The organism is Rufibacter aurantiacus (assembly GCF_017916345.1).
Classification (GTDB): domain Bacteria; phylum Bacteroidota; class Bacteroidia; order Cytophagales; family Hymenobacteraceae; genus Nibribacter; species Nibribacter roseolus.
Map to the genome: position 1 here is coordinate 230,686 of NZ_JAFMSV010000003.1, position 115,343 is coordinate 346,028.

A 115,343-nucleotide genomic window follows, 5' to 3' on the forward strand; every position below is an offset into this window, starting at 1 on the left:
TTTTCATAACCCCGAATGAATAAAATAGACGTCAGCAAAAGAACCCTGGGTGTTACCTTTAATCCCCAGGGGCTCGCCGAAATACTGGTGTGGGCACCCAAAGCAGAGCAGGTGGAGATCTGCCTGAACAACGGAAACACCATCATTCCGCTGCGCAAAGGCGAATTTGGCTACTGGCACGAAACCACTGACCAGGTGGAGCCCGGCGACACCTATAAATTCAGGATAGACGAAGACCAGGAATACCCGGACCCTGCTTCTTTGTCCCAACCCGAAAGCGTGCACGGTCCGTCTCAGGCCGTTGATGTAGACAAGTTCAAGTGGACGGATGACCAATGGAAGAACCTGCCCCTGGAGGAGTACGTGATGTACGAACTCCACACGGGCACCTTCTCGCCAGACGGAACCTTTGCCGGTCTGGAGCAGAAGCTGGACTACCTCAAAGAACTTGGGGTGAATGCCATTGAAATCATGCCGGTGGCGCAGTTCCCCGGAGACAGGAACTGGGGCTATGACGGTGTTTTCCCGTATGCCGCCCAAAACACCTACGGCGGACCTAAGGGCTTGCAGCACCTAGTAGACGTTTGCCACCAGAATGGCTTTGCCGTAGTGCTGGACGTGGTGTACAACCACATGGGCCCTGAAGGTAACTACCTGGGCGTGTACGGCCACTACTTCACAGACAAATACAACACCCCGTGGGGACCGGCCCTCAACTTTGACGATGCCTGGTGCGATGGCGTACGCCGCTATATCACTGAGAACCTCCTGATGTGGTTCCGGGACTTCCACATTGATGCCGTACGCATGGATGCCGTGCACGCCATCAAAGACTTCAGCCCCAACCACATTCTGCGGGAGATGAAGCAGCACGTATACCAACTGATGGAGGAAACCGGCCGCAACCATTACATGATTGTGGAACTGGACCTCAATGACACCCGCTTCATCAATCCGCTGGAACAACAGGGCTACGGCATGGATGCCCAATGGATTGACGAGTTCCACCACGCCCTGCGCGTGACCATCACCGGCGAGCAGACCGGCTATTACTCAGATTTTTCGGGTATCAGCCACCTGGCCAAAGCCTACCAGGACGCCTACGTTTTTGACGGCCAGTTCTCAGAGCACCGGATGAAAACGTTTGGGGTAAAGGCCGAGAACAACCCCGGCAAGCAGTTCGTGGTGTTCACCCAGAACCACGACCACGTGGGCAACCGCATGATGGGCGAGCGCCTGGGTGCATTGGTAAGCTTTGAAATGCAGAAACTGGCCGCCGGGGCCGTGCTCCTGAGCCCGTACCTGCCCATGCTCTGGATGGGCGAGGAGTACGCAGAACCCAATCCGTTCCAGTATTTCGTGAGCCACACAGATCCGGATTTGGCTGAAGCCGTGCGTAAAGGCCGTAAAGCCGAGTTCGCCGCTTTCCACGCCGAGGGAGAAGCTCCGGACCCCATGGCCGAGACAACGTTCAACAACTCCAAGTTGCAATGGGACTTGGTGCAGCAGGAGCCGCACCAGACCCTGTTCCGCTACTACCAGACCCTCCTGCGCCTGCGCCGCGAACTGCCCGCCCTGAAAAACCTGGACCGCAAAGCCGTGCAAGCCGAGGCCAACGAATCCCAGAAAACCTTGATTCTCCAGCGCGGTCAAGGTAGCCACCAAGTCATCGCTTTGATGAATTTCTCCCAGCAGCCACAGAAAGTAACCCTTCCTATTGGAGCCAAGAACCTGCAACTGGTACTAGACTCCGCCTCCCCGGAATGGAAAGGCCCGCAAGCCGCTGAACCATCGGTAGCCGGTGGAGCAGAAGTGACCCTACAACCGGAGAGTTTGGTCGTGTACCAAGCCTAAATCATTTCAGGCCTGTTTTATAAAAAACAGGCCTGAAATATAACCTACTTCAAGTTTGAGCGCAGCGGTAACTTGGAGTACAAATGACCGCCAGTTTGTAACTGGCGAAACACATGACCAGGTATTGCACCAAGCCAGTTACAAACTGGCATCAAAGGCAGCCACAAGTTACCGCTCCGCTCAAACTTGCGGCATGTCTGTGTGTTTCGGACAAAATCATTTCTGGCCAGTTTCATATTAAACAAGCCAGAAATGATTCCACAGACAATGGAACGTGGAGACAAGGCAGTGCCTTGTCTCCACGTTTGCAATGGTATTTTCCAGGTGTAATGTCCACCGCTGGCGCGAGCTTCCAGCTCGTGCCTTCTACAGGTGATTCAACCTTTACGCTAATGCCGGTTCAAAAATGTGTGCGGACACGAGCTGGAAGCTCGCGCCAGCAAAAGGAGTTTCTGAAAGAGTAAATAAACACCTTTATAGTACCACGTTTTCTGCCGGTTTTCCGTAGACACGGCCTAATACACAACTTGTACGCTTCACTTATTGATATAAGAGAAGCAGGAGGAAACAACTAACAAACCCATTCCTATAGCACCTCTACAAACAACATAAAACTATGCATAACCCTGTCGCGACGTATCGCTTGCAGTTTCATAAGGAGTTTACCTTTCAGGACTTTGAGCGCATTATACCATATCTGCAGAAACTGGGGGTAAGCACCATCTATGCTTCGCCCATTTTTGAGGCTACTCCGGGCAGTACCCACGGGTATGATGGGGTGAACCCGCACCGCATCAACCCCGAGATTGGGACCGAGGAAGAGCTGAAGACGCTGGCCGGGGCACTGAAAGAGCAAGGGGTGAGCTGGCTGCAGGACATTGTACCCAACCACATGGCTTATCATCCCAACAATCCCTGGCTCATGGATGTGCTGGAGAAAGGCCCGCTAAGCCAGTACCATAAATTCTTTGACATCGGCTGGACCAGCTCAGTGTACAACGGGCGCGTGATGGTGCCGTTCCTGGGCGGCAAGCTGGAGGAGGTGATCCAGAACGGTGAGCTGAAGGTAGCCTTTGACGAGACGCAGCAGCGGCTGGTGCTCAAATACTATGACAGCGCCTATCCGCTGAACCTGAAATCCTATGAGACCATCCTGCGCGGAGAAGGCGAGCCCAACCAGGCCATCTCGCAACTCCTGGACAAACTGGAACAGATCCACCAGACCGAAGAGCCGGTTAGCCTGGCTTTGAAGTGGGAGGAGTTCCGCCAGCAATTGGTGTCTCTGATGAAGAACGACGTGGTGCAGGCATCGGTAGAGGCAAGTCTGCAGGCCATTAATGAGAAACCGGAGCGCGTGCAGCAGCTGGCCGAAGAGCAGGTGTACCAGCTCTGCCACTGGCAGGAAACCGATTACCAGATCAACTTCCGGCGGTTCTTCACGGTGAACGGGCTCATCTGCCTCAACATCCAGGACCCCGACGTATTCACCACCTATCACCAGTACATCAAGCAACTGCAGGACGAAGGCGTGTTCCAGGGCCTGCGCATTGACCACGTAGACGGCCTGTATGACCCCACCGGGTACCTGCAGCAGCTGCGCGAACTGGCCGGTGAGGAAACCTACATTGCGGTAGAGAAGATCTTGGAGCCCGGGGAGCCCATGCCCAAGCAGTGGCCTATCCAGGGGAACACCGGCTATGATTTCCTGTCGTTCGTGAACAACCTGTTTACCTACAAACCCGGCCAGGAAGCCTTTGACCAGCTGTACCACCAATTGGTAGGCGAGGGGGCCGAGGTGCAGGAGCAGATCCATGAGAAGAAAGCCTACATCCTGAACGAGAACATGCGCGGCGAGCGCGAGAATCTGTATAGGTACTTCCTGGAGCAGCGCCTGGTAGACGAAGAGGTGTTGAGCAGCGTGGAGCCGGAAACCCTTAAAAGCGCCATCGGCGAGTTCCTGATTCAGTGCCCAGTGTACCGCTACTATGGAAACCAGATGCCACTGGACGGCGAAGAAGCCGAGGCCGTGCAGCTGATTTTCAACCGAATCAGGGAAAGTAAGCCGGAAATGGTAGGGGCTGTGGAGCTGCTGGAAAGGGCTCTGTTGGGCACTGCCCCGGAAGGCGAAGATGATACGTACCTGGAACGGGCGCAGAAATTCTACCAGCGCTTGATGCAGTTCAGTGGTCCGCTCATGGCCAAGGGGGTGGAAGACACCATCATGTATACCTACAACCGCTTCATCGGACACAATGAGGTGGGAGATTCGCCGGAATCCTTCGGCACCAGCCCAGAGGAGTTCCACCAGATCATGCAGGACCGCCAGGCTAACTGGCCGCTGTCTATGAACGGAACCTCTACCCATGACACCAAGCGCGGCGAAGACGTGCGGGCGCGCCTGAACGTGCTCACCGAACTGGCCGAGGATTGGACTACCGCCGTGCAGGAGTGGCGTGAACTCAACGCCGACCTGAAGCAGAACGATGCCCCTACGGTAAACGATGAATACCTCATCTACCAGACCTTGCTGGGCGCGTACCCCATGCCGGGCCAGGACGAAGATGACTTTGAGACCCGCGTGCAAGAGTATCTGCAGAAAGCGCTGCGCGAAGCCAAGGTCAACTCCAACTGGACCACCCCTAACGAGGAATACGAAGCCGCAACCAAGGCCTTCGCCGTGAAGCTGCTGGACAAGAGCCGTCCGTTTTGGGCCAGTTTTGAGAAATTCAGAACTAAAACCACCGACTTTGGCATTGTCAATTCCCTGAGCCAGGTGCTGCTCAAGTTCACCGCGCCGGGCATCCCGGATGTGTACCAGGGCACCGAGTTGTGGGACTTCAGTCTGGTAGACCCAGACAACCGCCGCCCGGTAGATTACGATAAGCGCCAGGCCTGGCTCGAAGACCTGGACAGCACCGATCTACGCCGTTTGGAAGCCCTTTGGGAAGACCTTTGGGAGAACCGCTATGACGCCCGCATCAAGCTGTGGCTCACCCGTACGCTCTTCACTGAGCGCAAGAACAACGCCGACCTTTTCGCCAAGGGCAAATACCTACCGCTGGCCGTAGAGGGCGAACACAAAGACCACGTGCTGGCCTTCGCGCGGCAGCACCTGCGTACCTGGTACGTGGTGGCGGTGCCGTTGCACCTGGCGGCGCTTGCCAAAAAACAAGGCGTAGAAATCCTGCAGGACATTGACTGGAAAGATACCAAGGTTATCATTCCGGAAGACGCGCCCAAAGACTGGCAGGACACCTTCATCAAAAACAACGGCAACTACGCGCATGAACTGAGCGTGGCCGATCTGTTCGGGATCTTCCCGTTGGCCTTGCTCAAACTGCAGGCGCAGAACGAGCGCGGCGCGGGTATTCTGTTGCACATCACGTCGCTGCCCTCGGCCTTTGGGATTGGCGACATGGGACCGGAGGCGCGTAAATTCGCTGATTTCCTGCAGGCCAGCAACCAGAAGTACTGGCAGCTGTTGCCGCTCAACCCCATTGAGGCGGGGCAAGGCTACTCGCCGTACAGCTCCATCTCCAGCCGGGCGGGCAATCCGTTGCTCATCAGTCCAGTACTGCTGGCCAAGGAAGGCTTGCTGAACGAGGCAGACCTGAGCCAACACCACCTGCCGCAAACGGGCAATGTGGACTATGTGCAGGCCCAGCGCGTGAAAGACGAGCTGCTGGAGCAGGCCTGGCAGTCGTTCAAGTCCGGCGATTTCCCTACGCTGCAGCAGCAGTTCATCGACTATTGCGGCACAGAGGCCAGCTGGCTCCATGACTTCGCGCTGTACGTGCTCCTGAAAGAGCAGAACGGCGGCAGTGCCTGGTTCCAGTGGGCCGAGGAATACAAGCAACGCGACCCTGCCGCGCTGGAGAAACTGGCCAAGGACCACGCCGATGCGGTAGACAAGATCAAGTGGGTGCAGTTCATCTTCAACAAACAGTGGAAACGCCTGCGCACCTACTGCAACAACCGCGGCATCCAGATGTTTGGGGACATGCCGTTCTACATCAGCTATGACAGCGTAGACGTGTGGGGTAACCGCGAGATCTTCGCCATTGACGAGGAAGGCCAAATGACGGGTGTGGCGGGCGTGCCACCCGATGATTTCTCAGAGGATGGGCAGCTTTGGGGCATGCCGGTGTTTAAGTGGGAGGTGCTCAAAGAGCAGGACTACGCCTGGTGGATCGGGCGTTTGCGCAAGAACATGGAGCTGTTTGACCTGGTGCGGCTGGATCACTTCCGGGCCTTCGCCGATTTCTGGGAAGTACCCGCCGGCGAAACCACGGCCAAGCAGGGTGAGTGGAAACTGGGCCCGGGCGCTGACTTCTTCACCTTTGTGCAGAAGGAGCTGGGCAGCCTGCCGTTCATTGCCGAGGACCTGGGCGAGATAAACGACCTGGTGCTGAAACTGCGCGATGATTTCAACCTACCGGGCATGAAGATCCTGCAGTTTGCGTGGGGCGACGAGATGCCGCAGAACGCCTATATGCCGCACAATTACGCCCGTAACTTTATTGCCTACACCGGTACCCACGATAACAACACCACCCTGGGCTGGTACCGCAACGAAGGCAAGGAGTACCACCAGCAGATTGAGCACTACGTAGGCCGGGAACTGAGCGAAGATGACATCTGGTGGGTTTTCGCCCGCCTAGCCTACGCCTCGGTAGCCAAAACCGCCATTCTGCCACTGCAAGACGTTCTGGGCATTGACGAACTAGGCCGCATGAACACCCCCGGCAAAGGCGAGGGCAACTGGGGCTGGCGTTTAATGCCCGGTCAGATCAACAAGCAAACCGAGGATCAGCTGCGGGAATGGACCAAGTTGTATAACCGGGATTAAGCTTTAGATTAGTACTTAAAAAGTAAAGCCATGGGAGCGATGCTTCCATGGCTTTTTATATATTTAACACTATAAACAAATTTGAACTTCGTATGAACACTCCAAAAAACAACATCTTACTCGTAGCAGTCCTTTTTCTGCTTACCTTGACCACCTCGGCGTTTGCTCAGGATGCTCCTAAGCCAAAAGCCAGCCCGGCGCAAACGGCAACAGGAAAAGTAGGGGCCGCTAACATTACCATTGCCTACAGCAGCCCATCGGTGAAAGGCCGTACCATTTGGGGTGGTCTGGTGCCGTATGGCAAGGCCTGGAGAGCGGGAGCCAACGAGGCCACTACCTTCACCACCGACAAAGACATTACCGTGGAGGGCAAAACCCTGAAGGCGGGCAAGTACAGCGTGTTCATGGTGCCTGGTGAGGCACAATGGCAAATCATCTTCAACTCGCAGACCGGTCAGTGGGGCACCAACCGCGAGGGAGCCAACTTTGATCCGGCTAACAACGTGCTTACCGTGAATGTGAAGCCAAAGAAAGCTGCCCAGATGAATGAAAGCCTGAAGTACGCCATTAACAACAAAGGTTTCTCGCTGCTGTGGGAGAACCTGGAGGTGCCGGTAGCTATCAAGTAAACAGCTGCCAACTTACACAGAAAAGCCTGCCCTAATTAGTTAGGGCAGGCTTTTCTGTTTTAGGGCAATTCCCAGGAAAAGAAGCCTGAAACAGGTTAAGCTCCCTGCAGGGCCTGCGATACCGCCTTGGAAAGGGGAGTGGTAGGCCGCCCGATTAAACCGGAGAGTTGGTGGCTGTCATCGAACAAGTCGCCGGAAGAAGCAGACACATCCCAGCCAGCAATGGCGTGGGCGAAAACTTCGGGTACGCCAAAACTGGAGAGCGTCGCAGCGTAATCGGCTTCCGGCAGGTTTTTGTAGGGAATGTCTTTACCGGTCTGGCGGGAGATCTCGGCGGCCAGGTCCTGTAAGGTGAAGGCTTCATCGCCGGCCAGTTCGTAGACCTTGCCTTCGTGCCCGCTGGAGGTTAATACGGCCACGGCGGCTTCGGCGTAGTCTTCGCGGGTAGCGCCCGAGATTCTGCCTTCGCCGGCACTGCCAATGAACGCGCCACCGGCCAGGGCTCCACCAATAGAGCCGGTGTAATTTTCAGTGTACCAGCCGTTGCGCAGCAGCGTGTACGGAATACCCGAGTCCTTCAGGGCAGCCTCGGTGGCCAGGTGCTCCTCGGCCAGACTCAGCGAGGAAGTATCGGCGTGCAGCAGGCTGGTGTACACAATGTGTTTTACGCCCGCCTTTTTAGCCGCGGAAATCACGTTCTGGTGCTGGGTAGCGCGTTGGCCTATCTCGCTGGACGAGATGAGCAGCAGCGTGTCAATGCCGGGCAGAGCGGCCTCCAGGGTTTCTGATTTGCTGTAATCGGCTTCCCGGGTTTCTACGCCCAGGTCGGACGCTTTCTCCGGATTGCGTACCAGCGCCACAATATTATGCTCTGTTCCTTTCGCTTTGAGTTTGCTTACCACAATGCGGCCCAAATGGCCGGTAGCGGCAGAGATTCCTATGTTCATGCTGTGGTTCTTTAGTGTTTTAGGATCGTTTTGAGATTTTGAGGCTGAAAACAATTTCTTTTCCGCGGTAAGGTAGAGTTTTTACGGACGAACTACTCACCTTTACTGGTTTCACCCAGGAAAGCGGATATACCCAAACAAAGGGGTCCTAAAAAGAAAGTACCTAATTCACCGCTGGGGCATGGGCTGCTCCAGGGTCAATTAGGTACTTTAAAGAGTAGCCATCTACTACAGCGGCTTATCTGTTCTCAGGCTCGTTGGTGCGGCTTTTCAGATCGTCCTCGTCCTGGCGGGAGAGGAATCCCTCATGGCCGGTGTTGCCCGATGAACCCGCATCGTAGGTAGACGAAGAGGCGCTGTTTCTCAGTTCCTCTGAGTCTGGTTCGTAGGAGGCATGCGGATCTGCCTCGCTTTTCTTTCCTTGGGTTGGATTGGGGTCCTGGTTATTTTTATTTTCCTGTTCCATGGTTCAAGTCAGTTTAAGATGTGTTTTCCTGAATGGATTCTCTTTCTACGGCAGAGAAAGCCAGTAGTTAGGATTAGGCTTCATCCAAAGAGATAGGCTTGATTAAGGATGATCCTTCTTCCAAAGCCCGGCCATCAGCAGTTTCAGAGTTTACATTGGATTGAGTGGCAGAAGGAGAGAGGCGTTGACCTGAAACCAGGAAATAGCGTTTGGAAGCCATTTTCGTAAAATTGGCTCCCAAACGTAAAGGAGGTATAGACTATAGACCGAAGGTGTACGCCACTCCCAGTTTGACGAAGAAAGGCGTGCCGGGGGTGAAATGGATTTCTGAAACAGGGTCTACCTCATGGACTAACCTGGACTCGGTTTCAAACTGGGCTTCTTTCCAGTTGCTGTTGAGCAGGTTTTCGCCGCTGAGTTTAAACTCCAGGTTTTTGTGGGTATAGCTCACCACGGCATCCACCAGAAAGTACCCCTCGGCGGTTAAGCTGTAGTCTTCATTGGCGGCACGGTCTGCCAGGAACCGGTACCGCAGGCTTCCCCGCAGGCCTTTGCCGCCCTGGTAACTCAGGCCACCGGTGCTGGTGAAGGTAGGTGCCAACGGAATGTAGTTCTGGCCTCTTTCTTCTTCACGGGCGCGGGGCCGGGCAAAGTTCACATCGGTATCCAGGTACAGCGAGTTAGACAACTGCCCCCGCACCGATACGTCAATCCCCACCCGGCGCGATTTGCCCGAGGGTTCCACCACGCCTTCATCGCCCACGTACACCAGTTCCTGGTCCAGGTCCAGGAACCATGCGGCCGTATTTACTAGCCAGCGGTTGCCGGGTTTAAAAGTAAAGCCCAAATCAGAGCCCCGCGCTGCGGGCAAAGCTTCCCGGCCGCTGGTCTCCGCCGAGACGCGCGTGTCATTGGAGTGGTAGCCCAGTCCGGAGTTCAGGTATACCTGCAGCACGGGCGATAGGGCGTAAGAAAAATTCAGTTTGGGGCTCAGGCGCGTCTGTGCATTTCTCTGGCGAGATGGGGCACCTTCCCCGGCCAGGGCATCGTGGTAGGTGAAGAACAGGCGGTCGGCGCGCAGGGCGGCGTTCACGGTGAAGCGGGAGGACAGCTCCCAGGTTTCGTCCAGGTAGGCAAAGGCGTTCAGCTCGTCTATGTTGCCTAGCTGCACCTGCGTTAAAGTGGTGCTCCGGTTTTTGGTGCGCGACAGCTCCGAATCATGGATGTCATCATACCGGAACCCGATGCCTATTTTGTGGCGCAGCGGCAAACCCAGAAACGGCTGGTTCTGCTCATAGCTGCCCCGGTAGCCGTAGATCTGGCGGTTTTCCTTCTGGCGGATCTGGTCGCCGTTCTCGGGATCGTTCAGGAAAAAGGTGAAGTTGGAGTACAGCTCAAAGCCATAATTTACCACATAGGCCTGGTTCCGGAAAATGGCCCCGTTTCCAAAAGTTTTGTCCAGACTGACGTTGGCGCTGTAGCGCGAGGTGTAGCCGCCCTCAGTGTCATTAATGGCCCCAAACCGGCTGATGCTGCCATCGGCTACGGCTCTTTCGGGAATCTGGCCCGAGGCATCCCAGTTGCTCCGGAACGCCGCTAAGGAGGCCTGTAACAGCATGTTGTTCCCGAAAAGGCCCTGGTAGCGACCCAGCGCATTGAAACGGTTCAACCCCTGCGGCGATTCAAAATAGCCGTTACTGAACAGGTATTCCGTTGCCAGGTAGGCGTTCTGTTGCCTGCTGCGGGCGTTTTGGCCCAGAAGATTCACCATGCCTACTGCCCGGTAAGTATCAAACCGGCCTGCTTCCAGTTTAAGCAGGTTTTTGTCCAGTGCAGTCCTTGTCTTAAAATCGGCGTAGCCGGCCGTGGCAAAGTTTCCCCGTTCCGCGTTGTAAGGTCCTTTCCCGAAATCCACGGTTTCAATGGTCTCAGGAATGAGGAAGTGCAGATCAGAATACCCCTGGCCGTGCGCGTGCGAGACCATGTTCACGGGAACACCGTCGGCAGTTAAGCTGATGTCGGTGCCGTGGTCTATGTCAAAGCCACGCAGGAAAATCTGTTCGGCCTTGCCGCCGCCCGCGTGCTGGGCAATTACCAATCCCGGAATCATGCGCAGCATCTCCTGGGCGTTCTGGGTAGGCCGCAACTGTGCATCTACCGCGCTGATCAGGTGCAGCGGGTTTTCGCGTCTGGCCGTCACGGAGACTTCCTGCAGTTCCAGGTTGCTGGTCTCCAGATGCGAGGTCAATGTAACCGGAATGCCCCTGCTCACCGACACGGTTTTCACCTCCTGCAGAAAACCCAGGTAAGAAACCCGCAACTCATACTGGCCCTCTTTGAGGTTGTGAAAGGCATATTTTCCAAATCGGTCAGTTATGGAAATCTTTTCCAGCAGGGGAATGGAAACCACAGCGCCCTCCAGGGGCGTGTTGGTGCCTTTGCTGTAAACCACCCCCTTGATGGAAACCTCATGACCATATGCCGCCTCTACCAGGCGCATACAAAGCAGCAGGAGCAACCAAAGCTTTTTCATAAGATGGTTCTTATAATTTGGAGATAGAAGAACCTAAGAGACTTTTGCCTTCAAAGCTAAGGGCCGAAGTTTGGTACGGGTTAATAGTAAAGGATTTTTTGATTAGGTTCTGTCCGGCTGCCAGTTTGCCCAGTCGGTAATCAATCAGGCCATGGAGGCAAAGCAGATCAGCGTTCTGGCTCTGGGTGCGGGTGGCTTTCTGGATATGTGCTGCGGCTTTGGCGTAGTTCTGTTGGTGGTAGTAGATGTTGGCCAGGGTCTTGTTTACGTCTATGTTATTAGGCCGCCGTTCATATTCTTTCAAGGCATACTTCAGCGCTCTGGGGTAGTCTTTCTGCAATTCCAGGTAGATGTTGGCCAGCTCCAGGTCCACGTTGTGTCCGGCTTCCTGGTCTTCTTCCATACCCTCCAGCAATTCTTTGAGCGTTGCCTTGGCTCTGGCGTTTTCGCCCTGGTTTTGGTAAAGTCGCACCAATTCTTCCTGGAAGGAGAACTCCGGCAGGGTGTTGGCGGCTTGGGTAAATAATTTCAGGGCTTCCTGTTTCTGGCCTCTTTTTACCGCGATTCGGCCTAATCCTCCCAATGCGAAAGCATACTGGTTGTATTCAGCCAGGGCGCGTTGGTAGTAGTACTCGGCTTGAACCAGGTCGCCGGTTTTCTCATACAGGCTGCCCAGGGTCACCTGGCTCCAGGCGGTTTGCTCCAGGCCCGGAAATCCGGCTTTTACGGCGGCTTGCATGGCTTCTATGGCGCCGGGCAGGTCCCCATGGATTTCCCTGAGGTATGAAATGCGGGAGTAGGATTTAAGGTCTGGGCGAAGGGAAGTCATCTGGTCGGCCATCCGGATGGCTTCTTCGTAGTTACCCAATTCCACGTTGGCGTCACAGAGCACCCCGTACACCGCTGCTCCCCGCGGGTTCATGGCCACGGCCGCTTTGCCGGTTTCCAGGGCTTTCTCAAACTGGTGGAGCGAGAGCTGGATAGAGGCTTTGGCCACGGTGGTCTCGTAGATCAATACCTGGTCGGCGGGTTCCGCGTCCAGGATATCATCTACCAGTTCCAGCGCGGCCGGAAAGTAGTAGGGGTGGTCTCCGGTGACGCGGGCCTCCTGCATATAAGCCAGGGCCAAAAGCAGTTTGCTGCGGTAGTCATTGGGTTTCTCGCGCAACTTGCGCTGCAGACCATTAATGGCAGCTTTAGTGTTCAGCCATTCGCTGGAGGTGGAGATAGGCCCGTGCCGTTCCTTGAGCTGCGGAATGGCTGGCTCCGGCTTATTCCTGTTCCAATGGGTATAGCCGAAGGCCACTACAAAGACGGTTGCCAGTATTGCGGTAAAAAGGTAGACTTTTTTCATGCCGATTTAGGTAAAACGATGAGAAAACGGAAATAAAGACCGGTGCACCAGGCACCGGTCTTTGACCTACAGATTACTTATTCACGATGAACTTAACGGTCTGGAAGGTGTTCTCGCCGGTTTGGATGCGGGCGAAGTACAGCCCGTTTTTCAGGCCTTTCAGGTCTACCACGGTTTCATGGATACCCACAGCCTTCTGCTCGTTTCTCATGGGTGATGCCACCAGCACGCCAGACTCATTGTAAATCTGGAGACTCACAGTGCCGGGTTGCCCTATTTTGTAGCGGAACGTGGTCACATCACGGGCGGGGTTAGGGAAGTTCTCTACCTTTTGCAGCAGGATTTCCGGTGCCCCCAGGTTCAGGCTGCCCAGATTCTGGGTGTTCAGGGAACCAGGCATGGGGTTTCCGTTCAGGTCGCAGTTAATGGCGATATGGCCGTCTGAGAAGCCATCCCAAGGTTTAGCCACGTACGGGAACATGGCCTGGAACGGCTTGTCGTTTTTCTCAACGCCGGTGGTGAAGTTGTATACGCTCAGCAGGTTAGGAGTAAGCGGGTTGCCTCCGGGTACGTAATCATCATACCACAAACCAATGGCAGCCAACACTATCCCACTCACGGCCTGCAACTCAATGCGGGTCACGTCATCCTCCAGCCGGCGCCCGTTGGGGAAACCGTCCATGTTGGGGATGAATTCAAGGTTAGTGTTAGTATTGAACCGGGGATCGGTGAGGCCCAGCGCGGCGGCTTGCACCAAGCCCAGACTGCTGAAGTCCGGTGAGTTACGCGGCGTGGCGGGCACGGCCATGTTCACCCGCAGCATATCGCCAAACGTGGGCAGGAAGTTGTTGATGAACGGTTTGCCTTTAGCCAGCGGATTGCCTCCTTTGCCGGTGGCTAATTGGTAAGGTGCCAGGTTTGGTACGCCGGTCATGAAGATAGGCAGCAAATCCACGGAGCGGGGAGCGTTGGGTCTTAAAAGGTAGTTGCCGTAGAGCTTGGTGTCCAGGGCGGTGCCTTTGGTGGCCGGGTTGCCCAGCAAAGGATAGAGACCAGGTTTTCCGTTCCGGAAGTCAAAAGAACCAAGGGAGTTCGTCTGGATTCTGAGCGGGGCCAGCCCCGGCACCGCGCCCCCGAATTTAGAGTCATCCATGTACAGGGCCAGCTCTGGGTTCACGAAGTACTCATCATACTTGCCGTTCTCCATGGTGGCCGGCGTGGCGTTCCACTCGTCTTTCCGCCCTATAGGGATGATCACCTCGTTTGTCAGCGGCATACCTAGGCGGGAAACCTGCACGTAATCGCCGGAGCTGGTCACGGTGCCGTTGGTGTTTCTTACCGTCATTTGTCTGCGGCTGGCCGAGGCCCACACCCCAATCACGAACCTTTGGTCCAGGATGTTGAAGGCCCGGTTCACGCTTCTTTTGTAGTCAGACAACCGGTAAGAGGGGATCTCCATTGCGATGGTGTGCACGTTCAGTTTGGCCAGACCGTCTGGGGCCGCCTGCGCCCGGATGTTTCCCAGGTCAAATATCCCACCCGGGTCTACAAAGAAAGGATCGTCAATGGGGCCGCAGAAAACTTTTGAGTCGTCAGACAATTTCATGATGGAGGCTCTCATGAGGGCGTCATAATTGGAGTTGAGCCCCACGGCGCCTTCAATAGAGCGAGGCCCCACGTTGTAGGGTGCCACTTTTCCCATGCCCAGCACGGTTTCCCAGGTGGAACCGCCGTCAAGGCTTTTCTTGACCGTATAGGTGGCTTTCTGGTTTTCCTTACCCAGTCTTATCTTAAAAAAGGTGGTTGGGTCTTCGTTCGTTTTCTTGAACTCAAACCGGTAGATAATGTCGTCTCTGGTTGTTCTGGCGTTGTTTTTTATGTGGATGTCATAGGCGATATCCTCCCCGAAGTTATAGTAGTTGGGTCCGCCGTGGGGCAGTTGGAAAGGAATGAAGTTGGCGATGATCACCATGTTCTCCGGGTTGGTGGGGCTCCGGAAAGCATACACGTCGGTATTGTCGGCGAGGGGGTCGTTCGCAATGATGGGCGCCTCCCGGTGGCTGGAGGATTCCAAGTAGTTGCTGTTCACCCCGATGATAAACAGCCCGGCAATAGCCAGGACAGTTACCAAAATCTTTGGTGTGAATCCGGTAAAGATTTTCATAAGCTTTATATGTTAGGTGATGGGTAATCGCCTACTACTCAGTAAGCTATACTCTAAAATCTACGACAGCTGTGTAGTATTGGATTTTAATAACAAAAATTATAATTAATATAATTTTATGTTTCAGGAATAATGATGTTGTGCCAGGAAATAAATACCATCAGGATAAATTCCAGGGTGGGTTTATCCCAAAAATTTATATTGGAGTGATATTATGTTAAAGTTGAACAAAACTGTAACAAAAGAAAGGTGTGGTGCATGCGCCATCGCCAAAACTGTATTCCCTACAATTAAGATGGTTTATGGTGGGAGATAAAAAGCAGGCGGTTTTATAGTAAACTCAGCTTGGTGTAATGACAATGAATCGGCAGGAAGACACCGTAGGAAAATTGACTTATTCTATTGGCCTTAATTTGCACCCTTAAAGTAAACCAGCCCAACCATGTCATGAAAGCCGCTTCTTTTCACCTAAAATTTTCTGACTAAACTTCTACCTGTAAACGTAAAGGGGAAAAGTTTACCTTAAAAATCACGCGCCTATGTCCATGAAAGACCAAATCAGATTATTTGTGGCTGCCAAGTTGCCGGCAGAAGTCAAATCTTACCTGGTGCAGGCCCGGCAGGTTTACGAAGACCCAAACATTAGGGCAGTACCGGAGGAGAACCTGCACCTGACCCTTTACTTCATCGGGAACGTTCCCACCACGGAAGATACCTACATCCGGCAGACCCTGGCCCAGGTAGCGCAGAGGCATGTACCTTTCACTTTGCTTTTAGAGCAATTGGAGCCAGGCCCCAAGCCGCGTTCGCCCCGCCTGATTTGGGCTCGTTTTTCGCAAAACGAGGCATTTTCAAAACTGAGCCAGGACCTTACCCAGGCGCTGGCCCCCGCCCCACCCAAACAAGAGAAGTTCATTCCGCACGTGACGCTATGCCGTTTCCGGAAAGAGGGCACCGTGCCAAGGGACCTGCCCCTTGTCACCCCTCCTGAAGATGTTATGTACCCGGTGTCTTCTTTCGCCCTCTGGCAATCACAACTGGCTTCACCACACCCCATTTATACCATCGTGGAAGAGTACCCGCTTACCTTCTCATGAACTTATATCTGGGGCAAGTTGGTCTGGTTAGAACTGCTTTTCAGAAAAACGCCTGTTAAGCTCTATTTGAGTACGTGGTACAGGTAAATGCCCAGGAAAATAAGCAGGTACAGAGTGATCTGCAGAAAGATGGTGGGCAGAATGCCTTTGAAGAAACCCAGAACCGTCCGCTGCCCGGTGAATTGCACACAGGCCATGGCAAAGTAAAGAGCATACAGCCAGAGATATGACCAAATAATGGCCAGGTGGTGCTCAGGGAAGAACTTCATCAGTGGAATGACCAACACCAGGAAGAAGACCGTACGTTCCCCCGCCGTATAGCAGGCGAGAACGGCGGCCTCGGCAAAATTTACTTCCTGTTTTCTGAACAGGAGTGAGGTGTACAAGGCGGTGAGGGGCACGGTAAAGAAAATGACCAGGTTGAAGTGCTTGGTCATGAGGTTGGCCACCGGGTTGCCGTTCCGGGCCTGGAAAACATCCACCCCGGAAAGGTTGATGATGAGGATGGAAAGTGCCACCAACACCACCAGAAAGTTGAAGGGGTTGTACAGGCTCTTGCGCTTTCCGTCTACATAAGCCCTGGCAATGTAGCCTGGTCTTATCATAAGGTGTTTGATAATCCCGAAGATGCTAGTGTCTGTATGGAAAATGGCATGGAAGAATTCGTGCAGGATGTGCCCCATCGTGAGCCGATGTACATGGGTGCTCTGTCCGCAGGAAGGGCAAAAACTCTGGTCATGTTCATACGGCGCAGAACAGTTCAGGCAAGTGCGGGTGGCGGTTTGAGTAGCTTGCATCTTCTATATGGCTAATGTATTGAAAGATAGCAAACTTCCGGCATTCTAGCCAGAGGTGAATACCAGGATTGGATAGGGAAGTAGGATTCGATTCCTTTCCATTTTAGAGCTTAATTTCTGCGATGTCTTAGGTAAAAGCCCCATATGGTTTTAAGCCTCTTTTAAGAAAAGGAGCCCTAAAAAGAAACAAATCCATTGCTCAAAAGAGCATTTCTGCCGTGATTTCCGATTCTGGCCTGTTTTCCGGAAATTTGCCCTAAAATATACTTTTCCTTGACCCAGCCAGAAACCCTCCACCGCCATTTCATCCTGCACAAGCCCTTCGGCTACCTCAGTCAGTTCATCGGAAACCCGAAGAACAAGAAGCTGTTAGGGCACTTATACGATTTTCCGGCAGGGACCATGGCAATCGGCCGGCTGGACCAGGACAGCGAGGGACTTTTGCTACTAACCACCGACGGCAAGATGAGCGAGTACGTGCGGGGCCGCAAGGTGGAGAAAGAATACTATGCGCAGGTAGACGGCCTCATCACGCCAGAGGCAATAGCCCGTTTACAGGAGGGCGGCATTGAGATTGCGCATGAAAAGCAGCCCTATTTTACCTTGCCCTGCTCAGCCTCCAGGCTAGACCCAGCCCCAGACGTACCGGAGCGCTCCCGTCGCGTCCGCGACGATCGGCACGGCCCCACCAGCTGGGTTTCAATCACGCTCACCGAGGGCAAAAACCGGCAGGTCCGGAAAATGACCGCTGCCGTGGGCTTTCCTACGCTACGCCTCATCAGGGTAAGGATAGGGGCCATAACCCTAGGGGCAATGGGCGTTGGTGAGGTGCAGGAAGTACCCCAATTCTCTTTGCAGCAAGAGATAGGTCCCACCACCTAAGAGGCCACCTTTGGCAAAATGTAAGTTCTACTTGTAATTCATGTTTTTTTGCTGCTCTTGATTGGAAATTGGCTAATTATTTATGGAACCATTATGGTTTTTTGCAAAATTTCTGCTTTATTTTCTCCATTTTGCCTCCAATTGTAAATAAAACGTTGTGTAACCAATAAGGAGGTTTGTTCATGCTGCTGAAGAATACTAATTTAGGGTTTCACTTTGCCGTGATTAAACCGGCAGAAGAATGGTGTTACTGCTTATGTAAAAGGTAGTTTTGATCAGGTTTCCAAATCAAAAAACAGCATACCTAAGAATAGAACCAAATATACCGGTAACTTCTTGGGCCAGAAGTAAACCCTTAGATCAATCCCCATGACCAAGGTACCCTCTTTAGACAAATTGCAGGAATTAGAGCAAAAGGTGCGTGAACTAGAGGAAAAGTGCGCCTTCCTGGAGCGGGTAGTGCATGAGGTACCGGCCAATATCTACCTTTCTGACCTGCAGGAAGGCGTAGTCTGGTGCAACAAAACCAATGAAGAAACGCTGGGCTATTCCCTGGAGGAAATCAGGCGCATGGGCGGTTTGGAGTACATGAAGCAGATTGTACACCCCGAGGACTTGAACATACCCGATGACAGCATTGCCCACTACCATGAATTCACGGGGGCCGAGTTTGGGGGTGTTTTCCGGGCCAAACACAAAGTGCAGGAAGAATACAAATGGTTTATGGGGTGGGCCAAGGCCTTCTCGCATGAACAAGATGGTCAGGTAAAAGAAATCCTATGCGTGGATGTAGACATGAGCCCGCGCATGAACACCGACAAACAACTGATTACCGCCCTGCAGGAGAACCTCCGGCTCAAAAACGAACTCCTCATCAGGAGCCTTAGCAAGCGCGAGATTGAGATCCTTTGCCTGGTGTGCCAGGGCAGAAGCTCCAAAAGTATTGCCAACCAGTTATTCCTGAGTGTGCATACGGTAAATACCCATCGGCGGAACATCCAGGCGCGCTTAGGCACCTCCAACGTAGCAGATCTGGTGGCGCTGGCCAAAGAAGCCGGACTGGGCTGAAAAAAGCCTCCGGATAAATACTGATTTTCTAAAAATAAGCCTTAAAACCATGGGCTTTCTGAACGGCCTTGGCATATGTCCGTTAAAATAAACCTATCTGGTATAAAGCAAATGAATATGTTGGCTTTCAAGGCAAAGCCATCATCCGTGAGATAAGATAAGGAAAGCCATTTCTTGTTTAGACCCCGATTTCTGAAAAACAAAGCGAAAACCGCGCGGGCTTTCGTTGGAGCGCTGGTCTGCGGCATACGCTGAAAGTATCTTTTCCTATTTTCTAGAATAAAGGGCAGAGGTACTTGGTTCTTGAGGTACATGCGAATTTCCCTTCCCAAAACCTGATTCCTATGGATGCTAATGTACGCGTTGGCCAGGATTACAAGTTCATTCCCATGTCATCGGTTTCCTCCGGTAAAATCTGGCAGGTCTGCCCCGATGTGTATTATTGCACAAACCAGATCGTGAATTTTGTGATGGTGGGTACCCCTTCGCACTGGGTGCTGGTAGATGCCGGCATGCCCAAATGCACAGAGGAGATCCTGGAGGTGGCGGAGGCGGTTTTCGGGAAAGATAACCAACCGGCTGCCATCATCCTCACCCATGGCCATTTTGACCATGTGGGCAGCCTCAAGGGCTTACTGGAGCATTGGCAGGTGCTGGTATACGCCCACCCATTTGAGTTTCCCTACCTTACTGGTCGTAAGGCCTACCCTGAGCCAGATTCAACCGTGGAAGGAGGGGTGCTGGCTAAGATTGCCTCTATCTATCCCAATGAACCCATTAACATAAGTGAGGCCATTTTGCGGCCCTTGCCAGAAGGCGGAGAGGTACCGGGGTTACCGGGTTGGCAATGGGTTCTTACGCCCGGCCATTCGCCAGGCCAGGTGGCACTTTTTAGGGAAGTAGACCGAACCTTGATCTCAGCCGATGCCGTAATCACCGTCAAACAGGATTCTTTCTACAAGGTGCTGCTGCAAACCGAGGAGGTACAAGGGCCGCCCCGCTATTTCACCACCGACTGGCAGGCGGCCTGGGAATCTGCGAGGAAACTGGAATTGCTCAGACCCAACCTGATGGTGCCCGGCCACGGGAAGCACATGTCTGGCACGGCACTTACCCTTGGCCTTCGGAAACTGGTGCGGGACTTTGACACCATTGCCATTCCCAAGCACGGCAAATTTGTGGAAGAGGAAGAGGAGGATAGTTAATCTTCCCCCGGGTAATTTCCTGAAAAGGCCTCGGCGGAACTACCCTCATTTTTCTGTCCTCCTGAAAGAGGTTAAAGCCTAATTGAAGGAGCCGTTAACCCTCAATCAGGAGGATAGAAAAGTAAATAAGGCTTCTGATTTGAAGGCTACCTTAAGATGGAGGTGCCCAGTTTCACTGCTAAAGCATCCTCTGCCAGAGCCAGTGCTGCATCTGGCAGTTTGGTGGCTTTGCCTAATTTCTTGCGCAGGAAATAGAAGGCGTAGCTAGAGGCCACCGCACCCACTATGCCCAGCAAACCTCCTGTAACCCTGCTTTCCCCGTTTAACTCCGCAATGGTAGCGCCCACCAAAGCCCCCGAGAAAACCCTGGGCAGCAATTCTATGGGTACTATGCGTTTAGGCACCTGCGGAAATTTATCGCCGAACATTTCTGCCACGGCCAGGATCTGCATGCCCGTAGCCACTCCAGATTTTTGCAAATAGTTTAGCTTAGACCCTGCCAGGCTAAGGGAGGGAGAATCTGAGAGATGGTTGGCGAGAATTGCCGGGGCGGTCATGGCGCGCATGCCCGCAATGGCACCCATGGCCAAAGCTTTCTGGTGGGTAGTGAGTGAGAGTTCCATAGTTTTGTTCTTGGTTTTAGAACCTATACGGAAGAGGTGGGTTTATTATAACCATGGCCGGAAACCTTTAGGCAAATGGAGGCTTTTTTGAGGTTGTTTTCTGAAAAACAGCCTTTACAACAAGATACAAAACTTAACCCGGCCAAAGGCAAAATATAGTACAGGGTTTAAAGTTTATCTGTTAAGGCAGCCCTCATATCAATCCTTCAGATATTTTTGCGAAAGGCAATTGTAGAAGTTTTGCCTATCTTTCTGTTTTACAGGGGCTCAGAAAACCAGATAAATTTTTCTGCCTTGGGCTATCAGGTCAATATTCACAGCATGCGATTCACTATTTTCCCTAATAAAATACTCACCCAGACAGTTCTCATCCTTTTTCTGATTACCGGGTTTTCCTGCGGCACCAAAGCCCAGCGGATTGAGAACAGAAAAAGCCAGACCTGGTTGCAGCAACACACAGAAGCGGCAAAGAACACGGTCCTTTTGAATAATCAGAATAGCCTGGTGCCCATCAAGAACCTGGAACAGCAGATAGCCAGTGTCTCTCTGCAGGCAACCTATGCCGCCCAGTTTGACAGCCTTTTGAACAAGTACACGGCCGTGACCGCTTTTCCCGCCGCAGCTTATGCCCAGGATGCTTCTTTTGACCGGCTCCTGAGCGACCTTGCCGCTTACCAAACCGTGATTGTGCAGGTAGGGGCCGCCGCGTTGGATGAGCCGCGCAACCTCAACCTTCTGCTGGAACTGCAGCGGCGTAAACAACTGGTGGTGGCGGCTTTCGGTGATCCTGAGCACCTGGAATTGGTAGATGGTTTAACTGTGCCGCTTATCTGGTGCAAAGAAGAATCTGCGGCGGCGGCAGGTTTTGCGGCGCAGTTGGTTTTCGGGGGGGTGCCTGCTTCCAATAGTCTGGCGCAGGATTATTCCGCTAAATACAGGAAAGCTCAGGGATTCAAAACCAAAGCCATAAGGCTCAAGTACAGCGTACCGGAAGAAGTAGGCATTAAGACCTCTGAATTGCAGGACCCAATTGACGCCATCATGACCGAAGCCATTCGGGCGCAGGCCACGCCGGGGGCGGTGGTGCTGGTAGCCAAAAACGGGAAGGTCATTTTCCAAAAAGCCTATGGCTCGCACACCTATGAAAACACCCAGGCCACCCAGATCTCTGATATCTACGATGTCGCCTCCCTGACCAAGATCTCGGCCACCACCATGGCCATCATGAACCTGTATGACCAGCAAAAAATAGCCCTTGATTCTTCTTTCGGGTATTACGTGCCCTCGGCCAGGATCACCAATAAGGCAGGCATCAAAATCAGGGATTTGTTATTGCACCAATCGGGTTTGCCGGCCGGGGTGTACCTGCCATTGCAAGCGCAGGATGTAAGCCGCATCCCAACGCCGCAGTACACGGTCAAAGCCTCGGACAGCGCTTTTATCCGAAAAGACTATTTTGATACCGTGCTCTGGCCGCGCATGCTCAACGCTAAAATGGGCGTAAAGGGCAAATACGTGTACGCCGATGTGAGTATGTTCTACTTAAAGGAGGCGGTGGAGCGGCAAGCCCAAATCTCATTGGATACCTTCGTGGCGAAGCAGTTCTATGGTCCTTTAGGCATGCAGACAGCCGGCTATCTTCCCCTGAACCGATTCCCCCAAAGCCGTATTGTACCAACCGAGTTTGACAACACTTTCCGGAAAACCTTGCTGCGCGGCTACGTGCACGACGGCGGGGCGGCCCGCATGGGCGGGGTGTCTGGGCACGCAGGTCTTTTCGCCACGGCCAACGATTTGGCCATTCTCTACCAGATGATGCTGAACGGCGGCACCTACGGCGGCAGAAACTACATCAACCCCGAAACGGTGGACCTGTTCACGAAAAAGCAATCGGCGGTGAGCCGACGGGGGCTGGGCTTTGACCGCTGGGACCCGGATTCCACTAAAATGTACCCTTCCCAATTGGCTTCGCCACAAACCTACGGCCATACGGGCTATACCGGAACCTGCGTCTGGGTTGATCCAAAAAGTGAGCTGGTGTATGTTTTCCTCTCTAACCGGGTGCACCCCAAAGTCTCTGATAAACTGATCTCCATGAAAATCCGGCAGCGTATTCTGGACGCCATTTATATTGCCATCCAGCGGAGAGAGAAAGCAACTGCTTCAGTACAATAGCTCCGCGCTTAACGGCTGATTTTACTAAAACAGGCCATAAGCTTGTCTTTCCGGAACGACTAAAGCAGGGGTTCAAGGTAGGGTATTCAGTTTGAAACTGTATCATATTACGCTGAAGGAGAGTCCTTCTTTTCCTTTGGTTCCGGTACCAGACCCCGGTCCTGGGCAGGTTCCTGTTCGGCTTTTCTTTCTTCTTTCATTTCCTGCGCCAGGAAGAAGTTGAGCGCCGTTCTGATGACTGCAATAGCACCTAGTTTACCAATCTGGTCCCAGGTAGGGGCAATGGCCGTGGAGAGGATATCTGCTCCCAATTGAAATTCCAGCGCCAGCGCCAGGTAGCGGGCCAGCACCAACCTGATTTTATTGTAACTTTCCACCTGCGGCGGGATCAGGCCTTTCACCAGATAAAAGAGGGCTATAAGCACTCCTATACCAATGATTAAGGCCCCAATGGTCTCAATAAACAGTTTCAAGCCCTGTACTCCCTGGATAATGGTTTGTTCAATTTCCCCGAAGGCAGGTTTGGCAATCTCCTCAGAACCTTGGTGCTGTAGCAAATAGTGCATGGCTGTTTTGTTTGGTAACGGTTTTCCCTTTAACGGGATTTGTAGAAATTAGCTGTACCTAAAAGCTAACTGAAACAGAAATGAAGGCCTTTTTATAACTTGATTTATAATCATGTTTTGTAGTTGTTTTAAGAAAATAAGCCTGTAAAAGGAGGCTTAAAAACTGATCTAAAAAGGATGACTTTTGGTTTTGAGCAATTGCTTTTATTCTTAATTGATACACCAAAATCTATTCTTATTATGTGGCTTAAAAAATGTTTTATATAGGAAAACGAATCCTGATACATCAGGTTGAAGTTTCTTTCGCCTTTCCAGGAGGTTCCCTTAGTTTGCTGTGTTGCAACAAAAGGACCAGGAAAGAGTTTAGAGAGAATAAACGCCTTTGATATTAAATACCAATATGGAAGACACTACGCAAAAAGATAAAACATATGAAATCGCCACGTTTGCGGGCGGCTGCTTCTGGTGCATGGTGAAACCCTTTCACAAGTACGAGGGGGTCATAGAAGTGGTCTCTGGTTACACCGGCGGTCACGTCCCCAATCCTACCTACGAGCAGGTTTGTTCCGAGACTACGGGCCATTACGAGGCAGTACAGGTAACATTTGACCCCCAAGTAATTTCATACCCAGAGATTCTCAACATTTTCTGGGAGGCTATTGACCCCACCGATGCCGGTGGGCAGTTCGGGGACCGGGGTTCAAGCTATAAAACCGCTATCTTTTACCACTCAGAGCAGCAGAAAGAGCAAGCCGAGGCTTCTAAAAAAGAAATCCAGAAAAATGGTCCTTTTGAAAGCCCCATTGTGACGCCTATTCTTCCGGCCGCACCTTTTTACCGCGCCGAGGAATACCACCAGGATTATTATAAGAAAAACCCCAGCCATTACGGAAGATATTATGTAGGTTCTGGTAGAGCCGGTTTCCTGGAGAGGAACTGGGGTAAAAGCTAAGCTTTGTTTTACTTTAATAAACTTTGAGGAACCATTTCAATAGAGTAGAATGAATTGGCTCAATTAAGAGATTTATTAAGCATGACAAAAATAGAGGAACAGTTAATCTGTTCCTCTATTTTTGTATCTATAACTACCTAAATGCTTTTCTTTAATCAAAAGTACCGGGATTGTATTTTAGCTCAAATCTGAACAAAATACCTTAAAAACGGGAAGCTAATTCCTCGGTTTGCAACTCAACCATGCGGTTCATGCCTGCTGTTTTTGCAAACATTACTTTTGAAAAAAGCTAACTAATGAAAGTGTCTGCTCCAATTTGGTTCAAAGCTTCATAATCTTCTTCAGACAAGGGAATGGATGCCGCTTTGAAATTTTCCTCCAGGTGTTTCACTTTGGAGGTCCCGGGGATGAGCAGGATGTTGGGTGACCGGTGCAGGAGCCAGCTAAGGGCAATCTGGTGGGGCGTTGCTCCGTACTTTTGGCTTACCTGATCCAGTGTTTCCTGGGCTTTCATGTTCCCGCCGCCCAGCGGGTACCACGGGATAAAAGCCATGGCGTTGTCTTCACAGTACATGAGCTCTGCTTCCCACTTACGATTATCAAAGCTGTACATGTTCTGCACCGATACAACCTCCACGTACTTTTGGGCAATCTGGATCTGCTCAACGTTTACTTCAGACAACCCGATGTGCTTGATCAGGCCCTGTTCCTGGGCATCCTGCAGAAACTCTAGCGACTGTTCAAACGGAATCTCGGGATCTACGCGGTGCAGCTGGTACAAGTCAATCCGGTCAAGTTTCAGGCGCTGCAGACTTCCCTCCAAGGCCTCCTTTAAATGATCTGGTTTGGCATTTATGGGCCACTGGTTAGGACCGGTGCGCAGCAAACCACCTTTGGTCCCGATGACCAGGTCTTTGGGGTAAGGGTACAGGGCCTCGGCAATGAGTTTCTCGGAGATGTTGGGACCGTAAGAATCGGCGGTGTCAATGAAATTGATGCCCAGTTCTACGGTCCTTTGCAATACCCTGATGGCCTCTTCCCGGTCTTTGGGTGGTCCCCAGATTCCTTCGCCGGTGATGCGCATGGCCCCAAAACCCATACGGTTGACCGTTAAATCGGCCCCAAGGCTATAGTTGGGGTTAAATGTTCTTGGTGTATCTGCCATAGTAGTAAATATGTTATGGTCTATGGATGTACCCTTTTCCAACGAAGAAGTTGTCACAACGCTGTTACCTTCAGGATACTATCCTCAAGAATTTATTTCCGTTTTTGGTGAGTTCTCGCAAAAACAGCTTCTAATCAGAAGGCCTATCATAGATAAGCATTACAGGTTTTGACTTTTGAAAATCTTCGGAATTAGGATGGGTATTACCGATTGTCCTCAGCAATTCCCCTTGCTTTGTTTAAGGCGGCCTTATACGTCTTAAGGGCCCTTTCTCTCGAAAAGGCATGGTCTACCATGGGGGAAGGATAAGCGGAGGTGCCCACTTCTGGTACCCACTTTTTGATATACTCCTTGTGCTTGTCAAATTTCTTGGCCTGGGTCTCAGGATTGAAAACCCTGAAGTACGGCGCAGCGTCACAACCGGTGCCGGCACACCATTGCCAATTACCGTTGTTCGCGGCCATGTCGTAATCCAGCAATTTCTGGGCAAAATAAGCTTCGCCCCAGCGGTAGTCAATGAGCAGGTGTTTTACAAGAAAACTGGCCGCTATCATGCGCACCCGGTTATGCATGAAACCCGTTGCGTTGAGTTCCCGCATGCCGGCATCCACAATGGGGTAACCGGTTGTGCCATTGCACCAACGCTCAAACTGATCTTCCTGGTTAATCCAGGCCATGTGCTCATACTCCAGGTTAAAGGGCCGGCTGGCCACGTGCGGAAAATGGAAAAGAATCATCATGAAGAACTCGCGCCAGATCAGTTCTCCCAGCCAGACGGAATTCAATTCCACGGCTTTCCTGGTCAGTTCGCGCGCACTCACCGTCCCGAACCGCAGGTGCAGCCCCAACCTTGAGGTGCCCGCCAATGCAGGTAAATCCCTGGTAAATTCATAAGTTCTGATGATAGTTTCGGGCAGTTGGGCAGGAGGGAAGAGGGTGTCCCCGCTAGGTGTAAAGCCCATCGACTCTAAACTGGGGATAGGTTGGGTATCAGTTTGGAGAAAGTTTTGCCGGTACTTTTCTGTAGGGTAAGAAGAAAGGTAGAAGTCTGAAAGCGTGCTCATCCACTTTTTCCGGTAGGCCCCAAACACCCGATAAGGCGTCCCATTGTCCTTCACCACTTCCTTTTTCTCGAAAATCACCTGGTCTTTAAAAGTCCGGAAAGCGATCCCTTTCTCCTCCAGAAAATTTGCCACTTTCTGGTCTCTGGCAATAGCGGCAGGTTCGTAATCGTGGTTCGCGTACACGGCTCTCACTTCGCATTGCTCTGTAAGTGTTTGCAGCACCTCCAGGGGCTTGCCATACTTAACTACCAGGGTAGAACCCAAGGCTTGCAACTCCTGGGATATACCTGATAAGGTTTGATGGATAAATTCCACCCTACGATCTGGGCCCGAGGGAAACTGGTCTAAAATTTCCTGGTCAAAAATGAAAATCGGCAGCACCGGAAACCCCGAGGTGAGCGCATGGTAAAGTCCGGCATTATCTGTCAGCCGGAGATCGCGACGGAACCAGAAAAGAACTATGGGTACTTGCAAAGGAAAAGGCTTGAAATTTTGTGGTGTTTAAATAAATAACCCTTCAGGAGAAGGTTTTGTTTTGGATGGGTAAGCCGCCAATCCAAATACAGCAAAGTGTATAGCCTGTTTTATCCTTCACAACCTGGCGGCAAGAACTTTTAAGGGCTTTCTTAGTAGGAGTATAAAATGGAGAATATGGCCCACATCTTTTTCCATGGCCGCCTGCAGGACTTCTTACCAAAGCACCAAAGGCAGAAATGGTTTAATTATTCATTCACGGGAGCACCTGCCCTCAAAGACGCTTTGGAAGCCTTAGGCGTACCTCACCCCGAAATTGGAAGCATTCTCCTTGAGGGGCAGCCCGCCGCGTTCCTGGATTCCTTACCTCGGGGAGCACGGGTGGAGGCGTATCCAATAGTTTGTGAAGAGAGTTACGAAAGGCTGCCTCCATTGCAAATAAAGAGCCCGGTACCTGCCTGTTTTGTGCTGGATGTGCACCTGGGAAAACTGGCGCGTTACCTGCGTTTACTGGGATTTGATACCCTTTACGAGAACCATTATGATGACCAAACCATAGCGCAGCTTGCCGCCAAGGAACAGCGAATTGTGCTTACCAGGGATATCGGCCTGCTCAAACAGAAAGTAGTTGTGTGGGGCTACTGGCTAAGGTCTCAGCATTTGGAAACGCAATTAGCGGAAGTGATGAAGAGGTTCGGGCTGAAGTCCCAAACTCAGCCATTTACCCGGTGTATGGCGTGTAATGGGAGCATCGCCGAGGTTCCAAAGGAATCTATTTTGCCCCTGCTACAACCCAAGACCAAAGCGTACTTTCAGGAATTCTACCAATGCCCCATTTGCCAGCGGGTGTACTGGAAAGGCTCTCATTATGACAAAATGCAGGGTTTTCTGGAGCGGCTATAGTCAAGCGTTTCCAGGGGCTTTTAACAGAATTAGATTGAAAGCAGGAAAATCTCCCAATTATAAATAACAAGTTCTCAAGGAGTTCCTGCAGGTAAAGGCATCGGCAGCCTGTATTCCTTTTCCCTTATTCATGCACTTCCAAGATTATATGCTTAATTAGTACTTGGAATATTTTGCTGATTCCCCAAATCACTGATATCATACCTGATTATGAAAGTAAGAAAAGCTGTCATTACAGCGGCCGCCCGCGGCGAAAGACTATACCCCGTAGCTGATACCGTTCAGAAAGCCATGTTACCAGTGGTGGACATTGACGGCCTGTCCAAACCCGTTATCCAGATCATTGCCGAGGAAGCTTTTGCCAGTGGCATTGAGGAAATCTGTGTGGTTTGCGCCCCCGGCGATGGTCCCCGCTATCAGGAGGCTTTCACCTCTCTCCGCAATAACCTTATTGAGTCTTTTTCCGGCACCGATTGGGCCAAAGAAGAAGCCGAAAAAGTAGACAACCTGCGCACCCGCCTCCAGTTTGTAGAACAGACTGAGCCGTTGGGTTTTGGACACGCGGTTTACTGCGCCCGCGACTTTGTCAAAGAAGAGCCTTTTTTGCTTTTGCTGGGCGACCATTTATATGTTTCTGACCTGGTACGCCAACGTTGTACTACCCAGTTGATCAACCTGGCCGTGCAGGAGGGTTGCGCGGTATCGGCGGTAAACCCCACCATTGAGCACCAGATCCATCGGTACGGCACCTTAACGGGCAAGCACCTGGCTAACCAGAAAGGAGTTTACCAAATTGACCGGATCATTGAGAAACCTTCTTTGAGCATCGCCGAGTTGGAACTGCAAACTCCTGGCTTAAGAGCCGGTTATTACCTCTGCTTCTTCGGGATGCACGTTTTAACGCCTACGGTTTTCGGTATTTTGGAAGCGAATCTGAAAAACGGCAGCCAAAACGTACAACTCACGCCCGCTTTGCAGGAATTGGCTGCCACGGAGAAATACCTGGCGCTGGAAGTCAAGGGCAACCGCTATGATCTCAGTAAAAAGCAAGGCTTGCTACAGGCTCAGATTGCCCTTGGTTTAGCTGGTCAGGCCCACGATGAAACCCTTACGTCCATGGTGGAACTCCTGGCCGAGGCTAATCAGCGGAAAACCAACTAAGGCATAAAATGCGCTTTATTCAGGACGTTCCAGATTGCATAGAAAGAGCCAGATGAACATATTTATACAGACCATTACCTCCACCAACCCCGAGGAACGGAACCGCTCCTTTTTCAAGATGAGCCGGGGGCTTTCTACCAGAGAGCTGTTCCAGGCGCTGCGGGAGTTGGATGAATTCAGGAAAACTACCCCCAGTTTATACGATAAGGTACGCGCCATCCTTTTCCTGGCCGCCGGCTTCCGCTTTTTCCTCATGGAATCTGCCGATACCCCAGCAACCGGGAAGATCCCATACGCCGGGTTCGAGGACCTTTTATCGCGCAGGTTTGAGCAGGCCATCACTACCTTCTTCAAAGAGATTGATGCCCACGGCGCCAACGCGGCCTTGTTCAGCGGCTTAGCCGATAGCTACCACCATTTGTCTTTCCAGATCCTGGCCGACCAGGTGCGCAAGAGCGTTCGCTCCAGCAAGGGAAACCAGTGGATGTTCAGAGTGGGGCACCAGGAGGAGCATCCCATCAGAATCCATCCGCAGTTGCTGCAGCGGCAGGAGAATTCGCTTTTCTACCCGGTGCTGGAGGAGCAGACCTCTGTGCGGATGGATTTAACCCACAGCGGCTGGTCAGATATCTTCTTCCTGGGAATGGATTACCCCGAGGGTGCCCGCGTGCTCAATATCTCCATAGACTTAGGCGTATTCGGGCGTGACAAAGACATCCGGCCCCCGTTGCAGTCCTATGTGCGCGTGATCCCCGAGCCGGTGCTGCGGCTGACCAGTATTGACTTAAACACCTCCAAGGATATTACCGAGCTGGATGACCTATTCAACTTCGGGAACGATTACCTGAGTTTGGTGAAAGCCGGGGTGATTGCCTCTGGTTTGATTCCGCCGTCTTTTGAAGGCACAAACCAGTCTTTACCTGAAATCCTGGCCCGCATCGTGGCGCCCGGCATGGGTATTGAGCTGGTGACCCGGGTAAATGATATTCCCAAGGGTTCAAGGTTTGCCGTGTCTACGAACCTGCTGGGCTCCATCATCAGCCTGCTCATGCGCGCCACCGGCCAGACCCTTAATCTGGTAGGCGGTCTGGAGGAAAGCGAACGCCGCCTGGTGGCCTCAAGGGCCATTCTGGGCGAGTGGATTGGTGGTTCCGGCGGCGGTTGGCAAGATTCAGGCGGGGTGTGGCCGGGCATCAAAGCCATCCAGGGCACGTTTGCCCAGGAGGGTGACCCTGAGGCAGGCATCAGCCGGGGTACTTTGCTGCCACGGCACCGGGTATTGCAAAACGGGGAAATTCACCCCGAGATGGCCCACAAGCTCATGAACTCGCTCGTGCTCATGCATGGCGGCATGGCCTCCAACGTAGGACCCATCCTGGAAATGGTGACCGAGAAATACCTGCTCCGCGGCGAGAACGAGTGGGAGGCGCGGCAACAGACGAACCAGGTTTTTGATAACATCCTGGCTGCCCTCAAAGAAGGTGACATCCGAAAGTTAGCGGCGAATACGGCCCATAATTTTGAAAAGCCCATCAAAACAATCATTCCCTGGGCTTCCACGCACTTCACCGAGGAAATCATTCGGCGGGCTAAAAAGCAGTTCGGGGAGAACTACCTGGGCTTCCTGATGCTGGGCGGCATGTCCGGAGGCGGCATGGGCATGTTCGTGAACCCAGATCAGTACGAAGACTACAAACACCAGGTGCTGGAGATTCTGCGGGCCACCAAAAGCGAGCTGTCTGATTCCTTGCCTTTCGCCATGGAGCCGGTGGTCTACAATTGGCGCATCAACGAGAAAGGATCGTGGTCTTACCTGCACCAGGGCCAGGATGCCCTCATGCCTGAGCAGTACTATGGCATCCACGTCTCTGACCTGGTGAAGAAAGATCCGCAGACTATTTCATATGTTCGGCGGGCAGAGATTGACTTCTTCACTACCCAATGCGGACAGAACAACGTGGCGTATCCGCTGCTGCGTACCATTGTGAGCAACCTTTTCAAGGTGTCTGACCCGTCCAGTCAGGGCAGCCGCAGCCAGGAAAACGAGAAAGCCGATCGGATCAAGAAAGAAAACGGCTTTGACTTTATCCAGCATGAGGAAATAAGGGAGCAGCTGCAGAAAGGCTACATCGGGTTGTCCCGCAACCGTCTGCCCAACGAGACCACCATTGAAGACGTGCAGCCTTCAGACATCGCTAAGCTGGAAAGCCTTTATCAAGCTGCGCAAACCGGCGAGGAAGCAATTAGAGCCGGGAAGATAGCCGTGCTAAGTTTAGCCGCTGGCGTGGGCAGCCGATGGACCAAAGGCGCCGGCGTGATCAAAGCCCTGAACCCGTTTGTGGAGGTGGAAGGTGTGCACCGGAGTTTCCTGGAAATCCACCTGGCCAAAACCAAAGCCGTGTCCGCCAAATACGGGGCATTGCTTCCGCACATCGTGGCTACAAGTTACCTTACCCATGAACCCATCCGGAAGAAACTGGAGCTGACGCAGAAGTACGGCTATGCCGGTCCGGTGTACCTGTCCACGGGCCGGTCCATCGGGCAGCGGTATGTGCCAATGGAGCGTGATCTCAGGTTCCTGTGGGAGGAGATGCCGCAGGAGACACTGGATGAGAACAAGCAGAAGGTCCGCGAAGCGGGGAGAAGGGCCATGATTGGCTGGGCCAAGTCGAAGGGCGAAGGCTCCGATTACGTAGACAACATCGCCTCGCAGCGCTTCTCGCCGCTGGGTCACTGGTACGAGGTATCCAACATGCTTCGGAACGGCGTGCTGGCGCAGATTATGGACGAGCATCCGCAGTTGGAGACCATCATGCTGCACAACATTGATACGTTGGGCGCCGATCTCAACCCTGCTGCTTTGGGCTATCATCTGGAGAGTGGGAACGTGCTCACGTTTGAAGTGGTACCGCGCCGCATTGAGGACCGTGGGGGCGGATTGGCCCGCGTGAACGGGAAAGTGCGCCTGCTGGAAGGCCTGGCCCAGCCCAGGGAGGAAGACGAACTGAACCTGAGCTACTATAACACCATGACTACCTGGATTCAGATTGATCCGCTGCTGACCTTGTTCGGGCTCACCCGCGCCGATCTAAAAGGGGAGGAGGCGCTGCTTGCTAAGGCCGTAAGAAGCGTAGCGCACCGCATGCCAACCTACGTGACCATCAAAGATGTGAAATACCGTTGGGGGCACGGGCAGGAAGATATCTACCCCGTGGCTCAGATTGAAAAGCTCTGGAGCGATATGTCGGCCTTGCCGGATATCAAGTGCGGGTATATTGCCGTGCCGCGGCAACGGGGCCAGCAGATGAAAGACCCCGCGCAGCTGGATTCCTGGATAACCGATGGCAGCAGAGACTACATCGTTTCCTTAGGCGATTTCAAATAAATTATCCTCTAGAGGAAGTACTCACAAAGACAGTTTACTTTTCATTCCGGCCTTCAACAGAAGGTGCTCAGGATTGGAAAGGTAAATCGTCTTTATTTCATACTACCTCTCCGCAAACTAGATTCTGTGCCTAATGTATCTGTTCGGAGGCTGTTTTTTCACAAACAGGCTGAAAAGGAAACTCCTGGAGCAGCTTCCAGGGGCCACCCTGGTATTCCCAAAGGGTAAACCCGATGCCTGAAATCTGAAATGGCTGGAAAGTCTGTCTAAGGCCATGCTCTAGGGCTATGGCTTCCTCAGGTTTTACTTTGTTTTGGATGGTGATGTGCGGGCGGAGTTTCTGTTTGTCCTGCGGAATAAGGAACAGTTCCCATTGCTCTTGTAAGTACCTGTGCAACTTCTGCAGTTCTTCACTGGCTATTCTGTAGGCCACCCCTTTGCCCAGGCTCATGAGGTCAGTTACTTCTAAAGTGATTTGAGGCTGTTTTTGGCAAATCTGCTCCAAAGTTACTTGGATGCTTTTCTCCGTTGGCGGCAGATGATGAAACAAGGTTAAATGGGCCTGCAGGTAATTCCGTTCGGGCGGGAAGTGCTGGGTTCTTAATTGGGTAAAGAAATCAGCGGCCTCGGGATTAAGGGTGAGCGTTAAGATCAACGGGTTCAACTCCATGGGGCTTATAGGCTTGTTGCATAGGGTTTAATTCCAGCTTTAGATTTTAGGTTCTACTCCGATTTTTGCTTCTGGTTCATTTCCATTGAAGTAGGAAGGCTGAAGAAAAATTACCTGGTGGCCCTAACCTAAGTGGGGTTGTACATGTTAGCAGAAGGTATGTTGCAAGATCCGGTTCACCTAGACGCTACGTTAAGCAGTTTTCTGATGATAGGCAGTGGCCTCTTCTGGACCATCGCCTATATCCTGATCCTGAGAAGAGGGTTCAAAGACAGGTTTTATGGCATGCCCATGGTGGCTTTATGCGCCAATTTAGCCTGGGAGTTTATTTTTTCTTTTGTCCACCCGCATCCGCAGCCGCAGTTGTCCATAGATTACCTGTGGCTGCTGTTTGACGTAGGCATCATGGTGCAGTACCTGCGGTTTGGCCGCGGCGAGTTCCCCTTGCATCTACCCCAGAAGCTTTTCTACACCACCTTCCTCTTTACCCTGGTTTACTGCGGATTGATGATCTCGTTTATGGCCCGGGAGTTCAACGACTACATCGGAATTTACGCTGCCTTTGCCCAGAACCTGATGATGTCGGTGCTTTTCGTGCGGATGGTGCTGAAAAGGAACAGCTCGGCCGGGCAATCGCTTTACATTGGCCTGAGCAAGTTAGTAGGCACGGTTTTCCCATCGGTGCTGTTTTACCTGTATTTCCCCAACTCATACCTGCTGATGCTGCTGTACTTCGGCATTTTTGTGCTGGACCTGGTGTACGTACTGCTGCTGTACTCCGTGATGAAGGCAGAAGGCATCAAACCCTGGAAAAGGCTGTAAAGCCACTATTGATTTAGTCTGGTCAGAAAAGCAATAAAGGAGGTTCATTCAAGAGCCACTTTAATACCTATGTTTCTGATTGGTTTGATAGGCGAAAATGGATGAATTGACCGTAGTTTAGGGTTATGGTGTTCTTGAACCCGGGAATTCCAATTGCATTACTGTTTTAAATTGGCCAGGCTCGGCCTCAGAGCAAAGTTCTAGAATTGAAGACAGGGCTTTTCTAACGTTCTCATCGCTCCTCATGGCCTGGATGTCTTCCAAAGACTCCCATGGGCCAAATGAATAAAACACCAATGGATCATTGATATTCTGGATCAAGGTTCCGCGTACCTGAGGGGAGTTGGGCACCTGGGACAAAGCCTTTCCGAACTGCTGCCAAGCCTGCAGGAACGCTTCTGTTTTTCCTTCCTGCACATGCCAAAGCGCGTGGGTGTAATAGTTTTCTTTCATGTCAGTAGCCATTTGGTAAGGTGATATTAATCAAGTGAAATAGGGTTAAAGGTTGAAATGGAGTATCTAGAAGATTATTAGCTATAATCTTCTATTTATACGCTTGAGATACCAATTCTGAAAAATCAACCCTTATGACCTATTTACTACATCTTCCAGGAAGACAATCCGTTTCCATTACTTTACCCTGACTTTTGGGTTTAAGGGTTACTTTTAGGAAATCAGGCCAGAAACCCGATTCCTGTTACCTTTGGTTCTGGAGGTTTTCGCCTCTTGTAAAGCAGAAGATGAACATATGAACTATAAACTACTAGGCACCTCAGACTTAGAAGTGAGCGAGGTGAGTTTTGGGTGTATGTCCCTGACCGGGTCCGAGGATGGAAATATCAGGCTATTGCACCTGGCGCGGGAAAACGGAATCAATTTCTTTGACACTGCTGACCTGTACGAGAAAGGCAGGAACGAGGAAACCGTAGGCAAGGCTTTTAAAGGCCAGCGCGACCAGGTGATCATTGCCACTAAAGTAGGCAACCAGTGGCGCCCCGATGGCAGCGGTTGGGACTGGAACCCTACCAAGGCGTACATCCTGGAGGCGGTAGAGCAAAGCCTGCGGCGCCTCCAAACAGATTACATAGACTTGTATCAACTGCACGGCGGAACCATTGAGGATCCTATTGACGAAACCATTGAGGCCTTTGAACAGCTAAAACAGCAAGGCAAAATCAGGCACTACGGCATCTCGTCCATCCGGCCTAATGTGATCAGGGAGTACGTGAAGCGTTCTAACCTGGTAAGCGTCATGATGCAGTACAGTCTGCTGGACCGCCGTCCCGAGGAACAGATGCTTGACCTGCTACACCAACACCAGGTTGGAGTATTGGCCCGCGGAAGCCTGGCGCAGGGGCTTTTACTGGGCAAAACACCCAAACCTTATCTGAACCATACCACGGTGGAGGTGACCCAGGTGGCCGAGGCTGTGAAGGCCATCGTAGGAGCGGATCATGCCATAGAAGCCTCGGTGAGATATGTCCTGCACCATCCGGCGGTGACCACGGCGGTGCTGGGCATCAGAACTGAGTCGCACCTAAATCAAGCCCTGGCCCTGGCGGACGTACCTGCCACTTCCCCGGAGGTTATCAAGGCACTCCAGACCCAGGTGCCCACGGATATTTACCAGCAACACCGTTAATCAAAAGTTGGGAAAGCAAGGCAGAACCGGTTAAAACCGAATCTGGTTTGTCTTTCCTGATTTAAGGCCGTTTACCTGAAACAGGGGTAAAACAAGGTGCCTGGTCCAAGACATTTTCAAAATCCAGGTCAGGGCTTTATCTTTTCGGGTCCATCTGGAGTACATACCTTTATTGCATCCATAAAACAGAACACATGAACTATAGAGTATTAGGGAAAACCGGCTTCAATGTATCTGAAGTGTCATTGGGAACTTGGCAAGTGGGAGGCCGCTGGGGTGAGCCCTTCAACGAGCAGACCGCAGAAGCCATCATCCACTCGGCTATTGACGCGGGCGTGAATTTCATAGATACCGCCGATGTGTACAGCGATGGCCTGAGCGAAGCTGCGGTGGCCAAGGTGGTGAAAAGCCGCTCAGAAGAGGTTTTCATCGCCACCAAATGCGGACGCCAGATCCAACCGCATGTAAGCGAAGGCTACACGCCAGAATCCATCACCAGGTATGTGGAAGGCAGCCTCCGCAACATGAACCTGGACACCCTGGACCTGATCCAGCTGCATTGCCCGCCCACCCAGGTGTACACCCGCCCCGAGATCTTCGAGACCTTTGACCGACTGAAGGAGCAAGGCAAGATCCGTAATCTGGGGGTGAGCGTGGAATTGGTAGACGAGGCGCTCATGGCCATGCGTTTTCCTAACGTGACCACCGTACAGGTGATTTTCAATATGTTCCGCCTGAAACCCATAGAGCAGCTGTTCCCGGCCGCCCAGAAAAACAACGTGGGACTTATCGTGCGGGTGCCACTGGCCAGCGGATTGCTATCGGGTAAGATGTCGCATCAGACCACGTTCAATTCCCAGGACCACCGCGCCTTCAACCGGAACGGTGAGGCGTTTGACAAAGGGGAGACCTTCTCGGGAGTAGATTTTGACCTGGGCCTGGAGGCCGTGGAAGAACTGAAGAAATTATTTCCGGGAGAGGAGCCTTTGGCCGCCTGGGCACTGCGTTGGGTGCTAATGTTCCCAGAGGTTAGTACCGTAATTCCAGGAGCCTCGCGCCCTGAGCAGGTGACTTCTAACCTGGCGGCCGCCGCTTTGCCTGCTTTAACTCAGGAGCAAATGGAGGGCGTACGCACCATCTACGACCGGTACATTAAACCCACCGTGCACCAGCAGTGGTAAGTCTCATTTAAAGCCAAGTTTTTTGGTAGTTTCTTCTTTCCTGAGGTTTGATCTGGTTTACAGAAAAGGCTAAAGGGGAGAGGAAACCCTGGGGAACGGGCAAATAAAAAGGGGGCGTCCCCCGATGCCCCCTTCTCAGACAAAATATAAAACCCTGTGATGGAGTTTGATAAACAAACCCTATCTGCTAGCAAAGTACCGTTTTTCTCTGTCCACTTGAAATACCTAAAAATAAGTATTTCCAGCCTATTTTTTAGGAAGAACTCCCTTTGAATGAAGCACTTTTGGATTAAGCAAAGTAGCTGTTGTACTTAATGTATGTAGGTACTTATAATTAATCCCTTGCCTTAGATTTGCCGTTCTCTTTGTAGGCCATAAAGGAATTTTCCATGGCATGGCGACTTAATTAAACCAGTAGAATCCCCAGTTATGTACACCAGAGAACAAGCCTCCCAGCTAAGACAAAGTTTTTGGACCACCTTTGGCCAGTACATCGCGCCGCACCCCTCCGCCGAAGGCTTAAAGATCAACTGGTCTAACTACAAAACCGGCCTCAAGCATGTGTACTTCAGGATGCGGGCCGAAAACAAATCTGCCTCTATTGGGATTGAAATGACCCACCCAGACCCCGAAATCCAGGAGCTTTTCTTTGAGCAATTTCTGGAGCTGAAAACTTACCTGCATGAAACTCTGGGCGAGGAGTGGGAATGGGATCTGCACACCACCAATGAGTACGGAGAGACCATCAGCAGGATCTACAAAGAGATAGGCCCTGTGAACATTTTCAACCGGGAAGACTGGCCCACTCTTATTTCCTTCTTCAAACCCCGCATCATTGCCTTAGATGAATTCTGGAGCGACGCCCAGTATAGCTTTGAATCTTTAAAATAAAGGCTCTAGGAGCGCATTACCATTGGGCCAGCAACTTGCCTGGTAAGGAAAGGAAAAATGTAAGGAAATTTTCTGTCACCAAAGCGGCTGTGCTTCGTCTTCTTCTCCGTTATGCCGGCGGTAGAACCCAGATTTGTCATGCAGGGGATTGCCTTTCCCCTCTAAATGGTTCTGCAGGTCACGGTGCATTTTGAGCTGGTCCAGGTGCATAAACTCCTTCCACAGTACCTGGTCGTTGAGCGTCAAGCTCTCTACAATCTCTGTTAAATCCAGGCTTTTCCCCTCGGCTATTTGTTTCTGCAGATGCGGGTCAGTGCTCAACTGATGCTGGATTTTTTCCCGGAAATAACCATTCAGTTCCCGGTAACGATCTTCATCCCACGCTTTGTTTTCCATGGTAGTCTTCTTTGGCCTCAGCCCTCATGTACGTAATACCGCTCACCTAAAGGGAAACTTGGGGACAGTTTTTGCCTGCTTTCCCAAAATCAGGCGTAAAACGGAAGCAAACCAGAGGGTAAAGCCCGGGGTTTGGAATAAATCATAGCAAGGTAATGGGAAAGGCCTCTCCGGCAGAAAAGGTATCCGGTACGGCTGGCAGACTTAGAAGGGCATCGGCTTCCAGAATGCTGGTGAGGTCCCCGGACCCGGTGCTTTGGATAGGAGTGGCCTGCAGAAGCCCCAAGTGGTTATGCAGTTTTACCGGCAAGTGGTAAGTGAGGTTCGGTCGGAAATGGACATTCTGGGTTAATTGCGCGTAGGCCTCAACTGATGAAAGGTTCAACGAAGCCCTGAGCCAAGGCCGGAAGAAAAGCTGGTAACACACAAAGGTAGATACCGGGTTGCCGGGCAAACCAAACACCACCTTCTGCCCGGGCAGGGTCCCGAACAACATAGGTTTGCCGGGTTTTTGGGCTATTCTATGGAAAACAGACTCAAAACCCAAAGTCGTTAATACCTGCGGCAGAAAATCGAACTTACCCTTGGAAACTGCCCCGGATAGAATCAGCACCTCATGCTCTGCGATGATCTTCTCCAGACTGGCCTCCATGACCTGAGGCACATCTGGCAGGTGGTAAAGCGAAGCCTGGATACCTTCTCCTTGTAAAGCAGCCGCCAGCATATACGCGTTTGACCTCCTGATCTGGTGCGGCAGCGGCGTCTCCTGGATTTCCACCAACTCGTCGCCGGTAGAGCAGATGGCTACTTTTGGAAGTTTATAGACTTTCACTTTGTCCAACCCCACTGAGGCAAGCGTGCCCACCAAGGCCGGGGTGATTTGTACGCCAGCCGTAAGCAAAGTTTCTCCTGCCTTCTTATCAGAACCTCGCCGGTGGATGTTCTGTCCCGCCTTTACGTGCTCAACTTGAACCTTGGCTACCTTGTCCTGCAAGAGGCAATCTTCGTAGGGTACCACCGCATCAGTATTGCTTGGGAGCATGGCGCCCGTCATGATCTCAATACAAGACCCGGGTTCCTGCAAAATAGTCAGGGGCGCACCAGCTGCCTGGATTTGCTCCACCGGGAAAGCCTTGGTGCCGGAGGCAAATTCATGCGAGTTAATAGCAATGCCGTCCATGGTGGCCCGGTCAAAAGGAGGGAAGTCCCGGTCTGCGGTGACCTCCTGCGCCAGCACCCGGCCCATTGATTGGAGCAAGTCTACTTCTTCCAGGGGCAAAGCGGCTTTATGCTCCAGTACCAGTTGTAAGGCTTCTTCTACAGATATCATAGGGGTACGTCAAGCCCTAAAGATAACTGAAAACCAGCTTCAACCCGATGAAAAGGACAAATGCACCCGTTAAGCCTTTCACAGCCTGGGGCTTTATCTTTTGTAAGCTAAGCCGCGTTCCCAGTTGACCGCCCAGGAAAACCGCCAGCAACAGGGGCCACAGGAAGGTACCATCCGCCTTGAAATTGCCGCTGGCTACCTGGCCCAGCACCCCGGCCACCGAGTTCACCAGAATGAAAAAGGAAGCCAGAGCGGCAATCGTCCGGGCATCGGCCCACTTGAGCAGGTGCAGGACCGGCGACAGCAGAATACCGCCGCCAATACCTACCAACCCCGAGACAAAGCCCGAGCTGGCCCCCAACAGCAAATTGAAAAGCCAGGAGTGGCGGGCATACTCCATGCGCTGAGCTACCGGTTGGGTGAAGAATTGCAGGATCAACAATGCGCCGGAGAACGCCAGCACGGCCCCCAGGCAAATAAAGAAAACCGATTGCTTCAGGCTGACGGTGGCGCCTAGAAAAGCGGCGGGCACGCTGCACAAGGCCAAGGGCAGAAACTTCTTAAAATCAAAAAGCCCTTGTTTGATGAACAGGTACGTGCTCCCTGAAACCACCACCAGGTTGCACAGCAAGGCCGTAGATTTAATCTCCAGGAAATTAGGCAACAACAGCGCCAGCAGGGCCAGGTAACTGGAGCCGCCGCCAAACCCCACCGAGGAATACAGCGTGGCGATGACAAAGAAACTGAAGATCAGCAGTACCAGGTTGAAGTTAAGGTCCATCATTTCACCACCAGTTTGTCCTTTAATTGCGTTTGCCAGGCCTCCATGCCACCCGCTAAATTATAGACTTCTGCTGCCGTTTCTTTTTCCAGGAGCATTTCGGCGGCTTTCCGGCTGCGGCTTCCTTTCTGGCATATGGTGATGATGGGCAGGTGCTGAGGCAAATGTTCCATTTGGTTCCGGAACACCGATAGAGGCGTCAGCAAGGATTTCTGCAGGTGCCCCTGTACGTACTCGTCCTGCTCCCGCACGTCCAGCAACAGCATTTTCTTGCCGTTTTCTACCCATTCATACAGTTCAGCCGCCGTGACCTCCGGCACCGTGGTGCAACTGGCCATTGCATATGAGTCCTGCAGGGTGGTAATGCGCTGGTTGTCCGGGTTGGCTTTCAGCTTGATCTTGTATTGGCTTTGGTTCAGGTAATCCAGCATAAGCAGGTAACCAGACAAGGATCTCCCGATGCCAGTAAGCACTTTCACTGCCTCTAAGGCTTGCTGTAGCCCAACCAATCCGGGAACCACGCCCAGGACACCTGCCGTATTGCAGTCCGGTATTTCCTGCGCCGAGGGCGGTGTAGGGTAGAGGCAACGGTAAGTTGGACCACCCTCCAGATTGAACACGCTTACCTGGCCTTCAAACTGGTGCAAGGCGCCATACACGAACGGTTTGGCCAGGAGCACACAGGCATCATTGATGAGATATCGGGCCTCAAAATTATCGGTAGCGTCTATAATCAGGTCATAGCCTTCCAAGATTTCCAGCGCGTTCTGCGGCGTAAGATGCGTAGGGTAAGAAATGAGCCGGATCTCAGGGTTCAATTGCGCCAGTTTACGCGCGGCTACTTCTACTTTCAGTTGGCCCACCTCCTGAGTGCTGTACAAGACCTGCCGATGCAGATTGGTAAGGCTGATATGGTCCCCGTCTACCATGCCCAATGCGCCTACGCCCATACCAGCCAGATACTGCAGAACCGGAACCCCCAGTCCGCCAGCGCCTACCACCAGCACCCTGGCTTTGCTTAGTTTCTGCTGCGCTTCCGCTCCGAAGCCCGGGAGCTGCAATTGCCGGCTATAACGGTTGTCCATGGGTTAGTTTAAGGGTGCTGTTAAAGAATAGTGATAGCTTTGGCATGATAGACTTCCTATGACAAGAAGCAATTTTGAGGTTGATATCAGCTTTGAGCAGAAAACTTGATTAGTATCTCATATAGGAGCACTGACGTCCCCTCAGCGGGCTGCATGGATATCAGACTTACCCCCGGTTTTTTCTACCAGCCGGATTTCTGAAATAACAATATCATGGGTGAGCGCCTTGCACATGTCATACACGGTGAGGGCCGCCGCCGAGACGCCCGTCAAGGCCTCCATCTCTACGCCGGTTTTTCCTTCGCACCGTACCAGGCAAGTAACCTTAAGGGAGAAGTTGTCAGTGGGCTCAATGTTCACTTTACAGGTAGACAGCGCCAAGGGGTGGCAAAGCGGAATAAGGTCTGATGTTTTCTTTGCGGCCATGACCCCGGCAATAATCGCCGTCTGGAAAACCGCTCCCTTTTTGGTGAGAAAGTCCTGCTCTGCCAACTGCCGGAAAACGGCCTCAGGAAAACGCACCAAACCCTCAGCAATGGCCGTTCTGGTAGTCACCGCCTTAAGCGACACATCTACCATGCTGGGCTGGCCCTGTTCGTCTATATGTGAAAGTGAACTCATGTAAAGAATTAGTCTAAAGCTATTTATAGGCTGTTTTGAAGAAAATGGCTTAAGAACAATAACCCAATTTTGGCCGGTAAATCAAATGTTTTACTTCAACAGTTCTCCTAAATCTGGAGGGAAGTTTTTGTTGGCTAACGCTATTCCGCCTGCTCAAAAGAACTCGTAACGTCCGAAGGACCTGCGAGCGTCTGGGCCCATTACCCACCCAGCACCGACATTGATTCATGCCTTTTTTGGGAGACACTTGCCTCGGCGGCAAAGCCGTCCTTTTCGCGGTTGCTTATGGCCACCCTTATTTCCCTTTCCAGTTCTTCGGGAGAAGCCCCTTGTCTTACCAGATCGCGCAGGTTCAGGGACGGTGGCCCGTACAGGCAGGTGCGGAATTCTCCGGTAGCGCCCAGCCTGATGCGGTTACAGGTGCCACAGAAGGTCCGGCTGAAGGACGGAATAATCCCGAAGGTGCCTTTATAGCCTGGTACCCGATAGTTGACTGAGGTAGAGGTAGGTTCGCTCTGCAGTTTCTCCAACCCCGGGTAATGATCCTGGATGTGCTGGTAAATCTCGCGGTGGCTCCATTGCGGCAGAAGAAAGGTATCGCTGCCGTTAAAGGGCATCTCCTCCAGGAACCGGACAACCAACGGATGCTTCTTCGTCAGTTCCACAAAAGGAATAATATCCTGGATGTTCTTGTCCTCGGCCACCACGCAGTTGAGCTTTACCCCGAAGCCTGATTCCAGAAGTTGGAAGATACTGGCGTACACAGATTCAAAACGATCGCGACGAGTGATGCGGAAGAAGCGCTCCCGGTCCAGGGAATCAAGGCTGATGTTGATTTTCCGGATCCCGATCTCTTGCAGGGCTTTGATCTGGGCGCTGGTGAGCGAACCGTTACTGGTCACGGTGATTTCTTCCAAACCCGGGATCTTACTAAGCCGGCGCAAGAACGGAATAATGCCTGCACGTACAAAAGGCTCACCTCCCGTGATCCTGATTTTATTCACGCCCAGGCTGCAGAAAAGCGAAGCGAGATTGTACATTTCGTCAAAGGACAGCAGTTCCTGGCGAGCGGCAAAATCCATTCCTTCCTCGGGCATGCAGTAATAGCATCTGAAGTTGCAGCGGTCGGTAACCGAGAGCCGCAGGTACGTCAATTGCCGATCGTATTTATCTATCAATGGGGACTTGCTCATGGCTTAAGGGTGGGCGTTAACCCACACACTGTTGTCTTGGTAATACTCTTTCTTCCAGATGGGTACGGTCTTCTTCAGCTCGTCAATCAGGAACCGGCAAGCGGTGAAGGCCACATCGCGGTGCGCAGAAGCCACCCCGATGATGACGACCGGCTCGCCCACCAGTTTTTCGCCCACGGCATGCAGCATGACCAGTTTTTCAATAGGCCATTGCTGTTGGGCAGCCTGGGCCAGCTTCTGCATCTCCTTTAAGGCCATGGGCGCGTAGGCCTCAAACACCAGCTTCACTACTTCTTTACCCTGCGCATGGTTCCGCACGGTACCCACAAACAGGTCAATCCCGCCCGCCCCCGGATGCTGCAAGTAGCTGTAGGCTTCGTTCAGGTCTACGTCTGTAACTAGTTTAACTAACATGCTTTATCCTTTACCCTCCGCTCACCGGTGGAATAAGCGCCACTTCCTGCCCGGGCCTTAGAGGCTGTGCGTCATCGGCGTATTCACTGTCAACGGCCACGGCCAGGGAACTCAGTTTTTGCATGGCCGGGTAACGTTCGGCCAGCCATGTCTTCAATTGGCCCACGGTCTGCATCGGTTCCTCAGGCGCTACCGTTAAAGTAGATCCTCCCACAATTTCCCGAGTAATCCCAAACAGGAGTATTTCCATTCTTCTCTTCTTAATTCAGATCTGTTGTTTTCCGGCTTTTCCTTCCGTTCTACAACAATTAATAAATCTACCGCTCTTTTACAGGAAGACCAAAAAAGTAACCCCTTCTGTAAATCTGTTTAGCGCCTGTTTTTAGGTCTTTTAGGTAAAAACAGGCGCTAAACGGTTAGAGTAATTTATCTAAGGTAATAGGTAATTCCCGGATTCTCTTGCCCGTGGCATGGAAAACCGCGTTACAGATAGCTGGGGCCACACTTACAATACCAATCTCGCCTAGTCCCTTAGCGCCCAACGGGTTCACTATCTCGTCCTTCTCCTCAACAAAGATCACGTCTGTTTCATGTACATCGGCAGAGACCGGCAAATGGTATTTGTCCAGGTCATGGGTCATAAAACGCCCGAGGTTGTGATCCAACACCGTATGCTCCTCCAATGCTACCCCAATGCCCCAAACGGATCCGCCCAGGATCTGACTCCGGCCGGTTTTAGGGTTGATGATGCGGCCGGCCGCCACCGCGGTGACAATGCGGGTTACCTTCACGGTACCTAGCTCCTCATCCACTTGCACCTCCACAAACGTGGCGGAGTGGGAATAGCTGGAGTATTTTTTCTGTTTACTGTCTGGTTTCTGAGAAGCCTCGGCCTCCAGCGGCTTGCCTGCATTTTGGTCAAGAATAGCCCGGAGGCTAATGGAAGTGGCTGGTGCCTTGGTCAGGAACATTTGTTTGTTGGCAAAAGACACATCAGCTGGTTTAGCTTCTGAAAATGGAGAGTTTTTCATTTTTTGGGCCATTTTCAGCAACTGCTCCTGTAGTTTCTCGCACACCAGTTTCACCGCCGAGCCTACCGAAGATACGGTCCAGGAACCGCCTTCCAGGGGAGATTTGGGCATGGTAGAGTTTCCCAATTCAAACGTCACGTCCTCCAGCGGAAGGCCCATGACCTCGGCGGCGATCTGGGTCATGACGGTGTAAGTGCCGGTACCTATATCAGCGGTGGCGCTGGAGACCGTCAGTTTGCCGTCTGGGCTTAACACCGCTTTGGCCGAGGCTTCCTGCTGTTGGGCTTCCCAGGCCCCGTGGGCCACTCCCCAGCCAATGAGCTGGTGCCCTTCTTTCATGGAGTGGGGCTCCATTTTGCGGTTGGCCCAGCCAAATTTCTCGGCACCCTGCCGGTAGCATTCCTTCAGTTCCTTGCTGGAGTGGGGCTTGTCTTCGTTCAGGTCTTTTTCGGTGTAGTTTTTCAGGCGGAATTCCAGAGGGTCCATGCCTACTTGGTAGGCCATCTCATCAATGGCGCATTCCAGGGCAAAGGTGCCGGTGGTGCCTCCCGGGGCCCGCATGTCCAGGGGCGTGTACACGTCCAGGTCTACCAGTTGGTGGCTAACCTCCACGTTGTCGCAGTCATAAAGCACACCGGGCCAGATTACCACATCCTCATTGTAGTCCTCAAAACGGGAGGTTTCAGCAATGGCATTATGCGTAATTGATTGCAGCTTTCCATCCGGGGAGGCCCCGATGGCTAATCGTTGAACGGTATGAGGCCGGTGCCCAAAGGAGAACATCTGCTGGCGCGTGAGAACCACTTTCACCGCTCTTTTCAGTTCCAGGGCCGCCAATACGGCCAGAAACAGCTGGTACTGCGGCCGAAGCCCAGAACCGAAGGCGCCGCCCACATAGGGGGATAAGACCTGCACATCTTCTTTGGGTATCCCGAAGGCGTTGGAGATATATTGCTGGCTGTTCTGCACCCCCTGGATTTTATCATAGACGGTCAGCTTGCCACCTTCCTGCCAGATGGCAATAGAGGCGTGCATCTCCATGGGGTTATGGTGGTGGGCCGGATGGGCGTACGCTTGCTCCAGTTTCACTTCTGCTTTATCAAAGGCCCCCGCGGCATCTCCGCGCGGATCAGAAGGAGGAGGGGATTTATATTTCTTGGGTTTGTAGGCTCTGGGCAGATTCGCTTCCAGGTCTGTCTCGTGCGGCTGCGCCTCATATTCTACGTGCACCAGAAGACCTGCATACCGCGCCAGTTCATAGGTGTCTGCCACCACCAGAGCAATGGGCTGCATGCTGAATTTAATCTCATTGCTGCCCAGGGGGCGGAAAGGGGAGCCGGGTGGGGCATCCTCATCCTGGTGGTGCTTGTCAAACCAGGAGTAGCCGGGCCGGTTTTCATGGGTGAACACCTGGTGCACCCCGGGCAACTGGAGGGCGGCGGAGGTATCCATATGTTTAATCTTTCCCTTGGCAATGGCGCTGTTGACTACTACGCCATACAGCAGACCAGGAACCTCAAATTCAGCGGCGTATTTCGCTTCTCCAGTAACTTTGGCCCGGCCGTCTACGCGGTTAGCGGGATTGCCTGTATAGTTCTCTTTCATGGTGTCGCTTATCTGTTGGTGGCCTGTTCCAACGCCCGCACAATGGCTCGCTTGGCCAGTTCTATTTTAAAATCATTATGGCCATACCCCTGCGCTCCCTGCAGGTAGGCCTCGGCCACTTTCCTGAAGTTATCTCTCGTGGCTTTTTGCCCTTGCAGCAATGCCTCTGCCTCTGGTACCCGCCATGGTTTATGGGCTACCCCACCTAACGCGATGCGCGCTTCTTTGACTGTGTCTCCTTCCAACTCCAGCGCGGCTGCTACAGACACCAAGGCAAACGCATACGAGGCCCGATCCCTGAGTTTTAGGTAAGTATAGTGTTTGGCAAACCCTTTGGCGGGCAGCTCAATGGACGTAATGATTTCATCTGGTTGGAGGTTGGAGTCCAGGTGCGGGGTGTCGCCCGGAAGGCGGTGGAAGTCAGCAAAAGGAATAGCTCTTTCCCCGTTCTTCCCGGTAACGTGCACGGTTGCTTCCAAAGCTGCCAGGGCCACACACATGTCTGAAGGGTGGGTGGCAATGCAATGTTCGCTGGTGCCCAGAATGGCCAGGTCTCGGTTATAGCCCTGGATGGCCGAGCAACCGGAGCCCGGCTCCCGCTTGTTACAGGGCGTTTGAGTATCATAGAAATAGTAGCAGCGGGTGCGCTGCAGCAGGTTGCCGCCGTCAGTGGCCATGTTGCGCAGTTGCGCGGTGGCGCCGGCCAGAATGGCATGGGAGAGAAGCGGGTATCGGCTCTCCACCAGTTCATGGTAGGCGGTATAGGCGTTTTTAGCCAAGGCCCCTAACCTGATTCCTCCGGCCTCTGTTTCCTCAATGGTTTCCAGAGCTATCTGGGTGATGTCTACCAAGTGACTGGGGCTCATGACATCTATTTTCATTAAATCCAGCAGATTGGTTCCGCCGGCAATGAATTTGGCTCCCTCTACTGAGACTTCCTGCACGGCGGTGTCTACATCCTGGGCTTGGGTAAACGTAAATGGTCTCATAGTCCGGTATTTTTTTCCAGTGCCTCCTGCGCCACTTTAACAATGTTCACGTAGGCTCCGCACCGACAGATATTCCCGCTCATGAGATCTCTGATATCGTCCAGCGTTTTGGCTTTACCTTCGTTCACCATGCCAATAACTGAACAGATTTGCCCTGGGGTACAGTAGCCGCACTGGAAAGCATCATGGTCAATGAAAGCCTGTTGCACCGGGTGCAGTTCTCCCTCTTTGGCAAGGCCTTCTACAGTGGTGATTTCTTTGTTTTCCTGCATCACCGCCAGGGTAAGGCAGGAATTGATGCGCTTGCCGTCCAGCAGAACCGTACAGGCCCCACATTGCCCGTGGTCGCATCCTTTTTTGGTTCCGGTTAACTGAAGGTGCTCCCGCAAGGCGTCCAGCACAGAGGTCCAGGGGGCAAGTTGGAGTTGGTGGGTGGTCCCATTCACCCGAAGGGTAACCGGTCGGGTCTCGGGCAATTTCGGGCGTACGGCCGTTGTTGCCTGAAAAGAATTTTCTGTGTTCATGGGGGTTCTGGTTGAACAAGTGAAACTTACTTTTAACAGGTGCCAGTCATGTTTTCCAGGTTTTCTCACAGGCATCATTTACACCTATCCAACCACACCCAAATTGGCGAACCATTTGCAATTGTCTTTCTTACGGGGCACACGCAGTTCTGTTAGGTCATTTAAGTAAATGATGGTGAAATGCCCTGAAGCCAAAACAGCTGTTTTAACCCTGCTTTTTTTAAATCAGGGACAAAACAGCTGTTCAGTAAGGGCCTTGCGCGGTAGTATTCCAGCGCAGGCGAACCATAAAATCAGGAAGGGATATTACTACTTAGTCTCGCCCGCTTTCAGAGCGGCATAATCTTCTGGGGTGTCAATGTCAGTGGCGCCGGCTGGGAATGGAAGGGAGATAACCTCTGAAGCATATAGCCCGAGCAACTTTTTAGCGCCTTCCTGGCCCTGCAGCTGCAACAATTGCGGGAAGGACTTTTCAGGAAACAGAACGGGAGCCCCTAAGGTGTCTTGGTAGCTACTCGCCACTATTTGCTGGGTATTCTCCTGGTGGGCCTGGATCAAGCGGTTTAGGATATCAGAAGAAACAAAGGGTTGGTCGCAAAGCATGATAAGCGCCCCCGTGCAGCCTGGAGAAACTTGTTGAAGGTGGGTCAAGCCCGCCCGGATGGAAGAAGCCATTCCCTCAGACCATATTGGGTTCATAACCACCTGCACCTTAGTTGTGTCTAATTGGGGCAAGATGGCCTCGGCCTTAGCTCCTAACACCACAATGACCGGGATACCGGTAGAATCCAAGGCCGCCTGGAGGGCATGTTGCAAAAGCGTTTGTCCTTGGTAGACTAGCTGTTGCTTGGCCTGGCCTAAGCGGCTGGAAGAACCGGCGGCAAGTACAATGATCCCATTGGTCATGCAGGGCAGGATGTAATTGGGTGAACTGCAGGGGCACCAGATTGGGCATGGATACTCTCCTGCTTGTCTCGCAGAAAACCAGCATTTCTGCGGGCTAAAACGGCTTTGATCTCAGCTAGAACAGAAAGGGCTATTTCTTCTGAAGTTTCTGCGCCAAGGTCAAGGCCTACGGGCCCAAACACTTTGCTTAGTTGGGATTCGGTCAGGGTCAGGCCTTCCTCCTGAAGTTCGTCTAACATGCGCTCCATTTTCTTCTTTGGCCCCAAAACACCCACGTAAGGCAGAGGAAGAGGCAAAAGCAACCGCAGCATGGCCAAGTCATAGTTATAATTGTGCGTGAAGAGCAGAAAGATGGTATTCTGGTCTACCCTGACCTGGCTAAGAACCTGCTCTGGTTTGGCTACCAACACCTGTTGGGCATTGGGAAAGCGTTCCTGGGTAGCATAATTTGCACGACCGTCCACCACCACGGTGGCCCAACCCAACAAACCTGCCATGTTCACTAAAGGCAACACATCGTTACCGGCCCCACAAATAACCAGAACTGGGGCTGGTTGAATCACTTCCAGAAAAGCGGTGAACTTGTTTTGGTCCTGTTTATAAGATTTAGTGCTGGAAACAAGGTTGTGCCGAGTCTCCTGTATATCTGGTTTAAGCAGGGGCAGAAAGAAACCCGGCAGGGCAGGGGTAATCACCTCCTCGCCAGATTGGTTAAGGTAGCAGGTGCCCGGTTGGGGGCCTTTGCGGTCGTGCAGTGAAAACAGGGTAACCACCAATGCCACCTCCCGCTGACTAACAACTTTCTGCAAAAGCGCCAGGGGATGATTGGGCAAACTCAGGTTAATGGGTTCAATGAGGATGTGAATGATGCCGTTGCAGCCCAGCCCCACGCCTAGTTTGGCGTCATCGTCATCCATGGTGTCATATTTTACCAAGGCGGGTTTTCCTTCACTCATGGCCAGGCGGGCCTTGCGCAAAGCGTCACCTTCCAGGCATCCGCCGCTGATGGCGCCGGTAAGCAGGCCATCCTCAGAAACCAGCATGCGGGCCCCGGGCCTGCGGTAAGAAGAGCCTTCAACGTGTACCACCGTGGCCAGGGCGGTCTGTTTTCCTTCTGCGGTATGGCGGGTAAAAGCCTCCACAATATCCTGTATTTCCTTCATGAGCGCTGTTCTTCTGGTTTAGTAGCCAATGGCAAAACGAAGATAGCACTTCTACTCTTTTGATAGGCTTGGGGTTTAGGAGCTGATTTTCTAAAAACCGTCGTCTTCCGCATCCTGGGCCTGAACGCCCGGCGGATTGAAAAGGCCCCATTTATCTGTGACGTAGTTCCAAGGGTCAAAACCCTGCACCCAATCCACGAAGAGGTACCGGTATTCCTCCACGGCTTCGCGCAGCAGGTGAAAATACTGCACGTCTTTAAACCCGAACATTTCCAGGCTGTTGCAGTGGGAGAGGAGATCGTTGGCGGCTTTCCTGATGAGGGTGGCGTTTTCCATACGCAGGTCATACAAATCAGCCGCCTCGGCGCCGGCTACTTTCACCGTCAGAAAGGAGGCATCCAGAAGCATGTACTCTTTCAGAGAAGAAAGAATTTCATCCTCTTCGTCTATAAGACCCGCAATTTTTTTGGTGAGACTGAAAATCTCTCTTCCTTTCAGGTACAGCGGAAGTTGCTCAGGCACAGCGAAGCCTTCATCGTCATCGGGTGGAAGCATAGGCAGGTGGCTTTTAGTAAATCTACTGAAGAATTGAGAAAGGATTACTAGAAAATTATTAGAAAATTTGTTTTCTTTTTAAGTTCTAAGGGATTTTTGGAGCAAGAAAGAGGTGAGTTGGATCGGCTTACGGAAAAATCAGTAAGAGGCGGCTAGGTCAAAACTTAGAAGGGAGTTTTGGTGGAAGGCATCTTGCCCGATTCTATGAAAGGGCTATCTAAACGAGCAAACAGCCCAAGGTCTGGTTCTGGAGAACCAATAGGGAGTTTTGTTCAGTATGGAGAGAAAAGCCGAATGGCCTTTATCAGGAAGGATTAGTTTCTCTTCCTTTCAGGCAGCGTTAGCTCAGGGCAAGGTGCCTGCATGTCTGAGGAAAAAGGCATAGGGTTCCAGGAACCAGTCACAAAATCAGTGATGTAATCTGAGGAATGCCCCATCCGCTTCAGGCGCATGGCCAAAACAAGGTTCGCAACAGACATCTGCTCTGAGGGCCCTGCATACTGGTGCGACTGTAAAGGACTGCCAAAAATATGATCCATCAGATAATTACTTAACTATCAAGTATTAGTTAATACATATGGTAACGATGGAAAAATACTAAATAAACTTAAACAGACAAGCAAAAATGGCGACTTTATTTTACGAAAAGACCACTACAACTTTTTTAAAATCATAATTCTCTATGAAAGTCCTTTAGACAAAAGCACTATTTAAAAGCTTTTAGCACTGCTTTTTATTTCCTACAGGCTGAACAGGGGAAAATATCTACTTGAAAGTTAGTCTTTTAAGGTTGCCTTCTTTAACATTGAATCATTTCTGTGAATGTTAATAAAATGCATATTGCCTTTTTAGGCTAACCTAAGTTTTGTACCTTTTGGGTAATCTCCTCTATCAGGTCTTCGCACCACCGGGCGGCTATTTCATCTGTTTCCTTTGTAGACCAAGACTCCAGATAAGCTTTCTCTACCCAGGTGGTGTTCTTATCTGGACCCACCTCATAGGAAGAATACTCAAGTTTGAATACCAACTCCTTACTCATGTCAAAGGTCTGGGCACCGGCAGGTTGGAACCCATTTAGCCGAAGCCTGAGACCTACCTGTTGCACGTTTCCGTTTTCTATGCTGATTTCCTTTTCTGAGAAGCCAGACCGGTCCTTCGTCCAGGTGTTTACCACGCGCTCCAGGTTGAAATCATCAAAGAGCGGGGTAATCTCGGTCAGGTTCTGAAAAATGCGCTCAGCTACCTGGGGCAGAATCTTGTTGTATAAATGAAGAATGGCTTCTTTGTTTCTAGTGTGCTGCACTGCTTTGTATGGTAAGTTGGTGAAAGGCCCTCCTGGTAAAAGGGAGGGATAGACAAAGTACGGGCAAACCGGAGAGATTGCAGTCACACCAGGTCAAAAAAAGGATTGAATGGGTTCTTGGTGATTTGATTTCAGAAGACGGGGGAAGTAGGTATCACCAGGCAAGTGGAGACCATTGAAAAAACCATTCCCTTTTTAAGGTAATTATTAGAAAGGAGCCTAAAAACAGGTAAGGGTGGGCCAAAAAAAAGCCCTGCCAAAAGGCAGGGCTTTTTTTGATGTCTTTATCACTAAAGACTAAGCGAGTCTAACGTTTACCGCGTTTAGCCCTTTTTTGCCTTCTTTGAGTTCAAAAGTAACTTCGTCATTCTCTCTGATTTCATCTACCAGACCAGAAACGTGTACAAAATACTCTTGGTTTGAATTGCTGTCTTTAATGAATCCGAAGCCTTTTTCGGTGTTAAAGAATTTTACTTTACCGTTGTTCATATTGTTTTTGATTATTCAGGTACTACCAAGTAAGTAAAAAAATCGTTCAATAGTATCTTAGTTTAAGAAAAAAAATTATTTTTTTCGGTATATACGATAGTATTAACCTCAAGGTAAACCCACTTTTCTAGTTAAAAACAAAAAAAGAGGCCCTCATGCGAGAGCCTCTTTTCCCAACCTAACTTAAGAATAATTACTTGGCCAAAACCATTCTGTTGCTGATCTCTTTACCCTTGGTAGAAACCTTGTACAGGTAAGTACCGGCCGGTAAGTTATCGGCTTGGAAAGGCACTGAGTACGAACCGGCTCCTTTCTCTTCGGCCACCAGGGTGCGCACTTTGCTTCCTTTGAGGTTATACACCTCAATGGTGACAAAGCCAGCTTCTTCCAGGGAGTAAGAAATTGTGGTAGTACCGGTAAATGGATTTGGGTAAGCGTAGTTTCTGGCTTGTGCCTGAGCAGGCAAACCAATGGCTGCGGAGCTTGCGGTTGCGGTTGGTTGCGTAACTGCGTTCCAGCTTTCGTGGGTACGCGTAACAATCACGGCAAACTCTGCTCTGGTAACTTCCTGCAAAGGCTTGAAGTTGGCGTGCATCTTAGGGAATAAGTCAAACGGGCCTTGGGTCACAGAATAGTAAGCGTTGATCAGGTTTAGATCAAGGGCCACACTCACGTAGCCTTCCAGGCCGGTAGGAATAGAAGCGCCGTCTTCAATAGGGTAAGATTGCCCGTCAATCGTCACAGAAACCGGTTTGCCGTTGCGTTGCAGCGCGTATTCCTGCAAGCCTAAAGACTGCACCAAAGAGTAAGCCAGTTGCGCCCGTTGCACGGTGCCGGTAGGGTTGAATTTACCGGCAGTCGCAGGCAGCATCACCCCGTGATAGCTTTGGGCTCTGTCTCTCAGGGCGGCGCCTTTGGCAGTTACTGATTCACCCAGCAGAGTTTGCATGCCACTCAGGTCAGTGAAAGACAAAGTGCCGGTGGTAGGCATGAACTGGCGGATTCCCTGGCCCATCATGAGGTAATCTGCCAGATCAATGCGCTTCAAAGTTTCATTTGGTTTGAACCCGGTGGAAAGCCCATCCATCAGGCGTCTGGAAACGGCCATTTTAATGGAGGCTTCGGCCGGGTGGCCGGAGATGTCAGTTAAACCAGTGGTTCCAGTGATTTTGGAAGTGTTCAGTGTTCCATTGATCGTTTCAGGCAGAGCCAGACCGTTCAGGCCCTCGGCCTTCAAAGTCCAGGTGCCTGGTTCTGGAGAAGCTACAGCCATGCCTCGGTCAGAGTACAAAGCGAAGGCCACCGGAATACCGGATCGGTACTCAACACCACTAGGTGACAGCAGGATCAGGTTCACCGGGTTGCCAGTCTGGCCCAAAAGACCGGTGGCATTGAATTTGGCTTCGATGCTGTTGGTGCCGGAAGCCACGTTGAACGTGATTTGGTTGCCGGCCGCTACCACAGGGTTAAAGTTGATGGTGAAGGCCTGAGACTCAGAAGAAGTGTTCACTGAGCTTTTGAAAGTACGGGCATAGTTCAAGAAGGCACCAAAAGCAGTGTTTCTGTAGATGTGGTCTACCGCTGCGTAGGCATTCACGTATCCGGCCCCCACTTCCCAAGACTCATGTCCGGGCATGTTGGTGGCGGTCTTCTGCAGAATCTCTTTCACCTGGCCGGGAGTCAAGGAAGGATTTGCCTCCAATAACAAAGCCACTACACCTGCTACGTGCGGAGTAGCCATGGAAGTACCACTCATATGGGCATAGAAGGGGATATGCGCCGGATCCAGCAACTCCACATCCATCTGCGCGGATAAAGAAGACACCGGAGCGATGGCTCTTGTAGAAACCACGTCTACCCCAGGACCAACAATGGTTGGGCGGTTTTCATATTTCCAAGTCTGGTCTTCATAGGTAAAAGTGCCGCCTTCGCCTTTCACCCCGCGGGAAGAGAAGTCGGCCAGCTTACCATATTTATCACCAGCCCCTACCGAGATCACCCAGGGAGCGATGGCGTAAGGGTTGTGGGTGTCAGAGCTGGGACCGTCGTTTCCGGCCGCAAAAACAGAAACTATCCCTAAATCATAGGCTTTCTTAGAAGCCACGTTCACTGGATCAAACGGGTCAAAATCGCCGCTGGTACCCCAGGAATTGCTGATAACCCTGATGCCATACTGAAATTGGTGGGTCAAGGCGTAGTCATAACCTCCAAGGGCATCCAGGATGAACAGCGCCCCACCTGATCCATAGCCAACTAGGGTAGCACCCGGAGCCACTCCGGCGTACAGGCCGTTTGATCTGGCGCCGTTTCCGCCCACTGAACCCGCACAATGGGTACCATGGCCAGAATTGGTGTCAGTGTTCGGAACATTCTCCAGATAAGTAACCGGCAGGAGGGTAGACAGGGAAGAAAGATTGGTTGAACCCAGAACGTTCTGCACCAGGTGCGTCCCCAATTTCACGTCCTCGTGGGTTCCGTCAACGCCACTGTCGTTGATCATCACGCCTACGCCTTTGCCAGAAATTGGAACTCCTTTGTTGCGGGTGGTAAAGTTCTGGTCTTTTCTAAGACGCTGCACCCCGGTTAAGTTGGTGTCGTCATGGTTGAAGTAAGACAGTTTTTTGTTCAGGTAAATGGAGCGCACGTATGGGCTTTTAGATAAGGCATCCACCTGCGCCTGGGTGGCTAATAATCCGGCAATGGGCAGGTTTTTGAAGGTGAGGCCCTTGGTGAGGCCCAGGCTTTGCAGGAGTTGCAGGTGCGTGCTGCTGGGAGCGCCGGACCCATTGAAGGTCACTACCACCTGAACGGGAGTAGTAGCAGATTGAAGTACCTGAACCAATTGTTTGTCAACAACGGCTTGCCCAAAGGCTTGTGCCCCCAGAATGAAGGCTAGCGCAAAGACACTTAGTACTTTCTTCATGGTTTGAGAATAGAGGTTAGACATAAATGTTTGTTAGGTGAGAAATAGGATTAGAGCATTTAAAAAAAACTGGCAAAACCATTTACCAGGTTTTCAGGAATAAATCCTGCCCTGAGACCACAAGTCTCAATGGTAGTGGGTAAGTAAATGGGGGAGAAAATTATAGGTGATAGTTGAAGTAATCCTCTCTACCTAGGATGGTAGTGGAAAGTTGGGGAAAGGATATTAGGAGAGGTAACTTGTATAATTCTAATCTTCAATGAGAATTTGAAGGCTTTAAAACCTCACTTATCCCAAACAGTGCAATTAAGAAAGATAAGAAAGGGCATCTTTATGTTAAATACTTAACTTCTTCAAGTAAGTGTGAGAAGCAAAAATTCTCCTGTTAGTAGCCTTGCCAAACTATACTCCTGCTAAAAGAGAAAGGTTAACAGACTAAGTGTCTATACGTTTGTGCTTCATTTTTCCTTAGGATGGCCAAAAGCAAAGGGGGTAGTTTTAATTACCCTGCCTACAAATAATCAAAGTTAAAGTAAGCTCCTCTTGACAGTAATTGTGACCCGATGCAAGGAAAATACGGGTTGAAGATTCTTTAACTTAAAAGACCACTTTATTAGATTATGAAAAAAGGTTTTAACTTAAGGTTCGTATAACCAGAAATCATGATTTTATGGAGAAAACCAAATAATAATTTTTAGTAAAGTGCACATGGATAAAACCTTTTAAACTTGACCACACCCATTATATCCCGTATTTTGTTATCAGTACCTATAGTTAATAGCAGTGACCTTCTTAGTGATACAATAGCACTTTTCTTGTATAAGTGAATTGCCGATCTTAATTTTGAATTATAAACTCTATCTAACCCTTTATGAAAAAAATATTACTCTCAATCGCTTTTATGTTGCCGTTGCTGGCAGCCGCCCAAGAAGTAAAGAAGCATCCGCAGCCGCAGCCTACTAAAGACGCTAACATCCTGGATGTAACCTCTAACAAAACCACTGCGGTTGTTTATGAAACGCCCAAGGAACTACAAGCCAGAATCCAAAGAGACGCCCGCGCCAAGAAGTGGAATGAGGCTTTAAAGAAGGAAGAGCTGGCCAAGGTACCAGTAGGGGGCTTTTTACAGGTTGATATTTCCCGCTACACCCCGGCCTCTGTTGACCCCAAGCTCTTTACCATTCTGGTGTTAGATGCAGCCGGAAAAGAAAAAGTGAGAACCAAGATTGACGGGGTAGTGTCTCCCACCATTGTGGCGGGAGTTTCTGGCTACAAAACCTCTGGCAAACTGGTACTGGAGCAGCCCTTGAAAACCGGTGACTTTGTGTGCGTGCTAGACGAGAAAGAAAACAAGCGGTACGAATTCCTGGTAAAGAACGACTAATCCTTGGTCTTACCTTATTTATTTATAAGGTGATAAGGTGAATTCATAAGCTTTAGCCCGACGGGTTCTGAATAAACAGAGCTCGCCGGGCTTTTTGGTTCATGCAGGTAGAGGAAAAATTTTTGGTCTAAAATTCAAACGAACATTTGAATAATTGCGTTTAGCCTTGTATACTTGTTTCGGAAACGGCAAAGGCTTTGCTAAAAGGGATTGGGTAGGTGTGGGTTTGAATAGCTTTTGTTCTCTACAAGCTTACATGACAAAGAAAAAGAAGGACATCCGGCGGGAGAGCATCATGGAAGAAGCGGCCCGGCTTTTCAAGCAGAAAGGCTTCGGGGGCACCTCCATGCGTGACCTGGCAGAAAGGGTAGGGATGGATGCCGCCACCATGTACCACTACATCAGCTCAAAAGACGAGATCCTCAAGACCATCTGTTTTGACATCGCCTCCATCTACATTACCCAATTAGCCGAGATTAAAAAAGCCAACACGCCTTTTATAGATAAACTGAAGGCCCTGGTGCGTCTGCACATTCACCTGATGGTCACCAAAGGTCCGGAAGTGTCCGTTGCCAACAATGATTGGAAGTATTTGGCTCCCGAGTCTTTGGCGGAATTCAAAGGGCTGCGTAGCCAATATGAAAAAGGGTTGGCCGGGGTGATTGAACAAGGAATCCAGGCGGGGGAGCTGAAAGAGGTAAACCACTCGGTGGCGCTCTTCACGCTTTTGTCGGCGGTGCGTTGGGTGGAGCTTTGGTGGCGGCCCAACCGCGGCATTTCTTTGGAGGAACTGGAAAACACCATCCTCACTATTTTATTCAATGGATTGGGCAAAAAGGAAGCATGAGCAGATTTCATAAAGTCAGAATAAAGAGCGTGGACCGGGATACGCACGACAGTGTGACCGTGACCCTGGATGTTCCTGAGGAACTCAAAGACACGTTCCGCTACACCCAAGGGCAGTACCTCACGTTTAGGAGAGAACATCACGGCGAGGAGCTGAGAAGATCGTATTCCATCTGCTCCAGCCCTCTGGAGAACATCTGGAAAGTGGCCATCAAGAAAGTGCCCGAGGGGAGATTCTCTTCCTTCGCCAATGAGGCACTGCAACCCGGCGAAGAATTAGAGGTGATGCCGCCCATGGGCAGGTTCTTCACCCAGCTGCACCCACACCAACAGAAAAGCTATTTGATGATAGCGGCCGGCAGCGGCATTACGCCCATCCTCTCCATCATCAAAACCGTCCTGCTCGCTGAGCCTAAATGTCAGGTTTTTCTTCTTTATGGTAATCGCGGGCGCAACTCCATCATGTTCAAGGAGGAGATTGAGGGCCTCAAAAACAAGTTCTTGGAGCGCCTAAGTGTCTACCACATCCTCAGCCGGGAGCACGGCGACACGGAACTTACCTTTGGGCGCATTGACAAAGGGAAAACCGAGCTGTTTTTGCATAAGCTAATCAAAGCCGAGGAGGTGGACGAGTGCTTTATCTGCGGACCGGAGGAAATGATCTTCGGGGCAAAAGAAGCTTTGGAAGAGGCGGGCGTGCCTCGCGATAAGATCCACTTTGAGCTTTTTACCACCGCTGATTCAGGCCAGAAATCCCAAAAACGGGCCGAAAACGCCCAGGCACACGAAGACAAGAAAAGCCGGGTGCAGGTGCGTTTGGACGGGAATTACCTAAATTTGGAAATGTCTTACTACGGCAACACCATTTTGGACGCCGCCGCCGAAACCGGTGCCGATGTGCCTTACTCCTGCAAGGGCGGCGTGTGTAGCACCTGCCGCGCCAAAGTACTGGAAGGAGAGGTGGAAATGGACGTGAACTACTCCCTGGAACCCGAGGAAGTGGCTGCCGGCTACATCCTCACCTGCCAAGCCCGACCTTTAACTGAGCGGGTGGTATTGGATTTTGACCAATAACTAATAGGTAGGGCCAATCCCGTGTGGTTGCCCTATTAAGATCAAACAGCAAAGGGCAACGACAATAGATTGCCCCTCCAAAATAACCGTTCTGTTTTGGCCTTGTTTTTCAGAAAACTGGCCCTAAACGAATCATCGGCCACAGGGCTAAAAAGAAACGTAAGTATCAGTACAACTGTTAAAAGGGTATGGAAACGATCATAGAAAAATCACTGGAAGAAGCGTTTGAGGAGAAGATCGCGAACGAGATCCGCATTGAGCCTAAGGACTGGATGCCGGAGCAGTACCGTAAAACACTGGTGCGCCAGATCTCGCAGCACGCCCACTCCGAGATTGTAGGCATGCTGCCCGAGGGAAACTGGATAACCCGTGCCCCGTCGCTCAAGCGCAAAGCCATTCTGCTCTCTAAGGTGCAGGACGAGGCCGGCCACGGATTGTACCTCTACAGCGCCGCCGAGACGCTGGGTACTTCCCGCGACCAGATGATCGCTGATCTTCATTCGGGCAAGGCCAAATACTCCAGCATCTTCAACTATCCCACCTTGTCCTGGGCGGATATTGGGGCCATTGGCTGGCTCGTGGACGGCGCGGCCATCATGAACCAGGTGCCTTTGATCCGGACCTCGTACGGACCCTACGCCCGGGCCATGGTGCGGGTGTGCAAAGAGGAAAGTTTTCACCAACGCCAGGGTTTCGAGATCATGATGACCTTGTGCAACGGAGCACCTGCCCAAAAGAAAATGGCGCAAGAGGCGTTTAACCGCTGGTGGTGGCCTACGCTCATGATGTTCGGACCGAAGGATTCTGAGTCTCCTAATACCGAGCAGTCCATGCGCTGGAAAATCAAGCGGTTTACCAACGATGAGCTGCGCCAGCGCTTCGTGGACATGATGGTGCCACAGGCCGAGTTCCTGGGCCTCACCGTGCCGGACAAAGACCTGAAGTGGAACCAAGCCAAAAACGGCTATGACTTCGGTGACGTGGACTGGGAAGAGTTCTGGAACGTGGTGAAAGGCAACGGACCCTGCAACAAAGACCGCATCAGCACCCGCGTGAAAGCCCACGAGGAAGGCGCCTGGGTGCGCGAAGCCGCCCTGGCCCACGCCCAGAAACGTGCCGATCGGGAAGCCGCTCATCAGGCGAAATAAGTTTTGTGGGTTTTACATTCACTCATTCCATCAACCACTCATATACTCAATAAAATGCACCAGAAAGAATGGCCCCTGTGGGAAGTCTTCATCAGAAGCAAGCAGGGACTTGACCATAAACACGTAGGCAGCCTGCACGCCGCCGATGCTGAGATGGCCATCCAGAACGCCCGCGACGTCTATACCCGCCGCATGGAAGGGGTGAGCATCTGGGTGGTGGAGTCAAAGCACGTGCACGCCTCTAACCCTGACGAGGCCGCCGCGTTCTTCGACCCCGCCAACGACAAAGTGTACCGGCACCCTACCTTCTACGAGGTACCCGCCGAAATCAAAAACATGTAAGCGCCATGGACCTACACCATAAACCAACGGTTGACCTGCAAGGCTACTCGCCTGAGCTTCGGGCGCTTCTGTTTGACTACACCCTGCAACTCGCCGATACCAGCCTCATCCTGGGCCACCGGCTTTCTGAGTGGTGCGGGCACGGCCCCATTCTGGAGCAGGACCTGGCCATGGCGAACATAGCGCTGGATTTGATAGGAGAATCGCGCAGCTATTACCAATACGCCGCCGAGCTGGAAGGCCAGGCGCGCACCGAGGATGACCTGGCGTACCTGCGGGATGCCGTGGAGTACAAGAACCCGCTGCTGGTGGAACAGCCCAACGGTGATTTCGGGGATACGGTCATGCGGCAGTTCCTCTTTGATGGTTTCCACTACTTTTTGCTGAAAGAGCTCCAAAACTGTCCAGACAAAGGATTGGCGGGCATCGCGGCCAAGTCGTTCAAAGAAGCCAGCTACCACGTGAAGTGGAGCGCAGAGTGGATCATCCGCCTGGGCGATGGCACTGAGGAAAGCCGCCGTCGCATCCAGAAAGCGTTGGATAACCTCTGGATGTTCTCCGGCGAACTCTACACCATGACCGATACCGAGAAAGCATTAGCCGAGGTTGGCTTCATCCCTGATTACAGCGGGTTACTGAGTCAATGGGAGGCGCACGTAGCCAAGATTTTCGCCGAGGCGACCCTGGAGGTGCCTCAGAACGTGTTCATGCAGAAGGGCGGCAAAACCGGTCGGCATTCAGAACACCTGGGTTATTTTTTAGCCGAATTTCAGTACCTGCAGCGGGCGTACCCTGGGTTAGAATGGTAAAATTGAAGTTCCTGTTTTTAGCCTGCTTTTCCTTATGTAGGTCAAAAATGAGAAAAGCCTAATCTACAGAATCATTACCTTTTAGAATGTCATTGGTGACCCAAAACCTTACCACCGAAGAACGCATCTGGAAACTTTTGGAGGAAGTCTCTGACCCGGAGATTCCGGTGCTGAGCATCCTGGATCTGGGTGTGCTCAAAAAAGTGCAGGTACAGGAGGATGGGAAGGTGCAGGTAACTATCACGCCTACGTATTCGGGTTGCCCAGCCATGAACACCATCGCCGCCGATATTAAAATGAGATTGTTGGCCGAGGGGTTCAATGAGGTGGCTGTGGACCTGCAGCTCAGCCCCGCCTGGACCACCGATTGGCTGACTCCCGAGGGGAAAGACAAACTGGAGGCCTACGGCATTGCGCCCCCAGTAGAGCCCAACGGCGACATCCACGCGCTCTTCGGACGTGATACCGTGGTGCGGTGCCCCCTCTGCAAATCAGAAAACACCAGACTCGTCAGCCAATTCGGTTCCACTTCCTGCAAGGCCCATTACCAATGCAATGACTGCCTGGAGCCTTTTGACTATTTCAAGTGCCTCAAATAAAACTATGACCCACAGCGACTACATCAAACACTCTCTGGAAAACGGCGTGGCCACGCTCACGCTCAACCGGCCCAACGTCTTCAACAGTTTCAACCGCGAGATGGCCCTGGCTCTGCAGGAGCACCTTCGGCAATGCGCCCAGGATCCAGCCGTGCGTGCGGTGCTGCTGACCGGTGAGGGAAAAGCCTTCTGCGCCGGCCAGGACCTGGCGGAGGCCACCGGCCCCGATAGCATGGAGATATCAGAGATTGTGGTGCAGCATTACAACCCTATCATCCTGCTTCTGCGCGAACTGGAGAAACCGGTCATTGCTGCGGTGAACGGTGTTGCTGCCGGAGCGGGCGCTAACCTGGCCCTGGCCTGCGATCTGGTGGTGGCCAAAGAATCGGCGTCCTTTATCCAGGCGTTCAGCAAAATCGGGTTAATCCCTGACAGCGCCGGTACCTATTTCTTGCCCCGCCTCATCGGGCTGCAGCGCGCCTCTGCCCTGATGATGACGGGCGATAAAGTACCTGCTATAGAAGCAATGCAAATGGGCATGGTCTACAAAACCTTCCCCGACGATTCCTTTGCAGCAGAGGCCTTGGCCTTGGCCCAGAAACTGGCCTATATGCCCACCAAAGGCTTAGCGTATACCAAACAACTGCTCAACGGTACGTTCCAGAATTCGCTTTCAGAGCAGCTGCAGCAGGAAGCCGTTTACCAGCAAAAGGCCGGTCAGACGGCAGATTTCAGGGAAGGGGTAGAGGCCTTTATCCAGAAACGCCAACCTAACTTCACAGGGCAATGATTGTAGGCATCATCGGGAGCGGAGCCATGGGCTCTGGCATTGCGCAGGTTATTGCTACGGCGGGCCACAAGGTTCACCTGCTGGACAAAAACGCCCAGGCGCTACAACGGGCAGGCCAATCCATTAAAGACACTTTGCGGAAAATGGCCGCAAAAGGCAAGATCTCTGAAAACGAAGCGACAGACATCCTGGACCGGCTCAACTTCACCGAGAACAACCAAGAGTTCGGGAACTGTGACCTGGTACTGGAAGCGGTGGTAGAGGATCTGCAGGTAAAGCAACAGTTATTCAAGGAGTTGGAATTAATGGTCACCGGTGATTGTGTCCTGGCTACCAATACTTCCTCTTTGTCAATTGCCTCCATTGCCGCCGCCTGCGAAAAACCAGAGCGCGTGATCGGAATTCACTTCTTCAACCCGGCCCCTTTAATGCCTTTGGTAGAGATCATTCCCGCGGTGCAGACCCGGGACGGTTTAGCCGAGGAGATGAAGAACCTGGTGCAGTCCTGGGGCAAAGTGCCCGTTATTGCGAAAGACACCCCCGGCTTCATCGTGAACCGCGTGGCCCGCCCATTTTACGGCGAAGCCATCCGCATCTACGAAGAAGGCATCGCCGACATCGCTACCATTGATTGGGCCATGACCGAGCTGGGCGGCTTCAAGATGGGGCCGTTTACCCTCATGGATTTCATCGGGCATGATGTCAATTACCGGGTCACGGAATCCGTTTTTGCCTCGTTTTTCTATGATCCGCGCTATAAACCCTCCTTCACCCAGAAGCGCCTGTTTGAGGCCGGCTACTTCGGCCGGAAATCTGGAAGAGGGTTCTACAATTACCAGGAAGGCGCCGTTCTACAGGAACCAACAAAAGACGAAGAGCTTGGCGAACAAATCCTGACCCGCATACTGGCCATGCTGATTAACGAGGCCGTAGATGCCCTTGCTTTAAAAGTCGCCAACAAAGAAGATATGGAATTGGCTATGACCAAAGGCGTGAATTACCCTAAAGGTTTGCTGGCCTGGGCCGATGAACTGGGACCGGAACATGTTCTGGCCAACCTGGATGCCTTATACAAGGAATACCACGAAGACCGCTACCGTGCCAGCCCGCTCCTGAGAAAAGTAGTCCGCGAGAACAGCACGTTTTTAGGCTGAGAAGACAAATCGTTTTAGGACCATTTCTATTAAGGTAGGCTTTAAACAAGAAGTAGGGTAACATTAATCAGCGATTTAAATTTACACGTATTCCGTCCCCCTTTGAAGGGGGTAGGGGGATGACTAGGACGGTTGCAGAACCGTTAAGCTTTGGCTACAGGAAAGGGCAACCACAAGGGATTGCCCCTACAACAGCTTAAACAAAAAGAAAACTTAACCTAGCTCATCTAAAGGATCAGGTTAAAATATAACAGAACCACCATGAAGCAAGCATACTTAGTTGACGGCGTGCGCACGCCCATCGGGAATTTCGGAGGGTCATTGGCCACGGTGCGGCCCGATGATTTAGGCGCCCTTGTGATAGAGGAGTTGCTGAAACGCAACCCCAGCGTAGATCCGGCCTCCATTTTTGATGTGATCATGGGCTGCGCGAATCAGGCCGGGGAAGACAACCGCAACGTAGCCCGCATGTCCTTACTTTTGGCAGGCTTGCCCTTCTCCGTGCCCGGCGAAACCATCAACCGACTCTGCGCCTCGGGGCTTTCTGCCTCGGTGGCAGCCATGCGCGCCATTCAGACCGGCGACGGGGACCTGTTCATCGCTGGAGGCCTGGAGAACATGACCCGAGGGCCCTGGGTGATCTCTAAAACCAGTACCCCTTTCGGCCGCGATGCCCAGATGTTTGACTCCAGCTTCGGGTGGCGATTTGTAAACCCTAAAATTCACGAGGTATTCGGGACCGATGGCATGGGCGAGACCGCCGAGAACCTGGCGCGCCGGGAGGGAATCACCCGTGAGGATCAGGATGCGTTTGCGCTCTGGTCCCAGCAAAAGGCGGCCAAAGCCCAGGAAGCCGGAAGATTCATTGAAGAGATTGTGCCGGTCAAGATTCCGCAGAAAAGAGGGGAGTTCAAGGTGTTTTCCCTGGATGAGTTCATCAAACCCGCAACCACCCTGGAAGTACTGGCCAAGCTACGGCCGGCGTTCCATAAAGAAGGAACCGTGACGGCGGGCAACGCCTCGGGGTTGAACGATGGGGCCGCCGCGATCCTGTTCGCCTCAGAAGATGCTTTAAAGAAATATAACCTTACGCCCAAGGCGCGCTACGTTTCTATGGGCGCTGCCGGTGTAGAGCCCCGGTACATGGGTATGGGACCAGTGCCGGCCACCCAAATGGCCCTCCAGAAGGCTGGCCTCAACCTGAACGACATCGACCTGATTGAGATAAATGAGGCCTTTGCCTCCCAGGTTTTGACTTGTACCCGGGCCCTGGGCATTGCTGATAATGATCCGCGTATCAACCCTAACGGTGGGGCTATAGCCTTGGGCCACCCACTTGGCATGAGCGGAGCCAGAATCCTGAACTCCGCCGCCCTGGAACTGCACAGACAAAACAAGCGGTATGCGCTGGTGACCATGTGCGTGGGCGTGGGCCAGGGGTACGCCGCCATCATTGAACGGGTATGATCTACGAGTTCAACGGCTACATTCCGGTGGTGCATGAAAGCGCCTTTGTGCATCCGCAGGCCACGGTAACGGGCAATGTGATCATCGGGCGGAAGGTGTACGTGGGTCCAGGAGCCGCCGTCAGGGGCGATTGGGGTCAGATCATTATTGAGGACAACTGCAACGTGCAGGAGAACTGCACCATCCATATGTTCCCGGGCACAACAGTGCTGCTGAAGGAAATGGCCCATATCGGGCACGGCGCCATCATCCACGGGGCTACCATTGGGCGCAATGTAATGGTGGGCATGAACGCGGTGGTGATGGACCGGGTGGAGATCGGGGATGAATGCATTGTAGGGGCGCTCTGCTTTGTGCGCGCCGATGAGAAGATCCCGCCGCGCAGTGTGGTAGTGGGCAATCCGCATAAGATTGTGAAAGAGGTGAGCGACGAGATGGTCAACTGGAAAACCGAAGGCACCCAGATCTATATGCAGCTTCCCGCCGATTGCCACGCCACCCTGAAGCCCTGCGAACCCCTCCGCGAAGTACCCGCTGACCGGAAAGTGCAGGAAGCAGGCTACCAAACCTGGAATGAACGGAAAAGCGGCTAAGGGTTTGTTTTAGGCCAGTTTTGCCCAAAATCGGCTCTAAACACCTTCCATCTATAGTTCGCAATTCGCAAACTAAACAATTACCAATCAGCAACTAACAACCAAAAATATGACCGCAGTATTGCAGAATTACGCCCTGGGGCAATGGACACCCGGATCCGGAAAGGAAAGCGAGATTGTGGATGCCGTGACCGGTGACCTGATCTGCCTCGCCTACAGCGGAGGGCTGGACTTCAATGCCATGATGGAGTTTGCCCGGGCCAAGGGAAACAAAGCCCTCCGGAAGATGACCTTCCAGGAACGCGGCCGCATGCTCAAAGCCCTGGCGCTGCACCTGCAGGCCAAAAAGGAGGATTTCTACAAGCTCAGCTATCGCACCGGCGCCACCCGCGCGGACAGTTGGGTGGACATTGAAGGCGGCATCGGGAACCTGTTTGCCTATGCCTCGCTGCGGAAGCAATTCCCCGATAAACCTTACTTTGTGGAGGATGAGCCGGTGGGCTTGTCCAAAGGCGGTACCTTCATGGGCCACCATATTCTGGTGCCTAAAGAAGGTGTGGCGGTGCACATCAACGCCTATAATTTCCCGGTGTGGGGCATGCTGGAGAAAATTGCGGTAAACCTGTTGGCGGGCATGCCGGCCATTGTGAAACCCGCTCCTATTACCGCCTTCCTCACAGAGGCGGTAGTGCGCGAGATCATCGCCTCCAACCTGTTGCCCGAGGGAGCACTGCAATTGGTAACCGGTACCGGCGAGGGCATTCTGGACCATGTGACCTACCAGGATGTGGTAACGTTCACGGGATCGGCGCATACCGGCCGGTTACTCAAAGCGCACCCGCGGCTCATTCAGGAAGCGGTGCCATTTACCATGGAAGCCGATTCCTTGAACAGTGCTGTATTGGGCGAAGATGCGTTGCCCGGCACCCCGGAGTTTGATCTGTTTATTAAAGAGATTAGGAAGGAAATCACGGCCAAAGCGGGTCAGAAATGTACCGCTATCCGTCGTGCCATTGTGCCCGAGAAACTGGTGGAGGACGTGCAGATTGCCTTGGGCAAAGAGCTCTCCAAAACCGCTATCGGGGACCCTCAGGCCGAGGGCGTGCGCATGGGTGCATTGGTGGGCCGGGAACAATTGAAGAAACTGCGCGAGCAGGTGAAAGAGTTGGCCAAGCAGACGCCCATCGTGTACGGCGACCTGGACAAGGTGAACCTGGTGGGCGCCGACCAGAACAAAGGCGCCTTTATATCGCCCATCGTGATGCTGAACCCGGAGCCATTCCGCTACACCGATACCCATGAAGTAGAGGCTTTCGGGCCGGTGGCCACTATCATGCCTTACAGACACCTGGACGAGGCCATTGAACTGACTAAAATGGGCAAAGGCTCGCTGGTTTCTTCCATTGCCACCGCAGATCCGGAAATTGCCCAGGAATTTGCCATCGGGGCAGCTACGCACCACGGGCGTATTCTGGTCCTGGACAACGCCTGCGCGAAGGAAAGCACCGGGCACGGTTCGCCCATGCCCATGCTCACCCACGGTGGACCGGGCCGAGCTGGTGGGGGCGAGGAGATGGGCGGCATACGCGGAGTGAAGCACTTCATGCAACGCACCGCCATCCAGGGCTCGCCTACCATGATCACCGCCATCACCGGCGTGTACCAGCAAGGCGCGAAACAGATTGAAAAAGACGTGCATCCGTTCCGGAAACACTTTGAGGAACTGGAGATCTCCGAGACCTGGGTTACCCACCGCCACACCGTCACCGAAGCCGATATTACCAACTTCGCCAACGTCTCCGGCGACCATTTCTACGCCCACGTGGACGCTACCTCACTTGAAGGAACCCTGTTCACCGGACGCGTGGCCCACGGCTATTACATCCTTTCCAAAGCGGCGGGCATGTTCGTGGACCCTAAGAAAGGACCGGTGCTGCTGAACTACGGCCTGGAAAGCTGCCGCTTCACCAAACCCGTTTACCCCGGCATGACCATCGGGGTGAAATTGACGGTAAAGGAGAAAGTAGCCCAGGAGAAACGCAGCGAAGAAGACGTAGCCAAAGGCATCGTGAAGTGGCTCGTAGACGTTACCGACGAAACCGGCGAAACCGTGGCCATCGCCACCATCATGACCATGGTGAAAAAGCGGGATCAGGAATAACTTGATTTGAAGATTAGGAGATGTGGAAATTTGGAGATTTGAAGGTGTTTAGATTTTCAGATCAAGACCTTTGAAGGTGACCAATTTTCTCATCCAAGCCGTTGTTTTGAGGCTGATTTTCAGAAATCAGCCTCAAAACAACGGCTAATAGCCCTGCTTCAAGTTTTCAACTTGGAGCTACATTGACGCAAGTTTGCAACTTGCGTGGATTCTTTTTGCAATGGGAGATTAAGCTGGTAGAAGGACTTCTTACCCAAAAGCAACCAGGCAATCGAAGTAATTATTGCTTTCAACCAATGATTTAGCGCTTAAAGGCTCTTTCTATAAAAACAAACAACAAACAGGAACAAACCATATGACCCAAACAGGTAAAGTTGACATCACCCTTGACGAGGCTGGTATTGCCGTAATCTCCTTTTTCCATCCTTCGCACAACTCTCTGCCGGGGGCGCTGTTGAAGGAGCTGGCCCAGACCATCCTGCAGGCCGGAAAAGAGGAGCGGGTAAAAGTAATCGTGCTCAGAAGCGAGGGGGAACGGACTTTCTGCGCCGGCGCCAGCTTTGACGAGTTGATTTCCATCCAGAACAAAGAGCAGGGGCTGGAGTTCTTCTCGGGGTTTGCCAAGGTAATCAACGCGTGCAGGATCTGCGGTAAAATCATCATCGGGCGGGTGCAGGGCAAGGCCATTGGGGGCGGCGTGGGTGTAGCGGCAGCCACCGATTACTGTTTTGCCACCCAGCATGCCGCAGTAAAGCTAAGTGAGATTGCATTGGGAATCGGGCCATTTGTGGTGGGGCCGGCGGTAGAACGCAAGGTTGGTGTGTCGGCTTTCTCGCAGCTGGCGCTGGATGCGACGGAGTTCCGGTCGGCAGCCTGGGCGCAGGAAAAAGGTTTGTATGCCCAGGTATTTGACACCACCGAAGAAATGGATGAGGCCCTACAGGCATTCGCCCAAAAACTGGCCCTTTACAGCCCGGAGGCGCTGTCTGCATTAAAGGAGGTTTTCTGGCAGGGAACCCAACACTGGGACTCGTTATTGGTGGAGCGGGCCGGTATCAGCGGCACTTTGGTGCTGTCAGACTTTACCCGCAACTTCATCCAGAACTTTAAAGCCAAACAAGCTTAGGTTCTATAAAATAGATGTTTATCAACCTCTTCAGAACTTCCTCTTGAAGTAAATATCTTTTGACCTGCACTAAATAAATCAGGAAAGTCCTGGTCAGGAGCCAACAAAATGTCGTGCAGGTTAGAATTGCTAGAGTCACTGCCTCATCTAGGGTGGTGACTTTTGCTTTTTACAATTGTCTAAATTTAATTCAGCTATCCTTTACAGAACCATATCATCAGTTATGGCCACATCCAGGCTTTCGCTTTCAGACATCAACATCAGAACTTGCCTTAAACCTGGTGACATGGGGTACATTACGTATCTGCACGGGCAATTGTACCATCAGGAGTACGGCTACACGCTGGCCTTTGAAGCCTACGTAGCGGCCGGATTAGCAGAGTTTAACCGGCAATATGACAGCAAACGCAACCGGGGTTTGGGTGGCGGAGCACAACGGCAAAATGGTGGGTTAACTGCTGCTTATGGACCGCAGTGAGGCCACGTAATTACGGTATTTTCTTATCACTCCTGGGTATAGGAGAATTGGCCTGGGTAAAAAACTGCTGGGGCTTTTCCTTGAGTTACTGTTAGAGGCCGGATACAAGAAAGCTTATCTCTGGACTACCCAATTACAGACAAGCGCTGCCCAATTGTACCATAAAATCGGGATTGTCTTGAGTGAGGAAAGAGAATCAGAGGACTTCGGGAAGCCTTTGCGTGAGCAACGGGATGATCTGCTGTTCTAAAAAGTTAAACTTGTTTTTGCCTGCGTCATCGCCTTTAACTTTAAAGTGTTGCTAACGTTTTGCAACCGTTTTTAGAAAAATATAGGCAAAATAGGTAAAAAGGTGTAAAATTACCTTTCCTCAACCCGGTAGAAGCCATGCCTTTCACCTATAAAAGAATCATAGTCAAGATAGGCTCCAACGTGCTCACGCAGCAGAATGGAATGCCAGACGAAGGCCGCATGCAGCACCTGGTGGAGCAGATCTCGGGCTTGAAAAAGGAGGGGAAGGAAGTCATTGTGGTCTCGTCTGGCGCGGTGGCCTCCGGCCGAAGCCTCTTATCCATCCCCGAGAAAACGGATGCCGTGAGCGCGCGTCAGTTGCTGGCCTCGGTGGGGCAGGTGAAACTCATCAATACGTATTCGCAGTTGTTCAACCAGCACGGGCTGGTCTGCGCGCAGGTCTTGGTCACCAAAGAAGATTTTCGCGACCGCGGCCATTACCTTAACATGAAGAACTGCTTCCAGGTGCTGCTGCAGAACAATGTTATTCCCATTGTGAACGAAAACGACGTGATCTCCGTCACCGAGCTCATGTTCACCGACAACGACGAACTGGCCGGCCTGATCGCCTCTATGCTCAATGCCGATGCCCTCCTGATCCTGAGCAACGTGAACGGCATCTATAACGGCGACCCAAAAGACCCCGCCAGCTCCGTAATCAAAGACATTGATGCTTCCACCACGGGCTTTTCTTCTTTTGTAACCACAGAGCGCTCGCAGTTTGGCCGGGGCGGCATGATCACCAAATGCCACATGGCCCGGAAAGTGGCGCAACTGGGCATTCCGGTGCACATTGCTAACGGAAAAACAGAAAACGTGCTGCCCCGGCTGCTGAAGGGAGAATTGGAGAACACCCGTTTCCTGCCCGATAAATCAGCCTCCGGGAAAAAGAAATGGATTGCCCATTCCGGCACCTTCGCCAAGGGGGTGGTGCAAATCAACGAGGGCGCTAAAGCGGCCCTGTGCAGTTCCCGAGCTGCCATCAGCCTGTTACCGGTGGGCGTGTTGCAGATCCAGGGCGATTTCCAGAAAGGAGACATCGTGAAACTAGTGGATGAACAGCACCGGCAGGTGGGCTTCGGGATTGCCGAATACGGCTCAGAGAAGGCGCTGGAAAAACTGGGGCTGCAAAAGCAGAAACCGCTGGTGCATTATGATTACCTCTTTCTTAATCCGGAGCTTGTATAAACCCGCCACCTGTTTTAAGCCTGAAATAAAGAAAACAGGCCTAAAGCCCTTAAGGATTTAACATTAAAAAAGAATCACCCTTGTAAACAGGAGCATGGAATACGAAGGAATATTCAGGCAAACCCAAAAGGCCAGCCGTTCTCTGGGATTGCTGAAGCCCGAACAAGTGAATACCATCTTGCGGGAGGTGGCTGCGGCTGCATTGGCGCAGACGGACTTCATCCTGGCCAAGAACCAGAAAGACCTGGCCCGCATGTCTCCTAATGACCCCAAATATGACCGCCTGAAACTTACCCCTGCACGCCTGCAAGACATTGCCAAAGACCTGGAGAACGTGGCCAGCCTGCACTCACCTTTAGGCGAAGTCCTTCTGCAAAAGGAGCTCCCCAATGGCTTGAAGATCACCAAAGTGCGGGTTCCGCTGGGCGTGGTAGGAGTCATCTATGAGGCCCGTCCCAACGTGACATTAGATGTCTTCGCGCTCTGTTTTAAAACCGGCAACGCCTGTCTGCTCAAAGGGGGCAGTGATGCAGAGTTTTCCAATAAGGCCATCATTTCAGTCATTCACCAGGTACTTGAAAAACACGGGCTGGACCAAAGCATCGCTGCGCTGTTGCCGCCGGAGCGGGAGGCTACCCAGGCGTTGTTAGAGGCCATCGGGTACGTAGAGGTGCTTATACCCAGGGGCAGCCAGGCGCTGATAGATTACGTGCGGCAGAACGCCAAAGTACCCGTAATTGAAACGGGGGCCGGCATTGTTCATACCTACTTTGATGCCTCCGGAGACCTGGAGAAAAGCCGAAACATCATTCTCAACGCCAAAACGCGGCGAGTAAGCGTCTGCAATGCCCTTGACTGCCTCCTGGTACACAAGGGCCGGTTGGCTGATTTAGCTTCCCTGGTTTCTCCGTTGGCCTTTGAAAAAGTGATGATCTACGCCGATGAACTGGCTTACGCGGCCCTGAGCCAGGCATACCCAGCCGGGTTACTGCAACAGGCCCAGGAAGAACACTTTGGGACGGAGTTTTTGTCTCTGAAGCTGGCGGTGAAAACGGTGCCGGGTTTAGCTGAGGCCCTGGAGCACATTGCCAGGTACAGCTCCAAACACAGCGAAGCCATTCTGGCGGACAACCCCGAATCCATAGAAACGTTCCTTACCACGGTAGATGCGGCTGCGGTGTACGCCAATACCTCCACGGCTTTCACAGACGGGGCTCAGTTTGGCTTAGGGGCTGAAATTGGCATTAGTACCCAGAAACTGCACGCCCGCGGTCCTATGGGACTGGAGGAACTCACCAGCTATAAATGGATCATAAGAGGAGAGGGGCAGGTGAGAAGTTAAGGTTGGGCAATCAATTCCTTCATTAAACTAAGCTTTTACCTGATTATGCGTAAAAGACTATTTTTACACGAACACCCACGCACATGAAAGCACTTCTGCTGATTGATATCCAAAATGATTTTATTCCGGGCGGTGCGCTTTCTGTTCCGGAAGGCGATGCCATCCTTCCAATTGTCAATGCCTTACAGCCGCACTTTGACCTGGTAGTAGCCACGCAGGACTGGCACCCCGCTGACCATAAAAGCTTCGTCTCGCAGCATGCCGGGAAAAAGGTTTTTGAGACTACCCAACTCCATGGCCTGGACCAGGTACTCTGGCCCGATCACTGCGTGCAGGGAACACCCGGTGCGGAATATTCGCCAGCTCTTGAGATGAACCGCGTGGAAGCCATTTTCCGGAAAGGCACCGATCCGAAGATTGATTCTTACAGCGGGTTCTATGACAATGGCCATCTTAAGTCCACCGCGCTGGCAGAATACCTCAAAGGTAAACAGATCACTGAGGTATACCTGGTAGGCCTGGCCGCCGATTACTGCGTGTATTTTACAGCCCTTGATGCGCTACAGGAAGGGTTTACCACTTATTTCATAGAAGATGCCACCCGTGCCATCAGCGCTGAAGGATTCGCCAAAGCCAAAGCCGATTTGCAGGCCAAAGGCGGCCGCTTTATCCAAAGCCAGGAGCTTCTAAGCTAACGTGACCTGGTTCTGTTTAGCCCCTGTTTTTGATCAAACAGGGGCTAAACAGAAAATTGCTTTACGCCTCCTGGCTCTGCTCTTTCTTGCGGAGCTGAATAATAAGGTCCATTTTTTGGTCGTGCAACCGTTCTTCCAGGCCTACCTTATAAATGTGCGGGTTCAGGAAACGGCGGTAAGTCTCGTGCAGCAGGCTAAGTTGTTTCCGGTTGCGTTGCTGAATCGCTGTCAATGACGGTGTGTCATAAACCTGTTTCCCTACCCTGAATACCGGAACCAGCAGGTCTTCATGGGTGCATTCCCTGGAGAAGCTCTTGCGCTGGGTAGGGTCATTGGGGTGTACCATGGTGGCCGAGGCATTGACTTCCAGGGGTTCAGAGTAGATCATATCGCCTACAATGGAATTGCCCTGGTAGAAACGGCGCACCTGCAAAATGCCCGGGGTGGAGATTTTGATCAGCTGCTCAGAGAGTTTTAGTTTATAGTCCCACTCGCCATCGGCTTGCCGAAAAGCGGCCAGTTTATAGACCCCGCCCAAAGCCGGCTGGTCATAGGCGGTCACCAGTTTGGTTCCAATTCCCCAGGTGTCTATGCGGGCGCCCTGCAGCTTCAGGCTTTGGATCAGGTGCTCGTCCAAGTCATTGCTGGCCAGGATGGAAACGTCCGAAAAGCCAGCCTCGTCCAGCATCCGCCGGCCCTCAATGCTCAGGTACGCCAGGTCCCCGGAGTCCAACCTGATTCCTCTGAGCTCACTGCCTTTCGCCCGCATTTCTTTAGCCACCTCAATGGCTTTCCTGATGCCGTCCAGGGTTTTGTAGGTGTCCACCAGAAACACCGAGTCATGGGGGAACACATCGGCGTAGGCCGAGAAAGCCTTCTGCTCTTCTTCAAACGACATGACCCAACTGTGGGCGTGAGTGCCTTTGACAGGAATATTGAACAGCTGCCCCGCCATCATATTGGAGGTAGCCCCAACCCCGCCAATGTAAGCAGCCCGGGCCGCCGAGATGGCACCATCCGGACCTTGGGCGCGCCGCATGCCAAACTCCAGCACTTTGTCGCCCTGGGCGGCATCTACCACGCGGGCCGCTTTGGTGGCAATTAAAGTCTGGAAGTTGAGTATGGTCAGCAATGGGGTTTCCAGCAACTGGCACTGCAGAATAGGGCCTTTGATGCGCAACAACGGCTCATTGGGGAACACCACCGTTCCCTCGGGGATGGCGTCTACATCACAGCTGAACTCAAGGTCGCGCAGATGTTCCAGAAAACCTTCTTCAAACAGTTGCTGGTTTTGGCTGCCTTTCAGGCTCCGGAGATAGGCAAGGTCTTCTTCCGTGAACCTGAAATTCCTGAGCAGGTCAAGGGCGTCTTCCAGGCCAGCGCACACCGTGTAGCCGCCTTTGAAGGGGTTTGAACGGAAGTACAGGTGAAAAACCGCTTCCTGCTCCTGCATTCCCTTTTTCCAGTATCCCTGGGCCATGGTCAGTTGGTACATGTCGGTGAGCAGTGGTAGGGAAAGCCTATAGCGTTGGCTGATATTCATAAACAAAAGGTTTGAGCTTCAAAGTAAGAAACTACGAATATGGCAAGTTTTATACTGCCTTGGGCACAGTTTAATTTATGCACCAGGTTAAAAGGAGAAACTGCCGTGTTTTCCAGAGCTTTTAAACACTGGTTTGCCAAGCCAATGGGTTATATGAATGATGTTTTCGTGTCTGCTTTTAAGAAAGTACAGTTAAAGCAGGGAGTCAAACTTTAATTGGAAAAATGATGAGAAGGGGTTCTTTAAGCATAACATTTTTATGATAATTGTAAAAATATAAGAAACTACTGTAACTATCTAAAAACCAGAACGTATAAACACCTAAGCATATCACAATTGTTGTGACATTTCCATGGAATTCAGTAGGGCTTTTAAATATAGAAATCATGAAAAAAGACCAATTATCTACCCTGATTGCCATAGGATTCTTTGCCGGAACCTTTGTGATAGCATTTTCCTCCAACGATTCTGACATTGCGGCCATGCGCGTACTGGCGTACCTGGCCATCGGTTGCTTTTTATCTATAATTACCATCTTTTGGGATAAGCTCATGACCGCTGATACAAAAGAGCACCATTCCAAAATAGACACTGTTTTATACGACGCAGAGAAATTCTCTGAAGAATATGGCGATGTGTATGTGCTGGCCGATAAATTGAAAAAACAGCGTAAAATCAACAAAGGCGAAGCACTCAATGAAACTACGGCTTAAGTTGTAACTCCTTTCTACTCTTGCTGGCCCTTGGCCAGACTTTAAGCACCTAGTGCCAAAAAGGCTTCTCTTTCTAGGAGAGGCTTTTTTGTTTGTAGCCAGGGCACAAAACCTTTCTAAAAGCCCATGAAAGGTAAATCACCGGCAATGTGCTATCTTCACCTCAACAAGCCATCATGCCAAACCTATGGACAAAGTAAACCTAGCGGAGAAACTGGCCCTTTTCTCTGACCACTGGAACCCCAGAATTGTAGGCGAACTCAACGGCCAGCACGTAAAACTTGCCAAGTTCAGCGGTCCCTTTGTGTGGCACCACCACGACGAGGAAGACGAATTGTTCCTGGTGGTGCAAGGCCAGTTTAAAATGGAATTCAGAGACAAAACCGTGGAGCTGCATGAAGGCGAATTCCTGATTGTGCCCCGGGGAGTGGAACACAGGCCCGTGGCCGATAAAGAGGTAAGCGTGCTGTTGTTTGAGCCGGCCTCTACGGTGAATACCGGTAACCGCCAGGATAACGAACGTACCCGCCTCACTTTAGACCGCTTGTAGGGCAATCCGTCATTTCTTAGTTTTCTTTGCCGTGATCTCGCACAAACACGTCGTTTTCTTTGAAGTGGCCCGTCAGCTTAGTTTCACCAAGGCCAGCCAGATCCTGTACATCAGCCAATCTGCCATCAGTAAGCAGATCAAGGCCCTGGAAGACCACTACAAAACCGGTTTGTTTGAACGGCACGGCAACACCATCAGCCTTACCCCGGCAGGGCAGCTGCTGTTCCAGAAACTGGAGGCGGTGCAGCAGATCCAAAATGATTTGCACCAAGAACTTCCGCTCATCAGCCAGGAGTTTCAGCCCCAGATCTCATTAGTGTTGGGTGCCAGCACTACCATCTCCCTGTACATCCTGCCGCCGGTGCTGTCGGCTTACCTCACGCAGTACCCGAAGGTGGAATTGAGCCTCCGGAATAGAAACAGCGAAAATATCCTGAAAGCCCTGTTGGACCATGACATTGACCTGGGCATTATTGAAGGCATCAACAAAGTGAGCCAGGTTACCTATACGCCCTTCCTCACCGATGAAGTCATCGCGGTCTGCTCCCCCCGCAACCCGTTGATCAAGCATGACCTGGAACTGAAAGACCTTTACCAAATTCCGCTTGCTTTGCGGGAGGCCGGTTCAGGCACCTTGGCGGTGCTGGAAGAGGCACTGGTGCAACGAGGCGTCAAACTAGCCCAATTGCCTGTGCGCGTCCGGCTGGGTGGTACCGAGGCTTTGAAGAACTTTGTACGGGTAGACACCTGCCTGGCCTTTCTGCCCAGACAGGCTGTGCTGAAAGAGCTGGAATCCGGTGAACTGGTGCAGGTGAAAATCAAAGATTTGCAGGTGCAAAGGACTTTCAATTTCATTCAGCGCAAAGGCACCGAGAACAATGCGCCCTACAAGAACTTCATCCAGTTTATGAAACGGCAGTATTCCAAAACGGAATAGTCTATAGCAATTTGTTATTTGTTCTAATCATAGTAGTTATCCTACTTGCCAAGGTAAACTTTTACCTATGGCAACCCCAGTAGAAACCAGCATCAGCAGTATCACCACGCTCACTTGTTCCAGGTGTGGGCAGCCCCATGACTTTGAAGTGCAGCAACGCGTCTCTTCTTGTTGCGCCATGCCGCTGCTGGCGCAGTATGACCTTTCTGGCACGTTTTCCAAAAAAGACCTCCAAAACAGGGAAGGTACCATGTGGCGCTATCAGGAAGTGCTACCCGTGCTGGACAACAAATTCAAAGTTTCTTTGGGCGAAGGTTTCACCCCGATTCTGGACTTCAAAAACCTGGGAAGCACCTACGGCTTTACCGATTTGCTTCTGAAAGACGAAGGAAAAAACCCAACCGGCTCCTTTAAGGCCCGTGGCCTGAGCATGGCCATCTCCAAGGCCCTGGAACTAGGCGCCGAGGGCTGCATCATTCCCACCGCCGGGAACGCGGGGGTAGCCATGGCCGCCTATTGTGCCAAAGCCAACCTGCCCGCCGTGGTGGTCATGCCACGCCATACGCCCAAGGCCTTCAAAGAGGAATGCTACTGGTATGGTGCCGAGATCCACTTGATTGACGGCCTGATCAATGACTGCGCCGCCGAGGTTCGCCACCTGAACCAGGATAACCAACTACTGGATGTCTCCACCCTTAAAGAACCCTACCGCCTGGAAGGGAAGAAAACCATGGGCTACGAGATTGCCGAGCAGTTGAACTGGACCCTCCCGGATGTGATCCTTTATCCTGCCGGGGGCGGAACCGGGCTCATCGGGATCTGGAAGGCTTTTCATGAGATGATCACCATGGGTTGGCTGAAGCAAAACGTGCGGTTGCCCCGCATGGTGGCGGTCCAGGCAGAGAATTGTCGCCCGGTGGTAGACACCTTTTTAGGGCTACAGGAACACTCCCAGAACTATAACGGCTTACCAACCCTAGCCAACGGTCTGGCGGTCCCCCGCCCATTAGGCGAGCCGCTCATGTTGCAGGTGCTGGCGCAATCTGGCGGCACGGCCATTTCCATTACCGAGGACGAAATGGTGGAAGGGGTACGGGAGATTGGTCGGAAAGAAGGCTTGTTTGTAGCACCCGAGGGTGCCGCCACCTGGATGGCTGCCCGCAAACTCCTGAAACAAGGCTGGCTCAACCCCGAGGAAAAAGTACTGCTTCTGAACACCGGCTCCGGCCAAAAGTACATGGAGAACATTGAAGGAAGATATTAGGGGATAGTCCTGAGTTTTGAGTTCTGAGTTCTGAGTCAAGATTAAATATGGCTTTCCAGATGGATCTGGGGTTTAAAGCTTGTTTTTACGGATTTAGCCCAAAACTATAGATCCAGAACTCAGGACTAAACCCTTGGGTTTTGATCCTTTTTGTGTAAAATGGGTGCGCAAACCATTGTTCCTTCATTATTACCTGCATGAAAGCTTCTTTTCTCCCTCTCGCAGTATTGTCTTTAGGCTTCATGGCGTCTTGTAGCAGCTCTTACCAAGCAATTCATCAAAAAGCCATTTTAGTTGATACCCATAACGATGTCTTGTCTCAGGTGGTGATGGAAGGCCAATCCATGGAGCAGGATTTGACCGGAAAGGCCCACACTGATTTGGTTCGGATGAAGAAAGGCGGGATGGATTTGCAGGTGTTTGCCGTTTTCTGCGACGAGACGTATGGCCCCGGCAGGGCCTTCAACTTTGCGAACCAACAGATAGACACCCTGGAAGCCATTGTGCGCCGGAACCCGGATAAACTGCAAATGGTTTTCACACCTGCCCAGATGCGCGATGTGGTGAAAGCCAACAAAATCGCAGCTTTGACGGGAGTTGAAGGCGGACACATGATAGAGGACAAACTAGAGAACCTTGATCACCTTTACAGCCGCGGCGTACGCTACCTGACCCTCACCTGGAACAACAGTACTTCCTGGGCATCCTCAGCCGCCGATGAAACCAAAGGCAGCGGCTTCAACGGGAAAAAGGGTTTGAATGACTTCGGGAAGCAGGTGGTGCGCCGCATGAATGATCTGGGCATGCTGGTTGACCTTTCGCACGTGGGGGAACATACCTTCTGGGATGCAATAGCCACCTCCACCAAGCCGGTGCTGGTGTCGCATAGCTGCGCCGCCGCCCTGTGTCCACATCCCCGCAACCTTAACGATGAGCAGATCAAAGCCATCGGGAAAAACGGGGGCGTCATTCATGTGAACTTCTTCTCAGAGTTCCTGGACAGTGCCTACACCTCCCGCATAAAGGCTTTTATTGCCAAACATGACCCCGAGATAAAAGAACTCAATGACAAAGGCGTGAAAGGCATGGACCTGCGGAAAACTATTTTCCAAAGGTATCCTGAGGAGTCCAAAAATATTGAACCACCCATTGATGCGTTGCTGAACCATATCGATCACATTGTGAAGCTGGCTGGTATTGACCACGTAGGGTTGGGCTCAGATTATGATGGCATCTCCTCGGCGCCCATTGGTTTGCACGATGTCAGCACCTATCCCTTGATCACCAAAGGTCTCCTGGAACGTGGTTACAGTAAGAAAGACATTGCGAAAATCCTGGGCGGCAACTTCATCAGAGTTTGGGAGGCGAATGAACCTAAAGGAATGGCTAAAAAGTAATAAGCGGCTTTTTCTCTTTTAGACTTCGGTTGATCAAGGACCTGCTTAGTTAAGCGCAATGCATTCGTCGTTACGGAGTAACTCAGCTACCAGGTAATATGTAGAGTCGTTACACTGTAACGACGTCCTCTGCCAAGATGAAAGGCGCTGCCTTCCCTGAGTAGGGCCAACGTGGGCAAAAGCATAAAACCGTCTGGAAGTTTCATCCTTGCATATATAAGCAGTACATTAAATCCTTACGACGGGAAAGGCTTGCTTTTCTTAAAACTCGAGTTCGTCCTTTATTCGGTCCAGCACCGAAGAGGAGGTTCCGGTTCTTTCACCTTCCACTGATCCTATCATCCGTAAACCTGTGACATTCCCGGCAAAAACCAATTCTGCGGATTTTAGAACTTCAGGCTTGAACTGGCCTTCCTTTACCTCCCAATTGTTCTGGATTGCCCATCGCAGCAGCCTCCGACGGAGCACTCCATTTAAGCAGCCAGTTTCCAAGGCTGGCGTGAAAAGCGTTTGGTCTTTGATCCAGAAAAGGTTAGAAAAAGTGAGTTCGGCCAGGTTCCCTGCCGGGTCTAATAAGAGTAGGTCATCTAAACTACGGTATACTTTCTCTCTGCTGGCCATCACGTAGACCGGGGAGTTGAAGCCCTTGAAAGAAGAGAAAGGAGAGGGGATGGTCCTCACCTTTTGGCAAATACCTACTTTGATAGGGGTTGTTGCTGGCACCCTGGCGGCTTGCGCGGTCACCAACCAGTTGGTTTCATCTGTCTGCGGCGTATAAAGCCCTTCACCCGCCCGCCAGATCTTCAGTTTCACCCTAGCCAAAGCGCCGGTGTTATTTTCTTCGGCAAGTTTCTGCACCATTTCTGAAAATTGATTTGAGAACAGCACCGCCGGCAGTTCAAGTCCTAAAACTTCTCCGGCTTCATTAATCCTTTCTAAGTGCTCGGGCCAGAACCTGATTTTGCCTTCTTTTAGAACAATGGTCTCAAAAAATCCATCGTTGTACTGAAAGGCCCGATTGGTGAGCGGCAGGCGTAATTCTTCTTCTAAAATGGTTTGGCCGTTGTACAGTAGAAACACGGTTATTAAGTTGGATATTGTAAAAAGAAAAGGAACGGTTATACCAAGGCGAACTGCTTGCCCGGTAAACTCTTGACGTGGCTACTAAACTCCAACGTGAGCAAGACCGTGGAGAGCTGGTTCATGGAAAGCTGCGTATGCCTGCTGAGCACGTCAATATGCAACGGGCCGGCTTCTTTTAAAGACCTGAGGACCTTCCGTTCTTCCTCAGAAAACCCCGTATAGTCTTCCTGCGGCGCAGCACTAACCTTAGGAGAAGCCAGCGCTTTATCCCAGTTCAGGAGTTCTTCCAGGTCTTTGGGTTGGGTGTACGGCACCGCCTTCAGGGTCTTGATGAGGTGGTTGCAGCCCTGCGAAGTAGGCGAGGTGATAGGGCCGGGCACGGCCATTACCTCACGGTCATAGCCATGCGCAATATCCGCCGAAATCAGGGAACCTCCCTTGGAAGTGGACTCCACCACGATGGTGCAATCTGCCAAGCCGGCGATGATACGGTTCCGGGCCGGGAAACGGGGTGCATCTGGAGCGGTGCCGAAGGGGAACTCAGTTAAAAGTCCGCCTTGGCTGAGCATTTTCTGTGCCTCTGTTTTATGGGCACTGGGGTACACCAGGTCAATGCCCGTACCCATTACGCCTACGGTGGGCAAGCCTGCTTTCAAAGCCGCTCTGTGCGCGGCAATGTCTATGCCGTAGGCCAGGCCGCTTACCACCAGCACTTCGTGTTTCACCAGGGCCTGTACCAACTGCTCTGTGACGGCGCGGCCGTATTCCGTGCTTTTGCGGGTGCCTACAATACTGATTACCTTGACGGCATTCAGGTCGGCGTTTCCTTTGTAGTAAAGCAGGAGCGGTGCATCAGGCACGTTTTTGAGCCGCTGCGGATAATCAGGCGAAGTGTAGAAAAGGATTTTAACGTTTTCCATTTCAACCCGCTTCTGGATGGTTTCCGCTTCTCGCAGCGCTGCGGACCTATGGGAAAGGATTTTATCGGCCAGCAAAGAGCCAACGCCGGGCACCTTGGTCAGCCTTTCTTTGGAGGCAGAAAACACCGCCTCGGCAGACCCGAAATATCCCAGCAAAGCACGCGACATCACCCCAGCCACGCCGGGGATCAAAGGAAGGGCTACCTGGAACAAAAGGTCTGGAGACACTGCGGGTCAGTTCTGAGTTCTGAGTTCTGAGTCTTGTTTTTCAACTCAGGAATCAGAACTCTTTTATGGTAATTGTGACTTGATGCTGATTAAGAATTCTTTCACCTTCTCAAGGGATTGAACCATCTCAAATTTTTCTTTGGCCTGTACGCCTCTCGTCTTGAGCATTTCGCGGGCGCCCTGGATGGTGTAGCCGCGTTCCTTTACCAGGTGGTACACAAAGCGCAGGTTTTCAATGTCTTTTGGCGAAAACAGGCGGTTTCCCTTCTTGTTTTTCTTCGGTTTGAGGATGTCAAACTCGGTTTCCCAGAATCGGATCAAAGAGGGAGCCACCTCAAACATGGCCGCCACTTCCCCGATGCTGTAATACTGCTTCTCTATGTCTCGTTCTTTGTAAGGCACTTTCTTAAAGTTCTGAGTCTTGAGTTCTGAGCTCTGAGTCTGGAATATTCTCAAGCCGACTCAGGACTCAAGACTCAGAACTCAGGACTCTTTTTAAGCTTGTTTTCTGAAAAACAGCGCTAAAACGCAACGGTGACCACCGCCGTTTGCTAAAAAAGCTTACTTTTGCAGACGGCATGGTGCGCGCTGGAACGGCAAAAATTCGCTTTTTCTTTCGCATTTACAAGCCCTTGCGCCTAGTTTAAGAAAGCAATTATTTAGATACATGACCTCCGCTGAGATTCGTCAGAAGTTCCTGGATTTCTTCGCCTCCAAAGGCCACCAGATTGTTCCGTCCGCGCCTATTGTGGTGAAAGACGATCCTACGCTTATGTTTATCAACTCGGGCATGGCGCCGTTCAAGGACTATTTCCTGGGCAACAAACCGGCGCCATCTCCGCGCGTGGCAGATACCCAGAAGTGTCTGCGCGTGTCCGGCAAGCACAATGACCTGGAGGAAGTAGGCTATGACACCTACCACCACACCATGTTTGAGATGCTAGGCAACTGGTCTTTCGGGGATTACTTCAAGCATGACGCTTTGAAATGGTCCTGGGAATTGCTGACGGAGGTTTACAAGCTGCCCAAAGACAGGCTTTATGTATCCGTGTTCCAGGGCGATGCTACTGAGAACCTGCCCATGGACCAGGAGGCTTACGATATCTGGAAGACCATGATTGCGGAAGACCGCATTCTGATGGGCAACAAGAAGGATAACTTCTGGGAAATGGGCGATACCGGCCCTTGCGGTCCTTGTTCAGAAATCCACGTGGACCTGCGTTCCGAGGAGGAAGTAGCCAGAATCCCAGGCAAAGACCTGGTGAACAACGACCATCCGCAGGTAGTGGAAATCTGGAATAACGTGTTCATGGAATTCAACCGTTTAGCCGACGGCTCTTTGGTGAAACTCCCTGCGCAACACGTAGATACGGGCATGGGATTCGAGCGTTTGTGCATGGCTATCCAGGGCAAACAATCCAACTATGACACCGACGTTTTTCAACCGATCATCCAGTTCATCGCCTCAGAAGCCGGCGTGACTTACGGTGAAAACGAGAAAACCGATATCGCCATCCGCGTGATTGCGGACCACATACGGGCCATCTCTTTCACCATCGCTGATGGGCAGTTGCCGAGCAACAACAAAGCCGGGTACGTCATCCGCCGGATTCTGCGCCGTGCGGTTCGTTACTCCTTTACTTATCTGAACTTCAAGAAGCCGTTCCTCAACACCATCGTGCCCGTTTTGGCTGACCAGTTGGCGAACGTGTTCCCCGAACTGAAAGCCCAGCAGGCTTTTGTGCAGCGTGTGATTGAAGAAGAAGAAAACGCTTTCCTGCGTACCCTGGAGAATGGTCTGAAGCGTCTGGAAACATTGAACGATAATTTCAAGGCGAACGGCAACACCATTGACGGGAAAACCGCCTTTGAACTGTATGACACCTTCGGGTTCCCGCTGGATTTGACTGCCCTGATTGCAAAAGAAAACGGCCTTACCATAGACGAAGCCGGCTTCACCACTGAGATGGAGCAGCAGAAAAATCGCTCCCGCAACGCCGCTCAGACCGAGCAGGGAGACTGGATCGTGCTGCAGCCGGATGTGGAGACCGAGTGGGTGGCGTATGACGCTGAGTCGGTAGAAGCCCGCATTGTGCGCTACCGCCAGGTGACTGCCAAAAACAAGAAGGAATTCCATGTAGTGCTGGACCGCACGCCTTTCTACGCCGAGAGCGGTGGACAGGTAGGTGATACCGGCGTATTGGAATCAGCCTCAGGCAAGGTGAAAGTCCTGAACACCACCAAAGAGAACGACCTGATCATTCATATCACTGCTGAGCTGCCCAAAGACCTGGAGGCTCCGGTAATCGCCTCCGTGGACGCCAGACGTCGGGACCTGATCAAGAAGAACCACTCGGCTACGCACTTGCTGCATGCTGCTTTAAAACAGGTGCTGGGTGATCACGTGAACCAGAAAGGCTCTTTGGTGAGCGACAAACTGCTTCGTTTTGACTTCTCGCACTTCACCAAAGTAACCGAGGAGCAATTGCGCGAAGTGGAGCAGATTGTAAACGAGCGCATCCGGGAGTCCATTGAGAAAGACGAGCGCCGCAACGTGCCTATTGAAGAAGCGAAAGCTTTTGGGGCCACCGCCTTGTTCGGGGAGAAGTACGGGGAGTTCGTGCGGATGATCACGTTCAACCCGGCGTTTTCCATTGAACTGTGCGGCGGTACGCACGTGGCCAATACCGGTAACATCGGGTTCTTCAAGATCGTGAGCGAAAGCTCGGTGGCCGCCGGCGTGCGCCGTATTGAAGCCGTGACCGCTGATGTAGCCGAAGAGTACGTGGATAAGCAGATTACCCAGTTTGAGGAAGTGAAACAGTTATTAGGCGTACAGAAAGAATTCGGCAAAGCCATTGAAAAACTGCAGGACGAGAACAGCGCGTTGCGTAAGCAATTGGAAGCCTTCGAGCTGAAGCAGGTGACCGCCCAGAAAGAGAAACTCGCCTCCGAAGTACGCCACCTCAACGGTATCAACTTCCTGGCAGCCCGCGTAGACGTGAGCTCCGCCGATTACCTCAAGAAACTGGCTTTCGACCTGCGCGGCGTGGTAGACAACCTGGTGCTGGTACTTGCCGCCGATGTAGACGGAAAACCGCAACTGGCCGTTATGTTATCTGATGAGGTGGTGTCTGGCAAAGGCCTGAACGCCGTGCAGATGGTGAAAGAACTGGCCAAAGAAATCAAAGGCGGCGGCGGTGGACAGCCGTTCTACGCCACAGCCGGCGGTAAAGAAGTGGCCGGGTTAGATGTTGCCCTGTCCAAAGCTGAGGCCTTGGTGCAGTAAGTACGGGCTTTCCGTTTTGAGACCGTTTCCCTAAAAACCGGCCCGAAACGGAAAACAATCAAACCACTGACACGCGGTTTTTGACTCGCGCCGGAGATAATTAATAGAATAGAAAACAATAGCCGTTTAGCGGCTGTTTTTCAGAAAATAGACCCAAAACAGAAATCGTATTGCGCCTTGCGCCATACGTGCTAAAAAAGAAACATGAACGAAGAGATCCGTTCCCAATACCAAGCCATTATCGGTCTGGAGGTGCACGCCCAGCTGCTCACCGAGAGCAAAGCGTATTCCTCAGATTCTACGGAGTACGGCATGCTGCCGAACACCAACCTGAGCGTGATCACGCTGGGGCATCCGGGTACCTTGCCGCGGGTAAACAAAAAAGTGGTGGAGATGGCCATAAAAATGGGCCTGGCAACCAACTGTGAGATCACCCGGAACAACTATTACGCCCGTAAGAACTACTTCTACCCAGACCTTCCAAAAGGCTATCAGATCACGCAGGACAAAACGCCTATCTGCACCAAAGGTCACCTGGACATCAAAACCAAAGACGGGCAAGAAAAGCGCATCGGGATTACCCGCATCCACATGGAAGAGGACGCAGGAAAATCCATGCACTTGGCAGGGGAGACCGAGACCCTGGTAGACCTGAACCGCGCCGGCACGCCTTTGATCGAGATTGTGTCTGAGCCGGACATCCGGGATTCTGAGGAAGCTTATGCCTACCTGACACAGATCAAGAAACTGGTGCAGTACTTGGAGATCTGCGACGGTAACATGGAAGAAGGCTCCCTGCGCTGCGATGCCAACATCTCGGTGATGAAGAAAGGCGCCAGCAAGTGGGGCACCAAGGTGGAGGTGAAAAACATGAACTCCTTCCGGAACGTGCAGCGCGCTATTGAGCACGAGATTGATCGGCAGATTGAGATCCTGGAGAACGGCGGCACCATTGACTCCGAGACCCGGAATTTTGACGCGAACACCGGCATTACTACCGGCATGCGTTCCAAGGAAACCATGAACGACTACCGGTACTTCCCGGAGCCAGACCTTCCGCCGGTAATCATCTCCGAGGAGTGGCTGCATACGGTAAAAGAAGGCATGCCTGCGTTGCCGCAGGAGTTGTACAACCGCTTCACGCAGGAGTTCGGCTTGTCTGATTATGACGCCGGCGTCTTGACCGATGACAAAGAGGTGGCCCTGTTTTACAATGCCCTTTGCCAGCACACCAGGAACTACAAAGCCGCGGCCAACTGGGTAAGCGGACCGGTGAAATCTTACTTGAATGAACTGGCGCTGGACATGCCTGCCTTCCCTTTGAAGCCGGAGCAGATTGCCGGCCTCATTGAATTGGTAGACTCTAACAAAGTAAGCCACAGCGTTGCCGCCAAGCAGATCTTCCCGTATTTGCTAGAAAACCCGGGTAAAACGGCCCAGCAGGTAGCCACCGAGCAGAACCTGGTGCAGGAATCTGACGAGGGAGCCTTGCAGGGAATCATTGACCAGGTGTTGGCTGCCAATCCGCAGAAAGTGGCGGAATACAAAGCCGGAAAAGTCTCTTTGCTGGGTATGTTCATGGGCGATCTCATGAAACAAACCAAAGGTAAAGCAGATCCTAAGGTTGCCAATAAGCTGTTGAAAGAGAGCCTTGATAGATAAGCTCATTTCCATAAAAAGATGAAGAAACAAATGATACTGGCCGCTGCCTCCCTGTTGGTGATAGGCGCCTGCCAAAAGAAAGGAGTTGCCACGGCAGATACGGATAAAAGCTACCGAATCTCTGGCAAGATCAACAACATGACCACGGGTAAAGTCTACCTGGATGAACTGGGAGAGCAGGCCTTTGTTCCTTTTGACACAGCTAGCATCAACAAAGACGGCACCTTCCTGTTGGAGGGCACCGTAAACGAGCCAGCCATCTACAAACTCGGGTTCGAGAATCAGGAAGGCATCATGCTGGTAGTAGACAACAAGAGCATCCAAGTCACTGCCGACTCCGGGAAAGTAGCGCAGACCTACACGGTGACCGGCTCCAAAGACTCTGAGTTGATTAAAGAGTTGAACAGCATCATGCAAGGCATGCAGCAAAGCGCCACTGCTCTGAACCAACAATTCCAGGAGGCCGCCAACTCTGGTAACCAGGCCGAGGTGAAAAGACTGCAGGAGCAGTTCATGGCCTTGCAAAAGGATAACCAAAACAAGCTGAAGGCCTTTGTGAAAGCGAATCCTTCTTCGGTGGTTTCGGTGTACACGGCGGGCAACATCCTGAACCTGGATGAGCACTACACCTTCGTGGACAGCATGGCTACTGCCTTCAAAGCTGCTTTGCCAAACTCTAAGTACACCAAATCCCTGGAAGAGCGCCTGACCAAGTTGCGGAGCACCGCCATGGGTAGCGTAGCACCAGACATCAAACTGCCGTCTCCAACCGGACCAGAGGTGGCCTTGTCATCCCTCAAAGGAAAATACGTCTTGATTGATTTCTGGGCAAGCTGGTGCGGACCTTGCCGCCAGGAGAACCCCAACGTGGTGCGCATGTACAACAAATACAAAGACAAAGGCTTTGAGATCTTCGGGGTGAGCCTGGACCAGGACCGCGCCAAATGGTTAAAGGCCATTGAAAACGATAAGCTAACCTGGCCGCACGTTTCAGACCTCAAAGGTTGGGAAAGCTCCGCTGCCGCCCTGTACGGCATCACCGCTATTCCGCAGACAGTGCTGCTAGACAAAGAAGGAAAGATCATTGCCAAGAACCTGCGAGGACCAGCGCTTGAGGAGAAACTGGCCTCCTTGCTTCAGTAAGAATACTTATAACCATAAACAGAAAGCGGCTGCCATTCTCCAATGGCAGCCGCTTTCTGTTTATGGGGCTTATTTTTAATTCTGCTGCAAAAAAATCTTCTGCAATACATCCCAGAGTTTCTTTTTGAGCTCTACGCTTTTCTCAATATCCTCCAGGGAATCTACCAGCACAAAGCGTGATTCACCTAGCCGGTACATGCGGTAGAACTCCATGCGGGAGAGATTGGCCACCGGCAAGCCCTGCCCGAACAGGATAATGTGCCTGGCTACGTTCTCAGCGGCGATTTTCTTCACATCATGCTCCAGCGCCGGAGACATATTCCCGAATTTGATCTGCCCAGTGTTAAGACCCACGGCGGCCATTACTTTCTGCAGAAAAGGATGCTGCGGCAATTGCCTGAACACGGTTTCCGGAACCTCAAATAGCAAGTACGTGCCGTGCACGGCTTCTCCCAGCCATTTTATCTCCTCTGCCGGCGCAGCAGGAGCGGCAACCGGTTCTTCTATAACCTGAACTGCCAAAGAAACCTCAGCAGGTGTTTCCACCTTTTCCGGTGTTGGTTCTGGTGCCGGAGCCTCTGCTGTTACCGGAGATACAAGGCTGGCCACCGGAATAGAAATGGCTTCTTCGCTGGCTGGTTCAGGAATCACATACAGGGTGTCTTGGCCATACAGTTGCTGGAGAAATAGAAAGTCTGCGGATGAAGAAGACATCAGTGGTTTAATTAAAAATGCTTTGGATTAATCCTCTAGTTCAAAGATCGCCTTCAATTCGTTTGCATCGTGGGGTTTCATACGGCCTGCCAGGATAAGGCGAAGCTGACGTCTGCGCAGGGCACCGGCAAATTTCTCCTGCTCCTCGGCAGATTCCGGGATTGCTTCCGGTACGGGTACTGAGTTACCGTTTTCATCCAGGGCCACAAAGGTAAAATAAGCCTCGTTTGACTTCACCTTGGTTCCCGAAGGAATATCCTCGGCCCAAACCGTGATATGAACCTCCATGGAAGTGCTGAAAGCCCGGGTCACCTGCGCCTCCAGGGTAATCACGTTCCCCAGTTTGATGCTCTCCCTGAAAGAAACATTGTCTACCGAGGCGGTGACCACAATGCGGTTTGAGTGTTTTTGGGCGGCAATGGCAGATACAATGTCCATCCAGTGCATCATGCGGCCTCCCATGAGGTTGTTGAGCGTATTGGTATCGTTGGGCAGGACCAGCTCGGTCATCCGCACATAAGAATCCTTGACAGATTTTTGCTTACGCATAAAAAGGTGTGTAATTGAAAAGTAAAGATACGGCAGAATAGGCAAAGCCTACCACATTTTAATCTGTAAGGACTTTGATTACTCAGACAGGAAAGAATAAAAGGTAATTAAAAGGGACGCTAAACTCTGGTCTATTTCCAGCCTTGTTTTCCCAAAAGCGGCACAAACTTGAAGTTATCGAACTCTTCCTTCGTGAATTCCTCTTCGCCCAGGCGGGTGATGCGAAGCATTTTCTGGGTTCCCGTGTCGCCCACCGGTATCACCAATTTGCCGCCTAGGGTCAGTTGCCGGAGCAGGGTTTTAGGGATGATGGGCGCACCCGCCGTCACCAGAATCTTGTCAAAAGGCGCGTGCTGCGGCAGACCTTCAGAACCGTCGCCCAGAAAAGTGAAAGGAGTAAGGCCCATCAGATGAAACTGGCGGTTGGCTTTATGGAACAGCACCTCATTATATTCAATAGTATACACGTTTGGCGTGAGTTGCAGGAGAATGCTGCATTGGTAACCAGATCCTGTGCCAATCTCCAGCACTTTGTCGTGGGGCTGCACATCCAGCAGCTCGGTTTGGTAGGCTACCGTGTAAGGCTGGGAAATGGTTTGACCCTCGCCAATAGGAAAGGCCTTGTCTTGATACGCTTGCTCCAGAAAAGCCTTTTCAAAGAAAAAATGGCGGGGCACCTGCTCCAGGGCTTGTAGCACCTTTGGGTCTTTGATTCCTTTTCCCTGAACAACACGCACCAAGCTTTTGCGCATGCCTTTGTGTCGGTAACTGTCTATGAGCATAAGAGGTCAGGTATAAACTTTATATACGTTTAAAGGTCAAATCTGAAGGGAGTACGTCGCGAAATTAGCAAATAGCCTTTCATTGCCATGAAAATTAATTTTTGGTCCTGATTTTGGAATTTGCGTGTAGCTTTGCGATAGAATGGAGCTAACCTGTGCCGTGTTGTTTTTGATGTGATTCATGCCGCTAAACCGAAACCAACATTTATATAAACTGATTTTAGGGGATTTCCTGGCAGCTTTTCTGGCTTGGTCTGTCTTCTATGTATCAAACAACAATGTATTTGTAGATTTTTCGGAGGCGTTTACCTTGGCCTTCTTTACGCGTTCCTTCATCATCGCCACTTTTTGGGTTATCCTGTACGGTTTGTTAGGCCGCTACCGGGATATTTACAGGATCTCCCGGTTCAAGGAGGTAACGCTCTTGGCTGGTATGTCACTGGGTGGCGCCATGGCCATTTACCTGGCTTTCCTGTTAGAGGACCCCAACCTCAACCGCTTCCAGGTCTACTCCAAACCCATATTAAGTTATTTTTTGCTGCATTTTGGTTTCTCGCTGTTTTTTAAGCTGGCCATTCTAAGCCATCTAAAGAAGCTGGTGTACAACGGAAAAGTGTTCTTCCATACCGTGGTGGTAGGCTCCAGCGGCAATGCCCGCGAGGTATATGATGAACTGGAAAGCAACAACCGGCACCTGGGCTTCAGGATGGTGGGATTCGTGCAGAGCCAACCGTCGCAGCCACACGCCTTCCAGGAGGAGATCCCATCTCTTGGTTCATTCCACCGGTTACCCCAGGTAATCAAAGAGTTTGATGTGCAGGAAGTTATCATCGCCATTGAACCCTCAGAGCACCGCCTGATTGAACAGATTCTAAGCTCGCTGGAAGGCGAGGACGTCCGGATCAGTATTCTGCCGGATGTGTACCAGATTCTGTTGGGCTCGGTGAAAGTGGCGCACCTGTTCGGGACGCCGTTGATTGAGGTAAAACGCGACCTGATGCCCGTGTGGCAGCAACTCCTGAAAAGGATCATTGACCTGGCCGCAGCTATCCTGGTGTTAACCTTGCTGTCGCCTGTGTACGCCTTGCTGGCTATTCTGGTGAAGGCCTCCTCGCCAGGCCCGGTGTTCTTCCGGCAGGAGCGGATAGGCCTGCACGGAAGGCCCTTTAACATCCTAAAGTTCAGGAGCATGTACCTGGATGCCGAGAAGATGGGCCCGGCCCTGTCCTCAGATGATGACCCTCGGGTAACCAGACTAGGCCGCTTCATGCGGAAAGTACGGCTTGATGAACTACCCCAGTTCTACAACGTGTTAATAGGCGAGATGAGTCTGGTGGGCCCCCGGCCCGAGCGGCAGCATTTTATTGACCTCATCACCCAGCACGCGCCCCACTACAAACACCTGCACCGCGTAAGACCAGGTATCACCTCCTTAGGCCAGGTGAAATTTGGGTACGCCCAGAATGTACAGGAAATGGTAAGACGCCTTAAATACGACATCCTCTACATAGAAAACATGTCCCTGGTCATGGACTTCCGGGTCATGCTTTATACTATCAAGATTATTATACAGGGGAGAGGGAAGTAGTTAATGTGCTAATGATTTAATGTGCTGATGTGCTAATTAAATCATTTAACTCCCAGTTTATAGCACCTTAGTACATTGACCAATTAGCACGTTATGTATGGTATTACCTAATTACCTCATTTAAAATAGCACATCAGCACTTTAACCAAATAGCACATTAGAAAACATGTTCACTGGAATTATAGAAGCGCAGGCCGAGGTGGTGGCCATCAGAGATGAGCAGGCTAACCGGCATTTTACCTTAAGGTGTCCGTTTACGTCTGAGTTGAAGATAGACCAGAGCGTGGCGCATAACGGGGTTTGCCTGACGGTGGTGGCGCTGGAAGAGGACACGTATACTGTGACGGCCATCGCTGAGACGCTCTCCAGAACGAATTTGGGGCAACTGAAACAAGGCGATACCGTGAACTTAGAGCGGTGTCTTTTGGCGGGTAGCCGCTACGATGGGCATATTGTGCAGGGGCATGTAGACCAGGTGGGCATTTGCGAAGAGGTGAAAGACCAGCAGGGCAGTTGGCTGTTCCGGTTCCGTTACCAGCCCCAAGGCGCAGGCAACGTGACCGTGGAGAAAGGATCCATCTGCGTGAATGGCATAAGTTTGACAGTGGTAGAATCAGGCACTGATTTCTTCTCAGTGGCCATCATCCCATACACCTATGAGTTCACCAACCTGCACGCTGTGAAACCCGGCGACCAGGTGAACCTGGAGTTTGACATCATCGGAAAGTACGTAGCCCGATTGCTGCAAAAGTAAATCCGTTTCAAGCCTGAAAAGTAAATTTCAGGCTTGAAACGGATAGCAGCACTCTGTTGGGATGTAACTTTAACTTTGCCAGAAGGCGTAGCGTTCTGATGCTTTTTTGTAGAAATACATGCTTAGCCAGGCGGTGGCAATCCCAATCAAAGCACCGCCGGTAATGTCTCCGGGGTAATGCACGCCCAGGTAAACGCGGCTGTAGGAGATGGCCGTGGCCCAAACCAAGAGGAGCAGTTTGAAACCCCACTGTTTCTTAGGCAAGAGCATGATCACGAAAATGGCCACTGCAAAGGCATTGGCCGCGTGCGAAGACACAAACCCGTACTGGCCGCCGCAGCCATCCACGGCGTTTACCACCTCGCCAAGCGTTAAGTCATGACAAGGGCGCAGGCGGGCTACGGTAGGCTTCAGGATACCGGAGGAGATGAAATCAGCAAGACCCACGCTGGCGCCCAAAGACAGGACCATGAGCCAGCCTTTTCTCTTGTAAAAATAGATGAACAGCCCCACCAGTACGCCATAAAAAGGAAACCACACATACTTGTTGGAAATCAGGATCATCACGGCGTCCCAGAAAGGGGAATGGTGCCGGTTCAGCTCCAGGAAAAGCGCGTGGTCTAAGGCTATCAGTTCATCCATGGTTAAGAAAGGCTAACCCAATCAATTCCTTTTTTGAAACAAGCCAGGGCTTCCGCCTCAGGCGTACCTACGGCAGGGGCATGGCTGTAGTGCCAGGAGGCCAGGGGCGGAAGGCTCATGAGAATAGACTCCGTGCGTCCGTTCGTCTCCAGTCCGAACTTGGTACCGCGGTCATTCACCAAATTAAATTCCACATAGCGTCCCCGCCTGATCAACTGCCACTCTTTTTCATGGGCGCTGAATTCTAGGTCTTTGTTCTGGTTCACAATGGTGGTATACGTAGGAGAAAACGTGTCTGCCACCGCCTGCACAAAAGCAAAACGTTCTTCCAATGTGATTTCCGCCGTAGGTGTGAGTCGGTCAAAGAAGATGCCGCCTACGCCGCGGGTTTCCTCGCGGTGCGGGATGTAGAAGTAGTCATCGGCCCAGCGCTTGAACTCGGGGTAATATTCCGGCCGGAAACGGTCGCAGGTGTTTTTCAGGCTCTGGTGGAAGAACCGTACCTGATCTTTGTTCACGTAAATGGGCGTAAGGTCAATGCCACCGCCAAACCAGGCCTCGCCGTTGCCGGCCTCAAAATAGCGCACGTTCATGTGTGTAATGGGCACATGCGGATTGGCCGGATGGATAACGACTGAGACGCCCGTGGCAAAGAAATGCGGATCGGGGAGGTGTAGGGCCGCCGCGGCTTTTTCGGGCAACACACCTTCCACGGCGGAGAAATTCACGCCTCCTTTTTCAAAAACAGCTCCGTCCTGGATCACGCGGGCTGCCCCGCCACCGCCGCCGGGTCTGTCCCATTGGTCTTCCCTGAAGCGAGCCACACCGTCACAGGTCTCCAGATCGGCGCAGAGGCGCTCCTGAAATGACTTAAACCATTTTTGTATCGTATCTCTCATTATTGATGCTTTTCCGTTTTAAGGCCAGTTTGGCAAAAATAGGCGATAAATAGGAGAGGCCCACCATTTCGGCATTTTGCTTTCTTCAGGATTAGCCGTACTTTAGAAAACCGAACAAATGTTAGCTTATGAACCAGACGTCTGTTGAAGCTCCCGCCCCCGTAGCGGTTGAGCTTCTCTTAAAAGCCTATCGGCTGATGCTCACCGCCAAAGCCATGGCCGACACCTACGAAGAAAACAAAGCCGTTTGCAGCAAATACGTCCATAGCACCTCCCGCGGCCACGAGGCCATCCAACTGGCCACCGCTTTTCACCTCACCGAAAAAGATTTTCTTTCGGTTTACTACCGCGATGAATCTATTTTACTTGGCCTGGGTTTGACACCCTACGAGCTCATGCTCCAGCTCATGGCCAAGCGCGATGACCCTTTCAGCGGCGGCCGCACCTACTACGGCCACCCTTCCCTGCGTAGGCCCGGTTTTCCTGTGATCCCGCACCAAAGCTCGGCCACCGGCATGCAGGCTATCCCGGCCACCGGCATGGCGCACGCGCTGGCGTATCTGGAGTCGCAGGACCTGATGGATTCTTCCAAAGGCCGCGTGGTGGTTTGTTCCCTGGGCGATGGTTCTGTGACCGAAGGGGAAGTGGCTGAGGCTTTCCAGATGGCGGTGCTCAAGAAACTACCCATCATCTATTTGGTGCAAGACAACGACTGGGGTATCTCCGCGAAAGGCACTGAAATGCGCGCTATGGATGCCTACGAGTATGCTGCGGGCTTTAAAGGAATGGAACGCCTGCGGGTGGATGGCGCTGATTTTATAGATTCATACACCGGCATGGCCGAGGCCTTCCGGATTGCCCGCCAGGAGCGGCGCCCGGTGCTGGTGCACGCCAAATGCCCTTTGCTGGGTCACCACACCTCCGGCGTGAGAAGGGAATGGTACCGCGGTGATAACTTGGCAGAGCACAGTCTGCTGGACCCGTTGCCAAAACTAGGCACTTACCTCCTGGAGCAAGGCCTTACTGCCGATGAACTGATCTCGATTGCCCAGGAAGTAAAGGAGGAGGTACAGGCCCAATACGTGAAAGCATTGGCAGCCCCAGATCCTGATCCGGCAACCTTCAACCAGCACGAATTTGCGCCCACTCTGGTGACAGACGAAAGCGGAGACCGCACGCCAGCCAACGCGGAGAAAACCACCATGGTAGACGCGGCCCTCCACGCCGTAGACGATATCCTTAAGCAATACCCCGAGGCGCTTTTCTACGGCCAGGACGTGGGCGGAGAACTGGGCGGCGTTTTCCGGGAGGCGGCACTGCTGGCCCAGAAGTACGGTGATGCCCGGGTGTTCAATACGCCCATCCAGGAAGCGTACATCGTGGGGTCTACTGCGGGAATGTCAGCGGTGGGGGCAAAACCCATCGTAGAGATCCAGTTCGCGGATTACATCTGGCCGGGCATCAACCAGTTGGTAGAAGAACTCTCTAAAAGCTGTTACCTGAGCATGGGCAAATTCCCGGTGCAGGCCCTCATCAGGGTGCCTATTGGGGCGTACGGTGGGGGCGGACCTTACCACTCCGGCAGCGTGGAATCCACCTTGCTCAATATTCGGGGCATCAAAGTAGTCTACCCCAGTAATGCCGCGGATATGAAGGGCCTTATGAAGGCCGCTTTCCTGGACCCGAACCCAGTGGTGATGCTGGAGCACAAAGGCCTTTACTGGTCCAAAGTGCCCGGCACAGAAGACGCCAAAACCACAGAACCTGCCGCTGACTACATCCTGCCCCTGGGAAAAGCGAACGTGGTGCAGCAAGCCTCTGATGAACAGTTTAGCCAAGGGAACAGCCTTACCGTGATCACCTACGGCATGGGTGTGTACTGGGCCAAAGCTGCCAGTAAGAAGTTGGCTGGCTCCGTGGAGATTGTAGACCTGCGTACGCTGAATCCTTTGGACTATGAAACCGTGGAAGCCTCGGTAAAACGCCACGGTAAAGTGCTGGTTTTAACCGAGGAGCCTCTCATGAACTCCTTCGCAGAGTCTCTGGCCGGCCGCATTGGTAAAACCTGTTTCAAGTATCTGGATGCCCCGGTTTTCACCCTGGGTGCCGAGAACTTACCCGCCGTGCCGCTTAATGTAGACCTTGAAAAGATGATGCTGCCCAACGGAGAAAAGGTGTTTTCAGTGTTACAGGAGTTGCTGGAGTATTAAGCAAGTACCAGTATTTTTGAAGACCTATAACTGCACTCCCTTTTCCTCACCTGTCATCTTGGAAAGATCTTGTGGGCGAACTAGGCTTGCCCTACTATGCACCACTACCGTTTGCCACCAAGATCCTTTCAGGATGACAGATAAGAAGTAGAAGAAAAAGAACGTTAGCTGCTCTACATGCACCAAACCGTTCTGAATACAAATAAAAAGAAGGGCTTCTGTTTTGACGCTGTTTTCCCAAAAACAACGTCAGAACAGGAGCCCTTCTTTTCGCTCATTCCCTAACAATTAGCAATCAACAATCCTAAAAAGGGTACCCGATCCCGAGGTTAAACGTGGTTTGGGTGTCATTACCGAAAATGCGGTTGGACCGGAATTCGTTGATGACAAACCGGCTGCCTTGCGGTTGGGCGGGGTCATAGACTTTGGTAGCGATATCGAACCGAAGGATGGCGAACGTGAAATCAAACCTTACCCCAAAACCCGTGCCCACCGCTAATTCTTTGTAGAAGCGGTTAAACTCAAACTGGGCGCCGGGCTGGGCCACGTACAATTCAGGGTTCGGGTTGGTGTTCCGCTCCTTGAAAAGCCAGATATTACCCGCATCCAGGAACAGGGCCCCGTTCACGTTGGTACTCCCGAAGCGGAACATCCGGAAACGGTACTCTGAGTTGAGTTCCAGCAGGATCTCGCCGGTCTGTTCAAAAAGGTAATCCGTTTCTCCTGTGGTTTTGTTGATGAGCGCGCTGGAACCAGGCCCCAGTCGGCGGGGAAGCCAGGCTCTTACGCTGGAGGATCCCCCGGCAAAGAAGTACTTGTCATAGGGCAGGGCGCGGGAGGTACCCAGCGGTTTGGCCACCCCGGCGTTAGCGCGGTAGACAAAAGTCATATTGTTGCCCAGGGCATGGTAGCGGCGGTAGTCCAGGTTCAGTTTGGCAAACCGGTAGGTGTTGAAGTCTTTGAACTGCTCGGCCACGTAATTCCACAGCAAACCACCGGTCTCGGCAAATAGCCGGAATAGTTTGGCATCATTGGTCTGGTTGTAGTTGGCGGTGTTGTAAAGGCTTGTGAAGTTGATGGAAGAGACAAAGGCGTTTTTAAAACTCTCATTCAAGGGATTCCCCGATTGCTGCAGCGTGAGCAGGTACTCATTAAAAGTTGGGTCAATGCGGGGCGTGCTAATCACGCTAATGTCCAGCGGAGAGAAGCTAAATTGATGGATGTTCAACCGCTGCCAGATGTAGTCAAAGGAGAAATCAAGGTTAGTACGGGTGTATTCATTGCGGTCTACGTAGGTGTAACCGGTACTGAAACGGGTCCTGGGGTTGAAGCGCACCAGCAAGTCATTCGTCCGGAAGGGCACCAGGATCTGCGGGAAGGTCACCCCCATATCAGCACCGATCTCTGTTCTACGTCCAACGGTGTTAACGTTGCGCTGCAGCTGCCCTTCAATCCCGGCCCTTACCCCTATGTCAAAGATCTCGGCCCCGCCAAAAATATTCCTGATCCGGAAACGCATACTGGCATAAGGCCCCGGCACCTGCTCGGTGAAAGTACCGCCAATCTCAGTGGTTTCCTGGAAACGCGGTAGCAGAGAGGTGTTGATCTGAGTGTTCAGGTAGCCTCGGTGGGGATCAGCCGTAACGGTATCAGCCTTGGTGTAACTGATGGTGGTGTACTTGAAGACATCCAGGTTACTGATGATGCGCTGGTTGTTGAGTGTGCGGTTCGCCGAATAGGTCTGGCCTTTCCGGATAATGACTTTCCGTTGCAGAATGCGCGGCTTTATCTGCTGGTCATAAGCCAGGAAATGGATGTTGCTCAACTCTACCGTATCGCGGGAACGCCCAAAGCGGTTCAGGCCAGCATCGGTGGTGAAGAAGACATCCTGTATGGTGTAGATTTTGTGCAGCGTGGTATCAGTGGGGTTAGCGATAAGGGTGCTCAGCCTAACGGTGTATTCCTGGTAGCTGGTGTCTGCCTCCACGGTGATGAACTGCTGCCGGAAATCATAGAAGCCGTTGTTTTTGAGAAGTTGCTCAATGCGGGTACGTTCCTGGGTGAGCAGGGCCTCGTCAAAGTTCTGGTTCACACTGATCAGGCTTTCCTTTTGGTTCTCGTCCAGGATTCTCAGGATGGCTGTGTCTGGGACCTGGTAGGTGTGCTGCGAGACCACGTAGGGCTTGTCTTCCTGGACCTGCAGGGTGGCATACACTTTCTTGTTTTTGACCTCAGTAGTGGCAGAGACCTTGTTCCTGAAAAAGCCTTTGGAACTGAGGTAAATGCCTACCTGCTCCTGGGTTTGCACCAGTTTAAGTGAGTCAAAGATGGCCGGGGGCTCGCCCACGGTGCGCATCAGCCAGTTGCCGTTTTCCTTTTTGTTCTGCAGGCGGTTAAGTTTATTTTCTTTTTTCTCTATTAGCTTGTCTACCTTCACAGAGTCGCTGCCCGCTCGCTGGATGCGGCGGTTGTAGTCCTCGGTTTCCTCGGCAATATTGGCCTGAATGCGCTCTGGGTTGTAGAATCTCTTTCCTAAATAATAGAGGTTGAGGTAGATAGGAGAGCCCAGTACCCGACGGTTGGGTTTCTGCTGGTAAAGCGGCGTTATGGCGCTTTTGTCTGCCTGCTCAACTCCCTCCAGTTTTATTTTCCAGAGCAGTCGCTCGTTGGGGGCAAGGTGATGGGTGGGCGTACAGCCCATAAAAAAGCCCAGCATTGTGAATACCGCGCCGAATACGTAACATCGTAGCTTCAAACGAAGAATGGTTATGATCTCAAAGGGGCTTTTGAAGTACATTAGGTCACTGCAAATAAAGAAATATAGGTCGCTTCACCAAGCTTTCACGGTGGAAGGTGAAAAGAGCGTGGCAGAATTACTACAATCAGACTTTGAACTGGAAACGGTACTGGTCACCCAAAAATTTTTACTCAAGCATACCCATCTCCTCCGGAAAGGTTTTGAGGTGATTACGGTAGGTGAGGATGAACTGGGCAAGGCCGGTTCTATGGAAACGAACAACGCCGCGTTGGCTATTGCCAAGATGCGCCCGGTTCCGGAATTCTCCTGGGAGAAGCACCCGTTTGTGCTGGCGCTGGACGAGGTGCGCGACCCCGGCAACCTGGGCACCATCATCCGGATTGCCGACTGGTACGGGCTCACCTCTATTGTGCTCTCAGAATCCTCCGCCGATTTTTACAACCAGAAAGTGATTGCCGCCACCATGGGCTCTTTCACGCGGATTACCCCGCACTACGTTGATTTGGCCTCGTTTCTGGGAAAACGGCCCCAAAACGTTCCGGTCTTCGGAGCGGCGCTGGAAGGGGAGAACGTGCACCGCTTGACTTTGCAGCCCCAGGGTGTGCTGGTAATGGGAAATGAGTCGCACGGCATCCGGCCCGAGATCATGAGCCTGGTGACGCAGCCGCTGCACATCCCTGGCCGCGGCGGCGCCGAGTCTCTGAACGTGGGAACCGCCACCGCCATTCTGCTGGACAACTTCTTCCGAAATATTTAGAACAGACTATTTGCGGTTGGGTAGCTATCACTTTTCGACTTTGATCCGTTTTTAAGGTATTTTGATGAAATCTGCCTGAAAACAGAGAATCACGAGGCCTGTAAAAACAAAAAGAGGAGCGATCAAGCTCCTCTTTTCTTTTACCATTATTCTAACACTTTTAGGAATTTCCTACCCCTTAGAACTTCAAGATCCTTACTCCGGCTGCGAAAGCGTTGGCCTGCGGTCCTTTGTTGTCATGGAACATATCATTCAGGTTATACTTCGCGAAGAACTCCAGGCTTCTGATGCCAATGAATCCGGAGACACCGTATTGGAAATCATTCAAGTAGAAATCATCTTTGGCTTTGCTCTTCACATTGTCCCCGCCCTGGGAGTATTTCACTTTGGAGTGGCTGCTGAGCATGTAGCCTACAAAACCCCCGCCGCCGATTTTGAAAGCTGTTTTGCCTCTTTTGGTTTTGAAATCGAAACCTAGTTCAAGGGGTACGTTCAGGGACGTAGTAGACAGTTTGCTTTTCTCCAGGTTAATTCCGGTGGGGATGATGAAATCTGATTTCTCGCCGGTGTTCTGGATCATGATGTTGTCATCAAACATGTAGTTGTGGAAGTCCACAGTGAAACCGGTAATCAGGCGTACGGGGCTGGACTCACCGCCAATACGGTTGTACCATTTGGTGTTAAGGCTGATGTAGCGGGAGGCGGCGGTTCTGAATTTGATGTCCTGCACTGGGCTGCCAGCCTGCTCTTCTTTGTTCAACCAGGTAGAAAGACCCGCGTCAACCTGGAAATCCAGGGTTCTTCTTGGATGCCGGTTTTTGTAGCGCTCCTCGTCTCTTTCCTTCACCTCTACAGAGTCTTCATTGCCTACGTTCACCTTCACTTTGGTGGATTTGGTTTCCTCATCATGGTCAATGTCAATGCCTACTTTGTCGGTGATCCGGATGCGGTTTTTCTCTTTAATGGTGACTTCGGTACCCTCTGGGCCGTGTTGGGTGATGGTGATGTTTACGTCCTCTGAGGTATTGGCTTTGGACTTGTCAATTGTCACGGTCACTTCATCGCCTTTCTTGCCTGCGGCCTCAATCTGATCAGCGTATTTTTCCACCAGCAGCATGATAGAGTCAATGCTCTGGTTTTTTAGATTTTTCAAATCTTTCACATCCTTCACCACAATCAGCAAGCGGGCTTCGTTTTTCAGCTTCAGAATGAGCGTATCCTGGGTAGCAGCCGGTATAAGGCTTTTTGAACTGGCGTGAGAAGGCAAGGCGATAGCTGCAGCCATCATGATGGCCGTAAGCAGGGCATACAAACGTTTCATTGAAATGGGATTTTAGAGTTCTATGGTCTTTGTGATTTTTTTGTTTCCTATGCGGGTTTCCAAAGCATAGGTGTGTTTGGTAATTCCTAGTTCTGAAAGATTCACTTTTTCACCGTCTTTGAGGTTCTTCACTTGTTTCAGGATGCCTTTCAGAACGCGTCCAGATCCAGGTTGGTCCTCAGTGTGAGGTGTGTCAGTTTCTTTAGTAGATGCCTGGGCGAGGGAGGAGGTTGCCTGGGCGTTATCTAATTTTACAATTATTTCTAAAGCAGGAGCATCGGCGTTGGCTTTGGCGGTTTCCTGCGCTTTCACCGGCGTGGCCACGGCCATCATTACCGGCTCCTGGGCCTTCTGGAATGCTTTGTTCGTTTCTACCAGGCTAGCTTCCTTTCTGGTGCTTACAACGGCAGCTTGGGTTCCTTGGGAAGACACGGATGCAGCCTTGGTGTTCACCGAAGCCATGGCTTGTCGTTGCTCAGTGGCTTTAGAGGCAGCAGGATAGTGGATGGTGGTTTCCTGCTCAGCAACGGATTTCTGCTCGGCTTGGACGTTAGCAGCGGTACCCTCAGCTCCTGAGATCGCCTCTTGAGAAGGAGAGGTTCTTTCTACTGGTGCTTGTTTTTGCTCGTGTACCGTAGCCACGGTACCGGATGGTTGCAGCGGATTTATGTTATCGCGGTTAACCCAAAGACCCACGCTCAGCAGCATGGTCACGGCCGCTGCGGCTGAATAGTACCACATTCTTACCGTGCCGCGTTCCTCTTTTTCTTCAGTAACAGACGGCACCAGGAACGGATTAGGGGTTTCCTGCTGCGCGTTCTGCTGCATGCGGGCCTGCATGCGCTCCCAGACATCGTTGCCGGGGGCAACAGGTCTGTTCTGCAGCTTGTCTCTGAATAATTTATCTAAATCTTCTGCGCTCATAGTCTTTGTCTGTTTAGAGGGCGATCACTACTCCTTGCTGGGCCAGCATGCGTTGCAGCATGGCCCGCGCTTTACTTAACTGTGATTTGGAAGTGCCTTCTGTTATGTTGAGCATTTCCGCAATCTCTTTGTGCGAGTAACCTTCAATGGCATATAAGTTGAAGACTGCTCGGTAGCCGGCCGGAAGTTCCAGCAGCAACTCCATCATTTCCTCGGCGGTCATCTCGCTGTCGGCCGAGGCGTCTTCTGAGGCCAGGTAGTTGTGTTCCTTTTCAATGGCCAGGTGCATGGGCTCCTGCTTGCGCAAGTGCTGCAGCGCCTCGTTCACCATGATCCGCCGAACCCAACCCTCAAAGCTTCCTTTCTGCTCAAACCGACCTACGTGTTGGTACACTTTCATGAACCCGTTGATGAGGACCTCCTCAGCATCCATCTCATTCTTGAGGTACCGCAGGCACACGCCCATCATGGGGCCGGCATAGCGATCGTACAAGATTCGCTGGGCTTTGGCATCGCCTTTCTGCAGTGCTAGTACCAGTTCAGACTCATTCACGGGTTGTAGAGATTTAAGCTATAATTTATGCCTGTTTGTATGTTAGATGCGCCCCCTCAGAGATCGGTTGCCTGAGGTCCGGAAAATTTTTCAAGTAAATATAAGATACTAGCAATATTATTGAAGTAAAATCAAATAATATTAAGGTAAAGTGCTGTTTACCAAGTGTATTCACTCTTTAGCTTCTTCTTTGCCCGCCAATAAAATATTCTGTTCTTTTGTTTTTATGCCGATTTCTGAAAAACTGCTGTAGAACGATGACCAAGATTTCCTTTCCCGAAGGTTGTTGGCTTGGTTTGTTTGGATACAAAAAGCAATCCTCTCATCTTTATGGTATGAAAAGAATCATGTTCGCTTTGGCGCTGTTCTGCGCCCAGCCTCTTTGGGCACAGGAAAAACCAAAGGCAGCCATTACAGCCACAGAATACAAGGAAGTAAGCAAAAAGGAGAAGGGCGTGCTGGTAGATGTACGCACTCCGGAGGAGTTCCAGGCGGGGCACCTGAAAAAAGCCCGCAACTCAGATTTCAGAGGCGGAAAATTCGCCCAGGAGTTTGCCGGGTGGGACAAGGACAAGACTTATTATCTATACTGCGCCAGCGGGAACCGCAGCGGACAAGCTTTGAAATTGATGCAGGAGGCCGGGTTCACCAATGTCTATAACATTGGTGGCTACAAAGACCTAAAAGCAGCCGGCCTGAAAACCAAGGAAGAAAAGAAAAAGTAAGACTGGTTCTGACCTGATTTTCAGCAATCCGTCCAAAACAAAGCAGCTTTGGGTGAAAGCTTACACCTAAGCTACTGTATTTTACCCTCAGCTATAAAAGAAAAGGGTTTCGGGGCTGTTTTTTTGCAAACAGCCCCGAAACCCTTTTTATAATTCAGCTCCTAAAAGCCTAGTAATTACCTACCGATAGCATGACCAGAGTGCAGGCGTGCAGGGTTTTGATATTTTGCTCCTTTGCCTTTTTCTCCAATTCGTAGTTCTCAGTTCCTGGGTTAAATATAATGCGTTTGGGTTTGAGCGACAGGATATAATCATACCAGGTGGGCTGGTTCTGCGGTCCCACGTACAGGGTCACCGTATCTACCTCGTCAATGGAAGGTTTCTCTGTCTCAATAGGTAAACCGGCCACCTCGCCGCGCCTTATGCCCACCGGTACCACCTCATGGCCCGATCTTTTCAGCTGATGGACAGCTTTATAACTGAAGCGCCCTGGGTTGTCAGAGGCGCCTATTACCACGGTCTTTTTCATCTCTTCTCACTTTAGATTAGAAAATCAGGCGTTAAACGCCATAGTAGTTATACTCACAAAAACGTAGCGGGTTAACCGCGGATCAAAACGGCCACCTGCTCTGCGCAACGCTCCCCGTCCATGGCCGCCGACACGATACCACCGGCGTATCCGGCTCCTTCGGCGCAGGGGAACAGGTTCTGGATCTGCGGATGCTGCAGCGTTTCCTTGTCCCGGGGAATACGTACCGGCGAGGAGGTCCTGCTTTCCACGCCTACAATCTGGGCATCGTTGGTGAGATAACCCCGCATCTTATACCCGAACTCCTGGAACCCGCCTCTTAACCGTTGTCCAATCATAGGTGGCAAAACTTCCATCATGTCTACTGTGGCCAGCCCAGGTTGATAAGAAGTGTCCAGGAGCGAAGAGGAAACCTTTCCTTTCACGAAATCATGGAGACGCTGGGCTGGGGCCACCTGGGTACCGCCCGCGGCAGCCCATGCTTTCTGCTCCAAGGCCTGCTGCAAGCGCAGTCCGGCCAGAGGGCCGTGTTGCTTCAAGTCCATGTCTTCCAGGTTCACCGCCACCACAATGCCGGAGTTGGCGTACTTGGAATCCCGCCGGCTGGGCGACATGCCGTTCACCACCACCTCACCGGGAGCCGTAGCCGCCGGTACAATAAAACCTCCCGGACACATGCAGAACGAGAATACGCCGCGCTCCTGACCCTTATAAGCCACCTGTTGCACCAAAGAGTAAGAAGCCGCCGGCAAGTGCATGCCGCGGTCTCCGTCACAATGGTACTGGATGCCGTCAATGAGGCTTTGCTGGTGCTCTACCCGCACGCCCATGGCAAAAGGCTTGGCTTCAATCAGGATATTCTTCGCGTGCAACAACTCATAGATATCGCGGGCCGAGTGGCCGGTAGCCAGAATCACGGCTTCGCCCTCCAGAGAAAAACCATCGGCGGTGATGACACCTTTCATCTGGTTTTTCTCCAAAATGAAATCAGTTACCCGCGTATTGAAATGAATCTCGCCGCCAGCAGCCAGAACCGTTTCGCGCATCTCGGCAATCAGGACCGGCAGTTTGTTTGTCCCGATGTGCGGGTGGGCATCAAAAAGGATATCAGTGGTGGCGCCGTGCTGCACCATGATCTGCAGGATGCGCTGCACGTCGCCGCGCTTTTTAGAGCGGGTATAGAGCTTACCGTCTGAGTAGGTTCCGGCACCGCCCTCCCCAAAGCAGTAATTAGAGTCTGAGTTAACGATATGCTCTTTGTTGATGGCGGCCAGATCACGTCGGCGGCTACGCACGTCCTTGCCTCGTTCCACCACCACCGGCTTCAGGCCCAGTTCAATACACCGCATAGCTGCGAAAAGCCCGGCCGGACCGGCCCCCACAATGAGGACCCGCTTGGCATCTGGTTTCAGTTCAGGGTAATGGTAGGTAGGCAGCAGGGTAGAAAGGTCAGGGGCCTGGGTGTACACATCGGCGCGCACCTTTACCTGCACTTTGCGGCCGCGGGCATCAATAGAGCGTTTTATCTTATGGATGAAGGCTGCATCTTCCGGACGGGTGATCCCGGCTTGCTGCAGAAGTTCGCGCTCCAGAAGGGCAGGGTCATAGGCTACCTCGGGCGCTAAGACCAAGTCAAGTTCTTTTTTCATAAAGTAGATGTAAGGTAGTTAACCTTAAAGTATAAAATGGGTGGGTTTTCCTTCCCGAAAATGGCTGCAAAGATAACCACTCTTGCTTAACCAAAAACAGGGTAGATAAATTCGTTTTTGGGCCTTTTTACCTTAACCAGTGCAAAAACAGATGCTTTCCACTTTGCATGACGCATCAAAGTTTTGGGTGCAAAAAAAGGTTTTGATCATAAAAGCCTGCTTTCCAGGTTAAAACGGCAACCAAAATTGATTTTCAGATATGACCTTTCAAAGAAGTATTTCATTTTATAAAGAATCTTGCAAAAAAGAAAAGTGCATAAACTAAAATCAATTGACAGTCCGTTATTTTTGCAAATCAGAGAAATCTGATTTTGAATGATAACTAGAAGGAAAGGAGGGAGATAAGAGAAAGAATACCTGTAAGCAATAATTGCAACAACCGCCAAAAAACCGCTTTAACCAGTTTTTATCAATTCTGGCACAGACAAACACTCAGGTTCCTAATAAAGCGTTGAAAAATAGGAGCTAAACATTTTTAGGGAAGGAAACCAGACAACTTGTACTTTCTATATTCAGGCAAACCAATCTGAAGAAAAAAGTAAAATTTCCGACCCATTACAATCAAAATCCTAAATGAAGAAAGTTATATTTTTCAGCTTCGTCTTGTTGCTGTCGCTGGTTAGCCATGCGTGGGCGCAAAGTCGGACAATTAAAGGAAAAGTAACCGATGCAAAGACTGGCGAAGGAATGCCAGGGGTTACTGTTCAACTCAAAGGCAGCACAACCGCTGCCCCTACCGGTGTCACCGGTGATTATGAGATCTCCGTTCCTTCTGGTGACGGAACGCTGGTGTTCACTTTTATTGGGTACACTAATAAAGAAGTGGCCATTGCCGGCCAAAGCACTGTGAACGTAGCTTTAGTGGAGGATAACACCCAACTGGGCGAGGTATTGGTAGTGGCTTACGGTACGGCAGAGGAGAAGTCCTATACCGGTTCCGTAACCTCTGTAAAGTCTGAGGCTATTGAAAAAATGCAGGCCAACGACGTGACCAAAGCGCTTTCTGGTTTAACTCCTGGGGTTCAGGTAACCTCTTCCAGCGGACAGCCTGGTACTACCAGTGCCGTTCGTATCAGGGGGGTAGGTTCTGTGAACGCCAACAGCTCTCCGCTGTACGTAGTGGATGGTGCGCCTTATTCCGGTGACATCAACGCCATTAATCCGCATGACATTGAGTCCATGACCGTGCTGAAAGACGCAACTGCGGCTTCCCTTTACGGATCAAGAGCGGCCAATGGGGTGATCGTGATCACTACCAAAGGCGGTTCTGCTCCTAAAGAGCCTACCATCAGCTTCGGGGCTACCGTAGGGGTGTCTGACTTCGCTGTGAAGGATTACAAGACCGTGAACGCCTCCCAGATGTATGAACTTACCTGGGAAGCCCTGCGTAACGACGCCAGAGCCAACAAAGCGCTTTGGGAAGGTAAATACGCTTCTCCGGAGGAGTATGCTTCTAAGTTGGTAGTTACCAGATTGGCAGGTGCCGGCAACGGACAGCAATACAACCCTTTCAACAACGCCAATGGAGTTACTGAAGTAGAGCCAGTGGGTTTGGACGGCAAGATCAAACCAGGTTTGACCCCAGCGTGGGATGAAGATTGGAGAGATGCCTTGTACAGAAAAGCCGTGCGTCAGGAGTATGACCTCAGCGTGCAGGGTGGCAATGACAAGAGCAACTACTACTTCTCTGGTAACTACCTGGACCAGCAGGGTGCTTTCATCACCTCTGGTTTCAAGCGTTACTCTACCCGTCTGCGCTTAAGCTCACAGGTGCGTGACAACATTAAAGTTGGTTTGAGCGCCAACCTTTCTTACACAGACCAGAATGCACCTACCTCTAGCGGTACCTCGTTCCGGAACGTAGTGTCTTGGGGACGTAACATCTCCAGCATTTACCCAATCTACAGAAGAAAGAACGCTGATGGCACTCCATTCACCGGACCAGAGGAGTTTGACTTCAACACGGCGCGTCCTTACGGCGGCAACAGCAACCCGGTTGGTACTACTGCCTTGGATATTATTAAAGGAAGTAACCTTACCTGGGGCTGGAATGGTTTCGCTGAGATCACTTTCCTGAGAGATTTCAAATACAGAACCTCTTTGGCCCTGAACGGTGACAACTACCGTGGCGTGACGTTCTACAACCCTAAATACGGTGATGCCTCCGGCTCAATCGGGGGACGTGGTACCCAAAGCAGATCTTCCTTCACGGAGTACACTTTCAACCACATCCTGAGCTGGAACAAAACTTTTGGCCAGCATACCATTGACGCCTTGGGTGGTTTTGAGGTATATAACCTTTCTTCCAACTCAGTGTCTACCCAGAAGACTGGTTTCATTCCAATTGAAGGCATGACCGAGTTGGACAACGCCGCTACCATTGTGAGCTCCAACTCACAAACTGACAGACGTGCGCTGCAAAGCTTCCTGGGCCAGGTGAACTACGGCTTAGCCGATAAGTATTACCTGTCTGCCTCCTTCCGTCGTGACGGTTCTTCCCGTTTCCAGAAAGATAACCGCTGGGGTAACTTCTACTCTGTGGGTGCTTCCTGGAGATTGTCTGAGGAGAACTTCATGAAAGAATTGAATTGGCTGAATAACGCCAAACTGAGAGCTTCTTACGGAACATCCGGTAACGAGAACCTTTCTTCTTACTATGCTTACAGAGGTGTTTACAACACTGGTTACCCAGACTTGTCTGCACCGGGTATGATTGTGTCTACCCTGGAGAACCCTTTCCTTACCTGGGAAAAACAAGCCATCTTCAACGTAGGTTTAGACGCTACCGTGTTCAACAGATTTGATGTGTCTTTGGATTTCTATGACAGAAACTCAAAAGACCTTCAGTTGGATCAGCCGTTGCCACCTTCTTTGGGCTTCACAAGAGTGTCTGCCAACCTGGGTGCTATGCGCAACAGAGGTTTTGAGGCCAACATCACTGCCCACATCGTGGATACTGAGAAATTCGGTTGGGATATGAACCTGAATGCAGCTCATAATAATAACGAGTTCACTCAGCTTCCGCAGCCAACTATTTTGAGCGGAACCAAGCAGTACAAAGTGGGTCAGTCTATCTATGACTTCTTCATTGAGGATTTTGCAGGGGTAGATCCGCAGACTGGATTGAGCATGTGGTACCGTGATGTAACCAACGCAGAAGGGGTGGTGGAAAGACAAACTACCACCAACTACGCCCAGGCTACCCGTTACTATGTTGGTAATGCCTTGCCAGACGTAACCGGAGGTTTGTCAAACAACCTGCGCTACAAAGGCTTCGACCTGGGTCTGTTGTTCTCTTACAGCTTCGGCGGTAAAATCCTGAACACTGACTACAGCGGCCTGATGGGTGGTGGTTCTTCTGCCGGTTACAACTGGAGCACTGACATCCTGAACAGGTGGCAAAACCCAGGTGACGTGACAGATGTGCCTCGTTTGGGTACCGGTCAGTCTTTGAACGCTAACGCTCGTTCTTCCCGCTTCCTCACCGATGCTTCTTATGTACGCATGCGCAACGTAACCCTGGGTTACACCTTGCCAGCCAACGTGCAGGAGCGTTTGAGAATGAAAGGTCTGCGCGTGTTTGTACAAGGAGACAACCTGTGGACCTGGTCTAAAGGCCTGAAAGGGATGGATCCTGAGCAATCGCTTGACGGTATCACTTCCAACAGTTTCCCAACCATGAAGACGTATTCTGTTGGGGTACGTGCCTCTTTCTAATAACAGACAAATACTAGAGTAAATGAAAATCAATAAAGCTAGAATATATACCGTTATCCTGGGAGCTACTCTGGGCTTAGGCGCCTGTAAAGATGATTTCCTGGAGACGGTTCCTTCAAACGCCGTGTCTTACGAGCAGGCGTTCAGCTCTACGGCTGGGGTGGAGGCTGCTCTGACCGGTATCTACCGGTTAATGCGCGATGCACCGGTGAACTCCGGTTCAACAGCCAGCCATGACAGCTACGGTGTGCCGCACTTCAATGAGACCTGGGACGTAATGGGCCAGGATATCATGGCACCCACCAGCTGGTTTGTGTTCCAATACGAGTTGGATAACAAGCTTCCAACTTACCGCGGTACTTATATGTTATGGGCTACCAACTACGGTATCATCACCAACGCCAATAACATCATTGCCAACGCAGCCAAGGTACCTGGTATGACAGAAGCCCAACGTCTGGCCTATGAAGGTGAGGCGAGAGCCCTGCGTGCTTTCGGTTATTTCAACCTGGCCCGGACTTACCAGCATACGTACCTGAAGGATCCAAATGCATTGGCCGTACCGTTGGTACTGGAGCAAACAACTGCGCAATCTCAGGGGCAACCCAGAGCCACATTAAAGCAGGTGTATACCCAGATTCTGGAGGACCTCACCATTGCTGAGCGTGACCTGACCACCGCCAGACCAACCAAAAGCCGCATCAACAAGAATGTAGCCCAAGGTTTGTTGGCCCGCGTTTACCTGGAGATGGGTGAATGGGCTCAGGCCGCTGATTACGCTGCCAAAGCAAGAGAAGGTTATCCTTTGATGTCACCATCTGTTTGGAAAGAAGGTTTTAACAACTACGCCAATAATGAATGGATCTGGGGACTTGCCCAATCAGCTGATCAGCAGGTAGCTTTTGCTTCTTTCTACTCCACTATGGATGGTCGTTACACCACTGACGCAAAAGGCAACAGAACCTACGTGCGCAGAGGTTATAACAACATCCGGGCGAATGATAAATTCGTTGAGTTGTTTGCTTTGACAGACGCTCGCCGGGAGTTCCAGGAAGCGGTGGGTACCACCGATGCCAACCGATATACAGTTACTAAATTCAAGGACCTGCCAGACCTGAGTGGTGACTTCGTGCTGATGCGTTCTGCGGAAATGTACCTGATTGAAGCGGAAGCGAAAGCCCGTTTGGGTCAGGATGCCGATGCTCAGCAATTGGTATTTGCCCTGCGTCAGCAACGTTTCACAAATCCAGCCGATGCGGTTGCTCCAACCACTACCGGTGCTGAACTGGTAGATGAGATTTGGGTAGAAAGAAGAAAAGAGCTGTACGGAGAAGGTTTCGGGCTGATGGACATCAAACGTCTGCAGAAGCCGTTGGTACGGGAAGGTAACCACACTGCGGTGTTGGGCACTACCCCAGCCAACAGCGACCTGTTCATCTACATGTTCCCGCAGCTGGAAATCATCAACAACCCTAACTTCGGGCCTCAAAACCCATAAGGAAGTCCAAGTTACATAATAAAAAAGGCTGCTCTGCAAAGGGCAGCCTTTTTTTGTTTTAATGCTGTTTTTCAAAAACAAGGGTCAAAACACTTGATGGCTTTGGCCCTTATACCTGCTCATCTAATAAGCTGCTCTCACATAATTAGCCACTATGCCCTTGGTGATACAGCCAGAAGTATGGGTATAAGCTTTTCTGACCTCAGGAGCGAAATATCCAGATTCATACATATTATCATGGGCCTGGTCAAGAATAGGTTTCAAGTAGCATTTCTAAAAGATACATTTATTTAAGCAACAAGAAGATTAGTGAAAACCAGGTGCCCTGAGGAAGGGATGGAGGTCAGAAACAAGGGCAGAAAAGGAAGCAAATCATAATTGTTTGGAAACAGAAATCCCCCTAACCATCTATATAGAAACGAACTATGAAATTTACCTCTATCAAAACCGGATGGGCCCCTTCCTTCATGTTGGTGGCAATGATGTTACTGCTCACCCAAAGCCTGGTGGCCAAGAATAGCTTTGGCTCCAAGCGTGTTGAAGAACCTATTGCAACAACTAATTCCACCGGAACCCCGGAACTGGTAGTGAGCAGGTTATTGAAGCTGTATCCCAATCCTAACTCTACTGATGAGGTAAACATCAAGGGCTTTACCAAGAATGCCTCCGCGGCCATCCTGATCAAGAATGCCATTGGCTACATTGTCATGGACGAGAAAACTTATACCGCTGATGAAAAAGGGGAAATCAACCTGAAAATACATTCCCTTCAGCAGGGACATTATTATATCAGCATCAAAATAGACAAGGCCCAGGTCATTAAGAAAATGATCAAAATCTGAAAAACAGGCTCTAAACAGATTTTATTAATTTCTGAAAAAGAACTATTTAAAAGCCTCTTCATAAACCTTAACAGATACTAAAGGTAAGCACCAAAAGGGTATTGTTAGCCCTTGCATTTAGGACCTGTTTTTCCAAAATCGGGCTCAAAACTAGAGTGAGGAGCAGGCAATTATAGAGCAAAAGAAAAGGGAGCCTAAGCTCCCTTAATGAATGGTGAAATTTAGTTCACCTCGCCAATGATGTCGTTCACCCAGCCTTTGCCCCAGTTGTCTTTCTCTTCCTGAGTCCAGATCTCGGGGTAGAAGATGCGTTTCTGGAATTTGGGAGGCAGGTATTTTTGCCAGTTAGTGCCCCCGGTGGCGGCAATTACCTCTGGGTCGCGCTGCAGGTACCGCACCGCCGATTTGTAGTGCATGAGGGGCCAGTTCACGTTGACGTTGCTGTCAAGTTCTTTGAGGTGATTGATGAGTTTCTGATTTTGACGCTCTTCCTCAGAAAGACGCCTGAAAACAGACCAGATGTTCTTGTGCTGGAATTCCTGAGCATGCTGCATGAGCTCTTTAGAGTACTTCTCCTCAAACTGAAGCAGGGTCAGGGTCTTGGCGCCGGTGGCAGCCTCTGTGGCGCCTTCTTTCCAGTAGATACAACCAAACATCTCCTCATGGGTGCTTTGCTGGCCCAGAGCTTCACGCTTGGCTTTGTCAGTGAGGTTGCGCAGATCGGTTGAGCAGATCTCAATCTTGCGGTACTGCACGCTCTGAAATCCGCTGGCCGGCATAAGCGCCATCCTAAATTTAAGGAATTGCTTCGGGTCCATGCCGTCCACCATCACATCAAAGGAGTCAATGAGGTTCTCAAAGTAACGGTTGATGCGGCCCACCCGCTTAATGAGCATCTGCGCAGTGGGAGCAGGGTCCTCGCCAATCTGCCGATACTCATGCAGGCAAAGCTTGAAATAGAGCTCCGTTACCTGGTGGTACATGATGAAGATTTCCTCATCAGGGATCTTGGTGCGGGGTGTCTGCAGGCTCAGGAGGGTGTCTAGGTGGATATAGTCCCAGTAGTTGATGAAGTCTGAGTACAGAAGACCTTCAAGGTAAGAAGCCAGGTCTTGGCCCAACGGGCTGTATTTCTGTTGGAGGCGCTCCAGCAGTTCCAGAACCTGGGGGGAGAAGGTGCGGTCCGGCATATATTATTTTCTGAATGTTGTAATTATCTTTCTTTACTTGCGACAAAGAAAGTAAAAGAAATTGGTTTGAACCTTTTCTATACGCAATATGAGGGAAAGCAGGACAACCATTCGGCTTCTTCCTGCATCTTTCTGAAAGAGGTTCCACTTCTGTTTTTTTGGCAGCGGCTGCCTAAGGGTGAACAATATCTTTAACTTTGATGCCGGAAGAAAGCACAAAGACAATGGCAGAGAAAAGCAGCATTTTTGATATGATTGGGCCGGTGATGATAGGGCCCTCCAGCTCGCACACGGCCGGGGTGGTACGCATTGCGCGGGCCGCGATAAGGATCCTGGGGTCAGCGCCGGTAGAGGCCACCATCACCTTTTATAACTCCTTTGCCCGCACCTATGAGGGGCACGGCAGTGACCGGGCCATCCTGGCCGGGCTCCTGGACTATAAAACCGATGACACCCGCATCAAAGAGTCCTTTACCCATGCAGAAGCCAGCGGCCTGAAGTACACCTTCAAATCCATCGGGAACGCTTCTACCATGCACCCAAACACCATCAAGCTCAGCCTCACGGCTGCTGATGGTAGAACCTGCGAGGTAGTGGGGCAAAGCCGGGGCGGAGGCGTGATTAGCATTGTGGAGGTGGATGGTTTTCCCTCCAACTTCTCGGCTAACCTGCATACGCTTATCATTGACGCCGATGACGTGACCGGCAGTATCGCTTTCATCAGCAGCATTATTGCGCATGATGACTGCAACATCGCCACCATGAACGTGTCCCGCAAAGGCCGCAATGATGTTGCCCGCCAGTTCATTGAGATGGACTCGGGGCTGCGCCCCATCTCGCTGGAGTACCTACGGCAGCTGAGTTGGGTCAAGAACGTGATCTATATCCCTAACATTGACTTATAATGCGACGTTTTTCTTCCAAATTTCTCGCTTCGCTGGGTTTGGTCATTGGCTGCCATACCTTTTCGGTGGCCCAGACCACCACACCCACAGAAACCGTCTGGAGTTTGCAGCAGTGCATCCAGGCCGGCCTGCAGAATAACCTGCAGGTAAAGCAGACTGGCCTTTTTGTAGAGCAGGATGCCATTGACGTAAGACAGGCCATGGCCAATTTCCTGCCTGCGTTCAACGCCAGCGCCTCACACGGCATGAGCTTCGGTTTCTTCAATGACCCCATCACCTATGAGCAGCGCAATGAGTCAAACCGCTCCAGCAGTTTCTCATTGCAGGCATCGGTGCCGGTTTTCAGCGGTTTGCAGGTCCAGAACACCGTGAAGCGGAATAGGCTTAACCTCAAAGCGACCGAACAAGAGCTGAAAAAGGCGCAGAATGACCTCATGCTGAATATCGTGACGTCTTACATGAATATTCTGCTGAACCAGGAACTGCTGAAAACAAATCAGGAGCGCTACAATTTGACCAAGGCCCAGGCTGAGCGGACCCAAAAGCTTTTCAAAGCCGGCAGTGTGCCGGAAAGCAACGTGCTTGAACTCAACGCCCAGTTGGCCAGCGATGAGCTCAATATCATCACGGCGCAGAACCAGATTGAAATATCAGAGCTGCAGTTGATTCAGCTGCTGAACCTGGAGAACACGGCACCCACCAATTTTGCTATTGAAATCCCGCAGCTGCCAGATCCGGACCAATCAGTGATCGCGTTTGATGCCCAGCAGGTCTATGAAACCGCAGAAAGCATCATGCCGGAGATCAGAAGCAACCAATTGCGGGTAGAGAGTGCCTTAAAAACCATTGACATTGCCAAAGGTGCCTATTTCCCAACCCTTAGCCTGGGCGGAAGTGTGAGTACCCGCTACTCCAGCGGAACGCCCTTCTTTTTAGTTGGCCCCCTAGAAACCGTAACCCAGACCATTGGGGTGGTACAAGGCACCAACACACCCGTGATTACCACCTACTCAGATAGAACCCGTACTCCCACAAAATATAAGTACATGGACCAGTTGCAGGACAACCTGGGCCAGTATGTAGGGTTGAACCTGAGCATTCCTATCCTCAACAGTTTCAGAACCCGCAACAATGTGCAACTTTCCAGAATAGGCCTGAGAAACGCCGAGCTGAACACGGCCATTGCCAGAAACCAGCTTCGGCAGAACATTGCGCAGGCTTATACCAACGCCATCAATGCCCAGAAAAGGTTTGTATCTGCCAGAAAGCAGCTGGAGTCTTTTGAACAATCCTTCAAAAATGCCGAGATCCGTTTGAACAACGGCCTCATCAATAGCGTGGATTTCAACGTGGCCAGAAACAACTATGTGAAAGCCCAGTCAGACATTATCCAGGCTAAATACGATTACATCTTCAGACTCAAGTTCCTTGAATTCTACCAGGGAAAAACGATCACTCTCTAATTGACTCATGGCAAAACGCAAATCGAACAAACTGATTTACATTCTGGGTGGCTTATTGGTTTTACTTCTGGCAGGGTTGCTGGTAGCCAAAAAGCAGGGTTGGATAGGGAAGAAAGAAGGAATAGAAGTAGCGGTGGCCAAAGCAAAGGCCGCTAGTATAGTAGAGAAAGTAAGCGCCTCTGGCAAGGTGCAGCCCGAAATTGAAGTAAAGATCAGCCCTGACGTTTCCGGGGAGATTACGGAACTGTACGTGAAAGAAGGAGACTCAGTAGTAGCTGGTCAGCTGCTGCTCCGTATCCGCCCTGACAACTACCAGGCCATGGTGGAGATGCAGTCTGCCTCGGTGAACACGCAACGCGCCAACCTGGCCCAGGCCCGCGCCCGCCTGAACCAGGCGGTGGCCAACAGCAAGAACATCCGTCAGTCTTATGAGCGCAACCAGAAGCTGTTTGAGCAGAAGGTGATCTCCCAGTCTGAGATAGACGCCTCGCGCGCCCAGTTTGAGGCCAACCGCGCCGAAGTAGATGCCGCCCGCCAGAGCGTGAGAGCCGCTGAGTCCACCGTTCGCAGCGCCAGCGCCTCCCTGGATGAGTCTCGCCGGAACCTGGAGAAAACCACTATCTATGCGCCCGTGAGCGGCACGGTCTCCAAGCTGAACGTAGAGCGCGGCGAACGCGTAGTGGGTACTTCCCAGATGGCCGGTACCGAGATCATGCGCATCGCTAACCTCAACAACATGGAGATCAGGGTTAACGTGAACGAAAACGACATCGTGCGGGTGCGCCTGAATGACTCTGCTATTGTGGAGGTGGATTCCTACACCAACACCAACCGCAAGTTCAGAGGCGTGGTGACCTCCATCGCCAACACCGCCAAAGATGCAGCTTCACTTGAAGCTGTGACTGAGTTTGAGGTAAGAATTAGGTTATTAAACGAGTCTTACAAAGACCTTATACAGAAGAACGGCCGCACGCCTTTCAGACCGGGTATGACCGCCTCCGTAGACATCATCACTGACCGGAAAAACAATGTTCTGTCGGTTCCGTTAGCCTCCGTGACTACCCGTGCCAAAGACAAGCCCAAGGGTGCCACCGATGGCCCGGAGAACAACTTTACGCAGGAAGACAAGCCAGTAAGACCCGAGGAACGTCCGGAAGAAGTGGTGTTCGTGCACGAGGGCGGAAAAGTGAAGATGGTGAAGGTGACCACCGGCATCAGTGACTTTGACAACATAGAGATTTTATCCGGTTTAAAACCGGGACAGGAGGTGG

100 protein-coding genes (2 of these 100 only partly in view) are annotated in these 115,343 nt (G+C 51.7%); 54 read left to right on the plus strand and 46 right to left on the minus strand.

Annotated elements, in window-relative coordinates; genetic code table 11:
• The 4 genes from glgX to J3P34_RS11510 all read left to right on the plus strand — a co-directional run.
• Positions 1-19, plus strand: partial view of a glycogen debranching protein GlgX gene (gene glgX, locus J3P34_RS11495; RefSeq protein ID WP_210488837.1) — the final stretch only. The gene continues 2,126 nt to the left of window position 1, outside the view; the window shows 19 of its 2,145 coding nt (coding positions 2,127-2,145); its start codon lies beyond the left edge, outside the window; the stop codon is at positions 17-19.
• Positions 16-1,854, plus strand: a complete 1,839-nt coding sequence (treZ, locus tag J3P34_RS11500) for a malto-oligosyltrehalose trehalohydrolase (protein WP_210488839.1) — start codon at positions 16-18, stop codon at positions 1,852-1,854. Before glgX ends, treZ begins: the two co-directional genes overlap by 4 nt.
• 616 nt (positions 1,855-2,470) lie before the next feature.
• Entirely contained in the window at positions 2,471-6,703 is a 4,233-nt protein-coding gene (gene treY / locus J3P34_RS11505) for a malto-oligosyltrehalose synthase (RefSeq protein ID WP_210488840.1), read from the plus strand.
• Between the two features lie 92 nt (positions 6,704-6,795).
• Positions 6,796-7,332 (plus strand): DUF2911 domain-containing protein, encoded by a 537-nt coding sequence (locus tag J3P34_RS11510; RefSeq protein ID WP_210488841.1) that lies wholly within the window; start codon positions 6,796-6,798, stop codon positions 7,330-7,332.
• Between the two features lie 95 nt (positions 7,333-7,427).
• On the opposite strand, the gene J3P34_RS11515 is transcribed toward J3P34_RS11510, so the two are convergent.
• The 5 genes from J3P34_RS11515 to J3P34_RS11535 form a co-directional block, all read right to left on the minus strand.
• Positions 7,428-8,279: an SDR family oxidoreductase gene (locus J3P34_RS11515; protein ID WP_210488842.1), complete on the minus strand. Its 852-nt coding sequence runs from the start codon at positions 8,277-8,279 to the stop codon at positions 7,428-7,430.
• Positions 8,280-8,517: 238 nt separating this feature from the next.
• Positions 8,518-8,745: a hypothetical protein gene (locus tag J3P34_RS11520; RefSeq protein ID WP_210488843.1), complete on the minus strand. Its 228-nt coding sequence runs from the start codon at positions 8,743-8,745 to the stop codon at positions 8,518-8,520.
• Positions 8,746-9,004: 259 nt separating this feature from the next.
• Positions 9,005-11,278, minus strand: coding sequence for a TonB-dependent receptor (locus J3P34_RS11525; protein ID WP_210488844.1), 2,274 nt, complete (start codon positions 11,276-11,278; stop codon positions 9,005-9,007).
• Between the two features lie 10 nt (positions 11,279-11,288).
• Positions 11,289-12,632 (minus strand): tetratricopeptide repeat protein, encoded by a 1,344-nt coding sequence (locus tag J3P34_RS11530; protein ID WP_210488845.1) that lies wholly within the window; start codon positions 12,630-12,632, stop codon positions 11,289-11,291.
• Positions 12,633-12,705: 73 nt separating this feature from the next.
• A complete protein-coding gene (locus J3P34_RS11535; RefSeq protein WP_210488846.1) occupies positions 12,706-14,796 on the minus strand; it encodes a DUF4331 family protein in 2,091 nt (696 codons plus the stop codon).
• Between the two features lie 545 nt (positions 14,797-15,341).
• On the opposite strand from J3P34_RS11535, the gene thpR reads away from it, so the two are divergent.
• On the plus strand, positions 15,342-15,893 hold the full coding sequence (thpR, locus tag J3P34_RS11540) for an RNA 2',3'-cyclic phosphodiesterase (protein WP_210488847.1): 552 nt from the start codon (positions 15,342-15,344) through the stop codon (positions 15,891-15,893).
• 62 nt (positions 15,894-15,955) lie between these two features.
• Here thpR and J3P34_RS11545 read toward each other — a convergent pair whose 3' ends face one another.
• On the minus strand, positions 15,956-16,690 hold the full coding sequence (locus J3P34_RS11545) for a DUF3667 domain-containing protein (protein WP_210488848.1): 735 nt from the start codon (positions 16,688-16,690) through the stop codon (positions 15,956-15,958).
• A 273-nt stretch (positions 16,691-16,963) separates the two neighbouring features.
• Here J3P34_RS11545 and J3P34_RS11550 point away from each other — a divergent pair, with 273 nt between their 5' ends.
• From J3P34_RS11550 to J3P34_RS11560, 3 genes are all read left to right on the plus strand, one after another.
• Positions 16,964-17,572 carry a pseudouridine synthase gene (locus tag J3P34_RS11550; protein ID WP_210488850.1) on the plus strand — a complete coding sequence of 203 codons (609 nt, stop codon included), beginning with the start codon at positions 16,964-16,966 and terminating at the stop codon, positions 17,570-17,572.
• 369 nt (positions 17,573-17,941) lie between these two features.
• Complete coding sequence (locus J3P34_RS11555) at positions 17,942-18,640, plus strand: LuxR C-terminal-related transcriptional regulator (protein ID WP_210488851.1); 699 nt, start codon at positions 17,942-17,944, stop codon at positions 18,638-18,640.
• A 344-nt stretch (positions 18,641-18,984) separates the two neighbouring features.
• Entirely contained in the window at positions 18,985-19,845 is an 861-nt protein-coding gene (locus tag J3P34_RS11560; RefSeq protein WP_210488852.1) for an MBL fold metallo-hydrolase, read from the plus strand.
• Positions 19,846-19,991: 146 nt separating this feature from the next.
• On the opposite strand, the gene J3P34_RS11565 is transcribed toward J3P34_RS11560, so the two are convergent.
• Positions 19,992-20,468: a DUF4126 family protein gene (locus tag J3P34_RS11565; protein ID WP_210488853.1), complete on the minus strand. Its 477-nt coding sequence runs from the start codon at positions 20,466-20,468 to the stop codon at positions 19,992-19,994.
• Between the two features lie 321 nt (positions 20,469-20,789).
• Here J3P34_RS11565 and J3P34_RS11570 point away from each other — a divergent pair, with 321 nt between their 5' ends.
• Positions 20,790-22,643, plus strand: a complete 1,854-nt coding sequence (locus J3P34_RS11570) for a serine hydrolase domain-containing protein (protein WP_210488854.1) — start codon at positions 20,790-20,792, stop codon at positions 22,641-22,643.
• A 107-nt stretch (positions 22,644-22,750) separates the two neighbouring features.
• Here the strand turns inward: J3P34_RS11570 and J3P34_RS11575 are convergent, their stop codons facing one another.
• Positions 22,751-23,209, minus strand: a complete 459-nt coding sequence (locus tag J3P34_RS11575; protein ID WP_210488855.1) for a DUF1622 domain-containing protein — start codon at positions 23,207-23,209, stop codon at positions 22,751-22,753.
• A 400-nt stretch (positions 23,210-23,609) separates the two neighbouring features.
• Here J3P34_RS11575 and msrA point away from each other — a divergent pair, with 400 nt between their 5' ends.
• Entirely contained in the window at positions 23,610-24,161 is a 552-nt protein-coding gene (gene msrA / locus J3P34_RS11580; protein WP_210488856.1) for a peptide-methionine (S)-S-oxide reductase MsrA, read from the plus strand.
• A gap of 289 nt (positions 24,162-24,450) precedes the next feature.
• On the opposite strand, the gene J3P34_RS11585 is transcribed toward msrA, so the two are convergent.
• A complete protein-coding gene (locus J3P34_RS11585) occupies positions 24,451-25,326 on the minus strand; it encodes an aldo/keto reductase (RefSeq protein WP_210488857.1) in 876 nt (291 codons plus the stop codon).
• 203 nt (positions 25,327-25,529) lie between these two features.
• The gene (locus J3P34_RS11590) at positions 25,530-26,864 is read right to left on the minus strand and encodes a cryptochrome/photolyase family protein (RefSeq protein WP_210488858.1); all 1,335 of its coding nucleotides are present in this window, start codon (positions 26,862-26,864) and stop codon (positions 25,530-25,532) included.
• A gap of 177 nt (positions 26,865-27,041) precedes the next feature.
• Between J3P34_RS11590 and J3P34_RS11595 the strand changes: the two genes are divergently transcribed.
• The 3 genes from J3P34_RS11595 (at position 27,042) to J3P34_RS11605 (ending at position 32,313) form a co-directional block, all read left to right on the plus strand.
• The gene (locus tag J3P34_RS11595; protein WP_246853687.1) at positions 27,042-27,767 is read left to right on the plus strand and encodes a Mut7-C ubiquitin/RNAse domain-containing protein; all 726 of its coding nucleotides are present in this window, start codon (positions 27,042-27,044) and stop codon (positions 27,765-27,767) included.
• Between the two features lie 210 nt (positions 27,768-27,977).
• Positions 27,978-28,928 carry a UTP--glucose-1-phosphate uridylyltransferase gene (locus tag J3P34_RS11600; protein WP_210488860.1) on the plus strand — a complete coding sequence of 317 codons (951 nt, stop codon included), beginning with the start codon at positions 27,978-27,980 and terminating at the stop codon, positions 28,926-28,928.
• Between the two features lie 52 nt (positions 28,929-28,980).
• A complete protein-coding gene (locus tag J3P34_RS11605) occupies positions 28,981-32,313 on the plus strand; it encodes a UTP--glucose-1-phosphate uridylyltransferase (protein ID WP_210488861.1) in 3,333 nt (1,110 codons plus the stop codon).
• Positions 32,314-32,443: 130 nt separating this feature from the next.
• Here J3P34_RS11605 and J3P34_RS11610 read toward each other — a convergent pair whose 3' ends face one another.
• Positions 32,444-32,983, minus strand: coding sequence for a 2'-5' RNA ligase family protein (locus J3P34_RS11610; RefSeq protein WP_210488862.1), 540 nt, complete (start codon positions 32,981-32,983; stop codon positions 32,444-32,446).
• A gap of 144 nt (positions 32,984-33,127) precedes the next feature.
• Between J3P34_RS11610 and J3P34_RS11615 the strand changes: the two genes are divergently transcribed.
• Complete coding sequence (locus J3P34_RS11615; RefSeq protein WP_210488863.1) at positions 33,128-33,805, plus strand: transmembrane-type terpene cyclase; 678 nt, start codon at positions 33,128-33,130, stop codon at positions 33,803-33,805.
• Between the two features lie 123 nt (positions 33,806-33,928).
• Here the strand turns inward: J3P34_RS11615 and J3P34_RS11620 are convergent, their stop codons facing one another.
• Positions 33,929-34,258, minus strand: a complete 330-nt coding sequence (locus J3P34_RS11620) for an antibiotic biosynthesis monooxygenase family protein (protein WP_210488864.1) — start codon at positions 34,256-34,258, stop codon at positions 33,929-33,931.
• 295 nt (positions 34,259-34,553) lie between these two features.
• Between J3P34_RS11620 and J3P34_RS11625 the strand changes: the two genes are divergently transcribed.
• From J3P34_RS11625 to J3P34_RS11635, 3 genes are all read left to right on the plus strand, one after another.
• The gene (locus J3P34_RS11625) at positions 34,554-35,447 is read left to right on the plus strand and encodes an aldo/keto reductase (RefSeq protein ID WP_210488865.1); all 894 of its coding nucleotides are present in this window, start codon (positions 34,554-34,556) and stop codon (positions 35,445-35,447) included.
• 194 nt (positions 35,448-35,641) lie between these two features.
• A complete protein-coding gene (locus tag J3P34_RS11630; RefSeq protein ID WP_210488866.1) occupies positions 35,642-36,628 on the plus strand; it encodes an aldo/keto reductase in 987 nt (328 codons plus the stop codon).
• A gap of 429 nt (positions 36,629-37,057) precedes the next feature.
• Complete coding sequence (locus tag J3P34_RS11635; protein ID WP_210488867.1) at positions 37,058-37,519, plus strand: DUF4268 domain-containing protein; 462 nt, start codon at positions 37,058-37,060, stop codon at positions 37,517-37,519.
• Positions 37,520-37,594: 75 nt separating this feature from the next.
• On the opposite strand, the gene J3P34_RS11640 is transcribed toward J3P34_RS11635, so the two are convergent.
• The 18 genes from J3P34_RS11640 to J3P34_RS11725 all read right to left on the minus strand — a co-directional run bounded on the left by J3P34_RS11640 (position 37,595) and on the right by J3P34_RS11725 (position 54,827).
• Positions 37,595-37,915, minus strand: coding sequence for a hypothetical protein (locus tag J3P34_RS11640; RefSeq protein WP_210488868.1), 321 nt, complete (start codon positions 37,913-37,915; stop codon positions 37,595-37,597).
• Positions 37,916-38,057: 142 nt separating this feature from the next.
• Positions 38,058-39,245, minus strand: a complete 1,188-nt coding sequence (locus tag J3P34_RS11645) for a molybdopterin molybdotransferase MoeA (protein WP_210488870.1) — start codon at positions 39,243-39,245, stop codon at positions 38,058-38,060.
• Between the two features lie 16 nt (positions 39,246-39,261).
• Positions 39,262-40,029, minus strand: coding sequence for a sulfite exporter TauE/SafE family protein (locus J3P34_RS11650; protein WP_246853688.1), 768 nt, complete (start codon positions 40,027-40,029; stop codon positions 39,262-39,264).
• Positions 40,026-41,111: a HesA/MoeB/ThiF family protein gene (locus tag J3P34_RS11655; RefSeq protein WP_210488871.1), complete on the minus strand. Its 1,086-nt coding sequence runs from the start codon at positions 41,109-41,111 to the stop codon at positions 40,026-40,028. Before J3P34_RS11655 ends, J3P34_RS11650 begins: the two co-directional genes overlap by 4 nt.
• A 141-nt stretch (positions 41,112-41,252) precedes the next feature.
• Positions 41,253-41,732 (minus strand): cyclic pyranopterin monophosphate synthase MoaC, encoded by a 480-nt coding sequence (gene moaC / locus J3P34_RS11660; RefSeq protein ID WP_210488872.1) that lies wholly within the window; start codon positions 41,730-41,732, stop codon positions 41,253-41,255.
• 200 nt (positions 41,733-41,932) lie between these two features.
• Entirely contained in the window at positions 41,933-42,925 is a 993-nt protein-coding gene (gene moaA, locus J3P34_RS11665; RefSeq protein ID WP_210488873.1) for a GTP 3',8-cyclase MoaA, read from the minus strand.
• 3 nt (positions 42,926-42,928) lie between these two features.
• Positions 42,929-43,339, minus strand: a complete 411-nt coding sequence (locus tag J3P34_RS11670) for a molybdenum cofactor biosynthesis protein MoaE (protein WP_210464847.1) — start codon at positions 43,337-43,339, stop codon at positions 42,929-42,931.
• 10 nt (positions 43,340-43,349) lie between these two features.
• On the minus strand, positions 43,350-43,589 hold the full coding sequence (moaD, locus tag J3P34_RS11675) for a molybdopterin converting factor subunit 1 (protein WP_210488874.1): 240 nt from the start codon (positions 43,587-43,589) through the stop codon (positions 43,350-43,352).
• Between the two features lie 166 nt (positions 43,590-43,755).
• A complete protein-coding gene (locus J3P34_RS11680; RefSeq protein WP_210488875.1) occupies positions 43,756-45,975 on the minus strand; it encodes a xanthine dehydrogenase family protein molybdopterin-binding subunit in 2,220 nt (739 codons plus the stop codon).
• A gap of 8 nt (positions 45,976-45,983) precedes the next feature.
• Positions 45,984-46,964: an FAD binding domain-containing protein gene (locus tag J3P34_RS11685; RefSeq protein WP_210488876.1), complete on the minus strand. Its 981-nt coding sequence runs from the start codon at positions 46,962-46,964 to the stop codon at positions 45,984-45,986.
• On the minus strand, positions 46,961-47,488 hold the full coding sequence (locus J3P34_RS11690) for a (2Fe-2S)-binding protein (protein ID WP_210488877.1): 528 nt from the start codon (positions 47,486-47,488) through the stop codon (positions 46,961-46,963). The genes J3P34_RS11685 and J3P34_RS11690 overlap by 4 nt, the downstream gene beginning before the upstream one ends.
• A gap of 309 nt (positions 47,489-47,797) precedes the next feature.
• Complete coding sequence (locus J3P34_RS11695) at positions 47,798-48,394, minus strand: nucleotidyltransferase family protein (protein WP_210488878.1); 597 nt, start codon at positions 48,392-48,394, stop codon at positions 47,798-47,800.
• On the minus strand, positions 48,391-49,557 hold the full coding sequence (locus J3P34_RS11700) for an XdhC family protein (protein WP_210488879.1): 1,167 nt from the start codon (positions 49,555-49,557) through the stop codon (positions 48,391-48,393). Before J3P34_RS11700 ends, J3P34_RS11695 begins: the two co-directional genes overlap by 4 nt.
• Positions 49,558-49,647: 90 nt before the next feature.
• Positions 49,648-50,112, minus strand: a complete 465-nt coding sequence (locus tag J3P34_RS11705; protein WP_210464854.1) for a hypothetical protein — start codon at positions 50,110-50,112, stop codon at positions 49,648-49,650.
• A gap of 314 nt (positions 50,113-50,426) precedes the next feature.
• Complete coding sequence (locus J3P34_RS11710; protein WP_210488880.1) at positions 50,427-50,651, minus strand: hypothetical protein; 225 nt, start codon at positions 50,649-50,651, stop codon at positions 50,427-50,429.
• A gap of 314 nt (positions 50,652-50,965) precedes the next feature.
• On the minus strand, positions 50,966-51,415 hold the full coding sequence (locus J3P34_RS11715) for a hypothetical protein (protein WP_210488881.1): 450 nt from the start codon (positions 51,413-51,415) through the stop codon (positions 50,966-50,968).
• 297 nt (positions 51,416-51,712) lie between these two features.
• Positions 51,713-51,904 carry a cold-shock protein gene (locus tag J3P34_RS11720; RefSeq protein ID WP_123125815.1) on the minus strand — a complete coding sequence of 64 codons (192 nt, stop codon included), beginning with the start codon at positions 51,902-51,904 and terminating at the stop codon, positions 51,713-51,715.
• A gap of 193 nt (positions 51,905-52,097) precedes the next feature.
• Positions 52,098-54,827: a S8 family serine peptidase gene (locus J3P34_RS11725; protein WP_210488883.1), complete on the minus strand. Its 2,730-nt coding sequence runs from the start codon at positions 54,825-54,827 to the stop codon at positions 52,098-52,100.
• An 871-nt stretch (positions 54,828-55,698) separates the two neighbouring features.
• Here J3P34_RS11725 and J3P34_RS11730 point away from each other — a divergent pair.
• The 18 genes from J3P34_RS11730 to pncA all read left to right on the plus strand — a co-directional run bounded on the left by J3P34_RS11730 (position 55,699) and on the right by pncA (position 72,314).
• Entirely contained in the window at positions 55,699-56,211 is a 513-nt protein-coding gene (locus tag J3P34_RS11730) for a hypothetical protein (RefSeq protein WP_210464858.1), read from the plus strand.
• A gap of 256 nt (positions 56,212-56,467) precedes the next feature.
• Positions 56,468-57,058, plus strand: coding sequence for a TetR/AcrR family transcriptional regulator (locus J3P34_RS11735; RefSeq protein ID WP_210488884.1), 591 nt, complete (start codon positions 56,468-56,470; stop codon positions 57,056-57,058).
• Entirely contained in the window at positions 57,055-58,131 is a 1,077-nt protein-coding gene (gene paaE / locus J3P34_RS11740) for a 1,2-phenylacetyl-CoA epoxidase subunit PaaE (RefSeq protein WP_210488885.1), read from the plus strand. Before J3P34_RS11735 ends, paaE begins: the two co-directional genes overlap by 4 nt.
• A gap of 188 nt (positions 58,132-58,319) precedes the next feature.
• A complete protein-coding gene (gene paaA, locus J3P34_RS11745; RefSeq protein WP_210488886.1) occupies positions 58,320-59,279 on the plus strand; it encodes a 1,2-phenylacetyl-CoA epoxidase subunit PaaA in 960 nt (319 codons plus the stop codon).
• A 54-nt stretch (positions 59,280-59,333) separates the two neighbouring features.
• Positions 59,334-59,621: a 1,2-phenylacetyl-CoA epoxidase subunit PaaB gene (gene paaB, locus J3P34_RS11750; RefSeq protein ID WP_210488887.1), complete on the plus strand. Its 288-nt coding sequence runs from the start codon at positions 59,334-59,336 to the stop codon at positions 59,619-59,621.
• 5 nt (positions 59,622-59,626) lie between these two features.
• Positions 59,627-60,430: a 1,2-phenylacetyl-CoA epoxidase subunit PaaC gene (gene paaC, locus J3P34_RS11755; protein ID WP_210488888.1), complete on the plus strand. Its 804-nt coding sequence runs from the start codon at positions 59,627-59,629 to the stop codon at positions 60,428-60,430.
• Between the two features lie 86 nt (positions 60,431-60,516).
• Complete coding sequence (gene paaD, locus J3P34_RS11760) at positions 60,517-61,029, plus strand: 1,2-phenylacetyl-CoA epoxidase subunit PaaD (protein ID WP_210488889.1); 513 nt, start codon at positions 60,517-60,519, stop codon at positions 61,027-61,029.
• A 4-nt stretch (positions 61,030-61,033) separates the two neighbouring features.
• Positions 61,034-61,819 carry an enoyl-CoA hydratase-related protein gene (locus J3P34_RS11765; protein ID WP_210488890.1) on the plus strand — a complete coding sequence of 262 codons (786 nt, stop codon included), beginning with the start codon at positions 61,034-61,036 and terminating at the stop codon, positions 61,817-61,819.
• Positions 61,816-62,973, plus strand: coding sequence for a 3-hydroxyacyl-CoA dehydrogenase NAD-binding domain-containing protein (locus tag J3P34_RS11770; RefSeq protein WP_210488891.1), 1,158 nt, complete (start codon positions 61,816-61,818; stop codon positions 62,971-62,973). Before J3P34_RS11765 ends, J3P34_RS11770 begins: the two co-directional genes overlap by 4 nt.
• Before the next feature lie 261 nt (positions 62,974-63,234).
• Positions 63,235-64,440 carry a 3-oxoadipyl-CoA thiolase gene (gene pcaF, locus J3P34_RS11775; RefSeq protein WP_210488892.1) on the plus strand — a complete coding sequence of 402 codons (1,206 nt, stop codon included), beginning with the start codon at positions 63,235-63,237 and terminating at the stop codon, positions 64,438-64,440.
• Positions 64,437-65,033, plus strand: coding sequence for an acyltransferase (locus J3P34_RS11780; RefSeq protein ID WP_210488893.1), 597 nt, complete (start codon positions 64,437-64,439; stop codon positions 65,031-65,033). Before pcaF ends, J3P34_RS11780 begins: the two co-directional genes overlap by 4 nt.
• A 109-nt stretch (positions 65,034-65,142) precedes the next feature.
• Positions 65,143-67,194, plus strand: a complete 2,052-nt coding sequence (paaZ, locus tag J3P34_RS11785; RefSeq protein WP_210488894.1) for a phenylacetic acid degradation bifunctional protein PaaZ — start codon at positions 65,143-65,145, stop codon at positions 67,192-67,194.
• 355 nt (positions 67,195-67,549) lie between these two features.
• Positions 67,550-68,320, plus strand: coding sequence for an enoyl-CoA hydratase/isomerase family protein (locus J3P34_RS11790; protein WP_210488895.1), 771 nt, complete (start codon positions 67,550-67,552; stop codon positions 68,318-68,320).
• Between the two features lie 286 nt (positions 68,321-68,606).
• Positions 68,607-68,798 (plus strand): hypothetical protein, encoded by a 192-nt coding sequence (locus J3P34_RS11795; protein ID WP_210488896.1) that lies wholly within the window; start codon positions 68,607-68,609, stop codon positions 68,796-68,798.
• 67 nt (positions 68,799-68,865) lie between these two features.
• Complete coding sequence (locus J3P34_RS22465; RefSeq protein WP_428480475.1) at positions 68,866-69,048, plus strand: GNAT family N-acetyltransferase; 183 nt, start codon at positions 68,866-68,868, stop codon at positions 69,046-69,048.
• Positions 69,049-69,185: 137 nt separating this feature from the next.
• Positions 69,186-70,277 (plus strand): glutamate 5-kinase, encoded by a 1,092-nt coding sequence (gene proB / locus J3P34_RS11805; protein ID WP_210488897.1) that lies wholly within the window; start codon positions 69,186-69,188, stop codon positions 70,275-70,277.
• A gap of 94 nt (positions 70,278-70,371) precedes the next feature.
• Positions 70,372-71,619 carry a glutamate-5-semialdehyde dehydrogenase gene (locus J3P34_RS11810; RefSeq protein ID WP_210488898.1) on the plus strand — a complete coding sequence of 416 codons (1,248 nt, stop codon included), beginning with the start codon at positions 70,372-70,374 and terminating at the stop codon, positions 71,617-71,619.
• Positions 71,620-71,702: 83 nt separating this feature from the next.
• Positions 71,703-72,314: a bifunctional nicotinamidase/pyrazinamidase gene (pncA, locus tag J3P34_RS11815; protein ID WP_210488899.1), complete on the plus strand. Its 612-nt coding sequence runs from the start codon at positions 71,703-71,705 to the stop codon at positions 72,312-72,314.
• 61 nt (positions 72,315-72,375) lie between these two features.
• On the opposite strand, the gene J3P34_RS11820 is transcribed toward pncA, so the two are convergent.
• On the minus strand, positions 72,376-73,857 hold the full coding sequence (locus tag J3P34_RS11820) for a nicotinate phosphoribosyltransferase (protein ID WP_210488900.1): 1,482 nt from the start codon (positions 73,855-73,857) through the stop codon (positions 72,376-72,378).
• Positions 73,858-74,243: 386 nt separating this feature from the next.
• On the opposite strand from J3P34_RS11820, the gene J3P34_RS11825 reads away from it, so the two are divergent.
• From J3P34_RS11825 to J3P34_RS11845, 5 genes are all read left to right on the plus strand, one after another.
• Positions 74,244-74,570, plus strand: a complete 327-nt coding sequence (locus J3P34_RS11825; RefSeq protein ID WP_210488901.1) for a hypothetical protein — start codon at positions 74,244-74,246, stop codon at positions 74,568-74,570.
• Between the two features lie 187 nt (positions 74,571-74,757).
• A complete protein-coding gene (locus J3P34_RS11830) occupies positions 74,758-75,120 on the plus strand; it encodes a cupin domain-containing protein (RefSeq protein WP_210488902.1) in 363 nt (120 codons plus the stop codon).
• A 31-nt stretch (positions 75,121-75,151) separates the two neighbouring features.
• Positions 75,152-76,057 carry a LysR family transcriptional regulator gene (locus tag J3P34_RS11835; RefSeq protein WP_210488903.1) on the plus strand — a complete coding sequence of 302 codons (906 nt, stop codon included), beginning with the start codon at positions 75,152-75,154 and terminating at the stop codon, positions 76,055-76,057.
• A gap of 67 nt (positions 76,058-76,124) precedes the next feature.
• Positions 76,125-77,321, plus strand: coding sequence for a threonine synthase (locus tag J3P34_RS11840; RefSeq protein WP_210488904.1), 1,197 nt, complete (start codon positions 76,125-76,127; stop codon positions 77,319-77,321).
• 242 nt (positions 77,322-77,563) lie between these two features.
• Positions 77,564-78,718 (plus strand): dipeptidase, encoded by a 1,155-nt coding sequence (locus tag J3P34_RS11845; protein ID WP_210488905.1) that lies wholly within the window; start codon positions 77,564-77,566, stop codon positions 78,716-78,718.
• 261 nt (positions 78,719-78,979) lie between these two features.
• Here the strand turns inward: J3P34_RS11845 and J3P34_RS11850 are convergent, their stop codons facing one another.
• The 3 genes from J3P34_RS11850 to J3P34_RS11860 all read right to left on the minus strand — a co-directional run bounded on the left by J3P34_RS11850 (position 78,980) and on the right by J3P34_RS11860 (position 81,351).
• Positions 78,980-79,798, minus strand: a complete 819-nt coding sequence (locus J3P34_RS11850; protein ID WP_210488906.1) for an aminotransferase class IV — start codon at positions 79,796-79,798, stop codon at positions 78,980-78,982.
• Positions 79,799-79,836: 38 nt separating this feature from the next.
• Positions 79,837-80,949 carry a DNA-processing protein DprA gene (gene dprA, locus J3P34_RS11855; RefSeq protein ID WP_345890356.1) on the minus strand — a complete coding sequence of 371 codons (1,113 nt, stop codon included), beginning with the start codon at positions 80,947-80,949 and terminating at the stop codon, positions 79,837-79,839.
• Between the two features lie 63 nt (positions 80,950-81,012).
• On the minus strand, positions 81,013-81,351 hold the full coding sequence (locus J3P34_RS11860) for a MerR family transcriptional regulator (RefSeq protein ID WP_210489440.1): 339 nt from the start codon (positions 81,349-81,351) through the stop codon (positions 81,013-81,015).
• 265 nt (positions 81,352-81,616) lie between these two features.
• Here J3P34_RS11860 and alaS point away from each other — a divergent pair, with 265 nt between their 5' ends.
• The 3 genes from alaS to J3P34_RS11875 all read left to right on the plus strand — a co-directional run bounded on the left by alaS (position 81,617) and on the right by J3P34_RS11875 (position 87,043).
• A complete protein-coding gene (alaS, locus tag J3P34_RS11865) occupies positions 81,617-84,238 on the plus strand; it encodes an alanine--tRNA ligase (RefSeq protein WP_210488907.1) in 2,622 nt (873 codons plus the stop codon).
• A gap of 204 nt (positions 84,239-84,442) precedes the next feature.
• Positions 84,443-85,900: an Asp-tRNA(Asn)/Glu-tRNA(Gln) amidotransferase subunit GatB gene (gatB, locus tag J3P34_RS11870; RefSeq protein WP_210488908.1), complete on the plus strand. Its 1,458-nt coding sequence runs from the start codon at positions 84,443-84,445 to the stop codon at positions 85,898-85,900.
• Positions 85,901-85,918: 18 nt separating this feature from the next.
• Complete coding sequence (locus J3P34_RS11875; RefSeq protein WP_210488909.1) at positions 85,919-87,043, plus strand: TlpA disulfide reductase family protein; 1,125 nt, start codon at positions 85,919-85,921, stop codon at positions 87,041-87,043.
• A 75-nt stretch (positions 87,044-87,118) separates the two neighbouring features.
• Here the strand turns inward: J3P34_RS11875 and J3P34_RS11880 are convergent, their stop codons facing one another.
• The 3 genes from J3P34_RS11880 to J3P34_RS11890 form a co-directional block, all read right to left on the minus strand.
• Positions 87,119-87,757, minus strand: a complete 639-nt coding sequence (locus J3P34_RS11880; protein WP_210488910.1) for a hypothetical protein — start codon at positions 87,755-87,757, stop codon at positions 87,119-87,121.
• 27 nt (positions 87,758-87,784) lie between these two features.
• Entirely contained in the window at positions 87,785-88,306 is a 522-nt protein-coding gene (locus tag J3P34_RS11885; protein ID WP_210464888.1) for an acyl-CoA thioesterase, read from the minus strand.
• A gap of 131 nt (positions 88,307-88,437) precedes the next feature.
• Positions 88,438-89,088: a protein-L-isoaspartate(D-aspartate) O-methyltransferase gene (locus J3P34_RS11890; protein WP_210488911.1), complete on the minus strand. Its 651-nt coding sequence runs from the start codon at positions 89,086-89,088 to the stop codon at positions 88,438-88,440.
• Between the two features lie 181 nt (positions 89,089-89,269).
• Between J3P34_RS11890 and J3P34_RS11895 the strand changes: the two genes are divergently transcribed.
• Both J3P34_RS11895 and J3P34_RS11900 read left to right on the plus strand, forming a co-directional pair.
• Positions 89,270-90,676, plus strand: coding sequence for a sugar transferase (locus tag J3P34_RS11895; RefSeq protein WP_210488912.1), 1,407 nt, complete (start codon positions 89,270-89,272; stop codon positions 90,674-90,676).
• Positions 90,677-90,842: 166 nt separating this feature from the next.
• Complete coding sequence (locus tag J3P34_RS11900) at positions 90,843-91,430, plus strand: riboflavin synthase (protein WP_210488913.1); 588 nt, start codon at positions 90,843-90,845, stop codon at positions 91,428-91,430.
• 69 nt (positions 91,431-91,499) lie between these two features.
• On the opposite strand, the gene J3P34_RS11905 is transcribed toward J3P34_RS11900, so the two are convergent.
• Complete coding sequence (locus tag J3P34_RS11905; RefSeq protein ID WP_210488915.1) at positions 91,500-92,072, minus strand: phosphatase PAP2 family protein; 573 nt, start codon at positions 92,070-92,072, stop codon at positions 91,500-91,502.
• 2 nt (positions 92,073-92,074) lie between these two features.
• Positions 92,075-92,971 carry an oxygen-dependent coproporphyrinogen oxidase gene (hemF, locus tag J3P34_RS11910; RefSeq protein WP_210488916.1) on the minus strand — a complete coding sequence of 299 codons (897 nt, stop codon included), beginning with the start codon at positions 92,969-92,971 and terminating at the stop codon, positions 92,075-92,077.
• 128 nt (positions 92,972-93,099) lie between these two features.
• On the opposite strand from hemF, the gene J3P34_RS11915 reads away from it, so the two are divergent.
• Entirely contained in the window at positions 93,100-95,181 is a 2,082-nt protein-coding gene (locus tag J3P34_RS11915; RefSeq protein WP_210488917.1) for an alpha-ketoacid dehydrogenase subunit alpha/beta, read from the plus strand.
• A gap of 304 nt (positions 95,182-95,485) precedes the next feature.
• Here the strand turns inward: J3P34_RS11915 and tamL are convergent, their stop codons facing one another.
• Complete coding sequence (gene tamL / locus J3P34_RS11920; RefSeq protein ID WP_210488918.1) at positions 95,486-97,897, minus strand: translocation and assembly module lipoprotein TamL; 2,412 nt, start codon at positions 97,895-97,897, stop codon at positions 95,486-95,488.
• A gap of 52 nt (positions 97,898-97,949) precedes the next feature.
• Between tamL and J3P34_RS11925 the strand changes: the two genes are divergently transcribed.
• Positions 97,950-98,696, plus strand: a complete 747-nt coding sequence (locus J3P34_RS11925) for an RNA methyltransferase (protein WP_210489441.1) — start codon at positions 97,950-97,952, stop codon at positions 98,694-98,696.
• Positions 98,697-98,874: 178 nt separating this feature from the next.
• On the opposite strand, the gene J3P34_RS11930 is transcribed toward J3P34_RS11925, so the two are convergent.
• Genes J3P34_RS11930 through J3P34_RS11940 form a run of 3 tightly spaced genes read right to left on the minus strand, consistent with a single transcriptional unit; the run spans position 98,875 to position 101,494 of the window.
• Positions 98,875-100,017 (minus strand): outer membrane beta-barrel protein, encoded by a 1,143-nt coding sequence (locus tag J3P34_RS11930; RefSeq protein WP_210488919.1) that lies wholly within the window; start codon positions 100,015-100,017, stop codon positions 98,875-98,877.
• Between the two features lie 12 nt (positions 100,018-100,029).
• Positions 100,030-100,941 carry a hypothetical protein gene (locus tag J3P34_RS11935; RefSeq protein WP_210488920.1) on the minus strand — a complete coding sequence of 304 codons (912 nt, stop codon included), beginning with the start codon at positions 100,939-100,941 and terminating at the stop codon, positions 100,030-100,032.
• A 13-nt stretch (positions 100,942-100,954) separates the two neighbouring features.
• A complete protein-coding gene (locus tag J3P34_RS11940) occupies positions 100,955-101,494 on the minus strand; it encodes an RNA polymerase sigma factor (RefSeq protein ID WP_210464898.1) in 540 nt (179 codons plus the stop codon).
• Between the two features lie 335 nt (positions 101,495-101,829).
• On the opposite strand from J3P34_RS11940, the gene J3P34_RS11945 reads away from it, so the two are divergent.
• Positions 101,830-102,219, plus strand: coding sequence for a rhodanese-like domain-containing protein (locus J3P34_RS11945; protein ID WP_246853689.1), 390 nt, complete (start codon positions 101,830-101,832; stop codon positions 102,217-102,219).
• A 169-nt stretch (positions 102,220-102,388) separates the two neighbouring features.
• Here J3P34_RS11945 and J3P34_RS11950 read toward each other — a convergent pair whose 3' ends face one another.
• Positions 102,389-102,748: a CoA-binding protein gene (locus tag J3P34_RS11950; protein ID WP_210488921.1), complete on the minus strand. Its 360-nt coding sequence runs from the start codon at positions 102,746-102,748 to the stop codon at positions 102,389-102,391.
• A gap of 71 nt (positions 102,749-102,819) precedes the next feature.
• Positions 102,820-104,397 (minus strand): NAD(P)/FAD-dependent oxidoreductase, encoded by a 1,578-nt coding sequence (locus tag J3P34_RS11955; protein WP_210488922.1) that lies wholly within the window; start codon positions 104,395-104,397, stop codon positions 102,820-102,822.
• 633 nt (positions 104,398-105,030) lie between these two features.
• Here J3P34_RS11955 and J3P34_RS11960 point away from each other — a divergent pair.
• From J3P34_RS11960 to J3P34_RS11970, 3 genes are all read left to right on the plus strand, one after another.
• Complete coding sequence (locus J3P34_RS11960) at positions 105,031-108,174, plus strand: SusC/RagA family TonB-linked outer membrane protein (RefSeq protein WP_210488923.1); 3,144 nt, start codon at positions 105,031-105,033, stop codon at positions 108,172-108,174.
• A gap of 22 nt (positions 108,175-108,196) precedes the next feature.
• On the plus strand, positions 108,197-109,672 hold the full coding sequence (locus J3P34_RS11965) for a RagB/SusD family nutrient uptake outer membrane protein (RefSeq protein WP_210464902.1): 1,476 nt from the start codon (positions 108,197-108,199) through the stop codon (positions 109,670-109,672).
• 425 nt (positions 109,673-110,097) lie between these two features.
• A complete protein-coding gene (locus tag J3P34_RS11970) occupies positions 110,098-110,514 on the plus strand; it encodes a T9SS type A sorting domain-containing protein (RefSeq protein WP_210488924.1) in 417 nt (138 codons plus the stop codon).
• Between the two features lie 221 nt (positions 110,515-110,735).
• Here J3P34_RS11970 and J3P34_RS11975 read toward each other — a convergent pair whose 3' ends face one another.
• Entirely contained in the window at positions 110,736-111,704 is a 969-nt protein-coding gene (locus J3P34_RS11975) for a tryptophan 2,3-dioxygenase family protein (RefSeq protein WP_210488925.1), read from the minus strand.
• 224 nt (positions 111,705-111,928) lie between these two features.
• On the opposite strand from J3P34_RS11975, the gene sdaAB reads away from it, so the two are divergent.
• The 3 genes in view from sdaAB to J3P34_RS11990 are tightly spaced (at most 7 nt apart) and all read left to right on the plus strand, a layout consistent with a single transcriptional unit that may run on beyond the window.
• Entirely contained in the window at positions 111,929-112,609 is a 681-nt protein-coding gene (gene sdaAB, locus J3P34_RS11980; RefSeq protein WP_210488926.1) for an L-serine ammonia-lyase, iron-sulfur-dependent subunit beta, read from the plus strand.
• Entirely contained in the window at positions 112,609-114,072 is a 1,464-nt protein-coding gene (locus tag J3P34_RS11985; RefSeq protein WP_210488928.1) for a TolC family protein, read from the plus strand. The genes sdaAB and J3P34_RS11985 overlap by 1 nt, the downstream gene beginning before the upstream one ends.
• Positions 114,073-114,079: 7 nt before the next feature.
• Positions 114,080-115,343, plus strand: the 5' portion of a protein-coding gene (locus J3P34_RS11990; RefSeq protein WP_210488929.1) for an efflux RND transporter periplasmic adaptor subunit. It continues 122 nt past the right edge of the window; the window shows 1,264 of its 1,386 coding nt (coding positions 1-1,264); the start codon lies at positions 114,080-114,082; the stop codon falls past the right edge of the window.

Bases quoted from the DNA above. Each gene is read 5' to 3' on its own strand.
- J3P34_RS11515 (WP_210488842.1), bottom strand. From the start codon at position 8,279: ATGAACATAGGAATCTCTGCCGCTACCGGCCATTTGGGCCGCATTGTG.
- J3P34_RS11780 (WP_210488893.1), top strand. From the start codon at position 64,437: ATGATCTACGAGTTCAACGGCTACATTCCGGTGGTGCATGAAAGCGCC.
- J3P34_RS11640 (WP_210488868.1), bottom strand. From the start codon at position 37,915: ATGGAAAACAAAGCGTGGGATGAAGATCGTTACCGGGAACTGAATGGT.
- J3P34_RS11600 (WP_210488860.1), top strand. From the start codon at position 27,978: ATGAAAGTAAGAAAAGCTGTCATTACAGCGGCCGCCCGCGGCGAAAGA.
- J3P34_RS11730 (WP_210464858.1), top strand. From the start codon at position 55,699: ATGAAAAAAATATTACTCTCAATCGCTTTTATGTTGCCGTTGCTGGCA.
- J3P34_RS11935 (WP_210488920.1), bottom strand. From the start codon at position 100,941: ATGAGCGCAGAAGATTTAGATAAATTATTCAGAGACAAGCTGCAGAAC.
- J3P34_RS11595 (WP_246853687.1), top strand. From the start codon at position 27,042: ATGGCCCACATCTTTTTCCATGGCCGCCTGCAGGACTTCTTACCAAAG.
- J3P34_RS11565 (WP_210488853.1), bottom strand. From the start codon at position 20,468: ATGGAACTCTCACTCACTACCCACCAGAAAGCTTTGGCCATGGGTGCC.
- proB (WP_210488897.1), top strand. From the start codon at position 69,186: ATGCCTTTCACCTATAAAAGAATCATAGTCAAGATAGGCTCCAACGTG.
- paaD (WP_210488889.1), top strand. From the start codon at position 60,517: ATGTCATTGGTGACCCAAAACCTTACCACCGAAGAACGCATCTGGAAA.
- J3P34_RS11845 (WP_210488905.1), top strand. From the start codon at position 77,564: ATGGCGTCTTGTAGCAGCTCTTACCAAGCAATTCATCAAAAAGCCATT.
- J3P34_RS11790 (WP_210488895.1), top strand. From the start codon at position 67,550: ATGACCCAAACAGGTAAAGTTGACATCACCCTTGACGAGGCTGGTATT.
- J3P34_RS11960 (WP_210488923.1), top strand. From the start codon at position 105,031: ATGAAGAAAGTTATATTTTTCAGCTTCGTCTTGTTGCTGTCGCTGGTT.
- J3P34_RS11795 (WP_210488896.1), top strand. From the start codon at position 68,607: ATGGGGTACATTACGTATCTGCACGGGCAATTGTACCATCAGGAGTAC.
- J3P34_RS11955 (WP_210488922.1), bottom strand. From the start codon at position 104,397: ATGAAAAAAGAACTTGACTTGGTCTTAGCGCCCGAGGTAGCCTATGAC.
- J3P34_RS11825 (WP_210488901.1), top strand. From the start codon at position 74,244: ATGAAAAAAGACCAATTATCTACCCTGATTGCCATAGGATTCTTTGCC.
- J3P34_RS11615 (WP_210488863.1), top strand. From the start codon at position 33,128: ATGTTAGCAGAAGGTATGTTGCAAGATCCGGTTCACCTAGACGCTACG.
- J3P34_RS11895 (WP_210488912.1), top strand. From the start codon at position 89,270: ATGCCGCTAAACCGAAACCAACATTTATATAAACTGATTTTAGGGGAT.
- J3P34_RS11625 (WP_210488865.1), top strand. From the start codon at position 34,554: ATGAACTATAAACTACTAGGCACCTCAGACTTAGAAGTGAGCGAGGTG.
- J3P34_RS11620 (WP_210488864.1), bottom strand. From the start codon at position 34,258: ATGAAAGAAAACTATTACACCCACGCGCTTTGGCATGTGCAGGAAGGA.
- J3P34_RS11885 (WP_210464888.1), bottom strand. From the start codon at position 88,306: ATGCGTAAGCAAAAATCTGTCAAGGATTCTTATGTGCGGATGACCGAG.
- J3P34_RS11735 (WP_210488884.1), top strand. From the start codon at position 56,468: ATGACAAAGAAAAAGAAGGACATCCGGCGGGAGAGCATCATGGAAGAA.
- J3P34_RS11570 (WP_210488854.1), top strand. From the start codon at position 20,790: ATGCGATTCACTATTTTCCCTAATAAAATACTCACCCAGACAGTTCTC.
- alaS (WP_210488907.1), top strand. From the start codon at position 81,617: ATGACCTCCGCTGAGATTCGTCAGAAGTTCCTGGATTTCTTCGCCTCC.
- treY (WP_210488840.1), top strand. From the start codon at position 2,471: ATGCATAACCCTGTCGCGACGTATCGCTTGCAGTTTCATAAGGAGTTT.
- J3P34_RS11810 (WP_210488898.1), top strand. From the start codon at position 70,372: ATGGAATACGAAGGAATATTCAGGCAAACCCAAAAGGCCAGCCGTTCT.
- moaC (WP_210488872.1), bottom strand. From the start codon at position 41,732: ATGAGTTCACTTTCACATATAGACGAACAGGGCCAGCCCAGCATGGTA.
- J3P34_RS11915 (WP_210488917.1), top strand. From the start codon at position 93,100: ATGAACCAGACGTCTGTTGAAGCTCCCGCCCCCGTAGCGGTTGAGCTT.
- J3P34_RS11890 (WP_210488911.1), bottom strand. From the start codon at position 89,088: ATGCTCATAGACAGTTACCGACACAAAGGCATGCGCAAAAGCTTGGTG.
- J3P34_RS11525 (WP_210488844.1), bottom strand. From the start codon at position 11,278: ATGAAAAAGCTTTGGTTGCTCCTGCTGCTTTGTATGCGCCTGGTAGAG.
- J3P34_RS11840 (WP_210488904.1), top strand. From the start codon at position 76,125: ATGGCAACCCCAGTAGAAACCAGCATCAGCAGTATCACCACGCTCACT.
- J3P34_RS11770 (WP_210488891.1), top strand. From the start codon at position 61,816: ATGATTGTAGGCATCATCGGGAGCGGAGCCATGGGCTCTGGCATTGCG.
- hemF (WP_210488916.1), bottom strand. From the start codon at position 92,971: ATGAGAGATACGATACAAAAATGGTTTAAGTCATTTCAGGAGCGCCTC.
- J3P34_RS11645 (WP_210488870.1), bottom strand. From the start codon at position 39,245: ATGATATCTGTAGAAGAAGCCTTACAACTGGTACTGGAGCATAAAGCC.
- J3P34_RS11950 (WP_210488921.1), bottom strand. From the start codon at position 102,748: ATGAAAAAGACCGTGGTAATAGGCGCCTCTGACAACCCAGGGCGCTTC.
- paaB (WP_210488887.1), top strand. From the start codon at position 59,334: ATGCACCAGAAAGAATGGCCCCTGTGGGAAGTCTTCATCAGAAGCAAG.
- J3P34_RS11685 (WP_210488876.1), bottom strand. From the start codon at position 46,964: ATGAGACCATTTACGTTTACCCAAGCCCAGGATGTAGACACCGCCGTG.
- J3P34_RS11965 (WP_210464902.1), top strand. From the start codon at position 108,197: ATGAAAATCAATAAAGCTAGAATATATACCGTTATCCTGGGAGCTACT.
- J3P34_RS11605 (WP_210488861.1), top strand. From the start codon at position 28,981: ATGAACATATTTATACAGACCATTACCTCCACCAACCCCGAGGAACGG.
- J3P34_RS11650 (WP_246853688.1), bottom strand. From the start codon at position 40,029: ATGATGGACCTTAACTTCAACCTGGTACTGCTGATCTTCAGTTTCTTT.
- J3P34_RS11655 (WP_210488871.1), bottom strand. From the start codon at position 41,111: ATGGACAACCGTTATAGCCGGCAATTGCAGCTCCCGGGCTTCGGAGCG.
- sdaAB (WP_210488926.1), top strand. From the start codon at position 111,929: ATGGCAGAGAAAAGCAGCATTTTTGATATGATTGGGCCGGTGATGATA.
- J3P34_RS11830 (WP_210488902.1), top strand. From the start codon at position 74,758: ATGGACAAAGTAAACCTAGCGGAGAAACTGGCCCTTTTCTCTGACCAC.
- paaA (WP_210488886.1), top strand. From the start codon at position 58,320: ATGGAAACGATCATAGAAAAATCACTGGAAGAAGCGTTTGAGGAGAAG.
- J3P34_RS11520 (WP_210488843.1), bottom strand. From the start codon at position 8,745: ATGGAACAGGAAAATAAAAATAACCAGGACCCCAATCCAACCCAAGGA.
- pncA (WP_210488899.1), top strand. From the start codon at position 71,703: ATGAAAGCACTTCTGCTGATTGATATCCAAAATGATTTTATTCCGGGC.
- J3P34_RS11710 (WP_210488880.1), bottom strand. From the start codon at position 50,651: ATGGATCATATTTTTGGCAGTCCTTTACAGTCGCACCAGTATGCAGGG.
- J3P34_RS11985 (WP_210488928.1), top strand. From the start codon at position 112,609: ATGCGACGTTTTTCTTCCAAATTTCTCGCTTCGCTGGGTTTGGTCATT.
- msrA (WP_210488856.1), top strand. From the start codon at position 23,610: ATGGAAGACACTACGCAAAAAGATAAAACATATGAAATCGCCACGTTT.
- J3P34_RS11535 (WP_210488846.1), bottom strand. From the start codon at position 14,796: ATGAAAATCTTTACCGGATTCACACCAAAGATTTTGGTAACTGTCCTG.
- treZ (WP_210488839.1), top strand. From the start codon at position 16: ATGAATAAAATAGACGTCAGCAAAAGAACCCTGGGTGTTACCTTTAAT.
- J3P34_RS11705 (WP_210464854.1), bottom strand. From the start codon at position 50,112: ATGCTTCCACCCGATGACGATGAAGGCTTCGCTGTGCCTGAGCAACTT.
- J3P34_RS11700 (WP_210488879.1), bottom strand. From the start codon at position 49,557: ATGAAGGAAATACAGGATATTGTGGAGGCTTTTACCCGCCATACCGCA.
- J3P34_RS11630 (WP_210488866.1), top strand. From the start codon at position 35,642: ATGAACTATAGAGTATTAGGGAAAACCGGCTTCAATGTATCTGAAGTG.
- J3P34_RS11880 (WP_210488910.1), bottom strand. From the start codon at position 87,757: ATGTCTTCTTCATCCGCAGACTTTCTATTTCTCCAGCAACTGTATGGC.
- paaC (WP_210488888.1), top strand. From the start codon at position 59,627: ATGGACCTACACCATAAACCAACGGTTGACCTGCAAGGCTACTCGCCT.
- J3P34_RS11585 (WP_210488857.1), bottom strand. From the start codon at position 25,326: ATGGCAGATACACCAAGAACATTTAACCCCAACTATAGCCTTGGGGCC.
- moaA (WP_210488873.1), bottom strand. From the start codon at position 42,925: ATGAGCAAGTCCCCATTGATAGATAAATACGATCGGCAATTGACGTAC.
- J3P34_RS11975 (WP_210488925.1), bottom strand. From the start codon at position 111,704: ATGCCGGACCGCACCTTCTCCCCCCAGGTTCTGGAACTGCTGGAGCGC.
- moaD (WP_210488874.1), bottom strand. From the start codon at position 43,589: ATGGAAATACTCCTGTTTGGGATTACTCGGGAAATTGTGGGAGGATCT.
- J3P34_RS11925 (WP_210489441.1), top strand. From the start codon at position 97,950: ATGATCTCAAAGGGGCTTTTGAAGTACATTAGGTCACTGCAAATAAAG.
- J3P34_RS11970 (WP_210488924.1), top strand. From the start codon at position 110,098: ATGAAATTTACCTCTATCAAAACCGGATGGGCCCCTTCCTTCATGTTG.
- J3P34_RS11725 (WP_210488883.1), bottom strand. From the start codon at position 54,827: ATGAAGAAAGTACTAAGTGTCTTTGCGCTAGCCTTCATTCTGGGGGCA.
- paaZ (WP_210488894.1), top strand. From the start codon at position 65,143: ATGACCGCAGTATTGCAGAATTACGCCCTGGGGCAATGGACACCCGGA.
- tamL (WP_210488918.1), bottom strand. From the start codon at position 97,897: ATGCTGGGCTTTTTTATGGGCTGTACGCCCACCCATCACCTTGCCCCC.
- pcaF (WP_210488892.1), top strand. From the start codon at position 63,235: ATGAAGCAAGCATACTTAGTTGACGGCGTGCGCACGCCCATCGGGAAT.
- J3P34_RS11530 (WP_210488845.1), bottom strand. From the start codon at position 12,632: ATGAAAAAAGTCTACCTTTTTACCGCAATACTGGCAACCGTCTTTGTA.
- thpR (WP_210488847.1), top strand. From the start codon at position 15,342: ATGAAAGACCAAATCAGATTATTTGTGGCTGCCAAGTTGCCGGCAGAA.
- gatB (WP_210488908.1), top strand. From the start codon at position 84,443: ATGAACGAAGAGATCCGTTCCCAATACCAAGCCATTATCGGTCTGGAG.
- J3P34_RS11680 (WP_210488875.1), bottom strand. From the start codon at position 45,975: ATGAAAGAGAACTATACAGGCAATCCCGCTAACCGCGTAGACGGCCGG.
- J3P34_RS11695 (WP_210488878.1), bottom strand. From the start codon at position 48,394: ATGACCAATGGGATCATTGTACTTGCCGCCGGTTCTTCCAGCCGCTTA.
- J3P34_RS11560 (WP_210488852.1), top strand. From the start codon at position 18,985: ATGGATGCTAATGTACGCGTTGGCCAGGATTACAAGTTCATTCCCATG.
- paaE (WP_210488885.1), top strand. From the start codon at position 57,055: ATGAGCAGATTTCATAAAGTCAGAATAAAGAGCGTGGACCGGGATACG.
- J3P34_RS11720 (WP_123125815.1), bottom strand. From the start codon at position 51,904: ATGAACAACGGTAAAGTAAAATTCTTTAACACCGAAAAAGGCTTCGGA.
- J3P34_RS11670 (WP_210464847.1), bottom strand. From the start codon at position 43,339: ATGTTAGTTAAACTAGTTACAGACGTAGACCTGAACGAAGCCTACAGC.
- J3P34_RS11765 (WP_210488890.1), top strand. From the start codon at position 61,034: ATGACCCACAGCGACTACATCAAACACTCTCTGGAAAACGGCGTGGCC.
- J3P34_RS11945 (WP_246853689.1), top strand. From the start codon at position 101,830: ATGAAAAGAATCATGTTCGCTTTGGCGCTGTTCTGCGCCCAGCCTCTT.
- J3P34_RS11875 (WP_210488909.1), top strand. From the start codon at position 85,919: ATGAAGAAACAAATGATACTGGCCGCTGCCTCCCTGTTGGTGATAGGC.
- J3P34_RS11610 (WP_210488862.1), bottom strand. From the start codon at position 32,983: ATGGAGTTGAACCCGTTGATCTTAACGCTCACCCTTAATCCCGAGGCC.
- J3P34_RS11575 (WP_210488855.1), bottom strand. From the start codon at position 23,209: ATGCACTATTTGCTACAGCACCAAGGTTCTGAGGAGATTGCCAAACCT.
- J3P34_RS11690 (WP_210488877.1), bottom strand. From the start codon at position 47,488: ATGAACACAGAAAATTCTTTTCAGGCAACAACGGCCGTACGCCCGAAA.
- J3P34_RS11555 (WP_210488851.1), top strand. From the start codon at position 17,942: ATGACCAAGGTACCCTCTTTAGACAAATTGCAGGAATTAGAGCAAAAG.
- J3P34_RS11930 (WP_210488919.1), bottom strand. From the start codon at position 100,017: ATGAAACGTTTGTATGCCCTGCTTACGGCCATCATGATGGCTGCAGCT.
- J3P34_RS11900 (WP_210488913.1), top strand. From the start codon at position 90,843: ATGTTCACTGGAATTATAGAAGCGCAGGCCGAGGTGGTGGCCATCAGA.
- J3P34_RS11545 (WP_210488848.1), bottom strand. From the start codon at position 16,690: ATGCAAGCTACTCAAACCGCCACCCGCACTTGCCTGAACTGTTCTGCG.
- J3P34_RS11510 (WP_210488841.1), top strand. From the start codon at position 6,796: ATGAACACTCCAAAAAACAACATCTTACTCGTAGCAGTCCTTTTTCTG.
- J3P34_RS11905 (WP_210488915.1), bottom strand. From the start codon at position 92,072: ATGGATGAACTGATAGCCTTAGACCACGCGCTTTTCCTGGAGCTGAAC.
- J3P34_RS11635 (WP_210488867.1), top strand. From the start codon at position 37,058: ATGTACACCAGAGAACAAGCCTCCCAGCTAAGACAAAGTTTTTGGACC.
- J3P34_RS11820 (WP_210488900.1), bottom strand. From the start codon at position 73,857: ATGAATATCAGCCAACGCTATAGGCTTTCCCTACCACTGCTCACCGAC.